The organism is Rhodococcus sp. P4_B6 (genome assembly GCF_056402215.1).
Window position 1 is genome coordinate 1 of the sequence record NZ_JBFUHV010000028.1, and the last position, 82,821, is coordinate 82,821.

Annotated in this window: 66 protein-coding genes, 1 tRNA gene and 4 pseudogenes; 30 read left to right on the forward strand and 41 right to left on the reverse strand. The window is 66.5% G+C overall.

From position 1 onward, the window contains the following. From AC1DWT_RS16045 to AC1DWT_RS16055, 3 genes and pseudogenes are all read left to right on the forward strand, one after another. Window positions 1-214, forward strand: a pseudogene (locus AC1DWT_RS16045) (aspartate aminotransferase family protein); the annotation flags it as partial. After that, window positions 211-1,704, forward strand: coding sequence for a gamma-aminobutyraldehyde dehydrogenase (locus AC1DWT_RS16050; RefSeq protein WP_477921334.1), 1,494 nt, complete (start codon window positions 211-213; stop codon window positions 1,702-1,704). The pseudogene AC1DWT_RS16045 and the gene AC1DWT_RS16050, both read left to right, overlap by 4 nt. 123 nt (window positions 1,705-1,827) lie before the next feature. Further along, window positions 1,828-3,018 (forward strand): TerC family protein, encoded by a 1,191-nt coding sequence (locus AC1DWT_RS16055; RefSeq protein WP_072937493.1) that lies wholly within the window; start codon window positions 1,828-1,830, stop codon window positions 3,016-3,018. Between the two features lie 97 nt (window positions 3,019-3,115). Here the strand turns inward: AC1DWT_RS16055 and AC1DWT_RS16060 are convergent, their stop codons facing one another. Then, entirely contained in the window at window positions 3,116-3,559 is a 444-nt protein-coding gene (locus tag AC1DWT_RS16060; RefSeq protein WP_072937494.1) for an SPW repeat protein, read from the reverse strand. A gap of 176 nt (window positions 3,560-3,735) precedes the next feature. Here AC1DWT_RS16060 and AC1DWT_RS16065 point away from each other — a divergent pair, with 176 nt between their 5' ends. Together AC1DWT_RS16065 and AC1DWT_RS16070 are read left to right on the forward strand one after the other, a co-directional pair. After that, a complete protein-coding gene (locus AC1DWT_RS16065) occupies window positions 3,736-3,894 on the forward strand; it encodes a hypothetical protein (protein ID WP_167372168.1) in 159 nt (52 codons plus the stop codon). Between the two features lie 42 nt (window positions 3,895-3,936). Continuing rightward, complete coding sequence (locus AC1DWT_RS16070; RefSeq protein ID WP_276140222.1) at window positions 3,937-4,248, forward strand: hypothetical protein; 312 nt, start codon at window positions 3,937-3,939, stop codon at window positions 4,246-4,248. A gap of 22 nt (window positions 4,249-4,270) precedes the next feature. Here the strand turns inward: AC1DWT_RS16070 and AC1DWT_RS16075 are convergent, their stop codons facing one another. Continuing rightward, on the reverse strand, window positions 4,271-15,085 hold the full coding sequence (locus AC1DWT_RS16075) for an amino acid adenylation domain-containing protein (protein WP_477921337.1): 10,815 nt from the start codon (window positions 15,083-15,085) through the stop codon (window positions 4,271-4,273). Window positions 15,086-15,491: 406 nt separating this feature from the next. On the opposite strand from AC1DWT_RS16075, the gene AC1DWT_RS16080 reads away from it, so the two are divergent. Genes AC1DWT_RS16080 through AC1DWT_RS16090 form a run of 3 tightly spaced genes read left to right on the forward strand, consistent with a single transcriptional unit; the run spans window position 15,492 to window position 19,445 of the window. Continuing rightward, window positions 15,492-17,324, forward strand: coding sequence for a DUF4012 domain-containing protein (locus AC1DWT_RS16080; RefSeq protein ID WP_477921339.1), 1,833 nt, complete (start codon window positions 15,492-15,494; stop codon window positions 17,322-17,324). Window positions 17,325-17,373: 49 nt separating this feature from the next. After that, a complete protein-coding gene (locus tag AC1DWT_RS16085) occupies window positions 17,374-18,339 on the forward strand; it encodes a glycosyltransferase family 2 protein (RefSeq protein WP_477921341.1) in 966 nt (321 codons plus the stop codon). Continuing rightward, a complete protein-coding gene (locus AC1DWT_RS16090) occupies window positions 18,336-19,445 on the forward strand; it encodes a polysaccharide pyruvyl transferase family protein (protein ID WP_477921343.1) in 1,110 nt (369 codons plus the stop codon). Before AC1DWT_RS16085 ends, AC1DWT_RS16090 begins: the two co-directional genes overlap by 4 nt. Here the strand turns inward: AC1DWT_RS16090 and AC1DWT_RS16095 are convergent. The 7 genes from AC1DWT_RS16095 to AC1DWT_RS16125 all read right to left on the reverse strand — a co-directional run bounded on the left by AC1DWT_RS16095 (window position 19,436) and on the right by AC1DWT_RS16125 (window position 28,154). Beyond that, window positions 19,436-20,737 (reverse strand): lipopolysaccharide biosynthesis protein, encoded by a 1,302-nt coding sequence (locus AC1DWT_RS16095; protein WP_477921344.1) that lies wholly within the window; start codon window positions 20,735-20,737, stop codon window positions 19,436-19,438. The genes AC1DWT_RS16090 and AC1DWT_RS16095 overlap by 10 nt on opposite strands. Further along, entirely contained in the window at window positions 20,731-21,942 is a 1,212-nt protein-coding gene (locus tag AC1DWT_RS16100; RefSeq protein ID WP_477921346.1) for a Coenzyme F420 hydrogenase/dehydrogenase, beta subunit C-terminal domain, read from the reverse strand. Before AC1DWT_RS16100 ends, AC1DWT_RS16095 begins: the two co-directional genes overlap by 7 nt. 3 nt (window positions 21,943-21,945) lie before the next feature. Further along, a complete protein-coding gene (locus AC1DWT_RS16105) occupies window positions 21,946-23,184 on the reverse strand; it encodes an O-antigen ligase family protein (protein ID WP_477921348.1) in 1,239 nt (412 codons plus the stop codon). 213 nt (window positions 23,185-23,397) lie between these two features. Then, window positions 23,398-24,504: a DUF1972 domain-containing protein gene (locus AC1DWT_RS16110; RefSeq protein ID WP_378674363.1), complete on the reverse strand. Its 1,107-nt coding sequence runs from the start codon at window positions 24,502-24,504 to the stop codon at window positions 23,398-23,400. Between the two features lie 54 nt (window positions 24,505-24,558). Continuing rightward, the gene (locus AC1DWT_RS16115) at window positions 24,559-25,647 is read right to left on the reverse strand and encodes a glycosyltransferase family 4 protein (protein ID WP_477921350.1); all 1,089 of its coding nucleotides are present in this window, start codon (window positions 25,645-25,647) and stop codon (window positions 24,559-24,561) included. Between the two features lie 82 nt (window positions 25,648-25,729). Continuing rightward, the gene (locus AC1DWT_RS16120) at window positions 25,730-27,244 is read right to left on the reverse strand and encodes a sugar transferase (RefSeq protein WP_477921352.1); all 1,515 of its coding nucleotides are present in this window, start codon (window positions 27,242-27,244) and stop codon (window positions 25,730-25,732) included. Between the two features lie 565 nt (window positions 27,245-27,809). Beyond that, a complete protein-coding gene (locus tag AC1DWT_RS16125) occupies window positions 27,810-28,154 on the reverse strand; it encodes a hypothetical protein (RefSeq protein WP_477921354.1) in 345 nt (114 codons plus the stop codon). Between the two features lie 190 nt (window positions 28,155-28,344). Here AC1DWT_RS16125 and AC1DWT_RS16130 point away from each other — a divergent pair, with 190 nt between their 5' ends. Then, window positions 28,345-29,091, forward strand: coding sequence for an alpha/beta hydrolase family protein (locus tag AC1DWT_RS16130; protein WP_095861354.1), 747 nt, complete (start codon window positions 28,345-28,347; stop codon window positions 29,089-29,091). A gap of 22 nt (window positions 29,092-29,113) precedes the next feature. On the opposite strand, the gene AC1DWT_RS16135 is transcribed toward AC1DWT_RS16130, so the two are convergent. After that, the gene (locus AC1DWT_RS16135) at window positions 29,114-30,247 is read right to left on the reverse strand and encodes a glycosyltransferase (protein ID WP_095861355.1); all 1,134 of its coding nucleotides are present in this window, start codon (window positions 30,245-30,247) and stop codon (window positions 29,114-29,116) included. 81 nt (window positions 30,248-30,328) lie between these two features. Continuing rightward, the gene (locus tag AC1DWT_RS16140; protein ID WP_477921357.1) at window positions 30,329-30,865 is read right to left on the reverse strand and encodes an ester cyclase; all 537 of its coding nucleotides are present in this window, start codon (window positions 30,863-30,865) and stop codon (window positions 30,329-30,331) included. A 145-nt stretch (window positions 30,866-31,010) separates the two neighbouring features. Here AC1DWT_RS16140 and AC1DWT_RS16145 point away from each other — a divergent pair, with 145 nt between their 5' ends. From AC1DWT_RS16145 to AC1DWT_RS16160, 4 genes are all read left to right on the forward strand, one after another. Further along, window positions 31,011-31,736, forward strand: a complete 726-nt coding sequence (locus AC1DWT_RS16145; protein WP_095861356.1) for an HAD family hydrolase — start codon at window positions 31,011-31,013, stop codon at window positions 31,734-31,736. A gap of 2 nt (window positions 31,737-31,738) precedes the next feature. Continuing rightward, complete coding sequence (locus AC1DWT_RS16150) at window positions 31,739-34,078, forward strand: glycoside hydrolase family 65 protein (RefSeq protein WP_477921359.1); 2,340 nt, start codon at window positions 31,739-31,741, stop codon at window positions 34,076-34,078. Between the two features lie 340 nt (window positions 34,079-34,418). Continuing rightward, the gene (locus AC1DWT_RS16155) at window positions 34,419-35,561 is read left to right on the forward strand and encodes an RNA-guided endonuclease InsQ/TnpB family protein (protein WP_477921361.1); all 1,143 of its coding nucleotides are present in this window, start codon (window positions 34,419-34,421) and stop codon (window positions 35,559-35,561) included. A gap of 330 nt (window positions 35,562-35,891) precedes the next feature. Further along, the gene (locus AC1DWT_RS16160; RefSeq protein ID WP_477921411.1) at window positions 35,892-36,725 is read left to right on the forward strand and encodes a sulfurtransferase; all 834 of its coding nucleotides are present in this window, start codon (window positions 35,892-35,894) and stop codon (window positions 36,723-36,725) included. Window positions 36,726-36,732: 7 nt separating this feature from the next. Here AC1DWT_RS16160 and AC1DWT_RS16165 read toward each other — a convergent pair whose 3' ends face one another. Together AC1DWT_RS16165 and AC1DWT_RS16170 are read right to left on the reverse strand one after the other, a co-directional pair. After that, entirely contained in the window at window positions 36,733-37,734 is a 1,002-nt protein-coding gene (locus tag AC1DWT_RS16165) for a cation diffusion facilitator family transporter (protein ID WP_477921363.1), read from the reverse strand. Beyond that, on the reverse strand, window positions 37,731-38,138 hold the full coding sequence (locus AC1DWT_RS16170; RefSeq protein WP_095861361.1) for an ArsR/SmtB family transcription factor: 408 nt from the start codon (window positions 38,136-38,138) through the stop codon (window positions 37,731-37,733). Before AC1DWT_RS16170 ends, AC1DWT_RS16165 begins: the two co-directional genes overlap by 4 nt. 117 nt (window positions 38,139-38,255) lie before the next feature. Here AC1DWT_RS16170 and AC1DWT_RS16175 point away from each other — a divergent pair, with 117 nt between their 5' ends. From AC1DWT_RS16175 to AC1DWT_RS16185, 3 genes are read left to right on the forward strand one after another with little or no spacing between them, the layout of a single operon-like run. Beyond that, window positions 38,256-38,756 carry a MarR family winged helix-turn-helix transcriptional regulator gene (locus tag AC1DWT_RS16175; protein ID WP_095861362.1) on the forward strand — a complete coding sequence of 167 codons (501 nt, stop codon included), beginning with the start codon at window positions 38,256-38,258 and terminating at the stop codon, window positions 38,754-38,756. Beyond that, window positions 38,753-40,696, forward strand: coding sequence for an MDR family MFS transporter (locus tag AC1DWT_RS16180; protein ID WP_072937516.1), 1,944 nt, complete (start codon window positions 38,753-38,755; stop codon window positions 40,694-40,696). Before AC1DWT_RS16175 ends, AC1DWT_RS16180 begins: the two co-directional genes overlap by 4 nt. A gap of 5 nt (window positions 40,697-40,701) precedes the next feature. Beyond that, window positions 40,702-41,157: a GtrA family protein gene (locus tag AC1DWT_RS16185; RefSeq protein ID WP_477921366.1), complete on the forward strand. Its 456-nt coding sequence runs from the start codon at window positions 40,702-40,704 to the stop codon at window positions 41,155-41,157. 32 nt (window positions 41,158-41,189) lie between these two features. Here the strand turns inward: AC1DWT_RS16185 and AC1DWT_RS16190 are convergent, their stop codons facing one another. Beyond that, a complete protein-coding gene (locus AC1DWT_RS16190; RefSeq protein ID WP_477921368.1) occupies window positions 41,190-42,602 on the reverse strand; it encodes an alkaline phosphatase PhoX in 1,413 nt (470 codons plus the stop codon). A 209-nt stretch (window positions 42,603-42,811) separates the two neighbouring features. Between AC1DWT_RS16190 and AC1DWT_RS16195 the strand changes: the two genes are divergently transcribed. From AC1DWT_RS16195 to AC1DWT_RS16205, 3 genes are all read left to right on the forward strand, one after another. Continuing rightward, window positions 42,812-43,129 carry an ArsR/SmtB family transcription factor gene (locus AC1DWT_RS16195; RefSeq protein WP_174705445.1) on the forward strand — a complete coding sequence of 106 codons (318 nt, stop codon included), beginning with the start codon at window positions 42,812-42,814 and terminating at the stop codon, window positions 43,127-43,129. Continuing rightward, window positions 43,126-43,626, forward strand: coding sequence for an SRPBCC family protein (locus AC1DWT_RS16200; protein ID WP_206015016.1), 501 nt, complete (start codon window positions 43,126-43,128; stop codon window positions 43,624-43,626). Before AC1DWT_RS16195 ends, AC1DWT_RS16200 begins: the two co-directional genes overlap by 4 nt. Window positions 43,627-43,687: 61 nt before the next feature. Beyond that, on the forward strand, window positions 43,688-44,671 hold the full coding sequence (locus tag AC1DWT_RS16205; protein WP_095861366.1) for a sigma-70 family RNA polymerase sigma factor: 984 nt from the start codon (window positions 43,688-43,690) through the stop codon (window positions 44,669-44,671). Window positions 44,672-44,674: 3 nt separating this feature from the next. Here AC1DWT_RS16205 and AC1DWT_RS16210 read toward each other — a convergent pair whose 3' ends face one another. Together AC1DWT_RS16210 and AC1DWT_RS16215 are read right to left on the reverse strand one after the other, a co-directional pair. Beyond that, the gene (locus AC1DWT_RS16210) at window positions 44,675-45,079 is read right to left on the reverse strand and encodes a VOC family protein (RefSeq protein ID WP_015889204.1); all 405 of its coding nucleotides are present in this window, start codon (window positions 45,077-45,079) and stop codon (window positions 44,675-44,677) included. A gap of 95 nt (window positions 45,080-45,174) precedes the next feature. Further along, window positions 45,175-45,846, reverse strand: a complete 672-nt coding sequence (locus AC1DWT_RS16215; RefSeq protein ID WP_477921370.1) for a type 1 glutamine amidotransferase — start codon at window positions 45,844-45,846, stop codon at window positions 45,175-45,177. 335 nt (window positions 45,847-46,181) lie between these two features. On the opposite strand from AC1DWT_RS16215, the gene AC1DWT_RS16220 reads away from it, so the two are divergent. Further along, complete coding sequence (locus tag AC1DWT_RS16220) at window positions 46,182-47,573, forward strand: WS/DGAT/MGAT family O-acyltransferase (protein ID WP_072937523.1); 1,392 nt, start codon at window positions 46,182-46,184, stop codon at window positions 47,571-47,573. Window positions 47,574-47,575: 2 nt separating this feature from the next. On the opposite strand, the gene AC1DWT_RS16225 is transcribed toward AC1DWT_RS16220, so the two are convergent. Beyond that, a complete protein-coding gene (locus AC1DWT_RS16225; RefSeq protein WP_072937524.1) occupies window positions 47,576-47,872 on the reverse strand; it encodes an Rdx family protein in 297 nt (98 codons plus the stop codon). A 138-nt stretch (window positions 47,873-48,010) separates the two neighbouring features. Here AC1DWT_RS16225 and AC1DWT_RS16230 point away from each other — a divergent pair, with 138 nt between their 5' ends. Next, the gene (locus AC1DWT_RS16230) at window positions 48,011-48,136 is read left to right on the forward strand and encodes a hypothetical protein (RefSeq protein WP_255314952.1); all 126 of its coding nucleotides are present in this window, start codon (window positions 48,011-48,013) and stop codon (window positions 48,134-48,136) included. A 39-nt stretch (window positions 48,137-48,175) separates the two neighbouring features. On the opposite strand, the gene AC1DWT_RS16235 is transcribed toward AC1DWT_RS16230, so the two are convergent. Beyond that, the gene (locus tag AC1DWT_RS16235) at window positions 48,176-48,940 is read right to left on the reverse strand and encodes an alpha/beta hydrolase (RefSeq protein WP_477921373.1); all 765 of its coding nucleotides are present in this window, start codon (window positions 48,938-48,940) and stop codon (window positions 48,176-48,178) included. 617 nt (window positions 48,941-49,557) lie between these two features. Between AC1DWT_RS16235 and tnpB the strand changes: the two genes are divergently transcribed. Genes tnpB through AC1DWT_RS16265 form a run of 6 tightly spaced genes read left to right on the forward strand, consistent with a single transcriptional unit; the run spans window position 49,558 to window position 57,222 of the window. After that, on the forward strand, window positions 49,558-51,087 hold the full coding sequence (tnpB, locus tag AC1DWT_RS16240) for an IS607 family element RNA-guided endonuclease TnpB (RefSeq protein ID WP_095861370.1): 1,530 nt from the start codon (window positions 49,558-49,560) through the stop codon (window positions 51,085-51,087). 10 nt (window positions 51,088-51,097) lie between these two features. Continuing rightward, on the forward strand, window positions 51,098-52,075 hold the full coding sequence (locus tag AC1DWT_RS16245; protein WP_477921375.1) for an ABC transporter permease: 978 nt from the start codon (window positions 51,098-51,100) through the stop codon (window positions 52,073-52,075). Continuing rightward, on the forward strand, window positions 52,072-52,998 hold the full coding sequence (locus AC1DWT_RS16250) for an ABC transporter permease (protein ID WP_387485598.1): 927 nt from the start codon (window positions 52,072-52,074) through the stop codon (window positions 52,996-52,998). The genes AC1DWT_RS16245 and AC1DWT_RS16250 overlap by 4 nt, the downstream gene beginning before the upstream one ends. Beyond that, the gene (locus tag AC1DWT_RS16255; RefSeq protein ID WP_477921376.1) at window positions 52,995-54,851 is read left to right on the forward strand and encodes a dipeptide ABC transporter ATP-binding protein; all 1,857 of its coding nucleotides are present in this window, start codon (window positions 52,995-52,997) and stop codon (window positions 54,849-54,851) included. The genes AC1DWT_RS16250 and AC1DWT_RS16255 overlap by 4 nt, the downstream gene beginning before the upstream one ends. Window positions 54,852-54,881: 30 nt before the next feature. Then, entirely contained in the window at window positions 54,882-56,567 is a 1,686-nt protein-coding gene (locus AC1DWT_RS16260) for an ABC transporter family substrate-binding protein (RefSeq protein WP_477921378.1), read from the forward strand. Window positions 56,568-56,616: 49 nt separating this feature from the next. Next, window positions 56,617-57,222 carry a hypothetical protein gene (locus AC1DWT_RS16265; RefSeq protein ID WP_072937604.1) on the forward strand — a complete coding sequence of 202 codons (606 nt, stop codon included), beginning with the start codon at window positions 56,617-56,619 and terminating at the stop codon, window positions 57,220-57,222. A 6-nt stretch (window positions 57,223-57,228) separates the two neighbouring features. Here AC1DWT_RS16265 and AC1DWT_RS16270 read toward each other — a convergent pair whose 3' ends face one another. The 7 genes from AC1DWT_RS16270 to AC1DWT_RS16300 all read right to left on the reverse strand — a co-directional run bounded on the left by AC1DWT_RS16270 (window position 57,229) and on the right by AC1DWT_RS16300 (window position 66,699). Then, entirely contained in the window at window positions 57,229-57,597 is a 369-nt protein-coding gene (locus AC1DWT_RS16270; RefSeq protein ID WP_072937529.1) for a hypothetical protein, read from the reverse strand. 75 nt (window positions 57,598-57,672) lie between these two features. Then, entirely contained in the window at window positions 57,673-58,971 is a 1,299-nt protein-coding gene (locus AC1DWT_RS16275; protein ID WP_477921380.1) for a zinc metalloprotease, read from the reverse strand. Window positions 58,972-58,993: 22 nt separating this feature from the next. Then, window positions 58,994-60,919 (reverse strand): DNA/RNA non-specific endonuclease, encoded by a 1,926-nt coding sequence (locus AC1DWT_RS16280; RefSeq protein ID WP_477921382.1) that lies wholly within the window; start codon window positions 60,917-60,919, stop codon window positions 58,994-58,996. An 82-nt stretch (window positions 60,920-61,001) separates the two neighbouring features. Further along, on the reverse strand, window positions 61,002-63,959 hold the full coding sequence (locus tag AC1DWT_RS16285; RefSeq protein WP_477921384.1) for a CHAT domain-containing protein: 2,958 nt from the start codon (window positions 63,957-63,959) through the stop codon (window positions 61,002-61,004). Window positions 63,960-63,971: 12 nt separating this feature from the next. Further along, on the reverse strand, window positions 63,972-65,372 hold the full coding sequence (locus AC1DWT_RS16290) for a lipase/acyltransferase domain-containing protein (RefSeq protein ID WP_477921386.1): 1,401 nt from the start codon (window positions 65,370-65,372) through the stop codon (window positions 63,972-63,974). Window positions 65,373-65,496: 124 nt separating this feature from the next. Continuing rightward, a complete protein-coding gene (dcd, locus tag AC1DWT_RS16295) occupies window positions 65,497-66,066 on the reverse strand; it encodes a dCTP deaminase (protein ID WP_072937534.1) in 570 nt (189 codons plus the stop codon). Window positions 66,067-66,075: 9 nt separating this feature from the next. Further along, on the reverse strand, window positions 66,076-66,699 hold the full coding sequence (locus AC1DWT_RS16300; RefSeq protein ID WP_083395595.1) for a TetR/AcrR family transcriptional regulator: 624 nt from the start codon (window positions 66,697-66,699) through the stop codon (window positions 66,076-66,078). Between the two features lie 94 nt (window positions 66,700-66,793). Between AC1DWT_RS16300 and AC1DWT_RS16305 the strand changes: the two genes are divergently transcribed. After that, window positions 66,794-67,618, forward strand: a complete 825-nt coding sequence (locus AC1DWT_RS16305; protein ID WP_477921388.1) for an oxygenase MpaB family protein — start codon at window positions 66,794-66,796, stop codon at window positions 67,616-67,618. A gap of 96 nt (window positions 67,619-67,714) precedes the next feature. Further along, window positions 67,715-67,788: transfer RNA gene (locus AC1DWT_RS16310), tRNA-Gly, on the forward strand. 301 nt (window positions 67,789-68,089) lie between these two features. On the opposite strand, the pseudogene AC1DWT_RS16315 reads toward AC1DWT_RS16310, so the two are convergent. The 13 genes and pseudogenes from AC1DWT_RS16315 to AC1DWT_RS16375 form a co-directional block, all read right to left on the reverse strand. After that, window positions 68,090-68,284, reverse strand: a pseudogene (locus tag AC1DWT_RS16315) (hypothetical protein); the annotation flags it as partial. Further along, window positions 68,274-68,489, reverse strand: a pseudogene (locus tag AC1DWT_RS16320) (PIN domain-containing protein); the annotation flags it as partial. The pseudogenes AC1DWT_RS16315 and AC1DWT_RS16320, both read right to left, overlap by 11 nt. Window positions 68,490-68,546: 57 nt before the next feature. After that, window positions 68,547-68,984, reverse strand: a complete 438-nt coding sequence (locus AC1DWT_RS16325) for a helix-turn-helix domain-containing protein (RefSeq protein WP_477921390.1) — start codon at window positions 68,982-68,984, stop codon at window positions 68,547-68,549. Between the two features lie 10 nt (window positions 68,985-68,994). Further along, on the reverse strand, window positions 68,995-69,450 hold the full coding sequence (locus tag AC1DWT_RS16330) for a hypothetical protein (RefSeq protein WP_477921392.1): 456 nt from the start codon (window positions 69,448-69,450) through the stop codon (window positions 68,995-68,997). Window positions 69,451-70,061: 611 nt separating this feature from the next. Further along, entirely contained in the window at window positions 70,062-70,382 is a 321-nt protein-coding gene (locus tag AC1DWT_RS16335; RefSeq protein WP_477921393.1) for a DUF202 domain-containing protein, read from the reverse strand. Next, on the reverse strand, window positions 70,383-70,736 hold the full coding sequence (locus AC1DWT_RS16340; RefSeq protein WP_477921395.1) for a YidH family protein: 354 nt from the start codon (window positions 70,734-70,736) through the stop codon (window positions 70,383-70,385). Further along, window positions 70,736-71,434 carry a LysR family transcriptional regulator substrate-binding protein gene (locus AC1DWT_RS16345; RefSeq protein ID WP_477921397.1) on the reverse strand — a complete coding sequence of 233 codons (699 nt, stop codon included), beginning with the start codon at window positions 71,432-71,434 and terminating at the stop codon, window positions 70,736-70,738. The genes AC1DWT_RS16340 and AC1DWT_RS16345 overlap by 1 nt, the downstream gene beginning before the upstream one ends. A gap of 40 nt (window positions 71,435-71,474) precedes the next feature. Then, window positions 71,475-71,735: a LysR family transcriptional regulator gene (locus tag AC1DWT_RS16350; protein WP_477921399.1), complete on the reverse strand. Its 261-nt coding sequence runs from the start codon at window positions 71,733-71,735 to the stop codon at window positions 71,475-71,477. A 105-nt stretch (window positions 71,736-71,840) separates the two neighbouring features. Further along, the gene (locus AC1DWT_RS16355) at window positions 71,841-73,034 is read right to left on the reverse strand and encodes an acyl-CoA dehydrogenase family protein (protein ID WP_477921401.1); all 1,194 of its coding nucleotides are present in this window, start codon (window positions 73,032-73,034) and stop codon (window positions 71,841-71,843) included. 23 nt (window positions 73,035-73,057) lie between these two features. Next, window positions 73,058-74,260 (reverse strand): CaiB/BaiF CoA transferase family protein, encoded by a 1,203-nt coding sequence (locus AC1DWT_RS16360; RefSeq protein WP_477921402.1) that lies wholly within the window; start codon window positions 74,258-74,260, stop codon window positions 73,058-73,060. Next, a complete protein-coding gene (locus AC1DWT_RS16365) occupies window positions 74,257-75,603 on the reverse strand; it encodes an MFS transporter (RefSeq protein ID WP_477921404.1) in 1,347 nt (448 codons plus the stop codon). Before AC1DWT_RS16365 ends, AC1DWT_RS16360 begins: the two co-directional genes overlap by 4 nt. Before the next feature lie 331 nt (window positions 75,604-75,934). Next, a pseudogene (locus AC1DWT_RS16370) lies at window positions 75,935-76,021 on the reverse strand (SDR family oxidoreductase); the annotation flags it as partial. A gap of 77 nt (window positions 76,022-76,098) precedes the next feature. Next, complete coding sequence (locus AC1DWT_RS16375; protein ID WP_072937538.1) at window positions 76,099-76,281, reverse strand: hypothetical protein; 183 nt, start codon at window positions 76,279-76,281, stop codon at window positions 76,099-76,101. A gap of 282 nt (window positions 76,282-76,563) precedes the next feature. On the opposite strand from AC1DWT_RS16375, the gene AC1DWT_RS16380 reads away from it, so the two are divergent. Next, a complete protein-coding gene (locus AC1DWT_RS16380) occupies window positions 76,564-80,022 on the forward strand; it encodes a protein kinase domain-containing protein (RefSeq protein ID WP_477921406.1) in 3,459 nt (1,152 codons plus the stop codon). Between the two features lie 107 nt (window positions 80,023-80,129). On the opposite strand, the gene AC1DWT_RS16385 is transcribed toward AC1DWT_RS16380, so the two are convergent. From AC1DWT_RS16385 to aspA, 3 genes are all read right to left on the reverse strand, one after another. Then, window positions 80,130-80,381: a hypothetical protein gene (locus AC1DWT_RS16385; protein ID WP_072937540.1), complete on the reverse strand. Its 252-nt coding sequence runs from the start codon at window positions 80,379-80,381 to the stop codon at window positions 80,130-80,132. A 29-nt stretch (window positions 80,382-80,410) separates the two neighbouring features. After that, window positions 80,411-80,851, reverse strand: a complete 441-nt coding sequence (locus AC1DWT_RS16390) for a hypothetical protein (RefSeq protein ID WP_477921409.1) — start codon at window positions 80,849-80,851, stop codon at window positions 80,411-80,413. 219 nt (window positions 80,852-81,070) lie between these two features. After that, entirely contained in the window at window positions 81,071-82,588 is a 1,518-nt protein-coding gene (gene aspA, locus AC1DWT_RS16395; protein ID WP_477921410.1) for an aspartate ammonia-lyase, read from the reverse strand. Window positions 82,589-82,821 lie beyond the last annotated feature (233 nt).

An 82,821-nucleotide genomic window follows, 5' to 3' on the forward strand; every position in this document is an offset into this window, starting at 1 on the left:
CACGAAGGAGTCGTTCAGCGACGCCGAGGCCGAGCGGATCCTGCACGGGTTCCTCTCCACCGCCCTGTTCGACGCCGGCCTGTACTGCCGGGCCGACGACCGCGGCGACCCGGTCATCCAACTCGCACCGCCGTTGATCTGTGGGCAAACCGAATTCGACGAAATGGAACGCATCCTGCGCGGCGTCCTCACCGAAGCCTGGAATCTGCTGTGAACCACCAGGACCTTCCCGGGCTGTACGTCGGCGGCCGCTACCGGGACGGCGCAGCGTCCGAACGGTACGAGGTGCTCGATCCGGCCACCGGTGAGGTGATCTCGTCGCGCCCCGAGGCCTCGGTCGACGAGGTCGACGACGCGGTCGCCACCGCGAAAGCCGCGTACGCGCAATGGTCCACGACGAGCCCGGGCGAGCGTTCCACCGTCCTGACGCGGTGGGCCGCCGAACTCACCGAGATGTCCGACGACCTCGCGTCCACCGAAACCCGGCAGACGGGCAAGCCGATCAAGTTGTCGACCGAGTTCGACGTCCCCGGGTCGATCGACAACGTGTCGTTCTTCGCCGGCGCGGCCCGCAATCTGGAGGGAAAGGCGTCGGGTGAGTACTCGCCCGACCACACGTCCAGCATCCGCCGGGAACCCGTCGGGGTGATCGGGTCGATCTCGCCGTGGAACTATCCGCTGCAGATGGCGGCGTGGAAGATCCTGCCCGCCGTCGCCGCAGGCAACACCATCGTGCTCAAACCCGCGGAGATCACTCCCCTGACGTCGCTGCTGTTCGCCGAGGCGGCGACCCGGGCCGGACTGCCGGACGGCGTCGTCAACGTCATCACCGGCCGCGGCGCGACCACCGGTTCGGCGCTGGTGTCGCACCGGGACGTGAGCATGGTCAGCTTCACCGGATCGACTCCCGTGGGACGGCAGATCGCGGCCGCCGCGGCCGGCAAGCGGCTGCACCTGGAACTGGGCGGGAAGGCCCCGTTCATCGTGTTCGACGACGCCGACCTCGAGGCGGCGATCAACGGGGCCGTCGCCGGTGCCCTCATCAACTCGGGCCAGGACTGCACCGCGGCCACCCGCGCCTACGTGCAGCGTCCGCTGTTCGACGACTTCGTCGCCGGCGTCGCCTCGCTCATGGACACCGTCCGCCTCGGCGACCCGTCCGATCCCGGCACCGACATGGGTCCGTTGGTGTCGCGGCGGCAGCAGCAGCACGTCGCCGGGTTCGTCGACCGCGCCCGCGACACCGGGGCGAAGATAGTGCGCGGCGGTGCCGTCCCCGGCGGCGACCTCGCGTCCGGCTTCTACTACGAGCCGACGCTCGTCGTGGGCGCCGACCAGTCGAGTGAGATCGTGCAGCGCGAGATCTTCGGCCCCGTCCTCGTCGTCCTGCCGTTCGAAAACGATGCGGACGGCATCGCGTTGGCCAACGACACCGACTTCGGGCTGGCGGCGTCGGCGTGGACGCGGGACCTGTACCGGGCGCAAACCGCCTCCCGCGACATCGCCGCGGGCTGCGTGTGGATCAACGACCACATCCCCATCATCAGCGAAATGCCCCACGGCGGGTACAAGGCATCCGGTTACGGCAAGGACATGTCGACGTACTCGCTCGACGAGTACACGAACGTCAAGCACGTCATGTCCGACATCACCGGAACCGCCAGGAAGGACTGGCACCGGACGGTGTTCGGCGACCGAAACTGAGCCCGATCGCCGGGGCGGCAGCAACTGTGCCGCCCCGGCGACCGCGCCGGTTCTGCCAAGTCGCGCCGTGCGCGGGACTACGCTGACGGGCAGAGCGTTCGCTTCGACGGAGAGGCAGAAACGGTGCATGTAACTCCCTTCGCCTGGATTCTGACGATCGTGGTGATCGTCGCGCTGCTCGCGTTCGACTACTTCTTCCACGTCCGCCACGCGCACATCCCGACGCTGAAGGAAGCGGCGATCTGGTCGTCGATCTACGTCGGACTCGCGCTGCTCTTCGGTGTCGCCGTCCTGATCTTCGGCGGCGTCGACATGGGCACGGAGTACTTCGCCGGCTACGTCACGGAGAAGGCACTGTCCGTCGACAACCTCTTCGTCTTCCTCATCATCATCTCCAGCTTCCGGGTGCCGCGGGAAGACCAGCAGAAAGTGCTGCTGTTCGGCATCGTGTTCTCGATCTTCGCCCGGACGGGGTTCATCTTCCTCGGCGCCGCGCTCATCAACTCGTTCGCGTGGGTGTTCTACTTCTTCGGCCTCATCCTGCTGATCACCGCCGGCAACCTGCTGCGACCCGAAACCGAGGACTCGCACTCGGCCGACAACTTCATCATCCGCATCGCGAAGAAATTCATGCACACCACCGAGCAGTACGACGGCGACAAGCTGTTCACCGTCGAGAACGGCAAGCGGATGATGACGCCGATGCTGCTGGTGATGGTGGCGATCGGCGGCACCGACCTCCTGTTCGCCCTCGACTCCATCCCCGCGATCTTCGGTCTCACCCAGAACGTCTTCGTCGTCTTCACCGCCACCGTGTTCTCGCTGATGGGCCTGCGGCAGCTGTACTTCCTGCTCGACGGTCTCCTCGACCGCCTCATCTACCTGTCGTACGGACTCGCGGCGATCCTCGCGTTCATCGGGGTCAAGCTGATCCTGCACGCACTGCACGAGAACAACCTGCCGTTCATCAACAGCGGCGAACCGGTAAACGTCATCGAGATCAGCACATTCGTGTCACTGGGCGTCATCATCGGCATCCTCGTGATCACCGTGATCGCGTCGCTCGCCAGCAAGAAAGGCAGGGCGCAGTCCACCATCGCCGGCGCCCGGCGGCACGCCGTCAACTACCTCGACCTCGACTACACCGCCGACCTCGCCGAGCGCGAACGCATGTACGACAGGTTGATCAACGAGGAAGAACAACTCAAGAAGCTCGACCCGAAATTCAAGAAGATGGTCCGCGAGGAAACCGCACTCCTGGACCTCATCAAACGCGCCCACGGAGAGCACGACGCGTTCCTCAAGCAGAACTAGCCGAACGCGGGACCAGCTGAACGCAGTCGAAGCGCCCACCGGATCCGGCGGGCGCTTCTTCGGCTCGTGCCCCATCCCCATGCGGGCACGTGCGTGTCTACCTCCTCCTCATCCTCATGCCGCCGTCCGCCATACCCATGGCGGTGATACCGAGACCCAGCAGACACACGACGATGCCGCAGACCACGTTCGACCAGATCATTCCCGCCGTGGTGGTTACTCCGACGACCAGCCACGGGCTGACGATCATCCACAGTCCGAGCAGCGGCGCGACGAATGCCATGCCGTGCGTGCGTGAGTAGGCCGACGTGAAACCGACGGCAAGCAGTGCCACCGCAATACCCGACAGCAAGTTGCACATCGCCAGCCCAGACTGGCTTGCGAACCCGACAATCCACGGCGACGCCGCCATGTACAGGCCTGCCATGAACATCAGGCCCTCGGTGACCTGTGTCATCGGCTGTTCCGAGACTCGGTCGTAGCGAGCCCGCAACTCGGCGATATCAGGGTGTCTCTCGATCGACATACCTGGTGTCGTCATCACCCACCTCCTTGAAAAAGAGAACCAATCCCTATCGAGGGGGTGCCCCGAACTCGCTACGGCAAACCGGCGATGACCAGGTAATTTTTCCGAATTTCCGCTACCGACCAGTCCCCACGGACGGCGGCGCATCCGACGCCCTTGGGCACGCGTCCGGGGGCGGGCATACTCGATGTGTGTGGTGGATTGCCTGGGTCCTGCTCGCGTGGATAGCACTGTCGGTGCCGCTCGCGATCCTCATCGGGAAAGCGATACGGCAGAAAGACCTGCACGAACTGCCCGCCAAAGAGGACGCGACAAGTAAGAACGACCCTCCCGACCGTACGGTTGCCTGACGCGCCGTGCGCGATCCCGATGCAGCTTGGAAGAATGACGGGATGGCGCTGCCCTTCTATCCACTCGTGTTCATGAACTTCCTGTTCGCGGCGACCACACTGTGCCTTGCACGCCCCTCCAGCCTGACCGCAGGCGCCACCGTCGTCGCCGCGGTGGTCTGGATCTTCGGCAACGGCCCGCTCGAGGGCCAGGTGCTCTGGGAATTCGACGCCACCCACGGCCTCACGGTGTCCGATCTCCTGTCCGTTGCGGCGCTCGCGATCGCCGTATGGACGTTCGCGACCACCGGCGACCGCCCGTGGGTGCGGCGAACCACGCGGCGCCGCAGGAAGCTACTTCGTTCCCGGTACTGAGCGGCCGTCTGCGACTGTCGAGCTATCTGCGCCTCAACGCCGATCCGACCACCCGCAGCACGCGAGGTGACGTCATGTGCCAGTGCGCGCTGTCGACGGTGCGGTTCCGGACGGCGCCCGTCACATGGGGCGCCCAACTCGTGGCCGCCGCCGATCCCGTCGGATCGTCGCGACCCGCGGTGAAGAACGCGATGTCGCCACGAAAGACCCCGGGGGTGTGGTGGTCCAGCAACGCGCACGTGTGCGCCGCACTCTCGATAAGCACCCCGATCTGGTCGCGGCCGAGAACGGCCATGGGCCCACCCGCCGCGGTGGCCAGCAGGTCTACCGCGGATTCGGGTGCCATGTCCGCGACGGCCGCCGGCACATCGCCCTCGACACCGATTCCCGCAAGCAGGTCGCTCACGCTCAGCGGCATCTCGGTGTCCCTCGAGGCCGGTTGCTGCGCGTAACTGTCGAGCATCACGACGGTCGCCACTTCCTCACCCGCAGCCTGCAGTTGCACCGCGACGGCATGCGCGAGGACGCCGCCGAGCGACCAGCCCAGCAGGTCGTACGGACCGTCGGTCTGGATCCGGCGGATCTCCTGCACATACCTCGCGGCGAGGCCGTCGATCGACGTCGGCGGCGTGTCCTCGCCCGCGATCGCCGGTGACTGCAGGCCGTAGATCGGCCGATCGGGATCGATCCGGGACGTCAGACCGGTGTAGCACCAGGCGAGTCCCACGATCGGGTGGATGCAGAACAGTGGGCGCCCCTCCCCCGCAGTCCTGATGGGGAACACCACGTCGAGCGCCCCGTCCCGTTCCGGGTCGGCTGAGCACATGCGGGCGGCGATCGAACTCGGCGTCGGATCCGTCATCACCGTCTGCAGCGACACCGCAACACCCGTGGACGCCTGGAGGGCACGCACCACCCGCACCGCCGTGAGGGAGTTTCCGCCCAGCTCGAAGAAATTGTCGTCCGCACCCACTCTTTCGACGCCCAGCAGCTCACCGAAGACTGTGGCCACCGCGATCTCTGTGTCCGTGCTCGGGGCGCGAAAGGCGCGGGGTTCGAAGCGTGGTTTCGGGAGCGCACGCCGGTCGAGTTTGCCGGCCGACGCCAACGGCAGCTCGTCCAGAATCATGATCTGCGACGGCACGATGTACGACGGGAGCCGTTCTCGCGCAGAGGCCGTCACGTCGTGAGTATCGATCTGCAGTCCCTGCTCGGCGACGACGTAACCGACGAGGTGGTCACCGCCCCGTTCGTCGGAGACCAGTGCCACGGCTGCCCGGGACACACCCGCGGCCGCCTCCAGCACCGCCTCGACCTCCCGCAGTTCGATTCGCAGTCCACGCAGCTTGACCTGGAGATCGGTGCGGCCCAGATACACCAGCTGACCCTCACGGGCCCATTTCACGCGATCACCGGTGCGGTAGAGGCGGGTTCCCTGCCGCCCGAAGGGATCGGCCACGAAGCGTTCCGCGGTGAGCGCGCTCCGCCCCACATAGCCGCGGGCCACTTGCTCGCCACCGAGGTAGAGCTCACCGGCAACCCCCACCGGGACCGGACGAAGCCGCGCGTCCAGCACGTACGCCTGGGTGTTCCGCACCGGCGCACCGATCGGCACCCGCGCCTCCACGGATTCGCGCAGCTCGAACGCGGTCGTGGTGATCGCCGCCTCGGTGGGACCATACGTATTGTGGAATGCGCCCGGCCGCAGAGCGATCACGTCCTCCGCCAGCTCGGCCGGCATCTCCTCGCCGCCCACATACAGGTGCCGCAGCGAGGACAGTGTCTCCCCCTCGCCCGTCGCGAGGAACGCGGCCAGCACCGACGGCACGAAATGCATCATCGTGATCCGGTGTTCGCGGATCATGGCGGCCAGATAGTCGAGTTCACGATGCCCGCCGGGGCGCGTCACCACCAGCCGGGCACCCACGACCAGGGGCAGGAAGACCTCCCACACGGACACGTCGAAGGTGTACGGCGCCTTGAGAATTCCGCCATCGTTCGCGGTGACCCCGTACTCCTCGGTCAGCCAGCGCAGCTGATTCACGATCGCGGCGTGACTGACCGTCACACCCTTGGGTCGGCCCGTGGATCCCGACGTGAACAGAACGTAGGCCGTGTTCTGCGGCCGCAGCGGGCGCACCCGGTCGGCATCGCGGATCGGGTGCGCATCGAACCCGGACAGATCGACGGTGTCGACGTCGACGTGCGCGACGCCGGGCGGCAGGCAGCCGCGCGTCCACGAGGTGGTGAGCACCAGATCGGGTGCCGCGGAGTCCAGCACGTCCGCGATACGCCCGGCCGGGTGTTCGGGGTCGATCGGCACATAGCCGCCGCCGGCGCGGAGGACGGCACACATCCCGACGATCATCTCCGTCGACCGTTCGAACACGAGCGCCACGAGGGAGTCCGGGCCCGTTCCCCGCTCCACGAGCAGCCGCGCGAGGCGGTTGGCCCGCGCGTCGAGTTCGCCGTACGTCAGCACTTCGTCCTCGAACGCGACGGCGACCGCGCCCGGGGTGCGGACCACCTGGGCATCGAGGAGATCCACCAGAGTCGCCGTGTCCGACGCCGCGTCCGTCGCATTCCACGTCTTCAGCATCCGGGCCGTCTCGTCGCCCGTCAGCAGCGACACGTCGCAGACCTGTTGCCCCGGTTGCGTTGCGAACGCCTCGACGACGCGGATCACACTCCGCGCAAACCGTTCCGCCGTCTCGGAGTCGAACAGTTCGGTGGAGTACGTGAGGCTCCCGGCGATGCCGGCAGGGGCACCGTTCGCGTTGTAGTTGTCCGAGAGCGAGAAGTCGAGGTCGAACTTGGTGACGTGCGCGTCGATCTCGAGCGGCGCGAGGGTCAGACCCGGCAGTTCCAGTACCGCCGGCGCCTGATTCTGGAACGCGAGCATGACCTGAAAGAGGGACGAATACGATTGGGAACGAACCGGGTTCAGAATCTCGACCAGACGCTCGAACGGCACGTCCGCGTGCGCCATCGCATCCAGATCGGTCTGACGAACCTGTTCCAGCACGTCGAGGAGGGAGGCGCCGGGATCGATCTCCGTCCGCAGCACCAGCGTGTTGACGAACATGCCGACCACGTCGTCGAGCACCCGCTCACCGCGGCCCGCGACCGGTGTGCCGATCACGATGTCCGAGGTTCCCGTCACCCGTGCCAGCAACACCGACAGAGCGGCGTGTACCACCATGAACAGTGTCGTATTGTGCTGCTGCGCAATCTCACCGAGACGGCGATGGGTGTCGGCGTCGATGGCCACCGGCGCGGCGGCACCCCGATGGGTACGCACCGCCGGGCGAGGGCGATCGGTCGGCAGTTCGAGGAATTCGGGGATCCCCGCGAGCGTGCGCGTCCAGTAGTCGAACTGGGTCGCCGCCAGAGAGTCCGGGTCGTGTTCGTCGCCCAGCACCTCCCGCTGCCACAGCGCGAAGTCGGCGTACTGAACCTCGAGCGGCGCCCACCCGGGGCTTTCCCCCCGCGTCCGCGCCAGATACGCCGTCGCCACGTCCCGGCCCAGCGGTGCCATCGAGACGCCGTCCGCACTGATGTGGTGCACCACGACGACCACGATCAGTTCGTGTTCGCTGACCTGCAGAAGTCGCGCTCGGATCGGGACCGAGGCCGAGACGTCGAATCCCCGGGCGAGGACGGAAAGCACGTGAGCGTCCACGACGTCCGCCGTGACGGTCATCGGGGAGAGGTCCAGTTCGACGCGTTCTGCGGGCAACACGACCTGCACCGGTTCGCCGTCGTGTTCCGGGAACACGGTTCGCAGCGATTCGTGCCGTTCCAGCACGTCGCGCAGCGCCTGCTGCAGGGCGGGCACGTTCAGGTCTYCGGTCACCCGAACGGCCAGCGGGATGTTGTACGCCGGGGACGCCGGGTCGAAGCGGCTCAGGAACCACATCCGCTGCTGCGCAGGCGACAGGGGAACATGTTCCGGACGGGGCCGCTGCGACAGGACCGGACGGTTGCCCGTGCCGAGCAGCGTAGACACCTCCTCGGCCAGCGCTTCCACCGTCGGTGCCTCGAACAGCATCCGGACCGGCACGTGCGCGTTCAACGCCTCACCCAACCGCGCGGCCGCCTGCGTCGCGATCAGCGAGTTGCCGCCCAGCGCGAAGAATTCGTCGTCCAGCCCGACCTGCTCCACGGCGAGAACCTCGGCGAACACGGCGACGACGGTCTCCTGCACCGCCGACTCGGGTGCCCGGAAGACCCGCGACTCGAGTACCGGCGCCGGCAGCGCCTTCACGTCGATCTTGCCCGAGGGGTTCAGGGGAAACGCGTCGAGCACCACGATTGCGGACGGCACCAGGTACGACGGCAACACGTCTTCGAGTCTCTTGCGCAACAACTCCACATCGAGGGAACCGCGGGGCACGACGTACGACACCAATGCGTCGGCTCCTGCCGCGTTGGGCCGTGCCACCGTGATCGCACCGTCGACCTCGGCGACCCGGCTGATCACCGCGTCGACCTCCCCCGGTTCGATGCGGACACCACGAATCTTCACCTGGCGGTCCACTCGCGCGATGAACTGCAGATTGCCGTCGGCGCGGCGATGCACCAGGTCGCCGGTGCGGTACATGCGGACACCGCCTGCCGCCGCGACGAAACGCACCGCGGACCGCCCGGGGTCGCCGACGTAGCCGCGGGCCAGCCCGGAACCGGACAGGTACAGTTCGCCGATCGCACCGACGGGAACCGGGCGTAGCCGGTCGTCGAGGACTTGGCCGGTGGTGCCGGAAATCGGCCCGCCGATGGTCACGTGGCCGTCGACCGCGGCAAGGGTGGCCACGACGGTCGACTCCGTCGGCCCGTAGGCGTTGAGCATCCGCCGGCCGTCGCTCCACGCCGCGGCGAGATCCGGATGCAGCGCCTCGCCGCCGACCGCGACGACTTCGATGTGCTCGAGCCCGTCCACACTCAGCGACGACAGCACCGCCGGCGTCGACAGGTAATGGCTCACCCGGTGTTTCACAAGTACCCGCTGCAGATCCGGTCCCGCATACACCTCGGCGGGGGCGACCACCAGGCAGGCACCGGAACCGAACGCGAGCAGCGCCTCCAGGAGCGCGGCGTCGAACGTGGGGTTGTAGGCGTGGAGCACCCGCGAGTCCGGCGCGACCCGGTACCGGCGCACCGCTTCCCCGGTCAGCGAGGACACCCCGCGGTGCGGCACCATCACGCCCTTGGGCGTCCCGGTGGAGCCCGACGTGTAGATGACGTACGCCAACTCGTCCGGATGCACCGGAACATGCACCGGCGGAGCCCCGTTCAGATAGTCGCCCGCCGTGACCGGCAGCCACGTGATCCGGGAACCGCCCACCGACATCGCCCCGACCCCGATGCACACGTCGGCCTCGGTCAGCACCCGTTCCAGACGTTCCGCCGGATGCGTCGGATCCACCGGGACGAAGGCGGCACCGGTCTTGGTGATGGCCCACAGTGCGATCATGAAGTCCACCGATCGCGGCAGGGCGAGCGCGATCACGCGGCCCGGGCGCGCACCCGCGTCGATCAGGACGCGCGCGAGCGAATCGGAGCGTGCGTCGAGGTCACGGTAGGTGAGGGTCACGGTGCCGTCGGAGAGCGCCTGCGCGTCCGGGAAGTCGCGGGCGGTGCCGGTGAGAATGTCGGACAGCGTTCTCGGTGCCGACGGTTCGCCGCCGTCGAGGATTGCGCCGGCAGCGAGGCCGATGCTGCCCACTTCGATCCCGGGACGGTCGGTGCCCGCGGCCAGGACATCCACGAACAACTCGGCCAGCGACCGGACGGTGGCGGCGTCGAACAGCGACGGCGTGTAGGTGACCACACCGTCCACTCCGGCGGGATCGTGATCCGACCAGCGCTCCGAGTACGTGAACGCCAGATCGAACGGCGTCGGAACGGTGCCGTTCTCGGACGTCGGCGTGAGCGCGAGCGACACCTGCGGCCGCTCGCCACCGAGCAGGTCGGCGAGTGCCTCGAACGGCACGTCCGCGTGCTGGAACGCCGCAACGTCGAAGCTCCGGACCTGCTCGAGGACCTCGAGAAACGACATGGCGGGGGTGACGCGGGTCCGCAACGCCACCGTGTTCGCCCGGTCTCCCGTCAGCCCCGCCTCGCCGCCGATCACGATGTCCCGGTGAACACCGATGCGGGCGAGAAGGATTGCGAGAGTGGCCCGCAGCACCGTGAACAGCGTCACGCCCTGTTCGCGCGCCAGCCGTGCGGCGGCCTCGTGGCGATCGGAGTCGATCGAGAACTCGTGCACGCAGTCCGACGGAGACGCAATTCCCCCGACCATCCGGTCCGTGGGCACCGGCGACGACGAACCGACGCCGCGCAGCGCCCGCTGCCACCGTGCGAGGCTGCTGTCGCCGGACGAGCGGGGCAGCCGCTCCAGTCGTCCGTCGACGTACCGCCCCCGGTCCCCGGTGYGGTACATCCGCACTCCCCCGGCGTCCCCCGTACCCGTCGGCACGAACGGGTCGGCCACGAACCGTCCGGCGGTACTCGGGGGCCGACGGTGAAATCCCCGGGCCACCTGCTGGCCTCCCACATACAGTTCCCCGACCGTCCCGGGCGGGACGGGTCGCAACGCCCTGTCCAGCACGTAGACGCGGGACCCGGCGTCGAGGTAGGTGGGTTGCGCGGGCCCGCGCTCTCCGCGGCGGGGCCCCACCGTTCCACCCTCGACGAGTGGCGCCCACAGGTCGGCGACGACGCCGTCGCCGTCGTTGCCCGACCGCACCCGCGCCAGGACATTCGCGTGGGTCACCGCGACCGGTTCCGAGCCCACGGGGCAGAGCACGTAGGCGACCCGGCCCGGGTGGATCGGTCCCGGTTCCGATGCCGTGACGTCGAGTGCGCCGTCTTCGCCGAACTCGACGTCGTCCAGCAGGACGGTCGGGTACCCGCCGTGCGGAATCGCGTCGGCGTCGGCACGACTGATCAGCAACAGGGTGGGCACCACGTCGGCCAGCAGGTATCGAATGCGTTCGGTCGGGTGGTCGGGGCTCAGGGGCAGGCAGGTCGCGCCCGACCGCAGTACGGCAATGTGGGCGACCACGCTGTCGACCGGATTCGACAGTCCGACAGCGACGATGCTCGAATCTCCGATCCCGGAGCCGTTCAGTGCCCGCGCCAGATCGGCGGACCGGCGGTCGACCTCGGCATAGGAGACTGCCTTCCCACCGCACGTGACGGCGACGGCGTCCGGGCTGTCGGTAACGCGCCGGCGGAAGACCTCGGACAGCGACGCGACGTCGTGCGCAGAATCCTGCGTTCCCCCGACTGCCAGGGCCCGCTCTTCCGGTGTCAGCAGGTCGATCGCGCTGAGCGCCACGCCAGGGTTCTCGGCGACCACCACGAGGAGTCGGTGTAGCCGCCGGGCCCACTGCTCCACCGTCCGCCGCTCGAAACGGTGCGCCGCGTAGCGCAACACCCCCTCGAACCGGTCGCCGTCGAGTCGGCCACGCAGCGTCACCACCAGATCCAGGCCGTCGAACTCCCGTTCCGGCTCCGCGTCCACCGACAGCATCACCTGGAAGGGCGGGTGACGACCGGCCGAAAGTTCTTGCCCGGCAACGTCGACCACGTGCGTGAACGGCACGTCGCCGTGCGCTCGGGCGGCCTGCTCGACGCGGTGCGACTCCAGCAGGAACTCGTCGAACGTCAATTGCGGATCGAGTCTGCTGCGCAGCACCAGCGGCTCGCAGTCGTCGCCGGTGTGGCCGTCCGGGAGGACCGCTCCGATGGCGAGGTCGTCCGCACCGCTCACGACGGACAGCAACACCGCGACCACGGCGTGGACGATCGTGAACGGTGAGACCGCCTGTTCGGCCGCCAGTTCGTGCACCCGCCGGCACAGGGCGGGCTCCACGGCGAACGGAACCCGGCCGCTGAACGCCCCGGCATCGTCCGAGACGTCACGGGCTTCCGGCAGCGACAACGGCGGCAGGCATTCGAGTTGCCTTTTCCAGTAACGCAACTCGTGGTCGTACGGCGCCGGAACAGGCAACGCGGATCGATCGACCTTGCCGCTCGGCGTGAGCGGCACGGCATCGAGGACGGTGACCGTCGACGGCACCATGTACGCCGGCAGTCGCTCGGCCACTCCGGCGAGCACGTCGTCGGGGTCCAGGCCGGTGCCGTGAACATAGCCGTCCACTGCCAACTCGCCGTTCCGGTCGTGGGCCACCGCGATCGCCGTGTCGACTCCCGGATGCCGGCCGAGAACGGCAGTGATCTCGCCCAATTCGACCCGGAATCCGCGGATCTTCACCTGATCGTCGGCACGGTCGACGAATTCCAGCTCGTGGTTCTTCGACCACCGCACGAGATCGCCGGTCCGATACATGCGCTGCAGGTCGGTCGTGAACGGGTTCGCGACGAAACGTGTCGCGCTCGCACCCGGCCGCTCGAGGTATCCGCGACCCACCCCGGGACCGGACAGATACAGCTCGCCCACCACCCCTGCCGGCACGGGCTGCAGGAAGCGGTCCAGCACGACCGCCGACACTCCCTCGATCGGTCGCCCGATCGTGGGACGGGAGCCGGGGACCAGCGGTTCGGTGGCCGTTGCCCACACGGTGACCTCCGTCGGCCCGTACAGGTTCAGGACCGTGCGGTCGACGCCCCACCGCGCCGCCAGTTCCGGCGGGCAGACCTCACCTGCTACGGCGAGTACCTCGAGGTCGGGCAGTCCGGCCGGGTCCATCTGTGCCGGGATGGCCGGTGTCGTGGTCCAGTGGGTGATTCGCTCACGGCGCAGCAGGTCGGCCATGGCCTTTCCTCCGCGCACCGGCGGCGGCGCGATCACCAACGTGGCGCCCGCGGTAACCGCGACCAGCAGTTCGTGTATCGAGGCGTCGTAGGAGGGCGACGCGCACATCAGCACCCGCGACCGGGAATCCGCCGCGTAGAGACGCCGCACTGCGGCCGCGTGATTCGCAAGTCCTCGGTGCGGCATCGTGATTCCGCGCGGCGCCCCCACCGAGCCGGACGTGTAGATGACGTAGGCGGCGTTGTCCAGCCTGACGGGATGTGCCAATTCCGCATCGGCGACCGGTGTGCCGTCCCCCGGGGCGTCGGCGACGTCCACCCAGCGGACACCCGTGGGCACCACCCCCGGATCGACGGCGACGGCGATGGTGACGCCGGATTCGTCGATCATGTGCGCGATGCGTTCGGCGGGATAGTCCGGGTCCACCGGGACGAACGCCGCACCACACCGCGCGACGGCCCACACCGCCACCACCTGTTCGATCGAGCGCGGCAGCATCAGCGCAACGCGGTTGCCGACGCCGACCCCTTGTGCGAGCAGTCTGCGGGCGAGCCGATTCGATCGCTCGTGCAGAGCGCGGTAGGTCATCTCGACGTCGCCGCAGCGGACCGCGACCGTGTCGGAATCCGCTGTCAGGTCCAGCAAGTCCGGAAGTTTGAGCGGGTCCGCCGACGCAGGACCGTCGAGAGGGATCAGCGCGTCGAGTTCGTTTCGGACGAGCAGCGGCAGGCTACCCACGGCCGCGTCGGCGTCGGCGCCCACGAATCCACCCAGATAGTCCAGAAATCTCGCGTGGTGGCCCGCGAGTTCTTCTCGCTCGTACACGGCGGGGTTGCCCTCGAAGTCCACGCGGACGTTCTGCCCGGCCGCACCGGGATAGATCGCCACCGCGAGGTCGTCGACCGGACCGGCCGTGAGAACGTTCAATTCGCCGAGTACGTCACCCCACCACGTCTCGGTGTGAAACATCATGATGTTGACCATCGGCCCGAAGCCGCGGCCGACGCGCGACGTCGACCGCATGTCGTGGAGTATGTCTTCGTAGCGGAAACGCTGGTGCCGCAGCGCACCGGTGAGTTCCAGTTGGACACGACGCACCAGGTCGTGTGTGGTCCCGCGTGGATCCACCTCGATCCGGAGTGGAACGATGTTGGCCACGCTGCCACCCGAACGGCGCGCGCCCGCGGTGGTGCGGGCCGACACCGGAAGACTCAGCACGACATCCGAATTGCCTGTCATCCGCGCGAGGAATGCCGCGAACGCCGCGACCACGATCGGCACCTCGAACGAATTCCACTCCTGCGCGAGCGCTTTCAGCTCGTCGACGACGACCGGGTCCATCACCTCGCTGGCGAGCAACGACACCGCCGACGGGGCGCTGTCCCGGTCGGTCAATCGGGACGGCTCGGGCAGGTCCTTCGTTCGTTCGGACCAGTACTCGCGGTCGATCTCGAAGCGGCGGGACCGCGGGTACGCATCCTCGGATTCGTACAGTTCCCGCAGCGGCACGGCCTTCGACGCGGGAGCCTCCGTGCGATCCACCGCATGCGTGTACAGCTCGGCCACCCGGTTCATCAGCACCATGGCGCCGTAGCCGTCGAGGATYAGATGGTGCGCGAACGTGGTGAGGAAGTAGTGGTCGCCGCCGACGTGCAGCAGGGTCGCGGAGATCAGGCGATCCCGGTACACCGACATGGGCCTGCGGCGGCGCTCGTCCATCCACCGGTGCGCCTGGGCCACCGGATCTTCGTGGGACCGCAAGTCGATGTACGCGAGTTCGTCGTCGATCGTCTCGTCCGCCAACTGGTACGGCTCACCCGCGTGGTCGACGACCCGCACACCGGGTGACTCGATGTCGAACGAGCCTTGCTCGGACGCCCATTTCAACGCGCCGACGTCCACCGGCCCACGGAGCTCGACGTACTGCGCGACGAGTATGGGAACGGACGGGTCCAACTGCTGCGCGAACCACAACCCCTTTTGGGCATGCGAGAGCGGGAAGGCACGCGAATCGAGTTCACCTGCAGCCTTACGCGGGAACCCCGAGCCCACTATCCGTCCCCCCGATCTACCACTTGCCGAACGGCCCGAACGCGGACCGTATACGTATAGGTGTTGCAGCGGAAATCGTTACAGTGACCCTACTCGCAGTCCCAGCACGTTCGCAGCGCTCACGTAGCGGTTACCGGCAGCATTCCCGCGCGTACTCGCAATACTGCATCCAACCACCTCCGAACAGGAACGTGAAAGCACATACCCTTACTCTTCTATCGGAACAGACACGGACAGAGGAGAATACGGCGTGCCGCAGGTCCACGAACTTCGCCGGAAACGGGACGGCGGCAGCGGAAACTGCCGTCATGACACGATCAGCGGCCGTCGTGGGCAGCCGTTCCGCGACCGACAGTTCAGCTACGCGACCAGAAACCTCATCCTCGATAGCTAGGAGCAGACCCGAATGGACGCGAAGTCGCCCAACAACTCCCACAGCGACGGTTCGACACCCGCTGAGGCACCGACGGAACCGCGCCGCTCGACCGTTCGACGGCGGGTACTGATCGGTGTGGGCGTCGCCGCCGTCGCTGTCGTCGCATGGTTCGGGTTCTCGGCCTGGCAGGTCCAGCACAACCTCACCGGCGCGCGGGACAACGCGCAGCTCGCCAAGAATTCACTGCTCGACGGCAACACCGAGGGTGCCCAGCGGGCGGCGGCCGAAGCCCGGGAACGGGCCGCAGACGCCCGGGACAATCTGCATTCGGCCCCCTGGAGTTCCCTCGCAGCCGTCCCCGGGCTCGGAGCACCGTTCGAATCGGCGCAGCAGATGTCCGACGTCGTGGTCGGGCTCACGCGTGACGTCCTCACCCCGGCGGTCGACGTCGGCGTCGCGTTGTCACCCCGGGATCTGGTCGGCGAGGGCGGCAACGTGCAACTGCAACCGCTGCGCGACGCCGCCCCGACGTTGCAGGAAACGTCGATCGCAGCACGGAACCTGGCCACCCAGGCGCAGGGCATTCGCGGCGCAGGGTACGTCGGCCTGGTGGACGATGCGCGAACCGAACTGCAGAATCAGACCGACGACGTGGCGAAACTCCTGGAGAACACGACGATCGGCGCCAAGGTACTTCCGGCGATGCTCGGCCTCGACGGACCTCGGAGCTACTTCCTCGCCTTTCAGACCAACGCCGAGGCACGCGGCACCGGCGGACTCGTCGGCGGCTACAGCGTCATCCGGGCCAGCGACGGAAAACTGGGCATCGAGAAGCTCGGCAAGAACTCCGAAGTGACCTACGACAAGCGCCCGCTCGATCTCGGCCCCGACTACAAGAGCATGTACGGCAACTACAACCCCTCGGTCGACATCCGCAACAGCAATCTGAGCTCCCACTTTCCGTACGCCGGCCAGATCTGGCAGTCCATGTGGGCGCAGGAGTCGGGCGAACGAGTGGACGGAGCGATCGCGACCGACCCGGTGGCGCTGAGCTACGTACTGGCCGCCGTCGGCCCGGTCACCCTGCCCGACGGCGAGGTCGTCGACGCAAGCAACGTCGTCGAACTCACCGAATCCACCGCCTACACCCGGTTCATCACCAACGAGGCCAACTACACCGAAGACAACGCCGAACGCAAGGAATACCTGCAGACCATCGCCGGCAAGGTCGTCGAGAAGATGACCGGCAAGATCGAGTCACCTCAGCGACTGCTGGACGCGGTCGGTCGAGCCGCCGGGGAGCGCCGCATCGCCGTGTGGAGTTCCCACCCGGAAGAGCAGGCAATTCTCGCCGGCACCACGCTGGGATACACGGTGCCCGAAGACCCCGCCCCGTACGCCGGCGTCGTGATCAACAACAACGGCGGCAACAAGCTGGACTACTACCTCGACCGCGAGATCGACTACACCGCCGCCGACTGCACGGGCGACACCCGCACGTCCGCAGTCACCGTGCGTCTGACCAACAACACCCCGGACACCAATTTTCCGCGCATCGTCGCAGGCACGTTCAAGGACAAGCCCCTGCCGTACGGCACCAACCTCGCCATGGTCTCGCTACTGTCGACCAACGGCGCGACCCTGACGAAAGCAAGCATCGACGGCAAGCAGTCGTTCGCCATTCAGGGAAATGAACTGGGCCACCCGGTCTTCACGGTGCCCGTCACCATCCCGAAGGGCGCAACCGTCGAACTGCGATACGAACTGAACGAGCCCACCGCACCGGGTGAGGCGCGGGTGCCGATCCAGCCGCTCGTCGACGATCCGAAGGTGACCGTCAATGCACCAGCGTGCGGCGGATGACCCTTCCGCTCGTGTCATGCACCAGCCGCGCACCAATCGAAGGAAAGCAATGAGCGAGCCGCAGGTTTCCGTGGTGATAGTGACCTACAACAGCGAGGCCGTCATCGGCGATTGCGTTCGCCCACTGTCCGGACAGGACGGAATCGAACTCATCGTGCTGGACAACGCATCCACGGATCGCACGCTGACAGTTCTCGCCGAGGAAGCGCCGGACGCCGTCGTAATTCGGAGCGAGGAGAACGTGGGGTTCGCCCGGGGAGTCAACCGTGCGGCACGCGATGCACGGGGACGAGCGATGCTGCTGCTCAATCCCGATGCACGCATCTCCCCTCGGGACGTACTCGCGCTGGCGGCCATCTTCGACGAGTCGCCAGAGGCCGGGATCGTCGCACCCACGCTCAGTCAACCGGCCGGACGCCTCCGGATCCGCGAAGGCGGAAAGAGACCCAACGTGGTCAGCGTGTTCAACCACTTCTCGGGCCTGTCGCGACTGTCGCACAGACATCATCGTTTCGAAGGTCTGTATCTCCTCCATACTCACGATTTCGCAACGCGAGAGCTGGATTGGGTGTCCGGAGCGTGCATGATGGTCCGCAAGCAGACATGGGACGAATTGGGCGGACTCACCGAGAGATGGTTCATGTATGCGGAGGACCTGGAGTTCTGTCTTCGCGCACGGCAACACGGCATGCGGATCATCATGAGTGCCGAGCAGTCGGGAACCCACGTCGTCGGAGGCAGTACAGGCCCCACTGCATCGACAAGACCGAATCCTGCATGGGTGATCAATCTCTACGATCTGTACAAGTGGAAGATGGCGCGGAATCGTGTACAGAGTGTGGCGTGGAAGGCTTCCGTCGCTGCGGGCTTACTGTCGAGATCGGCGGCGTTCTACGTGAAATCGCTCGGCGCACCGGAACGATCGGTGCTGTGGCGGTCCGAGTCGCACAAGTTCCTCTGGTACACCCGTTCACTTCTCGCGCAATCCAGCAGAATCGATGAGGCCGCGACATGACCCCTCCGAATCCGCGAATCCTCGTGCTCTGGGCCGATCGGGATTCGACGAATCTCGGCCTTCGCGCCCTGGCGGAGGGAACGGAGTCGATAGTCGAACGGAGGTGGCCGAACGCCGAATTGACGTTCCATACTCAGGACGGCGACGATACCCCGCTCAGCAAGCGGAGCGTGCTCCGGGACATCTTCCGCTCACGCGGACCGATCAAGCGGGAACTCTCCCGATACGACGCGATTCTGGATACCGGCGCCGGCGACAGCTTCACGGACATCTACGGGCTTCGACGCCTCATCTTGATGGCTTATGTGCAGCGCGTCGCCGCAGGGTTGGGAGTGCCGATCATTCTCATGCCCCAGACGATCGGCCCCTTCGACAGCAGGCTCGGGCGGATGATCGCGACGAGATCCCTCCAACGGGCCACCAGCGTGTTCGCCCGCGATCCGGTCAGTCTCGAGTACGCGAAACAGCTGGGACGGCAGTCGACGTCCGAGTCGACGGACCTGGTGTTCGCGCTGCCGCGTGCAGATCACACCGGCGGTGTCGAGCGGGACGTGGTGATCAACGTCTCCGGGCTTCTCTGGCACGAAAACCCGCACGTCGACTACGAAAGTTATCGTCGATCCGTCACAGCGCTGATCGATGGACTGCTCCAACGCGATCGCAGAGTCAGCCTCCTGGCACACGTCCTCGATTCGACTGTGACAGACAACGATGTACCGGCAGTCCGAGAACTCGGCAGGCACTTCGGAGACTCGGTCGAGATCCTCGTTCCGGACTCCCTGGCATCGGTTCGCGGCATTCTCGCCACGGCCGACGTGGTCGTCGGTGCGCGCATGCACGCGTGCCTCAACTCGCTGTCCGTGGGTACGCCGGCGATTCCCTGGGCGTACTCGCGCAAGTTCGCACCGCTGATGGATGCGCTGGGGTGGAACCTGCACGTCGATCTGAGAACGACTGCGGATCCCGCTCGCGACACCCTCACGCTCATCGACTCGACGGACTTCACCGTGGCACGCAACCGGGTGCTGCAACTCCTTGTCGGGACCGATTCGAGGATGGACGAGCTCGGCGCCACCCTCGGTGACACAGTCATCCGTCAGACATGATCGATGTGGCCCTTGGTCACGACGGTGAAGGCTTGACGGAGGTCACCGGCGTGAAACAGCAACGACGTGGCAGTCAGTCGGAGAGCACGCACGCTCGCGACGGTCGTCAACAGCCAGCCCGCAACAGACGCCAGCGCCGCCCCCGCGCCGCCCAGAGCAGGTCCCAGAACGAACATCGATGCGACACTCAGGCCCAGCCCGACAAGCTGCGCGGCGGTCATGAGGACACCTTTGTCCTGCGCCACAAGCATCTGGGATGCAACGTAGTTCACGGTGAGAAAGACTGATCCGCACAGACAGATCAGAGTGATCGATACCGAACCCCGGAAGCCCTCACCGAAGATGAGTGGAATGAGTACGGGCGTCGCGCATGCCAACACTGCGACAGGCACGACAGCGGTCAGGGCGGTGATGCGAATCGACAACGCCGACAGGCGCATGTTCGCCTCCCCTGCCGAGGCAGCGGCATCCCGGAACATTACGGACGCAATCGTGTGCCCCAGGGTCATCGGCAAGCTCGCAACTGTTATGGCGATGGCAAACAATCCCGCATCGTGGGCCCCGATCGCGACCACCGCGATGATCTGAGGAAGCGTATTCGCCGCCGTCTCTGCGGCTTGGCTCCCGGAGAAGGCAATGCTTTCCCGCGCCAGTGGACGCAGGCGGGATCTCGGTCCACGCGGCGATATACGTGTGAGGTACACCCCCATGAGGGTGGACAGAAGTGTGCTCGCAGCCGCACAGACGAGTACCCACGGCAGGGTCAGGCTTCCGAGAATCCATCCGAGCGCGACGCCGAATGTGAGTGCAACTGGTTGCGTCGATTGCAGGAGCGCGATAGCGCCGTACCGCCGGCCTCCGATCAACACACTCTGAAAGCACAGTGTTGCGATGAATCCAACGGAACAACCCATCCCGAGGATGAACGCCCTGGCACTGTCGGGATCGAGTTCAGTGACGACATACCGCCCGAGCAGGAAGCCGACCGCCACTGCCACGGGTACCAGGAACGGCAGAACCACGTACACGGCACGCAGCGTCGCTTCCGGAGCGCCTGTCGACGCACGCCGGCGCACGGCAAGCGGCAACCCCATCCCCAGAACGACCGGCGCGAGAATCATGGCGGCGAAGCAGGCCGAATAGAGTCCCCGCCCTGCGGGTCCCAACTCTCGCGCGATCACCGGAGCAGTGATCAGCGGCGAAAGCTGGACGATCAGTCGTGTCACCGCGATGATGCTCGGCGACTGGACTGCCGCCGAGATCTTCGTCCGCGCATCGCTACCAGCTACCATCGCCGGGCCCGTCGAAACGTTCCGGCCGTGGCACGCAGGGTTCTCACCGGTGATCGCAACGACAACCGCCACAGGCGGAAGCCGCGATACCGGGGCGTCGGGTGTCCCGCCAGCCTGCTTCCCGCCAGACGTCCCAGCAAGGTGGCGCGCCGAACCACCTGGAACGGTTGCACAGCCGCAACATCGTCCGGGTCGACGGCGCGGACCGAGATCACGCCGTCCTGAGCGGCGCGCCGGATGACCACCTCTCCTCGCCTTGTCCTCGCGATCAGAACGCTGAGCCCATCCTGATCGGTGAAGTCGGGGTAGCCCGTGGCGTCCGCTCGCCAAAAGTCACCGGCAGAGATATCCGCGCTTTCGCCGACGCCGTCCGGACACAGCTTGCAACGCTGCTGGACCGCCGGCCCGAGATGCTTCCCCCACGAGTCGTCATAGGTCGTCCGAACCGAGTTGCCGCGCACATCCTCCGCGTAGAAGTCGCCTGGCCAGCCATGCCCCCGATAACGCACCGCTGCCAACTCGGCGTCCTCGTCCACGCCGAGCCCGCGGATCAGGGAGTCGGTCGCGTGCTGACTGGGTACACCCGCGCAGAAGAAGGAAAGCAGCAGCGGAGGCTGTTGATCGCGGGACTTCGCAAGCGCTCTCAGCGCAGCTATCTCGCAGGGCTTCCCGACGACGGCGGACCCTGGATTGTCGATGTCGGCCACCGCCGCATTCGCGGTGGGTGCATACCGGGAACCGGCGGCCCGGACGACATCCGATCTCGTCCGAACCGCGCTCGATTCGGTCCTCTCGGGACCCGACTCCGAGGCGGCAGCGACAACGACACTGTCGATCTGCCCGGTGGCGAGCAACCATTCGTTGAGAGCCGTGAGGGTGCCGCCACTGCTTCCCGTGAATCGGATGTCCTCGTCGAGGGCGTAAGCCTCCCAGATCGACACGATCGGGCCCAGGAAATCGTGACGGGTGGCACCTACTGGGCGCTGTGCCGTCACGGAAATACCGGGACACGACCTGCGGAACTCCACCACGGCCGTCGGGTCGGTTTCCGAAGACTCGGACGAGCTCACCCGGGGACGGATGAATCCGTCCTCTGCGAGTGCCAGGGCAACGTCCTTGTCGAGCAGCGCACATGCCCCACAACCGGAACAGTTTCCGCGTTGCACGACCTCCGCGATCTCGACGTGCAGGAGGTTCCGGTGCATGAGTCAGAGGCCCTTCATCGCAGGGGATGCTGCCGCGGAGCTGTCGTCGTGCCCGCATGCCGCGAAATCCCCGGCGACGTTCGTCACCACGTCCTCGCCCGTCAGCGGGCGGATCAGTGACGCCATGATGATCCAGGTGACGCTGAACCAGAACATACTGGTCATCGTTGCCGCCGCGGCAAACGTCACCACCACCGCGTAGGCAATCGGTCTTCTCTGCCACGGCACGTGGCGCAACACCGTGACGACGAGCCCCACCAACAACAGCAAACCGACGATGCCCACGTCGTAGAGTATTTGCACTGGAAGCATGATGATGTGCCCGGAAACTCCGGGCGAGCCCGGCTGGTCGTGACGCAGACTGAATGTGTTGGTGCCGTTGCCGAGCCAAAGGTGCACTCCGTGCATGTCTTCGGCGGCAGCCTTCGCTACCTCGATCCTGAAACCTATGTTTCCGCCCTGAAAGTCGATGTCACCCAACTTCCCCGACGGCTCGAGTGCATCCGCAGCGGAGGACGGCGCCGGCGCTGCAGGTTCCGCCCGCCCGACACCCTCACCGAAGGCGGGAAGGAAGGTTGCGGCGCCGTAGCCGACAGCAATCCCCACGATCACGAGCACCGGGCCGAACCACAGCCCTGTGCGTGGCTCATCGTTCTGATACGAACGCACCACTTCGTACACGAGATAGACGATCAGACCTACGACCAGGCAGAAGACGGCCGTGCGCGTCTGTGAACCGATCACTCCCAGCGGCACCGCGACGGCAGCGGCGAGCATCCAGATTCGGTTGCGCCCCTTTCGCGCCACGAGGAGAAGAGTCCACAGCACCAGGATCGCCGCATAGATGTTGGCTTCCTGCGACGTCATGCGCGCGACGTAGAGCTGGTACATCCCGTCGAAATCCGTACCGGGTGTGAAGCCGCCATGCGAAACGTTGGCGACGATGAACGCGGCGAAGCCTGCCAGTCCCCATGGAACGACCCAACGTATGCCGGTGTTCTCGGCCCATATCGCGCGCGTGCCGAGCGAGACGAGTCCCGCGAGCAGCAGGAGATCGATGACCAGCCAGACAAGGATCGATGCACTCTTCCCGAGGCTCGGCGAGAACATCAGCGTGGCGAAGACATTCCACGCGATGAACGCACCGAAGACGAGCACCACCGGATGTGTCAGGGCGCGGAAGAAGTCGGCCCTGGACCGTGCCCACGCAGTCAGCCACCCGACGAGGAACAGCGGGACCACCTGCTCGACGCGGACGTTGTAACCGGCTATCGCCACACCGTAATGGCCGAGGAAGGAGGAGACGACGACAGCGACCACCAGCGCGAGGGTCACCAACTCGTGCCTGTCGCGCTCGTGGACGAGAGTGCGCCAACCGGCGACACGTCGAAGTTCAGTGGACTGCGCAATCATCAATCAAGGTCCTTGGAGATTTGTCGAACAACTCAAAGAGGATCAGCCGATCGCCGCGAGGAGAGACTCTTCGTAACGTTGGCAGACATCTTCCCAGGTGTAGTAGTCGTACGCCCGTTGAAGTGCTCGATCTCGCATCACCTGCTGGCCCGCCGAATCGGCGATGACGTCCTTCACCGTGGTGACGATCTCCGAGGGTTCCGCCGCGACAAATCTTCCTGCGTCACCGAGTACCTCGCGGTTGTACACGGTGTCCCGGGCCACGATGGGTGCTTGGCACGCCATGGCCTGAACCAACGCCGGGTTCGTTCCACCCACACTGTGACCGTGAAAATAGGCTCCGGCGTTCTGCCATAGTGAGAACAGTTTTCGGTCGTCGCTGACGTGGCCCATCCACGTGATCCGTTCGTTTCGATGGGCCAGGGCGCGCACCTGCTCATCCAACTCGCCGCCGTACCCCGATGACCCGACGATGACGACGTCACGATCGCGACTCAGGACCTCCGCGGCCTCGAAGAACTCGACCACGGTGTTCTCCGGCACGAACCGTGCCACCATCAGTACGTACTTCTTCGGAGTGAGTCCCTCGACGGGAGGAAGCGGAGCAACGAAGTCGCCTCCGTACGGGATGAAATCGCCCTCACGGTGGAAGTCGTTTTCCCACCGACGCTTGATTTCCAGGGAATCGACCACCAAGCGCGTCGCGTAACGCGCCGTGAGGGAGGCGCCCGTCCGAAACACCTTCTTGGCGCCCTTACCCCACTTTGCGCGCTCCCATTCGATCCCGTCCACGTTGACGACAGTGGGAATTCCCCGAGACTTCAGCGCAGGCAGCCAGAACCCGTTCGCCACGTTCAGGACAAGGGCAACGTCGGGCTTCTTCACCGCCGCGTCCAGGCATGACGTCAGCCCGTAGGACAGCGTGCTGAGAGAGCGCGATTCGAACCCGATCGTGTTACGGACAACGACTCTCCGGTCGCGGGCCGGGTCGGTAGGGACCGTGGCGCCCGGGCGTGAATAGACGGTGACGTCCCACCCCTTCTCCACAAGGCACGGGGCGAGACGCCGGATCAGGGTTTCGAAGCCGCCGTAGTAACTCGGATAGCCCCTCGTACCGATGATTGCAACCGAACGGCGCACTGACGTCATTGAACTCCTGCTCTTCCTGTCGAAACCACACTGTTCACAAACAAGCGGTCGGGATTATGTGCTGTCGGCGAGTTCCGCGATGGCAGTCCTGATGGTTTCCACGGTGAAGTCCCAATCCCCTGTTATTCGACCTTCCGCACCCGGCAGCGTGGTATGTCCCCGCTCACGCCTGGCTGCGGCCAACAAGTCGGTGATCGCGTTCGAGATCGCCGAGACGTCGTTCGGATCGACATAGGCTGCAGCTTCGCCGAGATTCTCCCGGAAGACCGGTATGTCGCTCGCGAGAACTGGCGCGCCGAAGTACGCCGCCTCCACCGGCGGCAGGCCGTATCCCTCACCGAGGGAGAGGAAACAGAAGAGCGCGCAGTTCTCGTACAGCCACCGCAACTCGTCATCCGGCGCGAACTCGACGAACATGACTGCACCGGTGGCCACCCCCGACCTGACCACACCGGACTCCGAGAAACGGCCCGATCTCTGACCGACGACGACGAGCGGAAAGTGCTCTGAGATTGCACCTGATTCGATCGCGGCGGCGATGGTGTTCTCCAGATTCTTGCGAACATTCAGTCGGCCCACGGTCAGCAGGAACGCGTGGGACTTCAATCCGAACCGTGGCTTTCGCGCAGGAGCGTTCAGAAGTGTCGTCGACAGCCCCAGGCCCGTCACAGCCACCTCCGACGAGAGGGAGTTGTGCGCGACCACGCGCTTCGCCTCGTGTTGTGTAGTGGTCATGACGAGGCCGGTGCGTTTCGCGAGGATCGGTATCGCCGAGAGGTAAAGCCGCTCGATCTTCGTGAACCACTCAGGGTTGCTCTGGAAGAGAACGTCATGAACGAGAACCGCAGCGCTCGAGGTCGGTGCACCGAAATTCTGCAGAAAGATGGCGTCGAAATCGCGTCCCGACTTGAGGTAGAGGGGAAGTTCGATCGCGTTGATTGCCGGATGCCGTCTCATTCGCGTCGAAATGCGCTCGACTCCCGCAGGCAACTCAGCATCGGAGTCGCTCCACTTGGACGGAATCGCAAGGACAAGTTCGTCGTCGGGAAACGCCGACCGCCATCCGCCGACGATCTCCCGCAACACGAGCCGGTTCGAATACGGTCCGTCGACCCACCAATACGCATCGACCAGGATTCGCATTACCAGATCACCAGCTTTCCCGTGTCGATCTGCCTCGAAACACATCTCGAGATGGGCACCGCATCATTGACGTCGTCGTCGATCAATACGCACCGTCACCACGCACGACCGCCTTCAGGGTCTTGGCGATGATCAGCATGTCGCCGACCATCGACCAGTTCTCGACGTAGGACAGGTCGAGACGCACCGAGTCCTCCCACGAGAGGTCCGAGCGCCCGCTGACCTGCCACAGGCCGGTGACACCCGGCCGCACCAGGAGCCGGCGATGCACCTCGTTCTCGTACGACTCGACCTCGACGCGCAGCGGAGGCCTCGGACCCACCACACTCATTTCTCTTCGCAGCACGTTGATGAACTGTGGCAATTCGTCGATGCTGAACTTGCGCATGACGCGGCCCACACGGGTGACACGCGGGTCGTCTCGCAGTTTGAACAGCACGCCGGCGCCCTCGTTGGGGCCGCTCAAGGTGGCACGGTGCCGGTCTGCTTCGTCCACCATCGACCGAAACTTCAGCATCGGGAACGGTTTGCCGTCCAATCCCATTCGCTCCGACTTGTAGAACACGGGACCCCGGCTCGTCAGCTTGACGGCGGCGGCCGCGAACAACATCAAGGGACTCACGACGACGAGCGCGACGATCGCAAAGATCAGATCGAACGACGTCTTCCCGAATCGCTTGGCGCCGTGATAACGCGGCTTCTCCACGTGGATCAACGGCAGCCCCGCGACGGGCCGCATCTCGAGGCGTGGCCCGGAAACATCCATCATTCCGGGAGCAACCACCATGTCGACGTTCAACTGCTCGAGATCCCACACCATTTCGCGTAGCCCGTGATGGCCGAGATGCTCGGTCGCCGTGACCGCGACGGTATCGGCCCCGGATCGCTCGATCGCGTCGACGACGTCGTGCTCGTCGCCGAGAATGGGTATCCGCCGTCCGTCCACGGCGATCGTGTCCTCGGTCGCCCGATCGTGCGCTGGGATGCAGACCCCGACCACGTTGTATCCGTCCGCTGTGCCACGGTCGAACGTCCGAGCGAGGTTGCGCACGGAGTGTTCGGCTCCGACGACCAGGACGGACGTCTGGCACAAACCGCGGGCACGCTTGCGGGCGAGGACGCGGCGCCACATCCACCGGGTCAGCAGGAGACCGAGCAGGCCCGTGGGGAATGCGATCGCCAGGTACAACCGTGCCAACTCCACGTGCAGAAGGAGTGCCGCGATCGCGATGAGCCCGAACAGTCGTAGTGTCGCGGTGGCGATGCGCCGATACTCCTCCGGGCCGCTCCCGACCACTCGCGGGGATCGCACGTGGAAGACGGCGAGAATGCCGAGCCACGAGGTCACGAGGGCGACGGAGATCAGCCCGTAACTCACATTGCTCAGCGTGCGCGAGTCGACGAGGGTCCCGTAGCCGCCGAAGCGCACCCATTGGGCCAGAGCGACCGCTGCCACGACGACGAGCGTGTCGGTGAGGAGGATTCGCCTCAGGTACACGGCGAGCCAGCGCCGCCGTGCGACACCGCGCTGCGCAGGAACTGCCGCAACGCCGTGTACAACCGACGCCCGCTCCACAGTCGAGTTGAACGTCGCCATGCATCCCCTCCACTGTCGAACCGATCGCCGGCAGAGTGATGGTCGAGTCGGCCGTATCGCGACAGCGGATTTCAGGACGTACAACAGTGCCGCCGTCACCCATGGCGCAACGCCTTGCGTGCCGTGCGGCCTTTACACGAAGGCGACTACTGTCCTACGAGTAACGATCCAAACTGCCCCGAGCACCGCCATGTGGCTGGACGACATCGAACATTCACAACGAGTGTCGAACCTAGCAGCGCAATTCGGTTCTGTCGCATCTTCACCGCCGGCATCAGACCGCGCGGTCTGCAATAAACCCCCACTGAGCAGCGGTTATCCACTCGCATAATTGGTTTGGACACAGGCGATTTCGACAAACTGACCACAAGTGCTGAGGCGGAACAATTTTCGACCGATCGAGTCTGCGCCGGGGCTCCTGGACGCAGCCGTGGTGCGGACAAAGGCCCTCAATACGTACTCGAAGTCGGCTGCCTTCAGACATATTCGATCTCGCCGCCGTGAATGGGTGCAACATTCCGAGCCGGTGACGTATTCACGTGAAAGTACCGAGGATCAGGCGCCGTTATCGAGCCACCGGCGTCCGTGCGATCCGCGACCGTACGCGGGCGGTGACCTGCCAGATCCGGGTGGTGTCGTGGACGCTGATGCACGGCACTCCGAGTGCGCGGGCGCGCTGGACGGTATCCGATTCCTTCGCGGAGCAGCGTCCGTCCAGGATGTCCTCGGTGACGATGACGCAGAGCACGTCCCCCTCGAATTCACGGATCGGTTCCAGGCCGTGGAGTGCCACCCATTGCCGGACCATCGCCCACTGCGACACCTCGTTGTAGCGGGTGGGATTGCCGATGAACAGCACGCGGCGAGACCGACGGGCTCGGGCGACATCGATGCTGGAGATGGGTGACATGACGAAGATTCCTGTCCATGTGAACGGCTGATCCCGGTACGGGACAACTCTCCCGCGCCCAGCCATCTCCGTCTGTCCTCCGATCAGGTCGCGCATCGGATGAATCCCGATTCCCCCGATCGGAGGACACCCCCGCAGGTGAGTGGGAAAGTGTGCTCGGACGCGCAGCGGCACTCACCTGGGAGGTTGGATGATCACCGTTCTGTGCTGTCGCGGCATCGGTGAGGATCTCGACGTCAACATGCTCACCAACACCACGTCACTCCTGGATCCCGCACGGTTCGTCGTCAAGCAGGTCCCGTGGGAGGCAAGTTACGGACCGGTGCCCGATCCGGGTGGATCAGCGTTCGACAAGGCGCTGTCCGAAGGACGGACACTCCTGTTGCGGATGATCGCCGACGACCCGAATCCCGTTGTTCTGCTCGGCTACTCGGGAGGCGCTGCGCTCGCCGGCAACGTGGCGGCCGAGGTGGGACGGGGGCAGCACCCCACCCTGGACGTGCGTGGGGTCGGACTGATCGCCGATCCGCTGCGGCCTGCCTCTCCGGACCTTCCGGGCTGGGGCATTGCGGGGCAACGCCCGATCACGGGGATGCCCGTGTGGCAGATCGCCGACCCACTGGACGCCATCTGCTGCTGTCCAGGCAACTCGCCGCTGCGGACGTTCGCGGACCAGTCGGCGGCCTTCTCGCTGGCCGACCCGAGGGCGTGGGTGGTGGACCTCCTCGACCGGCTCCGCACCAGAAGGTGGCAGGCGGTGATCCTGAACTGGTGGCGACCCTGGACGGTGTGGCAGCAATACTCCGAGGCCATCGACGACGTGAACGGGTACCTGTTCCGGGGCGACCACACCAGTTACTGGGTGCGCATCGCGCCGGGCACCGATCGCACCTATTGTGAGCTGCTCGCCGATCGCGTCAACAGCATTTCGGACTGATCCCCCGCTCGACGCCCGCCGGTCATCGCACTCCCCTCCGTCGTTCTCCGATCGGCAGTTGATCGATGAGATCCGCGGCATGAACGGCACCGTCATGGGCGCGGATCCGCGCTCCCAGAGTTGCTGCGGTCGTCCTGTGTGGTCCGGCTACGAGCAGCTCGCCGACCGCCGACCGGATGCGCTCGGGCGCGGCCGTCTTGCGGAGGCAACGGGCGACGCCGCGCTGCTCCAGACTGCGGCCGATCATCTTCTGATCGAGCGCCGGGTGGATCGGCAGAACGACCAGGGGAAGGTCGTGCGCGAGGGCGCGCATGGTGGTGTCGTGGCCGCCGTGTCCGATGACGAGGGTGGCGGTCGGCAGGATCTGTTCGTGTGGAACGTAGCCGTGTACTTCGATGTTCGGGCCCGCCGTGAAGGTTGCCGGGTCGACGGACGGTCCGGTCGTGACCACGGTATGGGCGGGCAGTCCACCGACAGCCTCGAGGATATTTCGCAGTGCCCGCTGCTGCCCGTCGAAATTGAGGCTGCTGAGGCTGACCAGGATCAGCGGATCACGTTCGGACACGGGCGTCAACGTGGACGGCATCGGATGGCGCACCACCCCGGTGTAGTGGACGGAGTCCGGCAGGCTTCGGCGGGAGGCCGGATCGAGGTCCTTGTCGGTCGTCACCAGCGCCAGGTCCGACGACGTCCACAGCTTCAGTGGCCGCTGACCTTTCAGACGGGCCATCACGGGCGTCACACCACGTGTCACGCCTCGATACATGAATTCGTAGTAGGTGTGGACCAGCGTCACGCGCGTCAGGTGCGCGTCGGCGGCGGCCTGCAGGGCCCCATACAGCAGGCAATCGACCACGACCACGTCCGTCGGCTCGCGCGCGACGGTGTCGAGCAGATCGATTCCGGGCCCGGCGTCGGTGAAGACAGCAAGCGATTGGTACAAGCCGGTGATACCGGGATGATTGGTGGTCGACTGCCAGGGTCGTGCGTGGGTGTAGGGCGTGAACGGGAAACCGTGACTTTCGATCCGCCGGCGTTGCTGGGCGTGTCCGAGAAATCGGACCTGGTGACCGCGGTTGCGTGCCTCCGTCGCGATGCCGAGAGCGGGTGGCACGTTGCCGCCTCCGTCCCAGGTCACGAACAGGATGCGTGCCATGCGGTGCCTCCAGGCGGCTCGGGGTCGGGCCTGATGGGTGCGCTCGGCCGACAGAGTGTGCGAGGAACCGTCACCTGCGGCTCAGCTCTGCGCGTTTCTGCGCGCCGCACGCTTGGCCCAGGCATTGCGCACCAGCGACAGCGGGGTCGGCGGAACCCAGCCCAGCTGGACTGCCTGACCGAGGTCGTCCCGGGTTGCCCAGTGCTCGACGACGCGGCCGGCTTCAACGCGCAACCAGTGCGACTGCTTGACCGCGAGCACTCGCCCCGTCGGCGCGAACACCTGGTCGATCGATCCGCGCTCGTCGTAGACGACGAAGGGGCCGGCGTGCCTGCCCTTCATGATCGTGTAGACGACGGCGAGGTCGCCCTCGACCACGACGTCCTCGACGTCGAACCGCAGCTCGGAGAAGGCGGAGCGCAGCCATACGGCGGTGGCGTAGAACGCGTCGGGTCCGCGTCCTCGCGTCCGCGGGGGTTCGGTCGCACTCTCCCGGTTGAATGCATCCGGGTGGACGACGGCGTCGAAATCGGCGCGGCTTCCGTTCGCCATGAGCTCGATCGACCGAACAGCGAGGGATTTCACTTGGTCCGACGGGACCGGTTCCTCCACGTTCACGGTGCACTCCGCAACAGTCGGTTGGAACTCTCAGTATTCGACCGTTGTCGCCTCGAAGTCAACGACCACGTGCCGGTCGATCGGGTGCAGGATTTGCGCGCGCCTCAGCAAATCCGCGGTCGACGGCGGTACCGTCGGGGAGGTGATGGGACTGCCTGATGCGATCTCGGCCTGCTTGTTCGATCTCGACGGTGTGCTCACGGCAACGGCGGTACTGCACCGGAAGGCGTGGAAACGCACATTCGACGAGTTCCTGAAGCACCGGGAGGGCGCGAACTTCCACCCGTTCACCGACCAGGACTACTACGACTACGTCGACGGACGCCCCCGCGCCGACGGGGTCCGGACCTTCCTCACCTCCCGCAGCATCACGTTGCCGGAGGGGTCGCCGGACGATCCGCCCGGCGCCGAGACCGTGAACGGCGTCGGGAACAGCAAGAACCGGCTGCTGCTGAAGGTCATCGACGAGGAGGGCCCCAGCCCCTACCCCGGCTCGGTCCGCTACATCAGCGCGGCCTACGACGCAGGCCTGAAGATCGCGGTCGTCACGTCCTCCGCGAACGGGAAGTCCGTACTCGACGCCGCCGACCTGAGCCGCTACGTCCACGTCCGCATCGACGGCGTGGTGATCCGGGAGCAGGGTCTCCGCGGAAAACCCGCGCCGGACTCGTATCTCGCGGCCGCCCGCGCACTCAACGTGCACCCCGACCAGGCCGCCGTGTTCGAGGACGCCCTGTCCGGGGTGGAATCGGGGCGCGCAGGGGAATTCGGCTACGTCGTCGGGGTGAACCGGGGCGATCAGGCCGACGCGCTTCGCGAGCACGGCGCCGACGTGGTGGTGAACGACCTGGCCGAACTCCTGGAGAGGTGAGCATGGACGACAAGGGCTACGAGATCTCGCCGTGGCAGCTGAAATGGCGCGGACTGGATCTGGAGGCACTGCACGCCACCGAATCCACCTTCGCACTGTCCAACGGGCACATCGGGATTCGTGGCACGTTCGAGGAGGGTGAACCGCGCGGTCTCCCCGGCACCTATCTCAACGGGTTCTACGAGCAGCGCCCCCTGCCGTACGCGGAGGCAGGCTACGGCTACCCCGAAGACGGGCAGACCGTCGTCAACGTGACCGACGGCAGCATCATCCGCCTGCTCGTCGAGGACGAGCCCATGGACATGCGGTACGGCAGCGCACCGGCGCACGAACGCGTCCTCGACTTCCGCTCGGGCACCCTGCGCCGCACCACGGAGTGGACGTCACCGACCGGACGCCGGGTGCGTATCCATTCGGAACGCCTCGTCTCGTTCACCTCGCGTGCGGTCGCCGCCATCCACTACGAGGTCGAACCGCTCGACGGCGACATCGAACTCGTCCTGCAGTCGGATCTGCTCGCCAACGAACACATCCCGGCCCGTACGGACGACCCGAGAGTGGCCGCCGCCCTCGACACTCCCCTGGTCTCCGATTTCGCCGCCGCCCACGACTTCAGGGCTGTGCTCGCCCACCACACGAGGGCCTCGGGGCTGCGGATGGCCGCGGGGATGGACCACGAGATCGAGTACCCCGCCAACGGACGGTGCAGCATCGAGACGGAAGAGGATCTGGCCCGGCTCACCGTGGCCGTCGACATTCCGCAAGGTGAACGCCTCGAGGTGACGAAGTACCTGGCCTACGGGTGGTCGGCGCGGCGGTCGACGCCGGCCCTGCGCGGCCAGGTCGAGGGAGCGCTCGCCGGAGCACTCGAAACCGGCTGGGAGACCCTGCTGAAACGGCAGCGGGAGTACCTCGACATCTTCTGGGCGACGGCCGACGTCGAGATCGACGGTGACGCGGAACTGCAGCAGGCGGTGCGATTTGCACTGTTCCACGTGCTGCAGGCGGGTGCTCGCGGTGAGTCGCGCGCGATCCCGGCGAAGGGCCTGACCGGGCCCGGATACGACGGACATGCGTTCTGGGACACCGAGACGTTCGTCCTCCCGCTGCTCACGTACACGGTGCCGGACTCGGCACGCGACGCACTGCGCTGGCGACACTCCACTCTGGACATGGCGAAGAACCGCGCACTCCAGCTCGGTCAGGCCGGCGCCGTATTCCCGTGGCGCTCCATCAACGGCGAGGAATGCTCCGGCTACTGGCCCGCGGGAACCGCGGCCTTCCACGTGGGTGCCGGCGTCGCCGTGGCTACGTCCCGGTACCTGGCCGCGACCGGGGACGAGGAATTCGAAGCCGAATGCGGCGTCGAACTTCTCGTGGAGACCGCCCGACTGTGGACGTCGCTCGGCCACCACAATGCGCAGGGCGAGTTCCGGCTCGACGGCGTCACCGGACCGGACGAGTACACCGCTGTCGCCGACAACAACGTGTTCACCAACCTCATGGCGCAGAAGAATCTGCGGGACGCGGCGGCCGCCTGCGAGAGACGCCCCGGCCTGGCGCGCGAGCTCGGTGTGGACGACGAGGAAGCAGCACTCTGGCGAGATGCCGCCGAGCACATGCGCATTCCGTTCGACGACGCACTCGGCGTCCACCAGCAATCCGACGCCTTCACGCACCACGACGAGTGGGACTTCGAAGGCACACCGCCCGAGCACTATCCGCTGCTGCTCCACTACCCGTACTTCGACCTCTACCGCAAGCAGGTGGTGAAGCAGGCCGACCTGGTGCTGGCAATGTATCTGCGGGGCGACGCCTTCACCGACGAACAGAAGATCGCCAATTTCGCCTACTACGAGGCCCTTACCGTTCGGGACTCGTCCCTGTCGGCGTGCGTGCAGTCCGTGATGGCAGCCGAGGTCGGTCAACTCCAACTCGCCTACGACTACCTCGCCGAGGCCGCGCTGACCGACCTCCACGACCTCCACTCCAACGTGGAGAACGGTTTGCACATCGCATCACTCGCCGGGACGTGGATGGCGTGTGTCGCAGGATTCGGCGGCATGCGCGACCACGACGGCGACATCTCCTTCGCACCGCGGATACCACCACAGCTGGTCAACCTGTCCTTCCGGATGACGGTGCGGGGCAGCCAGATCCACGTGGACATCCGCGCGAAGACCGCAACGTACCGCCTGCTGTCGGGCGAACCGGTTGAGCTCGCCCACCACGGAAACCGGTTCACTCTCGACTCGTTTCCGGTGACACGGCCGATCCCCGAACTGCCGAACACCACGCCCGTACGGCAACCGTACGGGCGGACACCCGTCCGTCGGGGCTGATATCTGACCATAGGAGGGGAACTGGTCTGCGCGTCGGCAGCCTTGGGATCGTACTGACGCGCCACTCTCCCATGCTGCGGGGCCGAAGCGGCCCTCGGACGAGACGAGTGGAGTCTCGGTTCAATTTTGTGCACTGGAACGCGTTGAACTGTGTGAGCGACCCCTCCGGCAGGGTCCCGAAGAACCCGCAAACCCGTCCACGTCCACCTCCGCGCCGCACCCACGGGTGACGGACGAGTCGGTGGCCAGTTGATCCGTGAGTCTTTCGGCGCAAGCCCGGTCCTTCAGGTCCGGGATTGCCGATCTGGTTTTGTCGGACGGTGTGGCTAGTGTCTGGGTTATGGCGGGGAGGGTGGTGAAGCGGGCGTTCAAGTACCGTTTCTATCCGACTGCGGTGCAGGCCGAACAGCTTGCCCGGACGTTCGGGTGCACCCGGTATGTCTACAACCGGGCGTTGGCCGAGCGCTCGCGTGCCTGGTCGCAGGAGCAGCACCGGGTCACCTACGCGGACACCTCGAAGATGCTCACCGGATGGAAGCGGGACACCGAGACGGAGTGGTTGGCGGAGCCGTCGAAGGGGCCGTTGCAGGAATCGCTGCGGCAGTTGCAGGGCGCGTTCGAGAAGTTCTGGCGCAAGCAGACCCGCTACCCGCAGTTCAAGAGGAAGGGCCGGTCGAAGGATTCGGCGACCTACTACTCGAACTGCTTCACCTACCGCGGCGGGCAGATCCGGTTGGCCAAGCAGTCCGAACCCCTGGATATTCGGTGGTCGAGGCCACTGCCGGAGGGGGCCGTGCCGTCGCAGGTGACGGTGTCGCGCAATGCCCGCGGTCAGTACCACATCTCGATCCTCGTCGAGGACACCATCAGCGAACTCGAATCTGTCAGTCGGGTGGTCGGGCTCGACGCCGGGATCACCAGCCTCTACACGCTCTCGACGGGGGAGAAGATCACCAACCCGCGACACGAGCGCAGGGACCGCGAGCGGCTGGCGAAGGCGCAGCGGGTGCTGGCCAGGAAGGAGAAGGGGTCCCGGAACCGGGCCAAGGCCCGACTGAAGGTCGCGAAGATTCATGGTCGGATCGCCGATCGTCGTCGCGATTATCTGCACACACTTTCCACTCGACTGGTGCGCGAAAATCAAGTGATCGCCGTCGAGGATCTGAGTGTGCGGAACATGGTGAAGAATCGGTCGTTGTCTCGGGCGATCTCGGATGCGGGKTGGTCCGAGTTCCGGTCGATGCTCGAGTACAAGGCCGACTGGTACGGGCGGCGGGTGGTGGCGATCGACCGGTTCTGTCCGTCGTCGAAGAGCTGCTCGGTGTGCGGGGAGGTCGCCGGGGCGATGCCGCTGGACGTGCGGGAGTGGACGTGCCGGTGCGGCGCCGTCCACGACCGCGATGTGAACGCTGCGAAGAACATTTTGGCCGTCGGACTGACGGTGGCAGCCTGCGGAGACGGTGTGAGACCGCCCCGCACATAACGTGTGGGGCGGCGACTGTCGGTGAAACAGGAACCTCGGGACGTGAGTCTCGAGGGGAATCTCGGTCGATTACGGCCGAGAGGACGTCAAAGGCGTTCAGTCCGGCACCGCGGGCGTCCGTCGAGAGTCAGACCAGACGGGGAGGCCTGTACCCGGGGAAACCGGGGGCAGCGTCCTCGGCGGCGGGACCGCTGCACACCCCACCAGTCCGAACAGTGCGACCACGACCAGCGCCGTCGACAGACGTCCCGTCACTCGTGCCAGGGTGCCAGGTTCCCGTCTCCGCGGCACGCGGAACCTTCGTTGTGCGACAGTGGTGCGATGAGCCCTGTGGTGACGCTCGACGAGTTGGCGGCGCTGTTGCGCAGCGACGCTCCCCCGGTCCTGCTGGACGTGCGGTGGGCCCTCGGCGACACCGAGGGCAGGCAGCACTATCTCGACGCGCACATTCCCGGGGCCGTGTTCGTCGACCTCGACACCGAACTCGCCGCACCGGGACGCCCGGAACTCGGCAGGCATCCGCTACCGGCGGTGACCGACCTCCAGGACGCCGCGCGCCGGTGGGGAATCCGGGCGGACAGCGCGGTCGTGGTCTACGACGCGACGGGGAACCTCGCCGCCGCGCGGGCATGGTGGCTGCTGCGCTGGGCGGGCGTTGCCGACGTGAGCATGCTCGACGGCGGCCTCGGCGCGTGGACGTCGGCTGGTCACCCCGTCCGATCCGGCGACGAACAGGCGCGAGTCCCCGGCGACGTCGTGCTCACCGCGGGCCACCTGGCGACGCTGACCGCGGACGAGGCCGCCGAATTCGCCGCCCGCGGTCACCTTCTCGATGCCCGCGCCGCCGAGCGGTATTCGGGAGCGACCGAACCCGTCGACCCCCGCGCCGGGCACATTCCCGGCGCCCACAGCGCCCCGACGTCCGAGAACCTCGGGCCCGACGGCCAGTTCGCGCCCGCCGAGGCGCTGCGCGCACGGTTCGCCGCGGTCGGCGCCGAGCCCGGACGTCCGGCCGGCGTCTACTGCGGATCGGGTGTGACGGCGGCCCATCAGGTCGCGGCGCTCGCGCTCGCCGGCATCGACGCCGCCCTGTACCCGGGGTCCTGGTCGCAGTGGTCGTCCGATCCCGGACGTCCGGTCGCGACCGGCCCCGACCCGCGGTAGCGGCGGGTCACCCCGGCCGGCCCGCCGCCTCCACGTCGTGCGCCGGGTAGGCGTGGATAAGGGCGGTGCTCAGCTTCGGGACCGCGTGGGTGAGCGTGTGTTCCGCAGTGTGTGCGACGCGGTGTGCCTCGCTGAGGCTGGTCGAGGGGTCGACGTCGAGTTCGGCGTCCGCGTGCAGGCGGTGCCCGATCCAGCGCATCTTCACGCTCCGCACCCCGACCACTCCCGGTTCGGCGGCGAGGGCCTGTTCGGCGGCGTCGACCAGTCCGGGGTCGACGCCGTCCATCAGTCGCCGGAACACGTCGCGGGCGGCGGTCCGCAACACGAGCAGGATCGCGGCCGTGATCACCAGACCCACCACAGGATCGGCGAGGGGAATCCCGGCCGCGACACCGCCGGCGCCCAATACCACGGCGAGAGAAGTGAATCCGTCGGTCCGCGCGTGCAGTCCGTCGGCCACGAGGGCCGCGGAACCGATCCGGCGGCCGATCCGGATGCGGTACAGCGCCACCCACTCGTTGCCGGCGAAACCGATGATCCCGGCGAGCGCCACCCACCCGAGATGCTGGATGGGCACGGGATCGAGCAGGCGCCGGATGGCCTCCACGCCCGCGACGACCGCGGACAACGCGATCATCACCACGACGAACAACCCGGCGAGGTCCTCGGCCCGGCCGTAGCCGTACGTGAACCGCCGCGTGGCGGCCCGCCGTCCGAGGGCGAACGCGATCCACAGCGGGACCGCCGTCAGCGCGTCCGAAAAGTTGTGGATCGTGTCGGCGGCGAGCGCGACCGAACCGGACAGCACCACCACGACCACCTGGGCCAGGGCAGTGACGCCCAGCACCACCAGGCTGATCTTCACCGCCCGGATGCCGATCTCGCTGGCCTCGAGCGCGTCGTCGACGCTGTCCGCGGAGTCGTGGCTGTGCGGGGCGAAGATCTCGCGGATCGCCCCGCGGACGCCGCCCGAATGACCGTGCCCGTGGCCGTGGCCGTGGTCTGTCACGACGCACCTTCCTCTGCGGCCAGATCCGCACCCTCGTGGAGGACCTGCAGATCCCCCGACGCGCGATGGTGCCCGGGGATGCCGGGGCCTGCGTGCTCGGCGTTGAACACGGCGTCGGTCACCAGCTGCTGCACGTGCTCGTTGGCGACGCTGTAATAGATGGACGTGCCCTCCCGCCTCGTGTGCACGAGGCGGGCCATCCGGAGCTTCGCGAGGTGCTGCGAGACGGACGGCGCCGGCTTCCCGACCCGTTCGGCCAGCTCGTTCACCGACAGTTCGCCGCCCACCAGCTGCCACAGCACCTGCACCCGGGTGGAATCGGCCAGCATGCGGAAGACCTCGACCACCAGCCCTACCTGGTCTTCGTCGAGCCTGCGCCGGCAAATGCGCTTATCTGCATTCATACGCAGATAATAGGTCACTTCGCCTTGTGATGCACCAGACACCGAAATGGCTTACTTGCTTGCACTAACGATGTATATAGTTGCTTGCATCAAGTAAGTCGTCCTTCAGGGGTTGCCATGTCCATCACGTCAGTGCCTTCCGTATCTCTGGGCACCACCGAAGCGCTCATCGACGAGGTCTTCCTCTTCGGCCGAGTGCTCAAGGAGGCCCTGATGTCGGAAGCCGACGGCCACATGCCACGCGCGCTGACGGGGGTCCTCCTCGTCCTCGCGGCTCGCGGGGAATGCCGGCAGAACGAATTGGCCACCGAGATGTGCGTCGGCCAGTCGTCACTCAGTCGCCAGATCACCGACCTGGTGGAGTTCGGCTACGTCACGCGCCATCCCGATCCCGCCGACGGGCGCGCATTTCGAATACGCGTCTCGGAAGTCGGAATGACGTACGTCAAACAATTCCGAACCCAGCGTGCCGCACGAATGCAGAAGTTGTTGACGGGGTGGAACGAGACCGAGGCAGCAACTGCCCTCGACTCGATCAGGCACCTGAAGGAAACACTCGTCGATCCAGAACACCGGATCGTCACGAGCTCGAACCCGATTGGAACACAAAGCGTATGACCGAAACACAGACTCGGCCGCCGGTTGAAGAAACGACGGCCATGACGCACCGCCAAATCCTCGAAGCCCTCACGGGTCTGCTCGCAGCGCTGTTCACCGCCCTGCTGAGCAGCACGATCGTCGCCACCGCACTCCCGACGATCATCGGCGACCTGAAGGGCACCCAGACCGCATACGCCTGGGTCATCACCAGTGCCCTGCTCGCCAATGCCGCCTCGACCCCCATCTGGGGCAAGCTCGCCGACCTGTTCAACAAGAAGGTCCTGGTCCAGAGCGCGATCGTCATCTTCGTCATCGGTTCGGTGATCGCGGGATTCGCGCACAACGTGCCGATCCTGCTGACCGCGCGTGTCATCCAGGGCATCGGCATGGGTGGCCTGACAGCGCTCGTCGTCGCCATCATCGGCACCATCGTCTCGCCCCGTGAACGCGGCCGCTACTCCGGCTACATGGGTGCCGTCATGGCCGTGTCGATGTCGGGCGGTCCGATCCTGGGCGGCGTCATCGTCGACAGCCCCCTCGGCTGGCGCTGGTGCTTCTTCGTGTGCGTCCCGCTCGCCGTCATCGCACTGTTCCTGCTGCAGCGCACACTGCACCTCGCGACCGAGAAGAAGGACGACGTCTCCATCGACTGGCTCGGCGCCCTCCTGCTGACCGCCGGTGTGTCCATCCTGCTGATCTGGGTCTCGTTCGCCGGCAAGGCGGGCTACTACGAGTGGTTCTCCCGTGAGACCGCCCTGTACGTCGGATCCGGTGTGCTCCTGCTGGCCGCGACGATCCTCGTCGAGGCCAAGGCCAAGTCGCCGATCATCCCGCTCAAGATCGTCACGGAGAAGACCACCGGACTCGCGATCATCGCGTCCGTCGCCGTCGGTGTCGGAATGTTCGGCTCCACCACGTTCCTCGGCCAGTACTTCCAGACCTCGCGTGGCTACACCCCCACCATGGCCGGCGTGCTCACCATCCCAATGGTCGCCGGCATGCTCCTCGGCACGGTCGGATCCGGACAGCTCATCACCCGCTTCGGCAAGTGGAAGCCGTTCGTCGTCGGCGGCGCCGTCCTGATGATCATCGGATTCGGACTGCTCGGCACCATCGATCACGAGACCAACCTGACCCTGGTCGGCACGTACATCGCGATCATCGGTCTCGGCATGGGCATGCTGATGCAGAACCTGGTCCTCGCGGTGCAGAACACCGTCAGCGTCCAGAACATCGGTGCGGCATCCAGCTCGGTCGCGTTCTTCCGGACCTTCGGTGGCGCGATCGGCGTCTCGGTCCTCGGTTCGGTGCTGGCCACCCGCGTCGCCGACCTGTCGGCCGAGGGTTTCGCAAAACTCCGCATCCCGACCGGATCGAGCAGCGGCGGCGGAAGCCTGGACCTGACGTCCATGCCCGCTCCCGTGCAGGGCGTCATCCGCGCCGCATACGGTGACGCCACCGGGCGGATCTTCCTGATCGCCGCCGTCGTCGCCGTCATCACCCTGATCGCCGTCATCCTGATCCCCAACCGCCCGCTGCGTCGCACCATCGACCTGTCGAGCGAGCAGGAGCCCGTCCAGGAACCCGAGTACGCCCCCGTCCCGGAGTACGCACTCGAATCCGACACGGCCCCGATCCAGTCGCCCGACGTCCGCGGCGGCAGGCACGAGGCCCCCGCCGATCAGCATCAGCCCTTCGCCGGGCTGAGCGCCGACGCCCGGGACCGTCTCCTGTCCATGCTCCTGCCCCAGCCGGAGCGGACGCTGGAAGCGATCGACGAAGCGGAGAAGATCCGCGACGAGGTCAACCGCCTGCGTACCGATCTCAATGCCAAGCTCGTCGAATTCGACGAGGTCTGGGATCGCCTGCGCGAGCTGGGACTGAGTGAAGAGCAAGTGGCCGGCGTCCTCGGTGGCGGCCACGTGACGGACACCGGCAACGGTGCCCTCATCCGCTGAATGAGATGATCGTTCAGTTCCACGACGCCGTCGGCTCGCCCACGTATCCCCCTCTACGTGGGCGGGCCGGCGGCGTGTTCGCTCAGTTGACCCGGTTCACCCTGGTGGGCACGTCGAGCAATGTGCTCTACGCTCTCGCGTTCTTCACCCTCGACGTGTACGGGTCGCTCGTCGCCAACCTGGTCGGCGTGGTGACCAGTTCGATGTTGGCCAACGAACTCCACCGCCGGCTCACCTTCCGCGCCGCGGATCGCGTCCGCTGGTTCGTCGCACAGTGGGAGGGCGGGACCCTCGCCCTGATCGGGCTGGCCGTCAGTTCCCTCGCGCTCGCCGTCCTGCACACGCTCTTCCCCGGCGCCGACGGCCTCGTGCAGGTCGCGCTCGTCGTCGCCGTCAGCGCCGTCGTCGGCGGCCTGCGGTTTCTCGCCCTCCGCGGCTGGGTTTTTGCCTCCGGCCTGTGAGTACTTATTAACCGCCCGTGGTTAATAAGTACTCACGGCAGGGGGCGGTGCCACGGACCGGTGATCGCCAGCGTCAGCCCCGGTGACTGAATGTTCGCGAACAGAATCCTCCCGTCGGCGCTGAATGCCGGACCGCAGAATTCGCTGTCGTTCAACTCGTTCCGAGCCATCGCGAACGGCTCCCCCTCCGCCGTGACACCCACGAGGTGACTGATCCCTTCGCCGTCCTCCGCGAGAATCACACCGCCGTACGGCGAGACCGTGATGTTGTCGGGCCCGTCGTAGTTTCCGGTGTCGACGGCCGGATCGGGATTGACACCGAACAGCGTCTTCAGCGTGACCGTCTGTTTCGCCGGGTCGAAGAACCACACCTGGCCGTCGTGCTCGGCGACGCTGCCGTCGCTGGTCCGTGCGTAGCTCGCGACGAAGTAGGCGCCGCCGTCGCCCCACCACTGCCCCTCCAGCTTGCGGCTCCGGGTGACGGCGTCGTCCCCGAACTGCTTGCGCACCGACGTGCTCGTCGCGTCACGGTCCGGCACACCGACCCACTGCACCGAGTACACGGTGCCCGGCTCGGTGGCCTGCGACAGGTCCGGGACGTGCGTTCCGCCCTGGAAGCAGGCCATCGCCTGGAGTGCACCTGCGGTGTCGCCGCCCGGAGACTGGGCGAGTTCGCGCAGCGCATTCGGTCCGCCCCGGAAGCCCTGCGGCGGCGTCCACCGGTAGTACAGCCCGTTCGGCCCGGACGCGTCCTCCGTGAGGTAGACGGTGCTCGACACCGGATCCACCGCCACCGCCTCGTGCGCGTACCGCCCCAGGAACTTCAGCGGCACAGGACTTTTGCCCCTGTTCGCGTCCTGGCTCGCGGGGTCCACCTCGAAGACGTAGCCGTGGTCGAGCAGGAACCCGCCCTCCCCCGCGCGAGCCTCCGTCTCCTCGCAGGTCAACCAGGTCCCCCAGGGGGTGATGCCGCCCGCACAGTTGTTCACGGTGCCCGCGACGCTGACGTACTGGCCCTGCCGTGCGCCGTCGGCACCGACCGCAGTCGTGGTCGTGCCGCCGCGCGCGCCCGYGTCGTACGTCAATCCGTCGAGCGCCGGCACGCCGAACGGTTCGTCGCTGCCGATCTCGTGGTTGGTGACGAGCGTGGAACCGCCGGGTCGCGCGAACACCCCGATCGCGTCGGGGTCGCTCGGCACCGGCACGTCACCGTCCAACTGCGTCTCGCCCGAATGGGCGACGACGGTGTACGAAAAGCCCACCGGGAGCGACAGAATGCGGTTCGGGTCCGGCACGAGCGGTCCGTAACCGATCGCCTGTCCCGGTGCCGCGGACGCGAACGCCGGGCGAACGAGGGCGTCGACGCTTCCGGCGAGTGCCACACCGAGCCCGGTGAGCGCGGTGCGACCGAGGAATCCGCGGCGGTTGAGTGGTGCAGTGGACACTGTGTGAAACCTCCATGGTGACGAACCGGATCCTCAGGACGGTAGGTACCGCGGTGCCCGGCTTCGTGGACGCACCGTGGCGGGTGGATGAACCAAGTGCGAACTTCGCCCGTGAGTACTTCTTAACCGCCCGCGGTTAACAAGTACTCACGGGCGGCGAAGCCGCACAACCGTTGACATGTGACCAAATGGTCACCTATTCTCGATCCATGGACGACGATCACGTCTTCAAGGCGCTGGCCGATCCGACCCGCCGCCTGATACTCGACCGATTGTTCGCCCAGGATGGTCAGACGCTCACCGAACTCGAGTCGCACGTCGAGATGACGCGATTCGGTGTCATGAAGCATCTGCGTGTGCTCGAAGACGCGGGACTCGTCGTCACGCGCCGCTCCGGCCGGGAGAAACTGCATTACCTCAATCCTGTGCCGATACAGCTGATCCACAACCGGTGGATCGACAAGTACACCGAGCGTCACACCTCGGCGCTCGCTCAGCTGAAATCCGAACTGGAGGAAGAGAAATGACTACCGTCGACGCGATCCAGATCTACGCCGTCTACATCAAGGCGACCCCGGAGGCCATCTGGGAGGCCATCACGAAACCCGAGTGGTCGCAGCAGTACGGGTACGGCGGCCTCGTCGACTACGACCTCCGCGCGGGCGGGTCGTTCCGCACGCGCGCGGACGACGCGATGAAGGAATACCCCGGCGTTCCGGACGTGATCGTCGACGGCGAGGTGATCGAATCCGATCCGCCGAAGAAACTGGTTCAGACGTGGCGGATGCTGATGGACGCCGACAACGTGGAGGGTTTCACCACGCTGACCTACGAGATCGTGCAGTCGAGCAGGCCCGGAGTCGCGAAACTGACTGTCACACACGACCTCACCAATGCGCCGGGCCTGGCGGAGATGGTCGCGGGCAGGCGCGAACCCGAGGGCGCGGGCGGTGGCTGGAACGAGGTGCTGAGCGGAATGAAGACGCTGCTCGAGACGGGTCAGCCGATGGTGAACTGGGGCTGAACACCGGGTCGGTGAGCGCGAGGGGCCGACATCTGTCGGATGGCCGCAGTAAGCTCCAACCATGACGGCTGCGCAGTCGCTCGACGGGGAATTCCTCGCACTCGCCGACCCTTACCGGCGCGAGTTGCTCGCCCATTGTTATCGCATGATGGGCTCACTTCACGACGCCGAAGACCAGATGCAGGAGACGTTCATCCGGGCGTGGCGCGGATACGAGGGCTACCAGCAGCAGGCGTCGTTGCGGACGTGGCTGTACAAGATCGCCACCAACACCTGCCTGACGGCGTTGCAGAACAGGTCGAAGCGTCCGCTGCCGAGCGGTCTGGGCGCTCCCGACTCCGACCCGACCGCCGAACTCGTCGAACGACACGAGGTGCCGTGGCTCGGGCCGCTCCCCAACCGCCTCATCGACGACGACGCCGGCGATCCCGCCACCGTCGTGACGTCGCGCGAGTCGGTGCGGTTGGCGTTCATCGCGGCCCTTCAGCATCTTCCTGCACGTCAGCGCGCTGTTCTCGTCCTGCGCGACGTGTTGCAGTGGAAGGCGTCGGAGGTCGCGACGGCCCTCGGCACCACCACGACGGCGGTCAACAGCCTGCTGCAGCGTGCCCGGACGCAACTCGAACTGGCCACGCCGTCGGCGGACACGCTCGTCGAACCGGAGTCCCCCGAGGAACGCGAACTGCTCGACCGCTACGTGGCCGCGTTCGAGAACTACGACATCGACGGGATCGTCGAACTGTTCACCAAGGACGCCGTCTGGGAGATGCCGCCGTTCGAGGGCTGGTACCGCGGCGGGACCGCGATCGGCACCCTGGTCAGCGAGAAGTGCCCGGCCAAGGCTCGAGGCGACATGCGACTGGTGCCGACGGTGTCGAACGGACAGCCGGCGCTCGGCCTGTACATGCGCGGGGAGGACGGCGTCCATCGTCCGTTTCAGCTGCATGTCCTGGACGTGACGGCCGACGGGGTCTCCCACGTCGTCTGCTTCTTCGACATCGATCTGTTCGAGAAGTTCGGACTGCCGGAGACCCCGCCCGCCTGACCCCTACGCCGGCACGGCGGCCGGATCCATCCACATGACCTCCCAGACGTGGCCGTCCAGGTCACGGAACGCGCGGCCGTACATGAAGCCCTCGTCCTGGAGCTTGCCCCACGCCGAGCCACCGGAGGCGAGGGCCTTGTCGACCAGGCTGTCGACCTCCTCGCGGCTGTCGGCCGAGATACAGAGCAGCGCCTCGACGGCCTTCGAGGTGTCGCAGATGCCGCCTTCGATGAAGTCCTTGAACCGGGACTCGACGAGGAGCATCACGGACGTGGACTCGTTGATCACCATGGCGGTGCAGGAATCGTCGCTGAACGTGGCGTTGAACTCGAAGCCGAGTCCGCCGAAGAACTGCTTGGTCGCGTCGAGGTTCTTGATCGGCAGGTTCACGAAGAGCATCCGGGACATGTGATTCTCCTTCTCGGGTTCCGCCCAGTGCGGAAGTCATCGATACAGACCACGGCGGTGCGCGAAACTCATCGGCGCCCGCGCGCCCGATTCTGTCAGCTCTCGGCGAGGTCGAGGAACGAACCGATCATGATCCGTCCGGCGGCCTCCACGGCGTCCATGTGTTCCCCCGACGGCGCGGTGCCGGGCGGCATGTGGGCCTGCATCACGGGCAGTTGCTCGCGGGTGAGTTCGACGTGGAACTGCAGACCGTAGGCGCGGCGTGCGATGGCGAACGCCTGATTCTCGTAGAGGCGGCTGCTCGCCAGCCGGACCGCGCCGTCCGGGAGGTCGAAGGTGTCGCCGTGCCAGTGGACGACGGGCACCTCGGCGCCGACGGCACCGAACACGGGATCGCGCGTTCCGTCGTCGGACACCGTCACCGTCCCGGCACCGTTCTCCGGGCTCGGCCCGCGGCGGATCGGACTGCCGAACGAGGCCGCGAGAAGTTGCGCGCCGAGGCAGATCCCGAGCATCGGGAGACCGGCGTCCACAATTTTTTTGATGAAGTTTCGCTCTCGCGGAAGTTGCGGGTGGGTAACGTCGTCGAGTGCGCCCATCGGACCGCCCATCACGACGAGGCCGCCGATGTCGTGAACGGCCGGAAGTTCCGACGTTCGGTACGTGGGGTACTCGGTGTAGCGAATTCCCCGCTCCGCCAGCAGAGTTCCGACGAGAGCCGGTCCTTCGAACGACACATGTTCAACAATTGCCCATGGCTTGGTCATGCCACAATTCTTACCGAGTAGGGACTTTCGGCCCTAGGCAGTTTCGGAAACGTGAATTCCGCACTGAGTGCACAAAATTGGGATGTTCACACGGAGTTCATTTTCGGTGTCGATCACTCGAATGACAGACGCCAAACTGGACGCTTGTCTAGTGGCATGGCTCACGGGAAACCTGTAGAAATACGAGCGTCACGCTTTCGTGACCTGTCCCATATCAATTAGTTATCCGGTGGTGGTCCCTGACAAACGGAACGTCACCATCTCCCGTTACCTCAGACCACAGACGAGCCCTCCTGCGATCCGGGAAGTCGTCTTCGGGATGGAAAGGGCAATAGATGCCGCTCCCCATGTCCCCCCTCGACTCGATGTTTCTTCTCGGCGAGTCCCGAGAGCACCCGATGCACGTCGGCGGCGTGGAGATCTTCCAGCTCCCGGACGGCGCCGACACCTATGACATGCGCGCGATGCTCGACCGCGCGCTCGTCGAGGGCGACGGCATCGTCACACCCCGGCTCGCCAAGCGGGCCCGCCGGTCCTTCTCCTCGCTCGGCCAGTGGAGCTGGGAGACCGTCGACGACATCGACCTCGGTCACCACATCCGGCACGACGCACTGCCCGCCCCCGGCGGCGAGGCCGAGCTGATGGCCCTGTGCTCACGGCTGCACGGATCGCTGCTCGACCGCAGCCGCCCGCTGTGGGAGATGCACTTGATCGAGGGACTGAGCGACGGACGGTTCGCCGTCTACACCAAGATCCACCACGCGGTCGCCGACGGCGTCACCGCCATGAAGATGCTGCGCAACGCGCTCAGCGAGAACTCCGACGATCGGGACGTGCCCGCTCCGTGGCAGCCGCGCGGCCCGCGCCCGCAGCGGACGCCGTCGAAGGGGTTCAGCCTGTCGGGTCTCGCCGGTTCCACCATCCGCACCGCCCGCGAGACGGTCGGTGAGGTCGCCGGTCTCGTGCCCGCGCTGGCCGGCACCGTCTCCCGCGCCTTCCGCGACCAGGGTGGCCCGCTCGCGCTGTCCGCACCAAAGACTCCGTTCAACGTGCCGATCACCGGCGCCCGCCAGTTCGCGGCGCAGTCGTGGCCGCTCGAACGTCTCCGCCTCGTCGCCAAGCTGTCCGACAGCACCATCAACGACGTCGTGCTCGCGATGTCCTCGGGAGCGCTCCGCAGCTACCTCGAGGATCAGAACGCCCTGCCCGCCGAGCCGCTGATCGCGATGGTGCCGGTGTCGCTGAAGAGCCAGCGCGAGGCGGCGACCGGCAACAACATCGGGGTGCTCATGTGCAACCTCGGCACCCACCTGCGCGAACCGGCGGATCGGCTCGAGACCATCCGGACCTCCATGCGCGAGGGCAAGGAAGCCTACGGCTCGATGACCGCCACGCAGATCCTGGCGATGAGCGCGCTCGGGGCGGCACCGATCGGCGCGAGCATGCTGTTCGGGCACAACTCGCGGGTGCGCCCGCCGTTCAACCTCATCATCTCCAACGTTCCCGGCCCCAGCTCACCGCTGTACTGGAACGGTGCGCGGCTCGACGCCATCTACCCGCTGTCGGTGCCCGTCGACGGCCAGGGCCTGAACATCACGTGCACCAGCAACGACGACATCATCTCGTTCGGTGTCACCGGCTGCCGCAGCGCCGTGCCCGACCTGAAGTCGATCCCGGCCCGGCTCGGACACGAACTGCGCGCACTGGAGCGGGCGGTCGGGATCTGACGTCAGGGGGTCTTCCGGTCGCTGTGCCCGAGGTCTCGGTCGGGTGCCACCCGGTCGCGGACCAACTGCTTGAGGACGGTGATGTCCGGGAAGCCGCCCTGCTCCTTGCGGTCCCAGATCAGGTCGTCGTCGACGGTGATGCGGAAGATCCCTCCGGTGCCGGGGACGAGTGCGACTTCGCCGAGTTCCTGCCCGAACGTGCCGAGTAGTTCCTGCGCCATCCATGCTGCACGCAACAACCATTGGCACTGGGTGCAGTAGGTGATCGCGACCCGGCCGTCTGCGCTGCTCGTCGTCATCGTGCCAGGTTAACCGAACACGCTCCCCCGCTTGCTGTTCGAGTTGCATGCGCGACACCTGTTCGTCATGCGGGCGTCAGCATGTTGGGGCAGACTGTCGATCGCCATGCTGTGCCCTCTCGACGAAAGGAAGCCTCCATGCCCACCGCGCTCGAAGAATCGCGTCGCCACGCCATCGACCTGACCAACGAGAAGATCCAGGCCGTCAAGGATTTCTTCACCAACATCTTCCGTCTCGACACCACGCACCGCACCGAGGCGTGAACGGGCGGGGAGGCCTTCGCCGCGAAGGCCTCCCCGCGTTCACCGGATCGTCCCGAAGAACTTCACGACCTCCGCGGCCCGGAAGTGGTCTTCCGACACGTGTGGGCCGCTCACCTCGACGAACTCGACCGAGTCCGAGCCGCGGCGGATCATCTCGACCCACGGCCCCGTGACACCGGCGATGTTCGCGACCTCGTCCTCCCGCGAGGCGTACACCCGAATGGGTACTCCCACATAATCTCCCGGCCGGTGCCGGACGGCGTCCCAGTGCTCCGTCTTCGATTCGAGGTCGTGCCCGTCCGCGGACAGGTCGAACGCGTCCCGCAGGGTGTCGCGTCCGTGCTCGCCTCGTTCCCACACCGCGCGCAGCGACAGCGACGGGGCGATGAACACGGCACCGTCCCACGGCACCTCGCGCAGTCGCACGGCGGCGTTCCCGCCCATCGATTCGCCGATCAGGAACCGCCGCAGCACCGGCCACCGCCGGGACACCCACGCGTCCAGCGCCACCACGGCGTCCTGCGCCGACCGGTTACCCCATAGGTCGCCATGCAGGTACGGGCTCGCGACCACGTATCCGGCGTCTAGCAGGCCGTCCCGCAGTCCGGCGCGATCGTCGATCGACCTCTCGTCCCCCGTCCGCCCGTGCAGATAGTACGCGACTGCCGACGGCGTCACCCCGCGCGGCACCCCGACCAGCGCACGATCGCCGGACCGCGGGACCGTCACCGCGTACTCGTCGTACCTGGTGAGGTGTGCCGTGCGCCGCGTCACCTGTTCGACGGCGCCGGCACGAATTGTCACACCGCCAACGCTAACAAGCGACGACGCAACATGCCGGGCGGCGATCTCGGACGCGGCACCCGTTTCGCCGAGTCGGGCCGACCGCCGGCGGCACGCTCCTATACTTCGTAGCGTTGAGCCCTAGTTGCGAGGGTTTGCAACCGTTCGCTTGTGGGATTGTTTCGTGCTGTCTAGTGGAGTTTGGTGTCGTGATGTTGAGGGATTGGGCGGCAGCGAGCGGAGTGAAGTACCGGACCGCGTCGGCGTGGTTTCATGCGGGAACGCTTTCTGTCCGAGCTCAGCAGTTGCCGTCGGGCACGATCCTGGTGGGAGATACTGCGGTCTGCACGCCATGGGTCGGGAAGGGCATGAAAATTCGTAAGCTGTTTGCCGATCAGAACGTGACGACGATCGTGGTGGAGCATCGGGAGCAGCCCGACGAGGCTCGGGTTCGAATGCATCGAGGCCGTTTTTGTCGGCGCAAGGTCGTACTCTGCTCACGTTGGCCGACGATGGGGGTGGTTGATGATCTGGTGGGACATGACCGGGGTGGTGACGTCGCTGCGTGCCCGCCTGAACGGGCAGCGCCGTGCACGTCGGCGTGCCGCCGCTGCCGTGGCCGCCGCGACGGACCGCCCATGACGGCCGCTGCTGCACTCGAGGATCGGACTGCCGACATCACTGCGCCGGATCCGTCTCGGACGGTGATCCGGGCGTACGTCTACGTTCTCGATCCCACCCCGGCACAGGTCGAGGCGTTACGGTCGCATTGCGGGGCACAGCGTTTCGCCTACAACTGGGCACTGTCACAAGTCAAGGCGAACCTCGATCAACGGACCGCGGAACGGTCCTACGGTGTTCCCGACGCGGAGCTGACCCCGTCGATGTCGTGGTCCGCATACCGTCTGCGCAAATTCTGGAACACCGTCAAGAACGACGTCGCGGTCGCCCCCGAGACCGGGAAAGTGTGGTGGCCAGAGAACTCGAAGGAGGCGTATAGCTCCGGGATCGCGAACTGTGCTGCCGCGTTGTCGAACTGGTCCGACGCCCGGTCCGGGAAACGGAAAGGCTCGATGGGGTTTCCGCGGTTCCGAAGTAAGCGGGCGGTGCTGTCGTGCCGGTTCACGACGGGCAGTTTCGGGCTGGTCACCGATGGCGGTGACCGCCGTCATGTGCAGTTGCCCCGGATCGGGGCGATCCGGACGTGCGAATCCACCCGCAAACTGGCCCGCAAGACTATCGCTGGGACGGCGCGGATCCGATCTGCGACCGTGTCGTATCGACGCGGCCGGTGGCAGGTGTCGTTTTCCGTCGAAACTACTCTCCCCGCCAGGGCACTCCCGCCCACCGCCACCTGTGCCTCCGCCGTTGCCGATGGTGGTGTGGACGGTTCGGTGGTCGGCGTCGATGTGGGGGTGAAACACCTCGCGGTCCTCTCGACCGGAGAGATGATCGACAACCCGAAACACACACGAAAGCACGCGAAGGTGTTGCGTCGTCTGCAGCGCCGCGCGTCCCGCCAGATCGGCCCGGATCGCCTCACCGGCCAAGAGCCCTCACAGCGGTGGCTGCGCACCCAAGACCAGATCAGGGCAGTACACACCCGCACCGCCGACGCGCGCCGCGATCACCTGCACAAACTCACCACCCGACTGGTGCGGGACGTCGGCACCGTCGTCGTCGAAGACCTCAATGTCACGGGGATGACCCGCTCCGGTGGCGCCTACAAGCGTGGACTGAACCGGGCTCTGCGTGATGCGGCGCTCGCCGAGATCCGACGACAACTGACCTACAAGACCGAGTGGACCGGCACAAGACTGCACGTGGCGGACCGTTGGTATCCGTCGAGTAAGACCTGCTCGAACTGTCAGGTAGTGAAAGCCAAACTACCCCTCAATGTTCGGGTGTTCACCTGCGATTCGTGCGGATTCCGCGCTGATCGTGATCACAATGCCGCCCTCAACCTCGCTGCCCTCGCGGCGGTTGTTGACGGTGGTGCGTCTTCGGCGAGTTGCGGACGAGACGTAAAAGACGCCCGACAGAAACCAACCATAAGACCCGCCATCCGGCGGGCAGACGGTATCGCTGCGGGAACGCCACATAGTGGTGAACGTGGCCGGGGTAACCCGGCCGCTCATGCCGAGTGCACCAAACAACACTCAGGATGAACGGGGATCGATGGGTATCTTCCTGCTACGACGAGCGCTCAATTACGTGGTGCTGTTGCTGCTGGCGTCGTTCCTGACGTTCAGCCTCACCTCGCTCACCTTCCGCCCGCTCGACAGCCTGGAACAACGTAACCCCCGGCCGCCGCAATCGGTGATCGACGCGAAGGCCGCGGAACTGCATTTGGACGACCCGATCCCGGTGCGGTACGCGAACTGGCTGGGCGGCGTCGTGCACGGCGACTTCGGCACCACCATCACGGGTCAGCCCTTGTCGGACGAGTTGGGCCGCCGGATCCTGGTGAGCATGCGATTGCTGATCCTCGGTTCCGTCATCGGCGCGGTGCTGGGGGTGCTGATCGGCGCCGCCGGGGCGATCCKGCAGTACAAGTTCAGCGATTATTTCAGCACCGTCGTGTCGCTGCTGATTCTCAGCGCGCCCGTGTTCCTGGTGGCAACCCTGCTGAAATACGGTGCTCTCCAGATCAACTCGGCCACCGGCAGCCAGATCTTCCTGTACACCGGGGAATCCTCGGCCAGCACGATCACCGGGTTCTGGCCGCAGTTCGTCGACCGGGTGCAGCATCTGGTGCTGCCGACCATCGCGCTGGCGTTGGGCAGCATCGCAGGGTACAGCCGATATCAACGCAACGCGATGCTCGACGTTCTGGGGAGCGACTTCATCCGGACCGCGCGGGCGAAGGGGCTGACCCGGCGGGCGGCACTGCTCAAGCACGGACTCCGGACGGCGCTGATCCCGATGGCGACGCTGTTCGCCTACGGGTTCGGGGCGCTGGTCGTCGGGGCCACGTTCACCGAGAAGATCTTCGGCTGGCACGGCATCGGCGAGTGGATCGTGATCGGCATCGACAACCAGGACACCAACATCGTCGTCGCGATCACGTCGTTCACCGGGCTGATCGTGCTGTTGTCAGGGCTGCTCTCGGACGTCGTGTATGCGGCGCTGGACCCGAGGGTGCGTGTGGGGTGACCGAGATCCAGATCGCGTCCACCGATGCGGCGGTGTCGGCCGTCGGGCGCCGAACCCTGCTGTTTCGGCGGTTTCTCCGGAACAAACCCGCCATCGCCGGGGTGTGCATCCTGCTGTTGCTGTTCGTCGCCAGTTTCGTCGGACCGTACCTGCTCCCCTACGACTATCAGCAACTCGACTACACCGCGCTGCTGCAGCCGCCCAGTGCCGAACATCTTTTCGGCACCAACCAGATCGGGCAGGACGTTCTCGCCCAGACGTTGCGCGGGCTGCAGAAGTCGCTGATCATCGGCATCTGCGTCGCGCTCTTCTCCACCGCCATCGCGGCGCTCGTCGGTGCGCTGGCCGGGTATGTCGGCGGCTGGCCGGATCGGGTGATCATGTGGCTGGTCGATCTGCTGCTCGTCGTTCCCAGCTTCATCATCATCGCCGTGTTCACCCCCCGGCTGAAGTCGTCGAGTTCGATCGTCCTGCTGATCCTGCTGCTGGCGGTGTTCGGCTGGATGATCACCGCCCGGATGGTCCGAGGGATGACGCTGAGCCTGCGCGAGCGGGAATTCGTGCAGGCCGCCCGGTACATGGGGGCACCGACGCACAAGATCATCACCAGCCACATAGTCCCGAACATCGCGTCGATTCTGATCATCGACGCGACCCTGAACGTCGGTGCCGCGATCCTCGCCGAGACCGGGCTCAGCTTCCTCGGGTTCGGCGTGCAGAAACCGGACATCTCTCTCGGGTCGCTGATCGCCGACGGTACCGAATCCGCCCTCACCTACCCGTGGCTGTTCATGTTCGCGGGCGGACTGCTGGTGATCACCGTGCTGTCGGCGAATCTGGTGGGCGACGGACTCCGCGACGCGGTCGACCCCACCTCGAAGCGGGCCCGGTCCCGCAAGAGCAGGAAGAAAGTGAAGCGGTGACCGGGCAACCGCTGCTCGACATCGAGAACCTGCGGGTCAGCTTTCCCAGCGAGGAGGGCCGGATCGAGGCGGTCCGGGACGTCAGCTACACCGTCTCCGACGGCGAGGTGCTGGCCATCGTGGGTGAGTCGGGCTCGGGCAAGTCGGTGGCATCCCTCGCGGTGATGGGGCTGCTGCCCGAGCACGCGCGCGTCACCGGCTCGATCCGGTTGCAGGGCCGCGAGTTGCTGGGCATGGGAGACCGGGAACTGTCGGCGCTGCGCGGGAAGACGGTCAGCATGGTGTTCCAGGACCCGCTGTCCGCGTTGACGCCGGTGTACCGGGTCGGTGACCAGATCGCCGAGGCGCTGCTGGTCCACGGCCGGGCGAGCAACAGGAAGGACGCCGAGCAGCGCGCCGTCGACCTGCTCGATCTGGTCGGGATCCCCGATCCTGCGGTGCGCGCCAAGGCTTTTCCCCACGAGTTTTCCGGCGGCATGCGCCAGCGCGTGGTGATCGCCATCGCGATCGCCAACGATCCCGCGCTGATCATCTGCGACGAACCGACCACCGCCCTCGACGTGACCGTGCAGGCGCAGATCCTGAACCTGCTGCGCAAGGCGCGTGATCTCACCGGCGCCGGTGTCGTGATGATCACCCACGACATGGGCATCGCGGCGACCCTCGCCGACCGCGTGGTGGTGATGTACGCGGGCCGGGTGGTGGAGTCCGCTCCGGTGCGGGAACTGTTCGCGGAACCCCGAATGCCCTACACCGCAGGACTACTCGTGTCCGTACCACGGATGGACGCGCCGATCCGGAGCCGCCTGGTCTCGATCGCCGGCGCCCCGCCGGCACCGCATTCACTGCCACCCGGTTGCACGTTTGCGCCGCGCTGCCCGCTCGCCGTGGACGCCTGCCTGCTCGCCGAACCGGAACTCGTCGCGACCGGACCGGCCCACCGGGCGGCGTGTATCCGCGTCGACGAGAGCGGCACCCGCGACCTCTTCACGGCATATCGGCGGGATCAGCCGGCCCCCGCCGCCACCGCGAGGACGCAACCCGAGCACCGGGTGGTGCTGCAGGTGACCGACCTGGTGAAGACGTATCCGATCACCAGCGGTCTGGTGTTCCGCCGCAAGCGCGGCGAGATAAGGGCGGTCGACGGCATCACGTTCGACATTCGTGCGGGTCGCACGCTGGCGTTGGTGGGCGAATCCGGCTCGGGCAAATCGACGACGTTGACGCAGGTCCTCGACCTGTCCGCGCCGGAATCCGGGTCGATCGAGGTGCTGGGTGCCGACGTCGCGACGCTGAGCGCCCACCGCAGGCGCGCCCTCCGGCGGAAGATGGCCGTCGTCTTCCAGGATCCGACGGCGTCCCTGGACCCCCGGCTGCCGGTGTTCGACGTGCTCGCCGAGCCGCTGCGGCTGGACGGCCGCGGGCGCGAGGAGATCGGCCGCCGGGTACCGGAACTGCTCGACCTGGTGGGGTTGCGACGCGAGCACGCCGACCGGTACCCGGCCGATTTCTCGGGCGGCCAGAAGCAGCGGATCAGCATCGCCCGGGCGCTGGCGCTCGATCCGGAACTGCTGTTCCTGGACGAACCGGTGTCTTCGCTCGACGTCTCCATCCAGGCCGGGGTGCTCAACCTCCTGCGCGACCTCCAGGAGCAGCGGGGCATGTCGTACCTGTTCGTCTCGCACGACCTGTCGGTGGTCCGCAACATCGCGCACGACGTCGCGGTGATGTACCGGGGCAGGATCGTCGAGTCGGGAGCCGCGCAGACGATTTTCGAGGATCCGCAGCACGAGTACACCCGGGCACTGCTCGCGGCAATCCCCGTACCGGATCCGACGTATTTGGCACACTAGGGTCAGCGAACTTCGAGGAAGGGCACATCCATGAGGATTCGTTCGGCGCGCACCCGCCTCGCGGTATCGTTCCTGGCCGTCGGCCTCGTTCTCGCCGGCTGCGGGGGCTCGGACACCGGCGGCACCGGGACCGGATCCGGCTCGATCGGCACCACCAACGACATCAACCCGCACGACCCCAGCGAACTGCGCGACGGCGGAAACCTGCGGTTGGCGTTGTCGGGTTTCCCCCCGAACTTCAACACGCTGTCCAACGACGGCAACGACTCCGAGATCGGCGGCATGCTGAAGCCGATGATGCCCCGCGCGTTCGGCACCGACGCCTCGGGGGCGCTGTCGGTGAACCACGACTACTTCGTCGACGTCGCGCTCACCGGCACCGATCCGCAGCAGGTCACGTACACGATCGACCCGAAGGCGGTGTGGTCCGACGGCACCCCGATCACGTGGGAGGACATCCAGTCCCAGGCCGCGGCGCTCAGCGGGAAGAACAAGGAATTCCTGATCGCGAACACGTCCGGATTCGAGCGGGTGGACCGAGTCGAGCGCGGCGTCGACGACCGTCAGGCGGTGATCACGTTCGCCGAACCGTACGCCGAGTGGCGGGGCCAGTTCGCGGGCAATTCGATGCTCTACCCGAAGGCGGCCACCGCGACCCCCGAGGCGTTCAACACGAGCCTGCGCGACGGGATCTCGCTGACGTCGGGACCGTTCCGGATCGCGTCGATCGACCGGGCGCAGAATCGGATCACGTTGGGCCGCAACCCCGTGTGGTGGGGCAACACCCCGAAACTCGACACCATCACGTACAGCGTGCTCGACGACTCCGCGCGAATTCCCGCGCTGCAGAACAACGAGATCGACGCGTCCGGGCTGGGCACGATCGACGAGGTGAAGACGGCGGAGGGATCGGACGGCATCGCGATCCGCCGAGCGCCGGGAACCCAGTTCTCGCACATCACGTTCAACGGCGCGGACGGATCGATCCTCGCCGATCCGGAATTGCGGGTGGCGCTGTCCAAGGGCATCGACCGGCAGGGCATCGCGACCGCGATTCAGAACGGTCTGGTCGACGACCCCCAGCCGCTGAACAACCACGTCTACCTCAGCGGTCAGGAGGGCTACCAGGACAACAGTGCGGCCGTCGCCTACGACCCCGAGGAGGCCGCGCGGCGGCTCGACGAGCTCGGCTGGAAACTGAACGGCGAGTTCCGAGAGAAGGACGGGCGCCGGCTCGAGATCCGCGACGTGATGTACCAGTCGACCACCTGGGTCCAGATCGCGCAGATCGTTCAGCAGAACCTCGCGCAGATCGGCGCCAAGCTGAACATCGACACCCGGGGCGGCACCGGGTTCTTCACCGACGTCATTCAGCCCGGCGACTTCGACCTCGCCCAATTCTCCTGGGTGGGTGATCCGTTCCCGCTCAGCGGTCTGCCGCAGATCTACGCGTACAACCCCGACGACCTGCAGGGCAATTACGGCCGGATCGGTTCGCCCGAACTGAACGCGCTGATCGAGCGGACGATCTCGGAACTCGACCCGCAGAAGGCGATCGAACTGGCCAACGAAGTCGACACCGCGGTGTTCGAGGAGGGGTTCTCGCTGCCGCTGATGCAGGCGCCGGGCAACGTCGCGGTGCGCGACAACCTGGCGAACTTCGGTGCCGCCGGCCTCGCGTCCTACGACTACACCAAGATCGGCTTCCTGAATTAGCGGGTTCGCGGCCGTGCACTACCCGGTGGCCGTCGCCGGGGGCGCACTGCTGGTGTGCGGCGTGTTCGCCGTGGTCGCCGACGCCGATCAGTTCAGCGCACTGGTCGTCGTGGCGGCGGCGGTGCTCGGGGTCACCGGCTACACGTGGTTCGCGGCCACCCGCGCGGGGTCGGAGCCGGGACGGCCGGCCACGGTGCGCCGGGTACGCCAGCAACACCGACTGACCAGCAGGTCCTGGATCGAGGTACGTGAGGAACCGGGGTCGCTGTGGATTCCGGTGTTCTTCGATGCCGCTCTGGTCACCCTGCCGACGCCGACCGCGGCGACGGTGCACGACGCGGGCCGTCGCACCCTGGTGGTGTGGGAGGGCCGTCGCCTGCTCCCCTCGGGTCGAGCGCGTCGTTCGGAGCCGCCCGGCCGGTTGATCGACAACCCGTCGCGTCCGGATCCGGACGGTCCGGTACGCGCCCGGGTCGCGGTCCGGCCGGCCCGCAGGCTCGTCCTCGACGCTCAGTTCGCGGTGGCGGCGCCGTTCGCCGGGGCCTTGTGGGTGTACGTCGCGGGCGGCGGGCTTCCCGCGTTCGCCGGCGCGACGTGTGTGGCCGCGGCCGTCGCCGTGTGGTTGGCGGCGGTCCGCGGCTCCGACCCCAGCTGAGCGCGGCTACGACATGGTGACGCCCGCGCTGACGAAGCACGGCAACAGCCCGGCGATCTCACTCAGCACCGGCCCGAACCCGACGGCGGCCGGTACGGGGTCGTTGACGAACGCGACACCCCGGAATCCGGTGGTGAGGTTCGTGAACTGCACGACGGCGCCGTTCCACTGCGCGAACGGCGCTGCGGTGGTGTACCGGATCCGGTCGGGTCCGACGCGTTCCGCGTTGAACGTGAGCCAGGCTCCGGGGGCGCACGTCGACATCGAGCCGGGGACGAACGGCGCGGCGGAGGCGGCGCCGGGCACAGCGAACGACAATGCGCCCGCGACGGCGAGCACTGCTCCCAGCCGACCCAGCACTTTTCGAGTAGACATCGGAATTCCTTTCGGGGCGCGCCAATCCGTCTCCCCGAGTACGGCGGAACCGCGTCACTGAGTGTGAATACCAGGTCAGAGAAGTATATCTCCGCAGGTACCTCCGGCCGCTACGTCCCCGACGTCCAATTCGAGGCGGTCCTCGTCGAGCCGGACCACCCGAACGGTGCGCGTGTCGCCCGCCGCCGTGGTCACCTCGAGCCGCCCGTCGTCGTCCGCGGGCACCCACGTTCCCTCCCGTGGTTCGTCGGCGTCGCCCCGGCCGATCGCCCAGTCGACGAACGAGCCGTCCGGCCGGAATTCGATCCCGCCCCGCCCCCGCGCCCGCGGGAAGTCGAATCCGGCGGGCCGGTACACGCGGACACCGTCGTGGTCCTCCTCGAAGGAATGCCGCCAGCGTCCCGCCGCACCCGGGGCCACCAGTGCGGCGACGGCCGGACTCTCTGCCCGTCCGGTCCACAACGCCTTCCGAACGCCGTCCAGGCACGCGCCCATCCGGGCGCCCTGCCCCTTGGTGAACATCACCATCCCCGCGTCGTCCGTGTAGTCCATGTAATCCATGAACAGGTCGCCGTGGGGGCCGTTCCCGCAACTGATGTGCGGGAAGCGCGGCATCCCGACGTTCTGCCCGCCCTGATTGGGGGTGTCGGCGACCTCGTCGGAGCCCCGGCACCCGGTGCCGTCGTCGCCCCAGATATGGAAGAGGTTGAGGTAGTGCCCGATCTCGTGGGTCGCGGTGCGGCCAAGGTTGAACGGGGCCCGCGCGGTGCCCGTCGTGCCGAACGCGGTGTACGTGATCACGACGCCGTCGGTGGCGACGGGGCCGCCGGGGAACTGCGCATAGCCGAGCAGCCCACCGCCGAGCGCGCAGACCCAGATGTTGAGGTATCTCTGCGTCGGCCACGGGTCGGCGCCACCGGTCTCCACGGACTTCACGCCGTCGTTCTGGTCGAACGAGTCGACTTCGGTTGTGGTGCGGGTGATTCCGTTCGACGGCCGCCCGTCCGGGCCGGTGTCGGCGAGGAAGTATTCGATGCCGGCGTCGCCGATCAGCTGCTCGAACGCGGGCGGAACGGTGTCGATGTCGTCGTTGGTGGCGCGGAAGTCCTTGTTGAGCACCACGATCTGGCTCTCGATCTGCGCGTCGGAGATGTTCTGCGCCGCTGTCGTCGACACCACGTGCACGACGACCGGAATCCGCACCGGTCCGCGGGCGGCGATCGACTGCAACGGCTCCAACTCGATGCTCTGGTTCTCGATCTCCGATCGGGCGATCCGGTACGACTCCGACTCGGTCAGCAGCCGGCGGTGCACGTCCATCGCCCCGCACGTGCGGCGGGTCGGCAGATCGGCCGCTGATTCGCTGGTGCTCATGACGTCGGGTTCCCTTCCGGTTTCAGAGGATCAGGTCCTGAGGGCGGATCAGTTCGCGGGGCAGGCTGCTCGCCTCGACCCGTTCGAGCGGGTCGGCCGCGATGTAGGGGTCCAGGCCCAGACCGGTCAACTGTGCGATCCGCCGGACGGGTACCTGGAACGTGCGGTACGCGCCGTAGGAGAACGCCTCCTCCCCCTCGGCGAACTCGTCGAGCAGGGCGGCCTGGCTGAGCAGGTATCCGGTGACCGAGAGGCTGCCGTCCTGCTTCACCATGGCGACCGTCTTCCAGAACTGCCGTGGCAGCGCCACACCGCGATACTTCGGGTCGTCCGGTGCGAGAACGGGCCCGGTCACGACGGTGACGGAGAGATCGGCGTTGTCCGCGTTCTTCAGGACGTAGTCCTCGAGTCCCAGCCACAGCGTCTGTCCCGCGTTGAAACTGTGGTGTTGCGGAGTGCAATTGGTGAAGTGGAACGTGTCGTCGTTCGCCGCTTTGGCCAGCGGGCCCCAGGCCGGGTCGAGACGCCGCACGAGGTGCCCCCGGTCGAGCGGATTGTCGCGGTACACGTCCTCCCCCGTCTGCTGATCGGCCGGAAGCCGGGGGTCGAGAATCCATCTGTCGCTGTCGCGCCGGGGGCTCTGCGACTGCCGCCCGTCGATGTTCACGGCGGTGAACAGTGCCAGTGCCCGCTCGCGGTGCATCACGACGCTGAAGTGGTGATATTTCAACTCCGGTGACGCCACCGCAGGCACCTCGGGCCGCGGCAGTGGTAGCGGCACCCGCAGGAAGCTCTCGTCGTACCCACCCCGGGTGCCGTAGTTCGGATCGACCGAGATCGCTTCCGGCGCGGCGGCCGGTGACTCGACGGATCCGAGGCGCACCGTGATCTCCAGGGGAACCCGGACGGTCACCTCCCGTGCCTGTTCGAACTCCGGGCGGACCGCCGGCACCGTCCGCTCGGCGCCGAGGATCTCGTCGACGAGGTCCCGCCACTGCGGGGTCAGGTTCTGCGCACGCACGTATTCGAGTATGCGGCTGATCCGCACCCCTTCGTTGAGGACTCCACCGAACTCGGTGTGCTGCGGCGCACGCACACTCGCGTGGTGCAGGGCGACCACCTCCCACTGGTCGTTGAAGACCGGTGAACCCGAGGATCCGGGTTCGGTGTCGGCCGAGTAGTGCAGGAACCGTTCGGGAATGTCGACGATGCGGTTCTCCCGCAGCGCGATCTGCTTCTTCTCGCCGCGGGGATGCTGCACGATGGTCACGAACTCGCCGATCACGGCCTTGCCCTCCGCCTGGATCAGCGGGCTGAAACCGAACTGTGCGAGCGTCCCGGGCTCGGCCCCGACCGCGACCAGCGCGAAATCGCGTTCCCGGTCGGCGAGGTAGAACCGTCCCGGATCCAGCGGAAACATCTGCACGGGCCGCGGTTTTCCGTCGACGCCGTCCTGGTAGTCGAACTCGATCACGCTGCTGCGGGCGATGTCGGCGTCCGGCAGCACGTGGTGGTTGGTCAGCAGCAGGGCAGGTGAGACGAGGAAACCGGTGCCGTAGCCCTGCAGGGTTCCCCGTGCGTCGCGGATATTCACCCGTCCGATGGACCGGGCGGCGGCGACGCCGGCATCGAGGTAGCGGGCGCCGACGAAATCTGCTGTGCCCACGATCTTCTCGAGAATCCGATCCGGGAGGGTGTCCGACGCCCAGCCGTCCTCGCCGTAGTAGCGACCGAGCCGGTCCACCCGCTTCGCGATCCGTTCGGGCGTATCCGCCGCGGCAACCCCGCCGGGACCGTTGAGCGCCTCCACGTGCTCGCCGCGCTGGGGTGCCCGTTCCCGCGCACGCAGTTCTGCCGCATCGTGTTGTCGTTGCCGTTCCGCCTCGAACGTTCCCGCAGGCGTCGCGCGCTGCGACTGCCCGTCTCCGATGTTGTCGACGATGGTCATGACTCGGTCCTCACGTAGGCGGCGGCTCGGTGCTGTGCCTGCCAGCCTTCGCGCCGCGGGCGGACCGGTCATGCGTAGCCGACTACTCGTTTCTCGGTCCGACCGCGGCGCCGGCGCGTTCGTACTGTTCGACGCCGTTCCGGACGACCCGCCGAATGCGGTTGCCGTCGGCCACCAGGGCGTCGAGCAGCGGAACCGCCAATTCCGGGCGGATCGGGATTTCCGCGAGCAACTGCCCGAGTTCGAGTGCGTCCGATCCGAGTGCTCCGACGACGACCTCCCGCCGCGCGCTGTCCAGTGCCGCTTCGACGTCGAGTTGCTTCGCGGTGTCACCCCGTGCAGTCGGTATCGGTGTCGCCGTCTCGACCAGCAGCGCCCGGACGTCCCGCGCGGCCAGGTCGCGGTCGGTCGCCCACACCAGCATCGCCGCGACGGCCACGTACAGCGCGGCGAAGGTCGTGCCCTCCATCTCCGGCCGGTCGACGAGCCGCTCGCACGTCGTCCCGGTGATCGTCCGCGGCGCGTAGACGTCGGGTTTGCCCGCGTCGGCGAAGTACGGGGTTTCGTGGGTGAGGGTGCCGTCGTCCTCGACGGCACCGACGGCGAACGCGTCCGCACTCCACGCGGGATACGCCGACTCGTCGGAGTGGTCGCCCGAGACGATCACGAGTCGTCCGTCGCCGACCAGGCGCGCGATGACGGCGTTCTGCGCGTCGGACGGGACCGCGTTGCCGTAGTCGAACACCAGGATGTCCGCGTCGGCGAGGGCGGCGTCCTCCATCCACCGGCAGACGTCACGCTCGGACGGGACACCGTGCGCGAAGGCCAGCTCCTGGGGCAGGAGTTCGGCCAGCGCCGATTCGCCCTGCCCCGTCTCGCCGGCCACCACCCGGCCCGGAACGTCGTGCCGGATGGCGCACTGCGTGACGGCCACCGCGATCTCCTCACGACGCCCGGCGGTGAACGGTCCCGCCACCGCCAACCGCAGTGCGTGCCGCACCGGCGCCGCGGCTGCCGCCTCGGCCTCGGGTGCCCCGGAGCCGGCGCCGAAGAAGTCGGACCCGTTCGACACCGGCGGTGCCGGCTTCGCGGCACCGACACCGAGTTGCCGGACGAGCAGCGGCAGGTCCCGCGGTTCGAAGGTGCCGTCCTGGGCGGCGAGATCCGCCAGCTGCTCCCACAGTTCCAGGTGCCGCACGTCGGTGTAGAGCCGGGAGAGATCCTGCTCCGGGTAACGCGTCAGCGTGGGCAGATTGCGCCGGATCCATTGCCACACTTCGGGCCAGGACAGGGCGTCGAGGCGGATCGTGCGCACTTCCGCGGCGCGGAGCGACTCGGTCAGTCCGGCGAGTTCCCCAGTGGTCGCCACGGCGAGCCGCGCGTCGCCCCGACGCTCTGTCAACAGGACCAAGGCGTCGAGGAGGTCCGAGGCGCCGGGGGCGTCGCCGACAAGCAGGTCGCCGTCGTCGACGACGATCGCGGTGGGGACTTCGGTGAGGTCGTCGAGTAGCCGCTCCCACCAGTCACCGGCGCTGAGCCTGCCGGGCCGGGCGGTGCGGACCCCGGCGTCGTCCATCAGCTCGGCGACGATCCGGGACAGTTCGCGGAGCGGGTCGGGTTTCGCGAGCAGCCGTTTCGCGCTGACGAACAGATGCGCGATCTGCGGTTCGAGCTCCTCGAGCACGCGGTCCAGGAGGGCGGTCTTTCCGGTGGAGGGCATCCCGACCACGTGCAGCAACCGGGCGGACGTCCGCCCGGACAGCACGTCCACCCCCTCGCGCAGTTCCGCGAGGCGGGAGATGAAGCGGAGTTCGCCCTGGCGGATCCCGATCCGCCGCGAGATCCGCCGGGGCGAGGGTTCCGGCCGCGCTTTCGCGTCCGGGTCGATGATCGCGCCGGGCTCGCTCCCGCCGACGAACAGGCAGGGCACCGCCCAGTCGAGCAGGGGGTCGCCGCTGTTCTCGTCGCCGTTGATCGCGAGCCGCGCCAGCCGCAACGCCTCCGCGACGGGCTGGCCGGCGGTCAGCGCCTCGTAGAAGAAGCGCGTCAGCAGTCGCTCCGTCCGGAACGGCAGCACCGCCTGCATGCCGATCACCATCGGGCACGCATCACGCACACAGATGTCGGCCGAGGACAGCGGCCCCGGCCACGGGTCGTCGTCGGTGGCCCCGTCCGGCGCGCGGGCCGTCTCGCACCCCGCGAACACCGCCAGCCGGAGGTCCGGCAGCTGCTGCAACAGCAACGCGAACTCCTGGCTCGGCAGCAGCATCCCGCGGCCGTTGCGCCGCTCCACCTTCAGACCGTCCGGATTGGCGTGCCCGAGATAGTGGAAGAGGTGAAACCCTCGTCTCTGCATGCCCATTCGACTGCGAAGACGTTCGACGGACGGACGGTCCTCGACCACCACCCGGAGCAGACCACGGTCGACCAGGGGCCGCAGTTCCGACAGCAGGCTGCGTTTCTCGGCGTACAGGTCGAACGGGGCCTCGGAATCCTCCGGGCCCTCCCGCAGCGGACTCGACATCACCAGCAGGAGATTGAGCGGCGGCTCGATCGGCGTCTGCCGGATCGGGTACGTGCGCGACCGTCCGGACCGCACCACGTGGACGTCGCGTGCCATGGCGAGGAACTGGTCGGGGCGTTGCGGATCCAGCAGCAACTCCCACGGCCAGGCGCACACTTCCTGCGGCGCGGCGAGGATCCGCACGAGGAGCTGAGTTCCCGCCCTCCCGGCGATTCCCCGGCTCTGCTGCAACAGCGTTTCGATGTCGGGGATCCCGAACACCAGGTCCGTCAGCACTTTCCCGACGTCGAGCGCGTGGGCCGCGGCGTCGGTGCGCGCGTGCCGGACGGTGTCGGTCAGCCATCCGGACGGCGCGTCGATCGTCTTTCCCGTGACGTCGTTCGGCAGTTTCCATTCCGGGATCTCTCGCCGCACCGCGAACACCGACCCCATCCAGGACTGCGCCGACAGCCAGACGTGGTCGCCCGCCCGGAGGACGCTGATCTCCAGTTCCTCGAAACCGGTTGCGGGTCTCATGTTTCCGCGCTCCTAGGCGTCCACGGACCGGGCGATCTCGTCGAGGTCGACCACACTCGCGACGTCGGTGACCGGGTGCACCCCGAGCGCGCGCACGGTGATCCGGTAATCCTGGGCGGATAATCCGTCGAGGACTGCCTGCTGCCAGCCGTCGACGGCCGGCGACAACGGGTGCCGCCTGCCCGGACCGCCTGCGACGGGCTCGACTGACGCGACCAGTCGAGCGCCCCCGGCACCGGTTCGCGCGCGGATCACCAGCGGCTCGGCGGTCGTCACGTCGTCGACCTCCAGCGCCACCGATTCGTTCACCGCCGGAAACACGTTCGGGGGCGCGAGAACTGCGGTGGTCAGGATCCCGCCCACATGGTCGAGCACCGGGTCGTCGTTCTGCAGGGATCCGTGCCGCTGGCTGAAGAACGCCGCGTTCTTCCATCCCGTCATGAGCTCGTGCGGGGTGGCCGACAGCTTCGGCACGGTGCCGTCGCCGCCGCTCTCGCCGGGCCCGCGGACGGTCATCGTCTCGACCTTCGACCCGGCGAGCCGGGCGGCCCATTTGGTGGGCTGGAAGTCGCCGATCACCGGACGGATGTCGTAGCCCTGGGGTTCCGACTTCAGCCGCGCGTCGACGGCGTCGCGCAGGCCACGGTGCAGGCGCACCGCCGCCCCCATCCGGCCGGCGTCGAGTCCCGTGCCCGACCAGTCGAGCGCCGTGTCGTCGAGTGCGCGCCACGACCCGTCGTCACCCGCCATGCACCGATACGACGGCAGCAACTGGTAGGCGGACGTGAACGACCCGATCAGCGCACCGAGGTCCACGGTGAACGGACCCCAGCCCTTGCGGAATCCGTTGACGAGGAAGTCGAGCGCGTTGACCGAACCCGAGTACGGGGTGCCGAACGTGACCAGGGTGCGGGTGTCGCGCCAACCGTCCAGCAGTTCGAGGAACAGTCGGGCGACGATTCCGCCCATGGAGTGGCACACCAGCACGAGCTTGGCGTCCGCGTTGCCCGACTTCTCGCGCCACCGCGCCAGCCAGTCGTGGGATCGCCGGGCCAGCGTGCGGGCCGCCACCCGGTTGTCGCGCCGCCAGTCGTAGGGCAGTTCGAAATAGTTGTCGCCGGGAACGACTCCGAATCGGCGGACCAGGTCGTCACGGAACTTCGTGTAGCCGTCGATCTTCCAGTCCAGGCCGGGAACGAAGTGGAAGTCCGGTACCAGCCGGGTGGCCACGACGCCGTCGCCGAGGTCGTCGACGTCCGGGTCGTCGCTGTCGAGTTTCAGTGTTTTGATATTTCTGCCCAGCGAGAGCACGCTCGCCAGCGCGACGCCCGGTGTCGGCGCCCACACGTCTTTGCCGTCACGCGCGAGGACCGACCCGCCGATGCCGGGCAGCAATACGACGACGTCTTTCATGGCGGCCTCCGGGATCGAACGCCCAGGAGAGGGCGGCTTCGAATCCCAGTCTTCTCTTACTCGCCGCAATACACACGAGTAGCGGACCACTCGGTTTGCAGTTTTTCGGCGGGGCCGCCGACGCTCAGCGTTGCGCGAAGTTGAGGTAGGCCTTCGACGGCGTCGGGCCGCGCTGGCCCTGGTACTTGGAGCCGACGGCCGAGCTGCCGTACGGGTGCTCCGCCGCGCTCGACAGCCGCAACAGGCACAGCTGGCCGATCTTCATCCCCGGCCACAGGGTGATGGGCAGGTTCGCGACATTGGAGAGTTCCAGCGTGATGTGCCCGTTGAAACCCGGGTCGATGAACCCGGCGGTCGAGTGCGTGAGCAGTCCGAGGCGGCCGAGCGAGGACTTGCCCTCGAGGCGTCCCGCCAGGTCGTCGGGCAGCGAGCACACTTCCAGCGTGGAACCGAGGACGAACTCGCCAGGGTGCAGAACGAACGGCTCCCCCTCCGCCGGCTCGACCAGCGTGGTCAGCTCGTCCTGCCGCTGAGCTGGGTCGATGTGCGTGTAGCGGGTGTTGTTGAACACCCGGAACAGGCTGTCGAGGCGCACATCCACGCTCGAGGGCTGGACCATCGAATCGTCGAACGGGTCGATGCCCAGACGTCCAGTGGAAATTGCGGTACGGAGATCGCGATCGGAGAGGAGCACAGGTAGAGGTTAACGGGTGTGGATGGCCATCGAGAGCAGCAGTTCGGTGCAGGTATCCACCAGCTCCTCCTCGGGGAGCGTCACGGTCCCGTTCAGCCATGCCGTCAGGGTCTGGGCGAGGCCGCCGACCATGAAGTGCGCGGCGAGGTCGAGGCGCGGACTCTCGGCCACCTCGTAGTACCCGACCGTCTGCTTCGTGACCAGGCCCGCGAACAGTCGCGAGCTGTCGAGGCGGCGCTGGGCCAGCACCGCGCTCGACTGCGCCACCGAGAACATCAGCCGGCCGTGCCGCGGATCCTCGGCAACCTCCCGCACGATGTTGCGGACCCCGGCGCGGACGATCTCCCGCTCCCCCGGCCCGGCGTTCGTCACGGCGTCCAGGGTGCTCGTTGCGATGCGTTCCACGACGTGGTCGTAGACGGCGACGGTCAGCGCGTCGCGGTCGGGGAAGCTCTCGTAGAAGTAACGGGTGGCGAGCCCGGCCTGCTTGCAGACTCCGCGCACGGTCAGGGCGTGGTCGCCGTCCGCGCTGCCGAGCAGGTCGAGTCCGGCCTCGATGAGCTGGCTGCGTCGATCCGATCGACGCTGGTCACCCTCTTGGCCGCCGTACACCCTGTCCGACGCGATTGCCATGGAAACATCTTCGCACTTGCCTCTGGACTCGCCACATATATGTGAGTACGGTCGTATTCAGATAGGTAATTCACCGCTTGCGACAGGAGTGCACATGTCGACATCTCTCGAGGTGCCGGACCGACTCGAACTGGTCATGGACGGCGCCGGCCTGCTCGCCGGCGCAGCAAACGTGATCATGCAGCTCTCCCACCCCGCCGTCGGATACGGCGTCGTGGAAAGCCGCGTCGAAAGCGGACAGATCTTCCGGCACCCGATCAAACGAACGCGGACCACCCTCACCTACCTCGTCGTGGCGGCCCGCGGCACCGACGAGGAGAAAGAAGCGTTTCGCAACGGCGTCAACCGCGTCCACGCCAAGGTGCAGTCGGGGCCAGACAGCCCCGTGCAGTACGACGCGTTCGACCCCGAACTGCAGCTGTGGGTCGCCGCCTGCATCTACCGCGGATTCGAGGACGTCCACCGCTCCATGCACGGCGAACTCACCGCCACCGAGAGCGAATACTTCTACCAGCAGGGAGCCACCTTCGGCACCACCCTGCAGGTGCCGAAAGAGATGTGGCCCGACACCCGCGCCGCCTTCGAGGAGTACTGGAACAAAGCCCTCGCCGACGTGTCGATCGACGACACCATCCGCGAATACCTGGTCTCCGTCGCCAAGGTCGAATTCATGCCCGCCGTCGTGTCCCGACTCTTCGGCCGGCTCAACCTGTTCTTCACCACCGGCTTCCTGCCACCACTCTTCCGCGACCAGATGCACCTCACCTGGACCGCCAAGGATCAGCGACGCTTCGACCGGACCATGAGCACCATCGGCGCCATCAGCCGACGCATACCCGTCACCATCCGCGAACTCCCCTACATCCTGCTCATGCGCGACCTCCGACGCAGAATGCGGACCGGCAAACCCCTCGTATGACACTCCGCGCGTGTGCCCGCGTAGTCCGGATCACCATCTGATAATGTTTCCGCCGCAGGGTGTTGGGCTTGCCTACGGGCGCCCAATATCGTGCGCGCCGATGTAGTTCAATGGCAGAACATCAGCTTCCCAAGCTGAATACGCGGGTTCGATTCCCGTCATCGGCTCCATCCATCCACAACCCAACCAACCATTCCATCCACCACCATCCTTCACCCCGAAGACGAAGAAGGTGGTCGGGGGGCAGCATGCGCCAGGCGGCCCTGCTCGGGCACGGAGAAATCGGCACCGATCACCTCCTCCTGGCCGTCCACCAACCGCAGGTGACCTCAGACGACAAACCACACTATGCAGAGTTACGCGCGGTTCCCTACCTTGCTCAGCGACGGAACGCGGCCGCGGAAATAGGCGGCCCCGCCGCCGCAAGGCGGTCACACACATCAGCCGGGTCCCGGGTGGATTGCGCCAGGCCGCGGCAGTCGCACTGATTGCCTGATGGACCCGTACCCCGTCGAGGTGGAACAGATCCATCACGAACTCGTCCGGATGCTTGGCCTCGACGCCGAACTGCCAGATCCGAGTCGGGGAAGTCCCGCAGGTTCGCGGTGACGATGACCTGGGCGCCGGCGCGGATCGCCGCGGCCAGCACATGCCGGTCGTCCTCATCTGGCAGCGTGAGTGCGGGGATAAGTGCCTCGTAGCCGGTGACCAGACAGTCCGGTACTGCCCGGTTCATCAGCTCCCGCAGCTTCGCCAACGTCGCTGCCGGGATGTCCGGGCGATCCTCCGCCAAGTTCTCGAATGTCTCGTCAAGGATGCGATCCGTCCACCGGGCATGTACCAGGCCGGTCTGCGCGAGCCGGATCAGCAGTCGCGTAAAACATTTGGGTACAGCACATTCGCGTCGTACAGCACGGTGAAGGTCACGTCAGTACAGCCCGAGGTCTTCCGTCAGGGCCGCCAGCTCGTCCGCGGCGGCGCGCGAGGTCCCCAGCTGCGTCCGCTGGTAGGCAAGCAGAGAGGACGCGAGGATCCGCCGATGGCGGCCGACCATCCGGTACTCGATGTTCCCCTCGTCGAGGAGCTTGATCACATGCGGCCGCGAGACATTGAGCATCTGCGCGGCCTGCTGGGTCGTCAGCTCCGCGTGCGCCGGGACGACGGTGACCCCCTGCCCGGCAGCCATATTCGCCAAGACCTCACGGATCAGATCGAGCGCTGCACGAGGAAGATGCACCGACTCCGAAGTTCCGGCCACGGTCACATCGAGGGTCTCCCCCGCCGGATCGACATCACGAAGCAACTGCAGTGCCTGGCAGGCCTGCTCCTGTTCGACAACGGTCGGCTGCTGATGCGCTGCGGACATCACACACCTCCTAAACGAAATATACGCAACAAACGAAATAACCGCAACGGCGGCTGGGCAACGTCGGCGATACCGCCCCTTCCTCCAGGATCGCCCCACGAGGATGCTTGGTCATCTCCGCCGCATCCGGGCCCGGGCTACCGGCCACATCGTGCAACGCGATGATCGGATCGACACGCGCCGTCGGTTGTGCCGCGGCCGCGGCACAACCGGAGTCCACGCTGTTGATAACGGTGCCGGCGGACCGGACCGGATTGCCGTTGCAGGAGCCCCACTCTCCTACCATCCCTGCTTGGYCACGCTGATCACTGTTGTCGACGGCGACCTCGGTCAGATCGCCGTCCTCGAGCTCCTGCAACGGGGTTCGGCCGTCGAGGATGTCGGACGGGGTGCGCCACCAGGACGTGACTCCTCTGGCCCGCGACACCCAGTCCTCTGCCCGCGAAGATCTCGTCGTCAGCGGCACCAGGATTGTTCATCCACAATCAACACCGACCAGGACGGAACATCCCATATCGCAGCGGATGCAGCGGCCTTAGTGTCAGGGATGTCAGAAGCACAGTCGGCCGTGCGTGCAGCACACGCACCGACCAAGTGGACCGCCGAGCCCACTATGCGGCGAAGGTCCCCATCCGACAGGCAGGTTCACACAATGCAGTCCATTCACCACGATCGGCTCACCGAGTTGGAGCTGGCATCCGTCCTTCTCTACGAGGCACGCCTCGACAACCGGGTACTGCCGGAGCTGCCGATCGCGTATCGACCCCGCACCCTCGAGGAGGGATACGCCGTCTCGGATCTCCTGGCTCGCAAGCTCGGCTGGCCGATCGCCGGCTGGTTCTGCGGGGCCACGAACCCCGAGATCCAACGGCTCCTCAGACTGCCGGAACCCTACTGTGCCCGCCTCTTCGGGCAATTGGTGCACAGCAGTCCGGCGACTCTCAACGCGGATGATTTCCCGCCGATACCGATCATCATCGAAACCGAGATCGCCTTCCTCGACCGACTCCAAGTCGCCCTGGACAGACGCCGCACGATTCGCGGATGGGTGAACGGCACCAGCCCACGAGATCAGCCTCAGTGCACCAGAACCCACAGTCCGCTGAGGCTTAGCAGTGCGACACTCACCGCCAGAAGGCTTCCAGTGCCGATTGCCGGCGTTGCGGACTCTGCTGCAAATCGCGCCCTTCGAAGGGGCCGTGACCGATGCTCGTGCACCGCGGCACCGGCGACGAGTGTGCCGGCGATCGCCGGACCGACCAGCGCCATGGAATTGCTGGGCGGAAGCCAACGTAGGCAGGCCACTACCAGCCCGAGTATCGACAAACAGGTTCGCACGAAGGACAGCGAGGTGCGTTCGGGTTGGAGCCCCGCGTCAATCGTGTGAGACACGCGCATTCAGGAGTTCACCACTTCGGCAATCAAGACGACGGCGCAGATGACGAGCACCCCGGCGACAACCGGTGCCATCACCGGTACCGGCAGGGTACGACCCGCACGCAATGCTCGCTCGGCGCTGATCCAATGCGCGAATGCGGCGATGGCGATCACGCCGCCGGCGACGAGGAGCAGAGCGGCCATCGGGGCCCGGATCGCGGGAGCAAGCAGATCGCCGGCGAAGGCCTCCAGTCCGAGACCGGAGGCGACGAGTGCCGTGGCTGTGCGCATCCAGGCCAGATAGGTACGTTCGTTCGCGAGTGTGAAGCGCGGGTCGGGGTCCTCCCCGGAGCGGAACGGTGTCCAATTCGGCATCAATCGACGGGCCCTTTCGGCATGGTGTGTTTTCTCGAGTCCAATTCGTCGTCCGCCGTCAAGGCAGCGTCGAGCAGCGCCGCCCCGGCGGCTTGAAGTTCGGCAATCCGTGCGTTGCGCCGGGCCAGGTCCGCGTGACTCTGTACGACGAAGCTGCGCGCCGCCGGGTTCAGGGCTCCGGGGCGGTGCACGATCCCGAACGGGGTCCGGATACCGGGGCTGGTTTCGACGACGACGGCACCGAGTCGGTGCGCAGCGGTCGCCATCCTCAGGGGGAGAAAGGCGCTGGCGGCGCCATTGAGGACCAGGGTCATCTGCGCGTGCCGGTTCGGCACCTGGGCTCTGATCGAGGGAACCACCGATTCCCGCCGCAGTATCGAGGTGACGATGTCGTTCTCGCGGCGAGCCGAATTGCTCACCGCCAGCGGAACGTCACGGAGTCGAATCAACTCGAACGGCCCGGTTGTGTCGGTGGGGGTGCCCGGTGGCATCACGAGCAGCAACCGCTGGACCCCCAGTTCCACCCGCTCGAGGTTGTCCATCGGAACCGGGAAGGTCGTGAATCCGAGCTCGCAGTGTCCGGCCAGTACCTCGTCACACAGTTCCCGGTCGGAGGGAAACTCCGACAGGTCGATTCGTATGTCGGGGTACAGACGGGTGAACGACGCGCTCCATGCGGCGACGGCCTCGCTGGACATCTCCGGCATCGTTCCGATCGTGATGGACCCGACCTGCACTTCACGGGCGCCCCCGCATGATGTCTTCCGCAGCGACGATGTCGCCGAGCACTCTGCGAGCGGGCTCGACCAGCAGTTGGCCTGCCGGGTTGAGGACGAGATTTCGTCCGGTCCGGTGGAACAAGGACAGCTTCAGTTCGCGTTCGAGCTGACGGATGCCCTGTGACAGGGTCGCCTGTGCGACGTGGAGATGCTGGGCCGCTCGGTTGACTCCTCCGTGCTCGACGATGGCAAGGAAGTACTCGAGCTGTCGCAAGTCCATGAGTCCATCTTCCCTCTCGCCTCAGGCGGGATCCGCGTGGCGCCGACACCGTCCGGAACGACCGTTGGGGGCTGCCGCGGCAACTGCTGCCACCAGCTGCCGGGATCAGACGCGGTAGGAGTCGGGCAGTGTTCCGTCGACGCCGACCTGTGTGATCATGGCCTTGGCGAGGTTCCGCTCGTGGATCGGCGAGGACCCCTCGTAGATGCGCAGCGCACGAACGTCTCGCCACATCCGTGGGACGGGATGCGGGCCGACGATGCCCTCACCTCCCAGTAGCTGAACGCAACGGTCGGCGACCCGGCTCGCCATCTCGGAGCTGTACAACTTTGCGGAAGCAATGCGGTGGCGTGGGATGACACCGTCGTCGAAGGCCCGTGCACATTCGACTGTCAGCGCACGCCCGGCCTCGAGTTCGGCAAAGCTGGCTCCGAGTGTCGCCTGAACCACGCCCAGATCCGCCAGCGGAGCACCGAACTGTTTGCGGCCGTTGATATGTGAGGTCGTCTCTTCCAGCATTCGAGTGGCCTGACCGACACAAGTCGCGGCGACATGCAGACGCGCGTGATTGATGCCGCGCAGTGCCATCGTCAGCCCCGCGCCTTCGGTGCCTCCGAGAAGGTTCGCCGCGGGCACCTCGACACTGTCGAAGTAGATCTCGCCGACCGGGGCCTCGGCGTGCCCGTTCATGATCGCGGGCAGGACCGTCCGCACCCCGGGAGAGTTGGCGTCCACGATGAGGGCTGACACTCCCGCGGCGCCGGGTTCGGCTACGTCGGTGCGGGCGAAGACGATGAACGCGTCCGCCCAGGCGGCGTTCGTGATGTAGCGCTTGCTGCCGTTCAGAACGTACACATCGCCGTTGCGCACGGCGGTGGTGCGCAGGTGGGCTGCATCCGAGCCGGCCGCTTCCTCGGTGAGCGCGAATGCCGTGACCAACTCCCCTGCGGCCATGGCGGGAAGCATCCGCCGGCGCTGTTCCTCGGTTCCGTGATCGAGGATGGCCTGCGAGCACAGGCCGATCACCGTCGAGAAGCGTGACCGGTACACGCACGAGGCACGGGTGAATTCGAAGGTGAGCTGTACCTGCTGCTCCATGGTCCATTCGAGGCCGCCGTAGGCACGGGGGATGGAGATGCCGAACAGGCCGAGTGCCGCCATCCGGTCGAGGATGCGGGCGGGAACCTCGCCCACCTCGACCATCTCGTTCTCGGCCGGGACGAGTTCGTTGTCGGTGAAGTCGGCAATTGCCTTCAGATAGGTGGGGAAGTCGTAGTCGAGGACCTCTGAGTCGATCATGAGGGGAACCTTTCGAAATAGTGTCAGCGGGGTGCGGAGTCGCCGATGACGCCGCGGTCGAGGAATCCGGCTACTTCTTCGTCCGTGTAACCGAGTTCGTGCAGAACGGCCGCGGTGTGCTGGCCAGTGGCCGGGGCGGCGACCGAGGTGGCGCGGCGACGGCCGTCGAGGGTGAAAGCCAGTCCGGGACTGGTGAACGACGCGCCGTCAGCTCCGGCAACGTCGACGAGGACCCCGGAAGCGACCACGTCCTTGTCCTCGGCGATGTCGTCGAAGGATCGGATTGCGCCGCAGACGATCTGGGCGGACAGCAACCGCTCGACGGCTTGATCGCGCGTCATCGTGCCGAACGCCTCGGAGAGGGTCGCCAACAGTTCGCGCCGGTGCGCGACGCGCGCCGGGTTGTCGACGAACCGCGGATCGCCGATCATGTCCGGGCGATCGATGAGATGACACAGGGCAGACCACTTCTCGTCCGTGTAGGCCGAGAGCACGATCTGTCCGTCCGTCAGGGTGACGACATCCGCGGCCGGTGCGGCGTGCGCCTGGCCGTTGCCCTTGCGCCGCGGTGCCTGCCCCGTGATGGTGTACTCCCCCCAGTTCGCCGCCTGCATCGACAGTGTCGCCTCCATCAGCGAGGTCTGGACGTGTGCGCCTCGACCGGTCGAGGTTCGTTGATACAGCGCGGCGAGGATACCGGCGCAGAGTGCGTTGGCCGCGGTGACGTCGGCGGCGGGGAGCCCCAGCCGTTGCGGGTCACCGTCCGCTTCCCCGGTGACGTGCATGAGCCCGAACTCTGCCTGTGCTGCGATGTCGAGTCCCGGACGGTCGCTGGAGGGCCCGTTGACCCCGAATCCGGTCACGCTCCCGTGTACGAGTCGGGGGTAGCGCCGCCTCAGTTCGTCGGGGCCGATTCCCAGGCGTTCAGCGGAGCCGTTGCGGAAGTTCTGCACCAGCACATCGGCTTCGGCGAGTAACTCGTGGAGAATGACCCGGGCGTCCTCTTGGCTCAGATCGAGGGCGATGCTGCGTTTGTCGCGGTTGTAGGCCTGCACCATCGCTTGACCGAACGTACCGATGCCTCGTGCCTGGTCGCCGCGCACGCTCTCGACTTTCAGGACGTCCGCGCCGAGATCTGCGAGGGTCTGGCAAGCGCTGGGGCCGGCGATGTATTGGCCGAGGTCGAGTACCCGGATGCCGGTCAGGGGTCCATTCATGGTAGTCACCGTGCCTCTCGCGCCTTGCATTCGACGGTCAGCTTCTCGAGCCGGGCCTTGGCCTTCTCGGGGTTGAGCATCATGCCGCCGACGACACCGAGCACGCACACCGTGATGCCGACGAGCATGAAACCGGCCGAGTAGCCCTGCGCGGCGTTGGGTGCATGTTCGACGATCAGTCCGAGGGCGTACGGGGCAACGATGCCCGCGACGCTGTAGGCGGCGATGATGCAGCCGAAGAACGCCACCCGCTGCCGGGCCGGCAGGAAGTCGGACGCTCCGGCGAAGGCAACGGAGAACGCGACGCTGTTGACCGCAAATGCGGCAAACACGAAAACCAATTGCACCGGACCGGCCGCGAGCTGGGTGAAGATCACCATCGAGACGCCTCCGACCAGCAAATACGCACCGGTGAGGTAGCCGCGCGCGACCCGTGAGCTGTAGCCCTTGCGGAGCAGCCGGCCGGACAGCAGTCCCGCCGAGAGCAGGACCGCGACCGCGACGATGTACGGCAGCGTCACCAGCATGCCGACGGTGCTCGCCGAGTACCCGAGCCCCTCGTTCAGGTACGCGGGCAGCCACGCCACCTTGAGCGAGGAGATGAGGTAACCGGCGAACGAGAGGAGGACCAGCCCCCAGAAACTCTGCAACGTCAGCAAGCGGCGGAAGGGAACCACGATCGTGCCGTTGGGGTCTTCGATCTTCGCGACGCCCTCGACCGCAGCCTCGGTCCGCTTGAACGGCAGCTTTTCGGTGTACCAGAACCACCCGATCACCCACAGCACACCCACGCCGACGAGGACCATGAAGGCGGCGTGCCAGGACCAGGTCAGGATCACCCAGGTCAGCACGGGGGCGGCGATCAGCGGCCCCACCGACGACCCGGCATTGACTACCGCCCCGGCCGTCGCCCTCCTCTCGGGGGAGAAACGGTCGGCGACGATCGACTGACACAGCGCATGTGCGGGACCTTCGAAGAAGCCCAACGCAATTCGGCACGCGAGGAGTACACCGAATGACGTCTGGAAGGTCAGGGGCAGCATGCTGACGATCCAGGTGATCATCAGCACGCCGGCACCCCAGGTATACGAGATCTTGCGGAGCACCGCGGTGAGGGCGACCGCACCGACCGCGAACAGCCAGAAGAAGGCACTGCTGAGCAGCCCGTACTGCCCCGGGGTGAGCCCGAGATCTGCACGAATCTGCTGACTTCCCAAGCCGATCGCCGCTTTGTCAGCAAAGTTCAGCGTAAAAAATAGAAACAGCAACACAACGATGCCCCACGCACGCCGGCTTGCCTGGCGCGGCGGCCGGTGTCCGGTGTCGCCGGGACGGGTTTCTGTCGTCACCATCAATTTCCTCCGGAAATGTGAGCGCTCAGGCAGTGGCGGCCCGAGGTATGTGATTGCGGCCACTGGAGCGGTACTCACATCACATCCAAGTCCCGGTGCCGGATCAACCGGCAATACGCGGCCGGACCATACGGTTCTGCCTATATCCACAGGTCAAGCCGCACAGCGTTCTCCCACGACGCCACATCACCGATCGCAACGACAGGCGCGGTGCGTCGGCGCACGCGACCGGCGCTTACTCGTCGGCGCCCACCTGGTCCGGTTCGGTGTCTCAGTCATTCACCCCACGAACGCTCGATGATCCGACCGAAATCCCCCCGAGGATCAAGCGTGTCTTTGCCAGCAATGCGATATTGGCCCCGTCTCGGACGCCGCGAGGCGCGATACCTGGTCCGATCCCGCGACAGCCACCGGACATGATCAAGGTCTTGCCGGAAAGATTCGAACCTCACAGAAGTCTCCTTCGATATGGGGACTCCCATCACACCGTGTCGACTACCGGAAAACCATGACGCAATTCGACTCGAAGACATAGGAATATCGATCGATCGCCATGCACCTTTCAACAGGGGCACGGTGGAACGGGACCGAGTCGACGGCCACCACGTTGCCTGCGAACTGGCTGTCGCGGCGCACGATGTCGGTCTCGACCGGGCTGTCACTGCGCATGATGGTCACCGGTCGGGGTCTCGGCGGCCGGATGCGGTCGGCGGAGCCACGCCGACTTGTAGCGCAGCATCCGGGTGGGGATCCGTGGGTGCATCGGCGGGTAGAGCAGGCTCAGAGTCGAGGGTGAAGTAGCTGCGCAGCAGGCGGAGGCACAGGTAGGCGGGAATGTACTTCACCGAACTGACGGCGACCGGCGGGTCTGGCCCGCTCCGACCCGCATTCGTTCGGACTATGCTCGGATCATGGTCACGGCGGGCAGCCGTGCCCCGATATGTGTACCGAGGCGATCGGATGGTTCACGGCGACCCGCTATCGACACAGCGTGATCTACACGCGGGTATACCGGCGGAGCTGACAGCCGCAGGGTTCGAAGGTCCGCAGGAGATCGGACGCGGCGGCTTCGGCGTCGTGTACCGCTGTGTGCAGCGCGCACTGGATCGAACAGTGGCGGTGAAGGTCCTGACCGCGAACCTCGATCCGGACAATCTCGCGCGATTCGTCCGTGAGCAAGTCGCGATGGGGAAACTCTCCGGACATCCGCACATCGTGAGTATCTTTCAGGTCGGCGCGACCGCGGGCGGGCGGCCGTACATCGTGATGCAGTACCACCCGCACGGTTCCCTGGACGCCAAGATCCAGAACAGCGGCCCCATCGACTGGCGGGACGTCCTGCATGTCGGTGTGAAGATGGCCGGTGCCCTGGAGACCGCGCACCAGCGCGGGACCCTGCACCGCGACGTCAAGCCCGCGAACATCCTGCTCACCGAGTACGGCGAGCCGCAGCTCACCGACTTCGGCATCGCCCGGATCAGCGGCGGCTTCGAAACCACCAGCGGGGCGATCACAGGGTCCCCTGCCTATACCGCCCCCGAGGTTCTGCAAGGTCAACCATCAGCCGCGACCTCGGACGTGTACAGCCTGGCGGCGACCCTGTTCTGCGCCGGTACCGGGCATGCTCTCTATGAGCGCCGCAAGGGCGAGCAGGCGGTCGTCCAATTCCTTCGGATCACCAAGCATCCCATGCCGGACCTGCACGATTCGGGTCTGCCGGCCGACGTCGGCGAGGTGATCGAGCAAGCGATGTCCCGCGACCCGCGGGACCGCCCGGCGACGGCGGCAGAGTTCGGCGAACTGCTGCGCGCGGTACAGCGCCGGCACGGCATTGCGGTCGACGACATACCGGTTCCCCTTCCGGCCCCGGAAGGGCACAGTGTCTCCGGGTCCACCACCGGGTCGCTGCGGCGCCACTACCCGCCGCGGTCGCTGACCCCGCCGGCCCCGGCCACCAGATTCCGCCCGCCCTCGCCGGCCCGGGCGCTGGTGCGACGGGACCGGTTGATCGAAACACTGCGCGCCGGGCGGTCCCGGAAGCTGACCGTGATCCACGGACCCACCGGATTCGGCAAGAGCACTCTCGCCGCGCAGTGGTGCGAGGTGCTGACTGCCGAAGGCGTCGCCGTCGCGTGGCTGACCGTCGACAACGACGACAACAACCTCGTCTGGTTCCTGTCCCATCTGATCGAAGCCATTCGTGCCGTCAATCCCGCGCTGGCCACCGAATTGAACGACGTGCTCGAGGAGCGTGGGGACGAGTCCGAGCGGTACGTGCTCACCTCGCTGATCAACGAGATCCACCAGAGCGGCGAACCGATGATGCTGGTCATCGACGACTGGCACGTGGTCAGTGCGAAGCCCACGATCAAGGCGCTGCGCTACTTACTGGACAATTTGTGCCCCACGCTGAAGGTCGTGGTCACCAGTCGCAGCCAGAGCGGGTTGTCGATGAGCCGCATGCGGATGCAGGACGAACTCGTCGAAATCGATTCCACAGCAATGCGATTCGATACCGACGAGTCGGAGCACTTCCTGGTCGGGTTGCGCGGGTTGGCACTCGAACACAGTGATGTCGAGGACCTCACCACCTCCACCGACGGCTGGGTGGCGGCGTTGCAACTCGCGTCGTTGTCGCTAAGGGGTTGCGACGACCCGTCCCAGTTGATCAGTTCCATGACCGGTGGCCACCACGCGATCAGTGAGTTTCTCGCCGAGAACGTGCTCGACACACTGGAACCGTCGATGCTCGACTTCCTGATGGCCACCTCGATTCCCGACCGCATCTGCGGGGATCTCGCGGCCGCGCTGTCCGGGGTGTCTCACGGACTGGAGATGCTCGAGGAGGTCGAAGAGCGCGATCTGTTCCTGAACCGCATCGACGAACAGTGGTTCGGCTACCACCACCTGTTCGCGGAGTTCCTCCGGAACCGGTTGGAGCGGAATCAGCCGGATCGGGTGGCAGGGCTGCACCGCATCGCCTCGGGGTGGTTCGCCGAGCATCGATTGGTCAGTGACGCAATCGATCATGCGCTCGCCGCCGGCGACGAGCAGCGGGCGGTCGAGATAATCGAGAACGACGGCCTCTACATGTTCGCGCATTCACAGATGTCGACCCTGATCGGCTGGGTCGGCAAATTGCCGCCGACGATCGTGCAGACCCATCCGCGCCTGCAACTCGCACTGGCCTGGGCGAACATCCTGTTGCACCGCGCCGAAGCCACCAGCCAGGCGCTGACACTGGTGGAATCCACAGTCGAGGATTCCGGTCTCAGTCCAGATGAGATCGCCGACGTGCGCGCCGAGGCGGACGTCGTACGAGCCCTGATGGCGCTGCGCGCCGACCACCTCGAGGGCATCGACGAACACGTTGCGCCGTGCCTGGCCCGAGCGGACACCGTCCGCCCCTTCGTGATCGGCAAGGCAGCCAACCTGGCCACCTTTGCCGCCGCCTACCGGTGCGACCTCGACGAGGTCAGCCGCCTGCAGGACTGGGCATCGATCTATTTCGAACGCGGCCGGGATTCGTTCAATCCCATTCACGGGTTGTGCTTCACCGGGCTGGCGGACCGACTGCTGCTCGACCTTCGCGCGGCCGAGGAGTGCTTCCGCAAGGCCTTGAAGCTGGCAAAACAGTCCGGTGGAAGTCACTCGTACACCGCCCGACTGGCGAGTTCGCTGCTCGGCGAGTCGCTCTACGACCGCGGGGAGCTCGACGAAGCCGAACGGCTCCTGGACGAGGGGTACAAGCTCGGACCCGAAGGCGGACCGGTCGATTTCAAGATCGCACGATACGTGTCCGGGGCCCGCGTCAAGGCGCTGCTGGGTGACCGGGACACCGCGATCCGCCGGCTCCACGAGGGTGCGGAAATCGCGCAGACGTTGTCGCTGACGCGTCTGCGCGCACTGGCCGAGAACGAGCGGATCCGGTTGGGTCTACCTCCGCATCCGGATTTCGGCGCAGTGCCGATGGTGTCCTACGACACTCGTCGACGCCCCATCGACGCGATCGACGAGATCACCGTCCAGCACGAGGAGGCGTCGACGATCCGAACACTGCTCGCCGAACAGGACCCGGGAAAAGTGGACCTCGCCTGCCGGTGGGCACAGGAATGGGTCGATCGGCTGGCCGAACGGCACCGGCCGCAGGCGCTGCTGCGGGCAAGGCGGCTGCTGGTTTCCTGCCTGGCCGCGGCCGGGCGGACCGACGAGGCCAAGACGGTGCTGGCGTCGATTGCCGCCCAGTGCGCCCACCTCGGATCGTTCCGCTACCTCCTCGACGGCGGACCATACGTGGCAGCCACGCTCACGGGCCTGCACGCAGATCAGCAGAACGGGCACTGGCGCCCCGAATGGACGGAGGTACCCGCGGACTTCCTCACCAGGTTGGTCCGGGCCGAGGTAGTGCACACGATCTGATCGCGGTCGTACCGACGGAACTACTCGCCCGGGATGGAAGGCCGCCGGGCGCCGGTAGGCACCCACCGTGCACACTGTGACAGCAGGCAGGGCAGCCGCAGGTCGTACTACGTCGCGTTCTCGCTCAACAAGCTCTCGAGGACGGACGTCGCGTACACCCGGTCCGGTAACGCCCTTCTGCCCCTCTCGGCTCGAGTTCTGCGGTGCGATTGCGCGATGTCGCAGAGCCGTCGACGGTATTCCTCCACGGCGAGACTGAACTTCACGCGAATCTGCTCCGCGCTCGGTCCGCCGATCGGCGCCCAGAGGATGGCGAAATCGAGGATGTCATCACTGGTGTAGGGCTGTGCGACCTGCATGCCTGTTCTCCGGTGTTCGGCGGCGGGAATCACGGCGTGCCGCCCGGCAGCATGTGACTGTCAGAAGTCGTGGGAGCGTCGGAATCGGGACCTGTCACCGCCACCGCAGTCGACGGGAAGGCCTGCAGCAGTTGGTCCATTTCAGCTCTGTCACATGGTATCTCGCTGAGAATGTGCCACAGTCTTTCGATGAACCGCCATGGGTGCATGCCAAATTTGATGAAGGTCTCGTCCTCCGGGACACCACCGAATGGCGCCCAGATGYGGGCGAACGCGAGGATGTCCTCTACTTCTTTTGCCTGTTTGCTGAGCTGTTTCACACGTCGACGTTCGGCGTCCTGTCGTCGTTGCTTGCGCCGTCGACTGTAGTGCCGGATATCCGACTCCACCGGATCGAAGCCGCTCGGTACCGTGCGGCCCGGTTGATCCGGGCTTCCCCCCAGGCGTGCCCCCTTGTTGGATGTAACCATTGGTTTCTCTGTTCGGAAGTGCGGGTTTGCGGTCGAGTGCCGGGCAAGCCAGGTTGATCGGCTCACGAGCCAGGCCGCAGGGTTGTTATGGCTAGCGTCTCCGCGGACGTCCCGAGCTGGGAGTCGTGCGAGTTGCACTGGCTGTGCACCGTCATCGGGACGCGGGGTGAAAGCGCCGGCGAGCGGGGGTAGGCACCCGCCCGCCGGCACGGTGTGCATTCAGGAGCGATGCCGGTCCTGAACAGTTTCGGGGGGCAGAGAGTCAGGACGCGGCACCGCCACCGCAGTAGGCGGTGGTTCCGTGGCGCGGGCTTGTGGATTGGCCAGGCGCTCGGGGCGCAGGATCTCGTCGAGTTCGGCGGCGGTGAGCAGGCCGCGCTCGAGCACCAGGGAGGTGACGCTGCGACCGTCGACCAGCGCTTGGCGCGCGATGGAAGTTGCTGCGTCGTAACCGATCAGCGGGTTGAGGACGGTCACCACTCCGATGCTGGATTCGACCTGGGAGCGCAGGAATTCCTTGTTCGCGGTGATCCCGTCGATGCAGTGGTCGGCCAGGCTGGTGCAGGCCGCGGTGAGCGAGGCCAGGCTGGCGAACAAGGAGCGCGCAATGATCGGTTCGAAGGCGTTGAGCTGCAACTGTCCGGCCTCGGCCGCGATGGTGACGGTGAGGTCGTAGCCAATGACTTCGAAGGCCACCTGGTTGACCACTTCCGGTATGACCGGGTTGACCTTTCCAGGCATGATGCTCGATCCCGCCTGTCGTGGGGGGAGGTTGATTTCGGCGAAGCCGGCCCTGGGTCCGGAGGACAGCAGCCGCAGGTCGTTGCAGATCTTCGACAGCTTCACCGCGACTCGTTTGAGCATCCCCGAGAACAGCACGAAGGCCCCGCAGTCCTGGGTGGCTTCGACCAGGTTGCCGGCCGTCACCAGCGGCAGCCCGGTGAGTCGCTGCAGGTGGGTGCACGCTTGGGCGGCGTAGTCGGGATGGGTGTTGAGGCCGGTGCCGATGGCGGTCGCGCCCAGGTTGATCTCGTGCAGGTGCACCAGGGCTTCGCGGATCCGGCGTTCGTCCTCGTCGACCATCACCGCGTAGGTGCTGAACTCCTGGCCGAGGGTCATGGGCACGGCATCCTGCAGTTGGGTCCTTCCGACCTTCACCACATCGTCGAACGCGATTGCCTTGCGCGCTAAGGCCAGGCGAAGATGACCCATCGCCGACAACAACTGTTGGGTGCCCTGGATGGTCGCGATCCGAATCGCGGTGGGATAGACGTCGTTGGTCGACTGGCCCATATTCACGTCGCCGTTGGGGTGAATCCTGGAGTACTCACCCTTGTCGAACCCGAGAATCTCCAGCGCACGGTTGGCGATGACCTCGTTGGCATTCATGTTCGTCGAGGTGCCGGCGCCACCCTGGATGACATCGACCACGAACTGATCCAGCAGGCGACCTTGTTCGATGTCTTGGCAGGCCTGCCCGATGGCGTCCTTCTTCACCTGATCGATCAGGCCCAGATCGAAGTTGGTCAGTACTGCGGCGTGCTTGATCTGCGCGAGCGCGGTGACGAGCAGTGGATACGACGAGATCTGCGTACCGGTGATCGCGAAGTTCTCTACCGCGCGCAGCGTCTGGATTCCCCAGTAGGCGGCGGCCGGGACTTCCCGGGCACCCATGAAGTCTGTCTCGATCCTGCCTTTATTCGCTTCCAGCAGGGACGGTGCGGTCATCTGTGCCATGGCTCTCGGTTCTCGCGTGGTGGTTCGGGTGTGTTTGGGGTGTAGCAACGTTCAAGATCAGGACGCTGTGACGAATCCGAGCGCCTTGTCCACGACATTCTCCAGTGGTTCGCCGTGGCAGAACCGCCGCAAATTGTCGACGAAGAGTTGGCCGAGATCGTCTAGATAGTCCTGGGTGTCGCCGCTCATGTGCGGAGTGATGATGACGTTGTCCATGCCCCACAGGATGTGTC

Excerpts from the sequence above, each read along its gene's own strand:
- AC1DWT_RS16060 (WP_072937494.1), bottom strand. The coding sequence starts at position 3,559 with ATGACGACACCAGGTATGTCGATCGAGAGACACCCTGATATCGCCGAG.
- AC1DWT_RS16070 (WP_276140222.1), top strand. The coding sequence starts at position 3,937 with ATGGCGCTGCCCTTCTATCCACTCGTGTTCATGAACTTCCTGTTCGCG.
- AC1DWT_RS16080 (WP_477921339.1), top strand. The coding sequence starts at position 15,492 with ATGGACGCGAAGTCGCCCAACAACTCCCACAGCGACGGTTCGACACCC.
- AC1DWT_RS16085 (WP_477921341.1), top strand. The coding sequence starts at position 17,374 with ATGAGCGAGCCGCAGGTTTCCGTGGTGATAGTGACCTACAACAGCGAG.
- AC1DWT_RS16090 (WP_477921343.1), top strand. The coding sequence starts at position 18,336 with ATGACCCCTCCGAATCCGCGAATCCTCGTGCTCTGGGCCGATCGGGAT.
- AC1DWT_RS16095 (WP_477921344.1), bottom strand. The coding sequence starts at position 20,737 with ATGGTAGCTGGTAGCGATGCGCGGACGAAGATCTCGGCGGCAGTCCAG.
- AC1DWT_RS16100 (WP_477921346.1), bottom strand. The coding sequence starts at position 21,942 with ATGCACCGGAACCTCCTGCACGTCGAGATCGCGGAGGTCGTGCAACGC.
- AC1DWT_RS16110 (WP_378674363.1), bottom strand. The coding sequence starts at position 24,504 with ATGACGTCAGTGCGCCGTTCGGTTGCAATCATCGGTACGAGGGGCTAT.
- AC1DWT_RS16115 (WP_477921350.1), bottom strand. The coding sequence starts at position 25,647 with ATGCGAATCCTGGTCGATGCGTATTGGTGGGTCGACGGACCGTATTCG.
- AC1DWT_RS16120 (WP_477921352.1), bottom strand. The coding sequence starts at position 27,244 with ATGGCGACGTTCAACTCGACTGTGGAGCGGGCGTCGGTTGTACACGGC.
- AC1DWT_RS16125 (WP_477921354.1), bottom strand. The coding sequence starts at position 28,154 with ATGTCACCCATCTCCAGCATCGATGTCGCCCGAGCCCGTCGGTCTCGC.
- AC1DWT_RS16130 (WP_095861354.1), top strand. The coding sequence starts at position 28,345 with ATGATCACCGTTCTGTGCTGTCGCGGCATCGGTGAGGATCTCGACGTC.
- AC1DWT_RS16135 (WP_095861355.1), bottom strand. The coding sequence starts at position 30,247 with ATGGCACGCATCCTGTTCGTGACCTGGGACGGAGGCGGCAACGTGCCA.
- AC1DWT_RS16145 (WP_095861356.1), top strand. The coding sequence starts at position 31,011 with ATGGGACTGCCTGATGCGATCTCGGCCTGCTTGTTCGATCTCGACGGT.
- AC1DWT_RS16150 (WP_477921359.1), top strand. The coding sequence starts at position 31,739 with ATGGACGACAAGGGCTACGAGATCTCGCCGTGGCAGCTGAAATGGCGC.
- AC1DWT_RS16170 (WP_095861361.1), bottom strand. The coding sequence starts at position 38,138 with ATGAATGCAGATAAGCGCATTTGCCGGCGCAGGCTCGACGAAGACCAG.
- AC1DWT_RS16175 (WP_095861362.1), top strand. The coding sequence starts at position 38,256 with ATGTCCATCACGTCAGTGCCTTCCGTATCTCTGGGCACCACCGAAGCG.
- AC1DWT_RS16180 (WP_072937516.1), top strand. The coding sequence starts at position 38,753 with ATGACCGAAACACAGACTCGGCCGCCGGTTGAAGAAACGACGGCCATG.
- AC1DWT_RS16185 (WP_477921366.1), top strand. The coding sequence starts at position 40,702 with ATGATCGTTCAGTTCCACGACGCCGTCGGCTCGCCCACGTATCCCCCT.
- AC1DWT_RS16195 (WP_174705445.1), top strand. The coding sequence starts at position 42,812 with ATGGACGACGATCACGTCTTCAAGGCGCTGGCCGATCCGACCCGCCGC.
- AC1DWT_RS16200 (WP_206015016.1), top strand. The coding sequence starts at position 43,126 with ATGACTACCGTCGACGCGATCCAGATCTACGCCGTCTACATCAAGGCG.
- AC1DWT_RS16205 (WP_095861366.1), top strand. The coding sequence starts at position 43,688 with ATGACGGCTGCGCAGTCGCTCGACGGGGAATTCCTCGCACTCGCCGAC.
- AC1DWT_RS16210 (WP_015889204.1), bottom strand. The coding sequence starts at position 45,079 with ATGTCCCGGATGCTCTTCGTGAACCTGCCGATCAAGAACCTCGACGCG.
- AC1DWT_RS16215 (WP_477921370.1), bottom strand. The coding sequence starts at position 45,846 with ATGACCAAGCCATGGGCAATTGTTGAACATGTGTCGTTCGAAGGACCG.
- AC1DWT_RS16220 (WP_072937523.1), top strand. The coding sequence starts at position 46,182 with ATGCCGCTCCCCATGTCCCCCCTCGACTCGATGTTTCTTCTCGGCGAG.
- AC1DWT_RS16225 (WP_072937524.1), bottom strand. The coding sequence starts at position 47,872 with ATGACGACGAGCAGCGCAGACGGCCGGGTCGCGATCACCTACTGCACC.
- AC1DWT_RS16230 (WP_255314952.1), top strand. The coding sequence starts at position 48,011 with ATGCCCACCGCGCTCGAAGAATCGCGTCGCCACGCCATCGACCTGACC.
- tnpB (WP_095861370.1), top strand. The coding sequence starts at position 49,558 with ATGACGGCCGCTGCTGCACTCGAGGATCGGACTGCCGACATCACTGCG.
- AC1DWT_RS16260 (WP_477921378.1), top strand. The coding sequence starts at position 54,882 with ATGAGGATTCGTTCGGCGCGCACCCGCCTCGCGGTATCGTTCCTGGCC.
- AC1DWT_RS16270 (WP_072937529.1), bottom strand. The coding sequence starts at position 57,597 with ATGTCTACTCGAAAAGTGCTGGGTCGGCTGGGAGCAGTGCTCGCCGTC.
- AC1DWT_RS16275 (WP_477921380.1), bottom strand. The coding sequence starts at position 58,971 with ATGAGCACCAGCGAATCAGCGGCCGATCTGCCGACCCGCCGCACGTGC.
- AC1DWT_RS16280 (WP_477921382.1), bottom strand. The coding sequence starts at position 60,919 with ATGACCATCGTCGACAACATCGGAGACGGGCAGTCGCAGCGCGCGACG.
- AC1DWT_RS16285 (WP_477921384.1), bottom strand. The coding sequence starts at position 63,959 with ATGAGACCCGCAACCGGTTTCGAGGAACTGGAGATCAGCGTCCTCCGG.
- AC1DWT_RS16290 (WP_477921386.1), bottom strand. The coding sequence starts at position 65,372 with ATGAAAGACGTCGTCGTATTGCTGCCCGGCATCGGCGGGTCGGTCCTC.
- AC1DWT_RS16300 (WP_083395595.1), bottom strand. The coding sequence starts at position 66,699 with ATGGCAATCGCGTCGGACAGGGTGTACGGCGGCCAAGAGGGTGACCAG.
- AC1DWT_RS16305 (WP_477921388.1), top strand. The coding sequence starts at position 66,794 with ATGTCGACATCTCTCGAGGTGCCGGACCGACTCGAACTGGTCATGGAC.
- AC1DWT_RS16325 (WP_477921390.1), bottom strand. The coding sequence starts at position 68,984 with ATGTCCGCAGCGCATCAGCAGCCGACCGTTGTCGAACAGGAGCAGGCC.
- AC1DWT_RS16335 (WP_477921393.1), bottom strand. The coding sequence starts at position 70,382 with ATGCGCGTGTCTCACACGATTGACGCGGGGCTCCAACCCGAACGCACC.
- AC1DWT_RS16340 (WP_477921395.1), bottom strand. The coding sequence starts at position 70,736 with ATGCCGAATTGGACACCGTTCCGCTCCGGGGAGGACCCCGACCCGCGC.
- AC1DWT_RS16345 (WP_477921397.1), bottom strand. The coding sequence starts at position 71,434 with ATGTCCAGCGAGGCCGTCGCCGCATGGAGCGCGTCGTTCACCCGTCTG.
- AC1DWT_RS16350 (WP_477921399.1), bottom strand. The coding sequence starts at position 71,735 with ATGGACTTGCGACAGCTCGAGTACTTCCTTGCCATCGTCGAGCACGGA.
- AC1DWT_RS16355 (WP_477921401.1), bottom strand. The coding sequence starts at position 73,034 with ATGATCGACTCAGAGGTCCTCGACTACGACTTCCCCACCTATCTGAAG.
- AC1DWT_RS16365 (WP_477921404.1), bottom strand. The coding sequence starts at position 75,603 with ATGGTGACGACAGAAACCCGTCCCGGCGACACCGGACACCGGCCGCCG.
- AC1DWT_RS16380 (WP_477921406.1), top strand. The coding sequence starts at position 76,564 with ATGGTTCACGGCGACCCGCTATCGACACAGCGTGATCTACACGCGGGT.
- AC1DWT_RS16385 (WP_072937540.1), bottom strand. The coding sequence starts at position 80,381 with ATGCAGGTCGCACAGCCCTACACCAGTGATGACATCCTCGATTTCGCC.
- aspA (WP_477921410.1), bottom strand. The coding sequence starts at position 82,588 with ATGGCACAGATGACCGCACCGTCCCTGCTGGAAGCGAATAAAGGCAGG.